Below are 114,397 nucleotides of genomic sequence, written 5' to 3' on the forward strand. Positions count from 1 at the left end.
CGCCGGTGTCGTCGACAGGCGACACGATCCCGGATTCATCGGCAGGCGACAGGGCGCCGGTGTCGTCGACAGGCGACACGATCCCGGATTCATCGGCAGGCGACAGGGCGCCGGTGTCGTCGACAGGCGACACGATCCCGGATTCATCGGCACGCGACAGGGCGCCGGTGTCGTCGACAGGCGAGAGGACCCCGGTGTCGTCGGAGGGTGATGGCGGGATGTTGGTGAGGGGTGTGAACGGGCTGGGGGCGTCGGCTGACCAGTCCGCGGCGACGTCGGTCGGGACGTCCGGGGTGTAGGACGCGGCGGCAGGGGCGTCGACGAACAAGCTCGCGTAGAAGTCCTCACCGTCCTCCACCGGTCCACCCACGCGCGGCGGTTCGGCCGAAGGCAGTCGCCGGTCGCCGAGGTACTGCTCCGGCGAGGCATCCTGACCGTCGTCATACCGGTCCTGCCCGTACTGGTCCTGCCCGTACGACGCCTGCCCGTATTGGCTCTGCCCATACGACGCCGGCCCGTACTGCGCCTCGCCGTACGGCGCTTGGTTGTGCTGCGGGGCGGCGGGGCCGTAGGTCTGCTCTTGCTCATGCGGCCCGCTTTGCTCCGGCGCGGGCGACGGCTGCTCGTCGTACTCGGCTGGGTCGGCCAGGCCGAGGATCGCGAGCGGGTCGTTGTCCTCGTGCTTCTTCTTCCGGCCGAAGCGGCGCTTCTTGCCGGTGACGCCGTAGCTGTCCGCATCGCGGCGCGGCTCCGGCTCGGGTTGCGGCTCCGGCTGGTATGGCGGTGGGTCAGGGGTGAACGGCGGCTCCGGCCGGAGCGGTGGCTCGGCCGGGAACGGCGGTTCCGGGGTGATCGGCGGCTCGGGGATGAACGGTTCGCCGATCAGTTGGTCGTCGATCAGCTGCCCGGTGAACGGGCTGACTCCCGGCGGTACGACGAACAGCTCTTCCTCGGCCCCGTCGTCGTCGACCGCCGCCACGAACGCAGTCGTCTCCCCCGGCCCCTCAGCCTCCCTGTACGGCGCCTGGGCGTACCCGCCCGGCTCCCCATACGACGGAGTCTCGGCGAAGCCGCCCGCCTCCCCATAGGACGGCGTCTCGGCGTAGCCGCCCGCCTCCCCATACGACGGGTAGCCACCCGATTCGCCGTACGACGAAGTCTGAGCGTACCCGCCCCGCTCCCCGTACGACGGCGCCTCGGCGTGCCCGGCTGGCTCCCCGTACGACGGCGGCTCGGCGAAGCCGGCCGGCTCCCCGTACGACGGGTTGTCGGTGTAGGTGGCTGACATTCGGCCGGTGCGGCCGAGGCTTTCGATGGCGCCCGCTGCGACCACGCCGTCACCGAACTGCGCCGCGGCCACCAACCCGGCGCGCAGGTCGGGGTCCTGCGGCGAGCGCGGCCCGATCCCCAGCCGCTCGAACAGATCGCGCAGCACCTCGCCCGTCAGCCCAGAGGACCCCGCGGTACGGATCAGCGCCACCCCGACCGGCAACAGGTCGTCGAGTCCACCGAGATAGTCGGCCCATTCAGCAGCCCACTCGACCAACTCCCGCGCGGCCTCTTCGTCGGAGGTCACCCACGAAGCGATCGGCGCGAACCCGTCGTCCAGCGGCTGCCACGGATCCCCCGGGTACGCCGCCCGCGCCCAGGTCCCGTTGAAGCTCCCGTACACGAACCCGAGCTGCCCGGCGGCCATCCGCCGCCTCACCTCGGGCTGCCCGATCCACTCCGGCGAACCAGCGAGCAGGTCGGCGCCACCGGTGCGACTGTGCTGCGTGTGGAACCCGAACAGGACCGCCCGGGCCCCGTCCAGCCGGACCATCCGCAGATCGGATCCGGTCTCGTCCTGGTGGTACCAGCCGTTGTCGTCGGCGTACCAGCGCCGGTCGAACCCGGTGGCATGGGCGACCGCAGCGAGGGCGCTCCAACGGGCGCGCAGCTCGGCTGGGTCGTCCAGGTCGACGAGCGGCATCGGGGTCTCTCCAGTACCAATCCTGCTCAGGGGTCAATCCAGCCCTGAACGGTACCCGAGCCGACCGACACTAACCAGTGGCACCCGATCGCGGCTCGAGTACGGCCACGCACTCTATGTGATGGGTCATCCCGAACAGGTCGAAGGCCCGCAGCGAGCTGATCCCGTACCCGAGCTTCCCGAATGTCTTCAGGTCCCGCGCGAGCGCGGCCGGGTCACACGCCACGTAGGCGACCCTGCGAGGCGTGAGGTCCGCAATACGCCGTACGACGGCCTCTCCCGCACCTGTGCGCGGCGGATCCAGTACTACGAGGTCCACCGACTCCAGTCCCTTGCCGACGGCCACGTTGAGCACCTTCTTCACGTCACCCTGCTCAAGCGTCACAGCAGGCAGGTCGTGGAGATTGCGCCGGGCGTTCTTCACCGCATCCCGGTCGCCTTCCACAGCGAGCACTGCGCACCCCGCCTCAGCCAGGAAGGCAGCGAACAGCCCCACACCGGAGTACAGGTCCAGTGCGGTCTCACCCTCAGCCGGCTCCAGCCCAGCCAGTACTGCGTCGACCAGCGTGGTCGGCGCGGCCGGGTGCACCTGCCAGAACCCACCGGCCTCGACCCGGAACCTGCGGCCGTGCACGACCTCCACCACTCGCCCAGCCGAATCCAGGTCCGTTAGTACGGCCTTCTTGCCCTCCGACGACACCACTGCCTGCACAGACGACGTCTCTGGCCACTGCTGGTCCAGTACGGGCGGCGAGTCCGGGTGCGCGATCAGGCACCGGTCGATCGGGACGAGGTCGTGCGAGCGGTGCGCGTACATGCCCGGCCGGCCGTTGACCACGGCGTACCGCATCCTGGTCCGCCAGCCGAGTCCGTCGTCGCCCGGTGACTCCATCACGATGTTGCGCTCGATGCCGCCGATCCGCCGCAGTGTGTCGGACACCACGGTCGCCTTGAGCCGGCGCTGCTCCACGATGTTGGCGTGCTGGAAGTCGCAGCCGCCGCACAGCCCCGGACCGGCGTACGGGCAGGGTGGCTCGATCCTGTGCGGTGACGGCGTGAGCACCGTCACCGCGTCCGCGTGCAGGTACTTGCTGGTCTGCGCGGTCACCCGGGCGTGCACCAGCTCACCGGGAAGTGCATGACGTACGAAGACCACCTGACCCTCGTACCGCGCGACACAGTGCCCGCCGTGGGCCACTGGGCCTACTTCCAGCTCCAATACCGTCCCGACAATGCTGTCGTCCGTCACCGATCTCCCGAACTCTTGCGCGCGCCGCGCCGTACTTGGCCGGCTACCCGTTCCTCACGGTCCTGCCGTTCCTCGGCCGCCTGGGACGAGATCAGCTGGTACGGCACGGACGTAACCATCACACCAGGTGTGAACAAGAGCCGCCCCTTGAGCCGCAGTGCGCTCTGGTTGTGCAGGATGTGCTCCCACCAGTGCCCGACCACATACTCCGGGATGTAGACCATCACCACGTCCCGCGGCGACTGCCGCCGGATGTCGCGGACGTACTGCACGATCGGCCGGGTGATCTCCCGGTACGGCGAGGCCAGTCGCTTCAGGGGCACCGGAATGTCGCGGGCGTCCCATTCGGCCTGTAGTGCCTCCGACTCGTCACGGTCGACGTCGACCGTGACTGCCTCGAGCATGTACGGCCGGGCCGCCTTGGCGAACGCCAGCGCCCGCAGAGTCGGCTTGTGCAGCTTCGAGACGAGCACGATCGCGTGCACCCGGGCCGGCAGCATCAGCTGGTCGCTGGGGTCCACCGCCATCTCCCGGCCGACAGTGTCGTAGTGCCGCCGGATGCCCTTCATCAACAGGAACAACAGGGCCATCGCGATGATCGCGATGTAGGCCCCGTGGGTGAACTTGGTGATCAGCACGATCACCAGCACGATCCCGGTCATGGTCAGGCCGACCGCGTTGATCACCCGGGACCGCATCATCTGCGCCCGTCGCGCACCGTCGGCCTCGGTCTTCAGGTGCCGGGTCCAGTGCCGGATCATCCCGAACTGACTGAGCGTGAACGAGACGAACACACCGACGATGTAGAGCTGGATCAGCTTGGTCACTTCGGCGTCGAAGGCAACGATCAGCCCGACGGCGCACAGCGCGAGCAGGATGATGCCGTTGCTGTAGGCGAGCCGGTCGCCGCGGGTGTGCAACTGCTTGGGCAGGTAGCCGTCCTTGGCCAGGATCGAGGCCAGCACCGGGAACCCGTTGAACGCCGTGTTCGCCGCGAGCACCAGGATCAGCATCGTCGCGCCGATCACCAGGTAGAACGCGGGCGAGAAGTTGGAGAACACCGAGTCGCCGATCTGGCCGATCACCGTCTTCTGGGTGTAGGTGTCGCCCACCGGCCGGCCGTCGCGCAGCAACTGGGTCGCCGGATCCTCGGCGTACCGGAGTTTGATCTTGCTCGCCAGGAACAGGATGCTCATCAGCATCGTGACGGCGATCGTGCCGAGCAGCAGCAGCGTGGTCGCGGCGTTCTTGCTCTTCGGCTTGCGGAAGGCCGGTACGCCGTTGCTGATCGCCTCGACACCGGTCAGGGCCGCGCAGCCGGACGAGAAGGCGCGGGCCAGCAGGAAGGCGCCCGCCAGACCACCGAACAGCTCGTGCCCCGGCTCGGGCCGGATCTCGAACTGGGAACTGTCGGCCATCGGCAGGGTCCCGGCCGAGAGCCGGATGAAGCCCCAGATCGCCATCCCGATGATCGAAGCCATGAAGATGTACGTCGGGATCGCGAAGAGCGCACCGGATTCGCGGACCCCGCGCAGGTTCAACGCGGTCAGCACCAGCACCAGGCCGACCGCCAGCGGAGCCTCGTGGCCGGCCAGGAACGGCAGCGCCGACTTCGCGTTCTGCACGCCCGAGGAGATCGACACGGCCACGGTCAGCACGTAGTCCACCATCAGCGCGCTCGCGACCGTCAGCCCCGCGGTCGGCCCGACGTTGACGGTGGCAACCTCGTAGTCACCGCCACCGGACGGGTACGCGTGCACGTTCTGCCGGTAGGACGCGACCACGACCAGCATCACGAAGACGACCAGCAGACCGATCTTCCAGGAGAAGCCGTAGGCGGCCAGACCGGCCACCGACAGGGTCAGGAAGATCTCGTCCGGAGCGTAGGCGACGGACGACAGAGCGTCACTGGCGAACACGGGCAGTGCGATCTTCTTCGGGAGCAACGTCTCGCCGAGCTGCGTACTGCGCAGCTTGCGCCCGATGAGGATGCGTTTACCGATGTCGCCTAGAGCGGGAGTCACACCGGTGATGTTAGAGCCACGCCCGGTCCGGTGTAGCGTCTATCCCTGCCGAACCCGATGCCAGCGGCCCTGTGAAGGGCAAGGAGTGATCACAGAGTGCACGTCGTCATCATGGGCTGCGGACGAGTCGGGTCGACACTCGCCCGCACCCTGGAGAAGCGTAGCCACACGGTCTCGATCATCGACCAGTCCGCGGACTCGTTCCGCCGGCTGAGCCCGAACTTCTCCGGCCGCACGATCACCGGGATGGGCTTCGACCGCGAAGTACTGATCGAGGCCGGGATCGAGGACGCCGAGGCGTTCGCGGCCGTCTCGAACGGTGACAACTCCAACATCCTGGCCGCGCGTGTCGCCCGGGAGAACTTCGGCGTCGAGAACGTCGTCGCCCGGATCTACGACCCGGGCCGCGCCGAGGTCTACCAGCGGCTCGGCATCCCCACCGTCGGCACGGTCAAGTGGACGGTCGACCAGATGGTCCGCCGGTTGCTGCCGAGCGGTTCGGAGCCCGAGTGGCGCGACCCGTCGGCCACCGTCCGGCTCGCCGAGGTGCACGTGCACCCGGACTGGGTCGGCCGGGTGGCGCTCGACATCGAGAAGGCCACCAACAGCCGGGTCGCCTTCCTGACCCGGCTCGGCGAAGGGCTGCTGCCCAAGGCGGACACGGTCATCCAGGAGGGTGATCTGGTGCACGTCGTCATGCTGGAACGGGAAGCCGCGGCGATCGAGTCCCAGCTCGGCGCCAAGCCTGAGGAGCTGTGATGCGGGTAGCCATCGCCGGCGCCGGGAACGTCGGACGGTCGATCGCCGCCGAACTCCTGGAGAACGGTCACGAAGTACTCCTGATCGACAAGGACCCCCGCGCGATCAAGGCGGAGTCCGTACCGCGCGCCGAGTGGCTGCTGGCCGACGCCTGCGAGCTGTCGTCCCTGGAGGAGGCCGCGCTGCAGCGGTGCCAGGTCGCGATCGCGAGCACCGGCGACGACAAGACCAACCTGGTCGTGTCGCTGCTGGCCAAGACCGAGTTCGGCGTACCGCGAACCGTTGCCCGGGTCAACCATCCTCGGAACGAGTGGATGTTCAACGAGGCCTGGGGGGTGGACGTCTCGGTCTCCACGCCGCGGATCATGTCCGCACTCGTGGAGGAAGCCGTCTCGGTCGGTGACCTGGTCCGGCTGTTCACCTTCCGCCAGGGCGACGCCAACCTCGTCGAGCTCACCCTGCCCGAGGACTCCCCGATGATCGGCCTGCGCGTCGGCGACATCGACTGGCCGGTCGACACCGCCCTGGTCACCATCATCCGCGAAGGCCGCGTCCTGCGCCCCGACCCCGAGGGCACCCTCGAACTCAACGACGAGCTCCTCTTCGTCGCCGCCGACGAAACCGAGGAACAACTCGAAGACATGCTCTCCCCCCACCACCGCCGAGACCAGCTCTAACCCGTACGGCGAACCCACGCACCTCCTCCGTCGGCGCTCCCACCCACCCGAAGACGCCGCTCCTACGTCGCGGGCTGACAACCGCGGCGTGGTGCCGGGTGCACCTCCCTCGGACAATTCCGCCTTGCTGCGCAGGCCGTTCGATGGAGGCGGATCCCAGACGATCCCAGCCGGGATCCACGGAATGCAGTCGAAGCAAACGCGCCCCGGGATTGGATCCCGGGGCGCGTTTTCGTGGTTGGTGTTACTTCTTGCCGCCGCGCAGGAGGTGGGTGACGTGGTCGCGGGCTTCGTCCCATTTGTCCGGGGGAAGGGAGCCGCGGAGGACTGCGTAGGCCAGCCAGAGGGCCAGGGCGTAGAACGGGAGGCCCAGGCCGACCTTGGCGATGCCCAGGGCGTTCAGGCTGTGGGTCAGGTACAACGGCACCTGGACGATCAGGCGGACGGCGAAGAGGCCCACGAAGACGAGGGTTGCCCGGCTGAAACCGCGGAGCATGGCTGGGTCGCGGCGCCAGGCGGTGCCGGTTTGCGTGATCACGCCGTACAGGACACCGAACAGCGGCCAGCGGAAGATGACGGTCAGCAGGTAGAGGGCGCCGTAGCCGAGGTTGACCAGCAGCCCCGGCAGGTAGACGTCTTCGGCGCGGCCACTGCGGTTGGCGACCCAAGCGGAGATGAGGACGCCCACGAAGCCGCCGGCCACGTTGCGAAGGGGCTGGCGGCGTAGGAGGCGAAGCAGCGCGACCGCGGCACCCGAGGCGACCGCCACGATCAGCGCCAGCTTCAGGTTGTGGTCGCTGGCGCCGTAGACGATCAGGAACGCGATCCACGGCAACCCGATGTCGAGCAACGCACCCCAGCCACCGAGTGCGTGGAAGAAGTCCTTGTCGGTGGTCGCCGGGCGAGCCACCGGCGCCTCGGCCGAAGAAGCATCCGACGACGGGGTAGCGGAAGACGAGGTACCAGAAGACGAGGCAGCAGACGACTCGTCGGTCAGCAACGACTCGGCTGCCTCGATCTCAGGCTTGAAGATCTCGACGAGCTTCTCGTCCAGGTTCTCTTCGAGCGATTCGTGCTGACGCTTCGTCGGCTCAGCCATGGGCTGCCGCGGGACGGAGTTCGTACCTCGGGTTGAACATCACCCGGTCCCCGTCCACGACACCGATCCGCCCGGACGCGATCAGTTCCGATCCCGGGTGGATCCCGGCGATCTTGCGCCGGCCGAGCCAGATCAGCTTCACCGTGCCGGTGCCGTCGTACAGCTCTCCTTCGAGAGCCGGTACGCCGCCGCGCGGGCTGAAGGTGATCGTCCGCAGCGTCCCGTACAGCGTGACCATCTCGCGGTCACGGCAGCCGGTGATGGACCGTGCGCCACAGCCGGACGCGTAGTCCTTCAGTACCTCGGCGTCCTGCTCGTCCCGGTCTCCGGCAAGGCCCCGGAAGGCGCGCTTCCACAGCCCCGCGGGTTTGTCGCTACCCATGGGCCCAGTGTAATCCGCTCGTGACCGTGCTCGGCCGGTATCCGGACATCTCGGATCAGGCCTCTTCCTCGTCCACCGGCTGGGCGCCGGCGGGCAGCCGCAGGGCCAGCGACTCGCGCGGCGCCATCGGCTCACTGCCCCGGACGACGACGACGTTGCGCAGCGACTGCTCCATCGGCGGCGCGGCGTCGGGCTCGACCGCGGCGCGGCCCAGCACGGTCGCGCGCAGCAGCCAGCGCGGCCCGTCGATGCCGATCACGCGCGAGGTCTGGCTGAAGATCTGCCCCTCGGGGTCCTCGACCGGTACGACGAGCACGAGTTCGGTCCCGAACGGGCCCTCGGTCTCCGATGCGGTGCCGCCCATCCGGGTCGCCTCGGCGGCGATCTCCCGGCGTACCTCGGCCCAGATGCCTGAGGTCTTCGGTGCCGCGAAGGCACGCAACTCCAGCGCGGAGTCCTCCAGCACCAGCAGGACGGCCTGCACGTCGCCGGTGGCCTCGTCGACCTGCAACCGCAGTTCCATCCCGGGCATCCCGGTGATCACCAGCGCGCCCAGGTCGATCCGGTCCTCCGCGGTCAGGATCGCCGGGTCCACCTCGTTGGAGTCGAACGGCCCTTCGCCCCGCGGCTCCCCGGAGCCGGATTCAGCGCCCGTCCCGGCACCGGTCTCCTCGGCCGTCGCCTCGTCGTCGCCGAAGAAACCACCAGTCGTCTCGGCCTCGTCGTTCTTGGCCTTGCGGCGGAAGATCACTGCGCTTGCCTACTTCCTCGATCGTCAGTCATATCCACGGGTGCCTTGTCGCGGCCGCCGTAGTCTCGCGCATTCCGCAGGTCAGCGGAGTGCACCCGGTCAGCGTGTCACATCACCGAATCCACCGGTCGATCCGTGCCCACCGGTACCCCGGGCCGAACCCGGCAACGTCGCCACCTCGACGAACCTGGCCTTCTCGACCCGCTGGATCACCAACTGGGCGATCCGGTCGCCGCGGCGCAACGTGACCTCGGCCGAGGTGTCGGTGTTGATCAGGCACACCTTGATCTCGCCACGGTAGCCCGCGTCGACGGTGCCAGGCGCGTTGACGAGTGTGACGCCGTGCTTGGCGGCCAGTCCGGAGCGGGGGTGCACGAACGCGGCGTACCCGTCCTGCAAGGCGATCGCGATGCCGGTACCGACCAGCGCCCGCTCCCCCGGCTTCAGCGTGACGTCGGTCGTCGTCACCAGGTCAGCGCCGGCGTCACCGGGATGCGCGTACGCCGGTACTGCGAGCTCCGGGTCGAGCCGCTGGATCAGTACCTCGGTCATGGGTTCACCTCGTAGTCGTGGACGTTCTCAGCGGTCATGTCGGTACCGTGCTCGACGAAATGCTTCGGCGGCACTACAACGAACACCGCGTTCGCTCGTAACGCGATGCTCCCGTCCGGACCACCCAGCCGCGCAGTGGCGTTCGCGTACATCCGCCGGCCGTCGAAACCCAGACACAGCGCTCTCAGGAACAGGGTGGCTCCGACCGGCACCGGGCGGATGTAGTCGGTCTCCAGCCGCCCAGTGACCATCGGGCGCCGCAGCAACCAGGAGAGCCCACCGAGCGTTTCGTCCATCGCAGTGGCCAGTACGCCGCCGTGGGCGAGCCCGGGTGCGCCTTGGTGCTCCTTGGTCACGGTGAACTCGGCGGTGACGCTCACGCCAGGCCCTGCCGTCGTGACCAGCCGCAGACCGGTCGGATGAGCCGGGCCACAGGCCACGCAGTTCTCGTAGTGCGACGGGAGGACCGTGCCCGGCGCAGGAGCCTCCGGGTGACGCTCTGCCGGCTCCAGCTCGCGCTGCGGCGTCGCCGTACGGGTCGGTGGCTCGATCACGAGAGGCGACCCTACCTACGCGCTCCGACAGCTCTCATGCCAGGCTGTTCCTCGTGGCCGATGCAGCTCATTACAGGGAACGTCTGAGCGTGCCGGTGCGCTGGTGGCTGATTGCCGCCGCGGCTGTCGTGACGCTGTGGGTGATCACCGCAGTACCGGCCGGCACGATCGCAGGCACCGCGGTCGGCGGCGTCGCCGCAGTACTGCTGATCGTCCTGTTCCTCCGGTACGGCGGTGCGCTGGTGGAGGTGGACGCGGACAAGTTCCGCGCCGGCCGCGCCTCCATCGACCGGGCGTACCTCGGCAAAGCCGTCGCCCTCACCGGCGAGGACGCCCGCAGCGCCTTCGGCCGCGACTGCGACCCCAAGGCCTACCTCGTACTACGGAGCTACCTGCCCGGCGCCGTACGGGTGGAACTCACCGACCCGCACGACCCCACGCCGTACTGGCTGGTCGCCACCAAGCACCCGGAGCAGCTCGCTGCCGCCTTGACGCAGAGCAGCGTGGCAAGATCCTGAGTGTCGGGGAACTCGTACCTGGGAGGTAGTCGTGGTCGGAGCCAAGATCGGCTGGAAGCTCGTGCTCGCCGCATTCACGATCGTGGTGGGCCTGGTCGCCAACAAGGCGGTCACCACGGCCTGGAAGCTCGGGTCCGGCGGGAAGCCGCCGAAGGGCAACCAGGCCGGCTATGCCGAGGTCGTGACATGGGCCGTGGCCAGTGGTGGCGCAGCAGCGGCAGCGAAGCTCTTCGCCGAGCGCCGAGCAGCGCAGTACTACCTCAAGTCCACCGGCCACCTGCCGCCTGGTTACGACAAGAAGGCCGGTCAGGACGTCGAGAAGGCCTGACCAGCCGGACCTGCTCGCGGACATGAGGACGGGACCGTCCCCGCGAAGGGGTCGGTCCCGTTCCGTTCGGTACGGACTCAGCCGAGCAGGGCGAGAGTGCTGTCGTGTCAGGCAGCGCAGTCGCGGCAGATCAGCTGGCCGTTCTTGCTGCTCGCGAGCTGGCTCCGGTGATGCACCAGGAAGCAGCTCGAGCATGTGAACTCGTCGGCCTGGCGCGGGAGCACCCGCACTGCCAGCTCTTCGTGGCTCAGGTCGGCGCCGGGCAGCTCGAAGCTCTCAGCGGCCTCGGCCTCGTCCTCGTCGACCTTGCCGGAGTTCTTGTCGTGACGGCGAGTCTTCAGTTCTTCGATCGACTCCTCGCTGGAGTCCTCGTCCGTCTTGCGCGGGGCGTCGTAGTCAGTCGCCATGGTGTTTCCCTGCCCTCTTCGTACCCGTGGTGTTGCCTGCTGAGCCCTTGAACGGGTAATGCGGCCCAGAAATTCCATCCCTGGAATCCCCGGTCCCCCGAAACCCTTGACAGACAGGCCGGGACCGGCGTCATACCGCTCCCGAGGCCGAGATTGTGCCCTATCGAGGGCCCTTCGCGCGCGTCGGGGTCCACCTTGTGACCCGCGTGTCGCGAATTGTGTCAGGACCGAACAACAGGTTGCTCATTAGTGCACGCTACCGCGCAGCAACAAGCAGTTTCACGATCTGAGCGGGTTGGTGGCCGCGAGAGCGTCGTGCAGCGGCTTGAAGACGGCCGGCGTGGCGGCGATCGACATCTCGGGGGAAACGGGTGCTCCGTCCATCCCACCGACCATCGCGCCGGCCTCCGCCGCGATCAGCGCGCCCGCGCCGTAGTCCCACGGGTTCAGTCCGCGTTCGAAGACCGCGTCCAGCCGTCCGCAGGCGACGTAGCAGAGGTCGATCGCGCCGACGCCGATCCGCCGGATGTCGCGGACCTTGGTGATCAACTGCTGGATCACCTCGGCCTGCACCTGCCGCCGCGTCGCGTCGTACCCGAATCCCGTGCCGACCAGCGCCTTCGCCAGGTCGGCGCAGTCCGAGACGCGGATCGGCTGGCCGTCGACGTACGCGCCGCCGCCGAGAGTCGCGGTGAACACCTCCCCCTTGGGCGCGTCCACGACGACCCCGGCGACGGTCTGCCCGTCGACCTCGACCGCGATCGACACGGCGTACGTCGGGATGTCGTACAGGTAGTTGACCGTGCCGTCGATCGGGTCGACGACCCAGCGCACGCCACTGGAGCCGTTGACGTCGTCGCCCTCCTCACCCAGGAACGAGTCGTCCGGCCGCGCCTGGAGCACGCGGGCCCGGATCAGTTCCTCGGACTCCCGGTCCACCGCGGTGACGATGTCGGTCGCGGTGCTCTTCGTGTCGGCGACCGTGATCGTGCCGCGACGGCGCTCGACGATCAGCCGGGCCGCCTCGGTCGCCACCTCCGTGGCGAGCTTCAGCAGGTCCTGGGCATTCTCGGAGCTCATGCGGATTCCTTCTCGTTGGATTCGTCGGTACCACGTGCCGCGGGCGCGCCGCCGCTCTCGACTGCGGGTTCGTCCGTACTGCGTGCCGCGGGCCGGCGCGGGGCGGGACAGCAGTCCGGCCGGCAGGCATCCCAGCCGGGGCCGAGTTTGCCGACGCAGGGGCGAACCGGCTGCTCACCGCGTTCGGCAGCCGCTCGCTCCACCACCAGGTCGCGCAGCATCGTCACGAACCGCTCGTCCGTGCCCGGTGTCGCCGCCCGCGCCATCGGCAGCCGCAGCTTCTCCGCCGTCGCCGCCGCCTCGGTGTCGAGGTCGTAGATGACCTCCATGTGGTCACTGACGAAGCCGATCGGCACGACGGCGACGCCCGGCACCCCAGCCTGCGCGAGCGCCTCGAGGTGATCGTTGACGTCCGGCTCGAGCCACGGCACCTGCGGCGGTCCCGACCGGGAGCAGTAGACGAGATCCGTCCGGCGCTCGACCCCGGTCCGCCGCTGGAGCTCGGCGGTGATCTCCGCGGCGACGTCGAGGTGCCAATCGACGTACCCGTTCCCGTCCGGGCCGCTCGTCGCGTTCATGCTGGTCGGGATGGAATGCGTCACATAAGCGATCGCCGAACCCTGCGGCAGTTCGCTCAACGCGGCGGCGGTCGACTCGACGAACGATCCGACGAAGCCGGGGTGGTTCGCGTAGTGGCGGAGCTTGTCGATCACCGGCGCGCCTTCGACCTCGGCGACGGCGTCCGCGAGGTTCTCGCGGTACTGCCGACAGCCGGAGTACGACGGGTAGGCGCTCGTCACGATCACGACGGCCCGCCGTACGCCGTCGGCCGTCATCTCCCGCAGCGTGTCGGTCAGGTACGGCGCCCAGTTGCGGTTGCCCCAGTAGATCGGCAGGTCGAGCCCGATCTCGGCGAACGACGCCTTGAGCGCGGCCAGCAACTCACGGTTCTGGTCGTTGATCGGACTGCGGCCGCCGAACGCGTAGTAGTGCTCGCCGACCTCCTTGAGCCGCTCGTCCGGGATCCCCCGGCCACGGGTCACGTTCTGCAGGAACGGCAGCACGTCCTCGGGCTTCTCGGGACCACCGAAGGAGAGCAGCAGGACGGCGTCGTACGGCGAAGGGTCAGGCGACTGAGGGTCGGGCATGTACCGATGTTCTCAGGCCGGGTGGAATCACCCGAGCACGGTCCCGTCGACGCGGCCGGGCCGGTCGGCCGGAATTGCCGGGCAGCGGCGTCGCGCGAAAGCTAGGGTGTGGTCGATCCCCCATGCTGAAGCCCTACGTTCACCTGATGCGCCGCCCCGGCGCCCGTGCCTTCTTCCTCGCCGGGATCCTCGGGCGTATGCCGATCTCGATGGTCGGCCTCGGCATCGTCATCCTGATCTCGCGAGAGAGCGGTTCCTACGGTCTGGCCGGCGCCGTCTCCGGCGTCGCCGTGATCGCGGGAGCGCTCACCGGGCCGATCCAGGGCCGGCTCGTCGACCGTTTCGGTCAGCGGTCCTTGACCCTGATCGGCAGCCTCCTCTGTACGGTCGCCCTGCTCGGCCTGCTGATCGCGGTCCGGCTGGACGCCCCGTCCTGGGCGCTGTACGCGCTCGGGTTCGTTGCCGGGGGCACCCGTCCCCAGGTTGGCTCGTTCGCGCGGGCCCGCTGGAACCACCTGCTCGGCCGGGGTCGCGCTCTCCAGACGGCGTTCGCGCTCGAGGCGGTCGGCGACGAGGTCGTGTTCATCGTCGGCCCTGTCCTGGTCACCGTGCTCGCCACCCAGGTCAGCCCGTACGCCGCTCTCGGCGCGGCCGGTGCGCTCGGGCTGGTCGGTGGTGTCTGGTTCGCGTCGCTGCGCGGCTCGGATCCGCCCGGGCGCGGAAAGTCGGACGGAACGGAGAAAGCGCCACTCCCCTGGCTCTCGTTGATGCTGCTCAGCCTGATCGGCCTGGGTCTCGGTGCCACGCTCGGCAGCACTGAGGTCGTCACAGTGGCATTCACCGCGGCCGAGGGTCAGCCAGCCATGTCAGGCGTCGTACTGGCTGTGTGGGCCTTTGGAAGCCTGCTGGCGGGGCTCTGGTACGGCTCGGTGCATTGGCGGGCGGCAGTCGAGCGACGGCTGCTGTTCGGCACGGTCCTGCTCGCGATCGCGCTCTCTCCGTTGCCGTGGGTCGGAACCGTGTGGCTGCTCGGCGTGCTGCTGTTCTGCGCGGGTCTGACGATCGCGCCGACGATGGTCGCGCTGACCGCGTGCGTGGAGGAATGGGTCCCGCCCGAACGCCTGACCGAGGCGATCACCTGGACAGTGACCGGCATGCTGCTCGGAGTAGCCCCTGGTAACGCCGTCGCCGGCCATGCCGTCGACGTGGTCGGCGCGTCGGACGCGTACTGGGTCCCCGTCGTCGTCGGCATCACCAGCGCTCTGGTCGCGGCGATCGCCGTCACCTTCGCCCGGCCCCGCACCCGCTTCGCCCACAACTGACTCGTTTCCGTACTCCGGCCGGAAAGATCGGCCGGACGACTTGAGTCTCCTCCCGGGGGAGACACCAGGGTGGTCGGCATGGAGGACCTGCACTCGATCGGGGAACTGGCCCGCCGTACCGGACTGACGGTGAAGGCGATCCGGTTCTACTCCGACCGCGGGCTGGTGACGCCGGCCGACCGGACCGCGGCCGGCTACCGCCGGTACGACGCAGCGGCCGTCGCTCGGCTCGACCTGATCCGCACGCTGCGCGAGCTAGGCCTCGACCTGGCGACGATCCGGAAGGTGCTGGATCACGAGACAGCGCTCTCCGACGTCGCCGCCGCACACGCCGAGGCGCTGGCCGTGCAGGTTCGCACCCTACAACTCCGCCGAGCGATGCTGACCCTGGTCGCCGAACGCCACTCCACCCCGGAGGACCTGAACCTCATGCACCGCCTGTCGAACCTCTCGACCACCCAACGCCACCAGTTGATCACCGACTTCCTCGACGCGGTTCTCACCGGCGACTTCGACGGATTCGCCGCCGTACGCCGGTCGCTGACACCCGAGTTGCCCGACCACCCCGAGCCCGAGCAGGTCGAGGCGTGGATCGAACTCGCGGAGCTCACCCAGGACCCGGACTTCCGCACCGCCGTCCGCCGGATGGTCGACGACTACCGAACCGTTGCCCTCCGCCCCGATCTCGTCGCCGGCATCCGCGACCAGGTCCGCCCCGCTCTGGACGCAGAGATCGCCCCCGACTCGCCCGAGGCAAGCCCTGTCATCACCGCCGTCGTCACCCGGTACGCCGAGGCGCTGGGCGAGCTGGACAGCGCAGAGCTCCGCCACCGCCTCGCGGGCGTCCTCGAAACCGCGAACGACCCACGCTGGGCCCGCTACCTGCATCTCCTCGCCATCACCAACGGCTGGGAGCCCCAACCACCGCTCACCCCGACCTACACCTGGACCATCCGGGCCCTCCGCGCTACGACGGCCGGGGAAGCGGGGCGTTCCAGCCTCGGCGGATAGCGATCAGGCGGATCAGGAAGCAGACGACCGCTCCCGCGAAGGTGGGCCAGGTCGCCTGGAAGCCAGCGACGTCGGCCAGCACCACGATCCCCGCGCCGAGGAAGGCCGGAATCGCATAGATCTCGCTTCGCAGCACGACGGGCACCCGGCCGGACAGTACGTCGCGGATCACCCCGCCGCCGATCCCCGAGATCATGCCGAGCAAGGCGGCCGACAGCGGCGACAACCCCGAGTCGAGCGCCTTGCGAGCACCCGTCACGCAGAACAGCGCGAGACCGGCCGCGTCGAACACGTTCACCAACCGCTCGAGCCGGCCGATCCCGGGATGCAGGAAGAACGTGAGCAACCCCGCCACCACCGGCACGACCAGATACCGCCAGTCGGCCAGCGCCGCGGGTGGCGTCGCCCCGATCAGTACGTCGCGCAGAAACCCGCCACCGAGCCCGGTCACCAACGCGAGCACCTGGATCCCGAACACATCCAACTGCTTCCGCACGCCGACCAGCGCCCCCGTGATCCCGAACACGAAGATCCCGACCAGATCCAGCACGACCAGCACCTTCGACCCATCCACCCCCGCACGGTACGACCCCCCACGCCCCACACCGAAAACGACAGGCCAGCAAACATGCCAACCTCTAGGGTCTGCGAATGACCGAACCTCCGAACGTCGACTACACAGCCACTTCCGCGAGACCGCCGTGGAGCGCTCTCCCGGGTGAACTGCAGCGTTCTGTGTACGCCGCGGTGTCCGTTGCCCTGGGCACCGAGATCGCCTCGGTCGGCCCGTCGGTCAGCTCCGGCTTCACCGGCGGTTTCGCAGCTCCGGCCCACCTCGCCAATGGCCGGACCGTCTTCATCAAGTCGGCGCCCGCAACCATGCACGCCTACACCGCCTACCGGCGCGAGGCGGAGATCGTCCCTCAACTCCCGCCCGCCATCCGAGTTCCGTGCATCCTCACCACGACAACGGCCAGGAGCAGCGATGGTGAGGCGGAATGGTTCGCGGTGGTCAGCGAAGGGATCACGGCGCGGATGCCCGGCATGCCGTGGTCGAAGGCCGATTTCGAGCTGGTCACAGCGAACTGCGAGATCGCGGCGGAAGCGCTCTCGCCGAGTCCGATCCCGGAGCTCAAGCCGTTCGTCAGCGACTTCGGCGCGGACGGACCCAGCCGCGTGCCGGCCGAGATCGGTGCCGGCGCACGACCACTTCCACCCGGCTTCCAGCCCTGGCTTCCCGAACGGCTCGAGGAAATCCAGCACCTGGTCGACCTGACGCCCGAGGCGCTCGCGGGAACAGCCGCAGTACATGGCGATCTACGCCCCGACAACCTGTTGATAGACAACGCCGGTCAATGCTGGACGGTTGATTGGAACTGGCTCACCGTCGGCGCACCCTGGATCGATTGGGTCGGCCTGCTCCCCCGCGCCCAGCACCAGGGAATCAACACGCTGACGGCGATCAGAACGAATCGGCTGACGACAAACGTGGCGGACGATCACCTCGACTCTTTGATAGCCGCACTCGTCGCATACGTGCTCGAGTTCGTCGAAGCTCCGCCTCCGCCCGGCTGTACGCCGGAAATTCAGCGGCACCGGCGGCTGCTCGGCTGGTGTTGTCTCGACTGGCTGGCCATGCGACGTGGTTGGTGAAGGCTTAGGTTGGAGGTATGAGTAAAGGGCCTACTGCCAGGTTCAAGGTCGAGGTGCTGGACGGTGAGCGGACCTCGCGGCGCGAGGACGTGGTGGTGACCGAGGAGCCGCTCGAGCTTCGGCTGGAGTGGCCGGGGCGGCCGGCCGAAGCGTTGGTCGTCACGATGCGCACGCCCGGCGCCGACTTCGAACTGGCGGCCGGGTTCTGCCTCGGCGAAGGGTTCGCCGTCCGGCCCGACGCGATCAGTACCGTTGCCTACTGCACCGATGTGAGACTCACCCGGGACCAGCAGTTCAACACCGTCACCGTCAGCTTCGACGGCCCGCCCGATCGCGACCCACCCCAGCGGTACGGCGTCACGTCGGCCGCGTGCGGAGTCTGCGGTCAGCAAAGCCTCGACGAACTCGCCGAGCGCAACTACGACCCCGTCGATCCCGTCGAGGTCGAGCTGGACGTCGTACGCCGATTGCCCGACCTGTTGCGGGAGGCGCAGCCCACCTTCGGGCGCACTGGCGGGCTGCACGCGGCCGGCTTGTTCACCGCAGCCGGCGAGCGCGTCGTCGTACGGGAGGACGTCGGTCGCCACAACGCGGTCGACAAGGTCGTCGGCTGGACGGTGCTCAATCAGCACAGCCGCAAGGGTCTCGTGCTGGCGGTGAGCGGACGAGCCGGGTACGAGATCGTCCAGAAGGCGGTCGCGGCCGGGATCGGCATGATCGTCGCCGTCGGGGCGCCGTCCAGCCTGGCCGTCGACCTGGCCCGTCGTTTCGGCGTCACGGTGGTCGGCTGGGCCCGGGGCGAGCGCTGCGTCGTCTACAGCGCACCGGAACGGGTACTGCGCTGACAAGGCACCCATCCGAGTGCTGTGCGGCTCCGAAGTGCATCCGAACCGCAGTACCGACCAAAGGATGCGACCTGTGAGCGAGGAGTCGACGGCCCTCCCGTGGCCCGTGATCGTCGATGCCGGCAGCGGCACACCGGCCGACCTGATGGCGCGGGTGGCGCGCGGCGACTCCGCGGCGTTCGCGCAGCTGTACGACCAGATGGCGCCGCGCGTCTACGGGCTGATCCGGCGCGTCCTGCGCAACCCGGCCCAGTCCGAGGAGGTGACCCAGGAGGTGATGGTCGAGATCTGGCGGACCGCCACCCGGTACGACGCCGACCGGGGCTCGCCGACGTCGTGGATCCTCACGATGGCGCACCGCCGGGCGATCGACCGGGTCCGTTCCGAGCAGTCGTCGACCGATCGGGAGCAGGCGGTCGCCGCCGCGTCGTCGACCACCGAGTACGACGAGGTGGCCGAGACGGTGACCACGAACCTCGAAGTGGAGCAGGTCCGGCACTGTCTGGGCTCGCTGACCGAACTGCAGCGGGAATCGGTGACGCTGGCGTACTACGGCGGATACTCGTATCGAGAAGTGGCAGAGCTCCTCGATGCGAAGCTCGCGACGATCAAAGCGCGGATGCGCGACGGCCTGATCCGGCTGCGCGACTGCCTGGGTGTGACGGGGAGGTGAGGGCCTTGACGACTCCGGAGGTGCACGCGCTGACCGGACCTTATGTTCTGAACGCTCTGCCCGAGGACGAGCGGATCGGGTTCGAGGAGCACCTCGCCGACTGCCAGTCCTGCAGCGCGGAGGTCTCCGAGCTGCGCGAAGCGGCCAACAAGCTCGGTACCGCGGTCGCCGCGCCGCCGCCGCCCGCGTTGAAGGCGCGCGTGATGGCCGAGATCTCGACCACGCGGCAACTCTCCCCCCTGGTCAGGGAACCGGCCGCCGAGCCGGAGCCGCTGCGCCGGAAGGGTTTCAGCCGACGCTCGTTCTTCGGCCTGGCCGCGGCAGGACTCGCCGTCGCCGGCGCCGGTGGGATCGCGATCGACCAGTACCGCGAGAACTCCCAGACCCGGCGGCAGAACGAGCAACTCGCCGCCCTGCTCGCCGAGTCGGACGCGCAGACAGTTCGCGGCAACCTCAAGAGCGGCGGTCAGGCGACGGTGGTGATGTCGCCCGCCAAGGACACCGCGATCGTCCTGCTGCACGACCTCCCGAAGCTGCCCGACGACAAGACCTACCAGCTCTGGCTGGAGGACAAGGGCCGCACCATGCACTCCGTGGGCGTCACCACCCACGACGGCTCCAAGCTCATCCAGGGCGGCATCGTCGGCAAGGTGGCGCTCGGCCTGACCATCGAGAACAAGCCGGGCGCCACCGAACCGAACCTCTCCACGGCCAGCGTCATCCCGATGGTCTGAGCCGTCAGTGACGTTCGGGCGAATCGGCCAGTAGCTCGTCGATCTGCTGTCGGTCGGCGTCGGCCAGCGGGCCGAAGCCGATGGCCGCGGCGTGCTCGGCGACCTGCTCCGGAGTACGGGCGCCGGGAAGCGGGATGATGGCCGGATCGAGGGCCCAGAGGTAGGCGAGGGCGCCCTGGGTGAGGGTCCGGCCGTCCGTGGTCAGGATTTCCCGGACCGCTTCCAGCCGGCCGAGCCAGTCGGCCATGGCGTCGTCGTCGAAGTAGGTCCACCACGGGGTGTCCCGGCGTACGTCGTTCTCGGACGGGCGGTTCGACAGGTTGTACTTACCGGTCAGCAGACCCATCGCGAGCGGCGTACGGGCCAGTACTGCGAGGCCGTGCTCGTGAGCGGTGCCGAGGACCTCGGGGTTGTGGCCGAAGACGTTCAGCTGCGACTGCACGCTGACTGCCGTCGACTTGCCGAAAGCCGCGATCACCGCCGGGGCGTCGACGCTCGTGCCGAAGTCCTTGACCTTGCCTTCGGCAACGAGTTTCTCGAGGGTCGCCACCACGTCCTCGACCTCGGCCGGGGTGTCCGCGCCGCCGTGCAGCTGATAGAGGTCGAGCGCCTCGACACCGAGCCTGCGAAGGCTTCCCTCGCACGCCCGCCGGATGGCCGCAGGCGTCACGTCCTGTCCCGAGGCCTTCCGCGTCGCCTCGTCGAACAGGTTGCCGAACTTCGTCGCCACGGTCACCTCGGCCCGCACGCTCGCGGGCAGCTGTTTCAGCGCCCTGCCGACCACCAGCTCGCTGTGACCGGTGCCGTACACGTCCGCCGTGTCGAGCAGCCGGATCCCGGCATCGACCGCCGTGTGGATCATCCGGACGCTGACCTCGTCGTCGACCTCGCCCCAGCCCGCCGGCCGGCCGGAGGACTCCCACTGTCCCCCGATCGCCCAGCAGCCGACGCCCAAGGCGCTGGTAGTCCGTCCGTCGCGTCCGAGCCGCCGTTCCGTCGTCGTTGTCTTCGTCATACCCCCACCCTCCGACCTGGAGCGCGCTCCAGGTCAAGCCCCGATTCAGGACTCGAGTTTGATGAAGGTGGCGCGGGGGACGTATTCGTAGCGTTCGGGCATGCAGGTGAGGATGATGACCTGGCCGTGGTCGCCGGCGCGGCCGAGCAAGGCGCCCATGTCGCGCAGGCGGCCCTTGTCGGACCAGCCGAGGGCGTCGTCGAAGATGACCGGCACGGAGTTGTCGCCGGTGCTGACCAGGTGGCTGATCGCGAGCCGGGTGATGATCGCCAACTGCTCCTGCGCGCCCGTCGACAACGCCTCGACGCGCAGCCGGTTCCCGTCCAGTTCCCGCTCGGCGACGGCGAGATCGTCGTCCAGCCACACCTTGAACGACGGCCCGTACACGCTTCGCCCCAGCGACTCGATCCGGGTCTGCAGCGGTTCGGAGTACTTGGTCTGCGCCTCGGCCCGATGCCGCCCGAGCGTCTCGTACACCCGGCGAGCCGCGTCCGCGCGCCGCTTGAGCCCTTCGTGCTCGGCCCGGATCGCGGCCAACTCCAGCTCGGCGAGCTCCCGCCGCGTCCCCAGCCCGTCCCGCCCCGACTGCTCCAGCCTGCCCTCGGTGGTGCGCAACGAGTCCCGCAGTACGTCGCGTTCGCCTTGCAGCCGCGTCGCCACCGCCAGCGCGTCGGCCAGCAGACCAGCCGCCTCGTCCGCCCCGACCTCATCGGCCTGAGCCTGTACTGCGGTCAGCTCCTCGAGCACCGCCTCGACCTCAGCAGTCGCCTTCTCTTCCTCGGCGTCCACGTCCTCGTCGGACAGCACAGCGCGGGCCGCGTCCAACGCCTCGACCGCAGCGGCCAGCCGCTCCTGAGCCAACTCCGATCGCGCCCGCGCCTGCTGCGCCTCGGACCGATCCTCCTCGGCAGCCTTCCGCGCCTGTGCCGCCGCGAACTCCGCGTCGGACAACAACCGCTCGGCGACGGCCAACTCGGCCCGGGCGTTCTCCAGCGAACGCTCGGCCGCACCCAGCTCGCCACCTTCCAGCGCCGGGACGACGAGGTCCTCGAAGTCGAAGGTGCCTTCCTCCTCCTCGAACTGCGAGAAGAGCGACATCTGTCCGGGAACGTCCTCGACCGGCGCCTGCCGCTTGCCGGCCGACTTCGTCTCTTCCTCTTCCTCGCCGGTCGACGCGACGCCCAGACGCGCGCACAACAAGGTGATCCGCTCGCTCGGGTCACCGTTGGCGGTCAGCGAACGCTCGGTCCGCCGGGCCTCCTGCAGTTCCGCGGAGACGGTGTCGACCTTGCGCAGCAGCTCCCGCGCGGCCGCCAGATCCTTCACCCGTCCGCGCTTCAGCAGGTCCTGCTCCAGCCGGACGGCCTCGTCCAGCCGCGAACGCAACGTCGCCGCCTCGCCCCCGGCGTGGACCTTGACCTCGATCTGCCCCGGTACGTCGATCACCAGTTCCCCGGACACCAGGACCTGGATCTCGCCCTCCAGCTCGTCCGGCACCTTCGCGGACCCGGCATCCAGCCCGGTCCCGGAAAGCCGGACAGCCTCAGCACCAACCCGCCGTACGGACACCTCCGGTACGCCGGCGGCAAGTGCCGCGCGTGCTTCGACGACCCGCGCGCGGGCGTCCTCGAGCGCGGCAACCAGCCCTTCGTCGACCTTGACCCCGTCGAGCACCAAGCCCGCCGAGGCAATCCGAGCCCGGACGTCGACCAGCTCGGCCTGCTGAACCAACAGCCGGTCGAGCTCGGCCCGATCGGTCAGCTTCGCGACGAGCCGCTCCGCCACCTGCAGGTCGCCGCGACGCTCGTCCCTGAGCTCGACGACCTCGGCCAGCGCCGCCTCGGCGGCATGGACCGTCTCGGCGGCCTTCTTCGCGACGGTCTCGGCGTCCTTGCGCCGCTCGGCGAGCTCCGCGTCGGTCCTGGTGAGCTTGTCCACCTCGGCGAGCAGCCGCTCGCGTTCGACCCTGGTCCGGGTGTGGTTCTCCAGCCGCGCCCGGGCCGTCTCGGCGCGGGCCCGGACCGAATCGCGCCGGAGCAGGATCTCGTCGGTCGCCTGCTTGCGCTCGCGCAGTTCCTCGACCGACTTGAGATGCTCCGTGAGCCGGGCACTCAGTTCGTCGAGGTCCAGTGCGAGCCGCTCGGCCCGGCGGATGTCGGCGACGACTTCGTCCATCGCCTTCAGCGCTTGGGCCGCGGTGAGTTCGGCTGCCTCGACGGCCTTGGCCGACTTGGCGAAGTCACCGGTCGGCCGGCCGCCTCTGGTCCAGTAGCGCAGGTACTCGTGCTCGACCGCGAGCACCAGCGGCATCGAGGCGCCGTCGACCGGCGTACCGGATTCCGCGGTCACGGCCGTGATCAGCGGCTCGGCATCGGCAGGGGTCGGCAGGACGAGCGACTGCCCCTGACTGACCATCAACGTCTGCCAGAGCACCGGATCGACGTGCTCGTTGAAGAGCCGCTCGGCCTCGTTGTGCGCCTCGCGCCCGGTCCAGGACTGCCGCCGGCCGTCCGGTTCGAGGATGGTGAGCTCGGTGGCCTTGTTCTTCAGCCAGCGCTTCGTATAGGTCAGCTCCCGGCCGCCCAGCGTCAGCTGCGCCGTCACCTCGGGAGCCACGTCCTGGCCGACCGGCTGGATGTCGACGATCCGCTTGGACTTGGAGTCGTCCGGGTAGTCGAAGATCAGCGCGAACGCCTCGACCAGGCTGGACTTGCCGACCTCGTTGTCGCCGACCACCACGGTGGTGCCGATCGCGGGCAGCTCGACGGTACGGTCCTTGACGCCACGGAAGTTCCGCAGCGTCAGGCTGTGCAATCTCACGGCCGCCTCATCCTGCGTCCCGGGCCAGGCGGTGCATCAACGTCAGCGCGGCGCCGGCTGTCTCGTCGCCGCCGGCCAGCGCCTGGCGCAACTCCTCCATCGCCGCTCGGGCAGGCCCGCTCAACTGCAACGCGTCGAGGTCCGCCGCGTCCGGAGCGGGCCGGACCGTCCAGAACTTGGCCCACCGCTCCACGCTCGCGAACACCTCGCCCTGCGCGTCCACCATGGCGTCCAGCCGGCTCAGCAGTGGCAACGGCAGCGACCCGTCGGCCGCGAGCCGCACGTACGTCCGCTCCTTCTCCGGCAGCTCGGCGAAGAAGTCCTCCAGCGCCCGGATCGACTCCTCGTCGTCCAGCTCGGCGTGGTGCTCGACCATGTGCCAGGCACCGACGTGGTGCGGCTCCACCTCGATCGAGTCCTCGCCGAGCGTCACAGCGAGAACGTTGCCAGGATGTGTCTCCTCAGGCGCGGTGACCTCCTGCGTCCCGGAGAACCAGATCCGGTCGGTCACCTCGGTCGTCGAGTGCCGATCCCCCAGACCCACGTAGTGCAGTCGCCCGTCGGCGACCGCAGCCTCCAGAGCGGCTTGATCAATGGTCGGTACGTCGGACATGCCGCCGCTCAAGCTGGTCAACTGGCCGTGCGCGAGCAGGATCCGCTTGATCCCAGGCGGCGCGGGAGCAAGCTCGGCGTACCCGGGCGCCGCCGGATCCGACAGCGGCCGGCGCGAACGCCAGGGCGCCCCGACGATCTCGACGCCCGGCACGATCTCCAGCGGCTTGGTGTCGGTGACCACCACGACATGCGAAGGGGCGTGCCCGGTCCACTGGGCCGACGTCCACAGCGAGCCCGGCTCGAGCGCGTCGTGGTTGCCCGGCAGCAGCACCACCGGTACCTCGATCCGCTTCAGCGCTTCACAAGCTCGCAAGATCGTCTGCCGCTCGACCTGGTTGTGCTCGAAGACGTCCCCGGTGACCACCACGAACGCCGCTCCGGTCGCCTTCGCGACGTCGCCGATCCGCATGACGGCGTCCAGCCGCGCCTGAGCCCACCGGGCCTGGCCGTCCGGCCCCAGGAACCGGCGCATCATCCCCAGCTGCCAGTCCGAACTGTGCAGAAACGTGATCGAGTCTTCCATCGCGCGAGAACGCTAACCCGCGCCGCCGACAACTCCCAACCAACACACCCACAACCCTGCGTGATGCCCGGCATGCGAACACCCCACCGGCCCGGGACGACCGCGGTTCCCGGGATGCGGGACACTGAGCGACGTGCCCGAAGACCTGCGACCGTACGCCGTACTGGATGTCGACGCGACGTTGTCGGACACCAGCAAACGGATCCACTTCCTCGCCAAGCGGCCCAAGGACTGGGATTCGTTCTTCGCGGCGGCCAAGGACGACGCGGTGCTCGACGAGGGGCTGGCGGTGGCGAACACCCTGGCGGCCGAGCACGAGATTGTGTACCTGACCGGGCGGCCCGAGCGGCTGCGGCGGGACACGGTGAAGTGGTTCGAGGACAACGGCTTTCCCGACGGGAAGCTGTTGATGCGCGGGAACAACGACCGGCGCCCGTCCGCGGTCATGAAGCTGGCGCGGTTGCGAACGCTCGCCCAGGAGCGGCCGGTCGCAGTACTGGTCGATGACGACGTCAAGGTCTGCGCTGCCGCCGAGAAGGCGGGCTACACGGTGCTGAGGGCCGACTGGGGACTCGATGCCGAGACCCAGCCGACCCTCTTCGAAGCGCAGGAGACCGAAGGCCGGACCTGAGTTACTTGCTCAGGCCCACGATCAGGGTGTTCGGGTACGGCGGGTAGGGCGGCAGGTAGAAGTTCTGCACCTTCGAGCCGTGCAGGAACGCGTTGCGCGCGTAGATCAGCGGAACCAGCGGAGCGTCCTTCATGATCTGCTGGTCGATCGCACCCCAGGCCGCGGCGGCCTTGGTCCGGTCGGTCTCCGCCGTCGCGGCGTTGATCGCGGCGTCCACCGCCGGGTTCGAGTAGCGGGACATGTTGTACCCGCCGTTGCCGATCTCCGACGACGCGAACAACGGCTGGATGTTGCCGAGCGCGCTCGGGTAGTCCGGCAGCCAGCTCGACACGGTCAGGTCGTAGTCGCCCTTCGGCCCGGTCTGGACCTCGGTCAGCGCGTCCGAGTCGTACGGCTTGATGGTGACGGAGATGCCGGCCTTCTTCAGTCCCTGCTGGATCGCCTGCGCGACGCTCAGGCCGCCCGGCGAGTTGTCGGCGGCGAGCACCAGGCTGAGGTTGCTCACGCCGGCCGCTGCCAGCAGCTGCTTCGCCTTCTCGGGATCACCGTTCGGCGGCGCCTGGTACAGGTCGTACTTGGTGTAGCCGTCGATCCCGGGCGTGATCAGGGTGGTGGCGATCTCGCCGCCGAACTCCGGACCACCCTCGGCGACCTGGACGGCCTGCTTGTCGACGGCGTACTCGATCGCCTTGCGGACGGCCGGGTTCGACAGCGCCGGGCGCTTGTTGTTCATCGCCAGGTACTCCAGCGCACCGGACGGCGAGGTGGCGACGCGCGCCTTCACCGCCGGGTTGCCGGTCACCGTGGGGATCAGCGCGGCCGGCACCGACGTACCGGTGGTGGCGGCGAACTTGTCGTCACCGGCGTCCGCGATCAGCCGCTGGTTGATCACGTCGGCCTGCAGGCCCATGTCGTAGACGACCGCGTCGGGCAGACCGGTCCGGGCCGGGTCGCTCGCCTTGTCCCAGGACGGGTTGCGCTCCAGCTCGAGCTTCGACCCGGGCGAGTACGACTTGACCTGGTAGGGACCGCTGGCGGCCGGCTTCTCGCCGTAGTGGGCCGGATCCGTGTCGGCCTTCTTCGGCACCGGCGCGAAGGCCGGCATGCTGACGATCCACGGCCAGTCGCCGAACGCCTTGTTCAGCTTGAAGACGACGGTGGCGTCGTCGGGGGTCTCGATCGAGGCGAGCTCGCCGCCCTTGTACGGACCGGTGTACTTCTCGGCGCCCGCGAGGAGCGTCTTGTGGTAGTTGAGACCACCGGACAGCTCGGGCGCGAAGCTGCGCTCCACGCCGTACTTGATGTCAGCGGCAACGATCGGCGAGCCGTCGGCGTACTTGAGGCCCGGCTTCAGCTTGAACGTCCAGGTCTTGCCGCCGTCGCTGACCTGACCGGTGTCGGTGGCCAGGTCGGGGACCAGTTCGGCAGCCTTGTCCGGAGTGGTCTTCCACGACGTCAGGCCCCGCAGTACCAGGTGGATCGCGCTGATGCCCAGGCTCTGGCTCTTGGCCGGGTCCAGGCTCAGCTCCTTGCTGGTGGTGAGGATGTGGAAGGTGCCGCCCTGCTCGGCGGCGGCTGTGCTGCCGCCGCCGGGCGTGGCCGACTTGTCGTTGGCATTGCAGGCGGTGGCCGCCAACGCCAGTGCGGCCGCGACTGCGAACGCGCGGGTAGTGCGTTTCATGGTGTCCTCTCAGACGTGGGGGGGCTCGAGAGTTCAGGGAAGTAGCAGGCGGCCCGGTGATCGCCGCCCGCCACCGGTTCGAGTACGGGCCGGACGGTGGCGCAGACGTCCTGGACCTTGTAGCACCGGGTGCGGAACGGACACCCGGAGGGCGGGTCGATCGGGGTGGGCACATCACCTGTCAGCACGATCCGGTCCCGGGCAGCTCCGGGATCGGGAACCGGTACCGCGGACAGCAGCGCTCGGGTGTACGGGTGAGCGGGCGCCGCGTACACCTCGGCGGCCGGGCCCTCCTCGACGATCGTGCCCAGGTACATCACCGCGAGCCGGTCCGCGACCTGGCGGACCACCGCGAGGTCGTGCGCGACCAGCACGTACGACAGGCCGAGCTCGTCGCGCAGGTCGGCCAGCAGATTCAGCACCTGCGCCTGGACCGAGACGTCGAGCGCCGAGACCGGTTCGTCGCAGATCAGCAGACCGGGCCGTACGGCGAGCGCTCTCGCGATCCCGATCCGCTGCCGCTGACCACCCGAGAACTCGTGCGGATAGCGCTCCAGGTGTTCCTCCGACAGACCGACCTGGTGCAGCAACTCGATCAGCTGGGCACGACTCGGGCGGATCCCCTGGGCCCGGAACGGCGTGGTCAGGATCGTGCCGACCGACTGCCGCGGGTTGAGCGAGGCCTGCGGATCCTGGAACACCATCTGGATCTTCCGCCGGACCGGACGGAGCCGCCGGCCGCGCACGGTGGTGACGTCCTGGCCGGAGATGGTGACCCGGCCCTCGGTGGGGTCCAGGAGCCGCGTCGCCAGCCGGGCGAGGGTGGACTTGCCTGAGCCGGATTCCCCGACGAGGCCGACCGTCTCGCCCCGGCGCACGACGAGATCGACACCGTCGACCGCCTTCACCGCGGCCGCCTTGCGGAACGGGACGCCGCGCAAGCCGAAGTACTTCTTCACGCCGTCCAGGCGGAGCAGCTCCTCTGCATCCTGCCCGATCGCGTCCTTGGTGCTCTGCTCGATCGTGCTCACAGTGCACTCTCCTCGGCACTCGGCTGGAGCGGGGCCGCTTCCTTCGCGGCGCTCTGCTGGAGCGGGGCGCCTTCTGGGGCGGCGTTCTCCTGGATGCCCGTGAGGGCTACTTCCTGGGCGATCTCCGGGCGGCGGCCGAGGTGGCAGGCGGCCTCGTGGTTGCCTTCGCCGGGGCGTGGCGTGAGCACCGGGCGCTCGGTGATGCAGCGCTCTCCGACGCGTTCCGTGTAAGCACACCGCGGCTGGAACGGGCAGCCCGTTTCGATCGAACCGGGCGACGGCGGACTGCCGGGAATCGTGGTGAGGCGATGCTTGGGCGGTACGTCGACGCGCGGCATCGCGCCGAGCAGCCCGAGGCTGTACGGATGCGCCGCGCGGTAGAAGATGTCCTTCACCGAGCCCTGCTCGGCCGCGCGCCCGGCGTACATCACCAGTACGTCGTCCGCGACCTCCGCGACCACGCCGAGGTCGTGGGAGATCAGCACGAGAGCGGTTCCGAACTCGGTCTGGACGTCCTCGAGCAACCGGATGATCTGGGCCTGCACGGTGACGTCGAGGGCGGTGGTCGGCTCGTCGGCGATCAGCACCTTCGGGTCGTTGACCAGCGCCATCGCGATCACGACCCGCTGCCGCATACCGCCGGAGAACTCGTGCGGGTAGGCCCGTGCGCGTTGCGCGGCCGAGGGGATGCCGACCAGGTCGAGCATCCGGACCGCCCGGACGTTCGCCTCCTTCTTGGAGACGTCGTGATGCAGCCGGTACGCCTCGGCGACCTGCCAGCCGACGCTGTAGTACGGATTGAGCGCGGAGAGCGCGTCCTGGAACACCAGCGCGACCTCGTTGCCGCGGATCTTGCGCAGCTCCTCGGCGGTCAGCTTCGTCAGCTCACGACCACCCAGCAGCACCTCGCCCTTGACGTCGGCGTTGGGCGGAAGCAGGCCCATCACGGCCGCCGAGCTGACGCTCTTGCCGGAACCGGACTCCCCGACGATCGCGAGCGTCCTGCCCGGCGCGACGGCGAAGTCGATGCCGTCGACGGCCGGCACCAGGCCGCCTTCGGTCCGGAACGTGACGTGCAGGTCGTGCACCTCGAGCACCGGGGTCTCGCTCGGTGTCTTGCGCGGCTCAGGCATGGCCGACCCTCGGGTCCAGTACTCCGTGCAGCACGTCCACCACCAGGTTCGCCAGAATCACCAGGAACGCCGAGAACAAGGTCACGCCGACCACCACCGCCACGTCGAGCTGGCCCACCGAGCTGATCAGCAGTTCGCCGAGGCCCTGCATGCTGAAGACCTTCTCGGTCAGGATCGCACCACCGAGCAGGCCGCCGAGATCGAGCCCGAAGATGGTCACGATCGGCACCAGCACGCCGCGAAGCCCGTGCAGCAGGACGACCCGGCCCTCCCCCGCACCCTTCGCACGGGCGGTGGTGATGTGGTCGAGGTTCATCTCCTCCAGCATCTGCGCCCGCGTCAGCCGGATGTACGACGCGGCGTTCAGCGCGGCCAGCACGAGCCACGGGAGCACCAGGTGCCAGGCCCAGTCGACCGGGCTCTCGGTGAGCGGCACGTACCCGTTCACCGGGACCATGTTCAGCCAGAACCCGAAGACCAGGATCGCCAGCAGCCCGACCAGGAACGACGGCGAAGCGACGCCGACGAGTGCGAAGCCGACTGCGAACCGGTCGAACAACCGGCCTCGCCGAAGCGCGGCGCCGACACCCAGAGACACACCGGCGACCAGCCACAGCACCGCGGCACCGATCGCGATCGACGCCGTGATCGGCAACCTGCTCAGGATCAACGTGGTCACCGGTCGGGCGAGCGGGAACGAGTAGCCGAAGCACGGCGCGTTGCACTGCACCGCGGCGGTGCCTTCGCCGAAGGTCCGGCCGGCCACGATGCCCTTGAGGAACTGCAGGTACTGCTGCATGGTGCTCTGGTCGAGCTGCATGAAATGCCGGGCCTGCTCGAGGCGGTCCGGCGTACAGGGCTTGCCGCAGCCCAGGCGGGCCGGGTCCGCCGGCAGCGCGTAGAAGATCAGGTAGACGGCCAGGCTCAGCGCGAGCATCACCAGCACGGTCGCGAGCAGCCGCCGGATCACGAACCACACCAGGTCCGGCATCAGTGAGTCCTCCGCAGCCGTACGTCGAACGCGTCGCGAACACTGTCGCCGAGCAGGGTGAACCCGAGCACGGCGAGGAACAACATCGCACCCGGGAACGCCAGGAACCACGGGTCGGCGCCGGTGTACACCCACACGATCGAGTCCGAGATCGACCGGCCCAGACTCGGTGTCGGTGGCGGTACGCCGACCCCGAGGAAGGACAACCCCGCTTCCGCGCCGATGATTCCCGGCACCGCCATCGTCGCGATCACCAGCACCGGCCCGAGCAGGTTGGGCAGCAGTTCGCGGCTGACGATGTGCCAGCCGCTGGACCCCGACGACCGGGCCGCCTCGACGAACTCCCGCTCGACCAGGGACCTGGCCTGGTTACGGATCAGCCGGGCGAGCCCGGCCCAGCCGAACACGCTCAGCACGATGATCAGCAGCAGCCAGCGCGGGAACCCGGCCGGCACAATGATGCCTAAGGCAATCATGAACAGCAGCGACGGGAAGCCGAAGAGGAAGTCGAGCAGCCGCGAGACGACCGCGTCGTACCAGCCGCCGAAGTACGCGGCGCTGATGCCGACGAGCGTGCCGACCACGGTGGTGACGAACGTGACGACGATCGCGATGAACAGCGACGTCCGCAGTCCGAGCACCGCGATCGAGAACAGGTCCCGTCCCGTCAGCGGCTCGATGCCGAACCAGTGATCGCCGCTGAGCCCGCCGACGGCTCCCCTCGGCGCATTGCCGCGGAGCGGATCGAGCAGGCCGATGTTGTAGGTGTACGGGTCCTGACCCTCGAGTTTCGCCAGCAACGGCGCCGCGATCGCGATCAACACCAGGACGACCACCAGCACGGCGCCGAGCCGGGCGCTGCGATCCCGGCGGACCCGGCGAAAAGCCTGCCGGGTCGGTGAGACGGCCGAAACGACCTCGGAACCCACACGCACTCCTGACAACGATGGACGGAACCCAGCCGAGAAACGGTAGGCCAGAGTCTCCCACCATCCGGTCCCGGTCTTGAATCGTGAGAATGTCCATCTACGTACTGGAGATTGTCGGACACCGTGCGTGACGGGCCCCGGCGGTCACTCCACGTCGGTCAGTTCCCAGGGCCGGCGGCGCGGGATCCGACGCAGCGCGACGTAGGTGACAAGGCCGCCGAGGACGATGCCTGGGATCGCCCAGCGCCAGCCGGAGAGCGCTCTCTGGTGAGTCTCGATGGTCTGCGCGGCCGGCGCGGGAAGTGGCGTGGCAACCGGAGTGGGCTCGGGCAGCGCGGCCGGTTCGGCAGTATTCGGCGGACCGGTCGGGCCGCCGTAGAACTGGCCGTTCATGAGACCGAGGGAGACCAGCACCTTGGTCAGCGCGACGGAGTCACTGCTGCGGTGCCAGACCGGCTCGGCCGGCAGCGAGGGGCCACCGTTCGGATTCTCGTACGTCGCGATCCACGGTCCCCCGGGCGCGTTCGGATAGATCAGGTCGAACCGCCAGGCCGACATGTCATGGATCATCCAGAGTGCCCGGATGAAGCGACCTTGCGCGTGGTCGCCGGCTTCCTTCGGACCGGTGAGTTCGACCTCGGTCAAGCGTTGCAGCTGGCCGTAGCGGGCATCGTCGTAGCCGACGGCGACGACCTTGGGCGGAGCGCTGAGCAGCACGCTGGTCGGCCCACCGGCCGAAGCCGGCACCGCCACCCCGGCAACGCTGATCAACACTGCGAACACCAGCCCACACGTACGGCGTACCCAACGGTTCATGGCAGTTCTCCTCAGCCGAGCCAACGATGCACCCCAGATACACCGCCGCCGCCGCAGAAGTTCCGCTACCGGCACCGAATCCGGAAGCGATCCGTCGGGAATGACGCCTAACATCGGGCCATGGAGCAGGAGTTCACCGGCGAGATCATCGAGTGGCGCGGTCCGGCGCCGTACTACTTCGTTCCCGTTCCCGAGCAGGAATGTGCCGCGCTGCGAACCGCCGCGTCCGGCGCGGGCTACGGCTGGGGAACACTTCCGATCCGCGCTCAGTTGGGGAATGCCGAGTGGAAGACAGTGCTCTGGCCGAAGGACGGGAGCTATCTGCTCCCGTTGAAGGACGCCGTACGGAAACCCGCTGGACTGGACGCAGGCGATGCGGTGGACATCCGGCTGACGTTCGATCCTATGCCCCAGCGACAGAAACGGCCGGTGAAGCGAGCATCCGTTCCGAGAACGCCGGGTTCGCGGGAACCGATCACCGCCGAGCAGCTCAGGATCATTCCGGCCAACGAGGCTGCTTGGGAGGATCTGCAAGCAGTCTTCGGCGTGGCAGGCGAGACTGCGCGGTGCTGGTGCCAGCGGTTCCGGATGCTGCCCAAGGAATCCTTCGCGTCCGAAGGACCCGAGGAGCTGGCCGCCCGGCTCCGCGACCAGACCGCCTGCGGCAACGGGCAGGCACGTGCGACGACCGGCCTGGTGGCGTATCTCGACGGCGAGCCGGTCGGTTGGTGCGCCGTCGCGCCGCGCGCAGACCACCCGAGGCTGCTCCGCGACTACCGCGTCCCCTGGCTCGGCCGCGACGAGGACAAGGCCGACTCCACCGTGTGGGCCGTGACCTGCTTCGTCACCCGGGTCGGTTACCGGCGCCGGGGAGTCGGCCGCGCTCTCGCGGGCGCCGCCGTCGGATTCGCCCGGGAAGGTGGCGCCCGCGCTGTGGAGGGCTACCCGGATCTCGTCGACGGCGGGTACGTCGGAACACTCGCGATGTTCACCGATGCCGGTTTCGCCGAGGTCAGCCGCCCGGGCAACCGCCGCGCGGTCCTGCGGATCGACTTCTGATCCCTCAAGAAACGGCAGAGAGCGCTATCTCTGTAGCTCGCTCCTTGCTCTCGACGCCTTCCAGACGGTAGGTGCGACCCTCGTGGACCCAGACCAACGTCGGTCCTGCCGCCCGGATCGTCTTCGCCTTACCGGTCTTGTCGACGAGCACCAGCTCGTACGGCGCCTTGAACCAGAACCCGTTGACGGAGCCCACCACCTCGAGCTCCATGTAGTACTTCTTGAGGTACCTCGGCGACGGCTCGGCCCCGAACTGCTCCAGCCGCTCCCCCGTCGTCCAACTCATCGCCACGAACCCCTGTGACGCCGCGACCCGCGCAGGCGCACCCAACGCCCGAGGAACCACCGGAGCGAACCCGGCAAGACGCTGAGCGTCGTGCAGCCCCAGTTGTCCCGTCACCGGCGGCACGGTCGGCGTAGTACTGGGCCCCTGTCCGACAGGCCGCGCTTCCACGCCTCCGATGTTGAGCCACTCAGCGACAGTCGCGCGCACCGGCGAGACCACGACTGCCCCGGCGAGCAGCACGGCCAATAGCGACACCAGGGCACGCCACCGGCTGCGAAGGCGGTCCGCGAGCGACCGGCGTACGGGTTCGCCTGCAACAGCTTCCAGTACTGCGGTGGCGAGGCCCTCCGCGACGGGAGGTACGACAGCGGAGCGCCCGAGCGAGCGGAGCTCTCTGGCGAGGTCGTCGCTCATCGCTGCACCTCCTTGTCGGGTAGTTGTGTCCGCAGCCGTCCCAGCGCCCGGTGCAGTCGCGACTTGACCGTGCCACGCGCCCAGCCGAGCACTGTCGCCGTCTCCTGCTCATCCAGCTCCAGCAAGTACCGGCAGATCACCACTTGCCGATAGTGCTCAGGCAAAGCCCGTACTGCGGCCAGCAGCTCGCGTCGGCGCTCGGTGACGGCCGCCTCCTCGGCAGGATCGAGCACGCTCTCCGGTAGCGCGGCCAACTCCTCACGGCGTGCCCTGCGATTCCGTGAGCGCTGCAGGTTGCGTGTCTCGTTCGCGACGATGCGCAGCAACCAAGGTTTGAACGCCGCGTCATCCCGGAAGCCGCCAAGCGCCCGGTACGCCTTGACGAACGACTCCTGCACGACGTCGTCGGCCTCCGACCCGGCCCCCAGGAACACGGCCGTCCGCTTGGCCACCGGCGCATGCCGCAGCACCAGCTCCGCATACGCGGTGGAATCCCCACCTCGCACACGAGCCACTATCGCCGCTTCGTCGGTCTCGCTGATCCCGCCTCCTGTCCTCTATCCCTCACTACACCGCGGGTGAGCAGTCGGTTCCAGCCATTCACTGCCGAGGTTTGACCCGCTTCGTCGGTACCGCGGACAGCGGGTCCTCCGGCCAGGGATGCCGCGGGTATCGAGCCCTCAGGTCAGCCCGGACCTGCGGATAACCCTGCACCCAGAACGACGCGAGGTCGCTCGTGATCGCCACGGGACGTCTCGCCGGCGACAGCAGATGCAACACGACAGGCACCCGGCCATCGGCGACCACCGGCGTCTTGGTCCACCCGAACACCTCCTGCAACTTCACCGCGAGCACCGGCGGCTCAGCCCCGTCGTACACCAGCCGCACCTGCGAGCCCGACGGCACCGCGAGGCGCTCCGGTGCGAGTTCACCGAACCGGGTAGCAGCGGGCCAGGGCAGCAGTCGTCGCAAGGCGGACGCCACATCGAGGTTGGTGAGATCGCGCGAACGGCGTACCGAGGCAAGCTCCGGACCCAGCCAGTCGTCCAACGTCGCGAGCAATGCCGCGTCGTCGACCGCGGGCCATGGAGCGCCGAGGTGCGCATGACAGAAGGCGAGGCGCTCGCGCAGAGAGACCGCGGCGTCGGACCACCGCAGTACGGCGAGACCGCTGCGCCGGAGACCATCGCGTACGGCGGCTTGCACGAGCACCGGGTCGGGCTTGGACAGCGGTACGTCGTTGAGCACGATCGCTCCGAGCGACTCCACGCGCCGGGTCACCACCCGCCCGTCGTCCCAGCGAATCTGGTCGGTGACGGAGACGAGCTCACCGGCGACCTCCCGCGCGGTCGCCTCGTCGATCGGCGCGGCCGAGCGGATCCTGGCGTCGGCGCGACCGGGCGCCCGGTCGGCCACCGCGATCGCCAGCCACGGTGTGGTCCGCAACGGCGACTGCGGATCCAGCGCGGCACCGGTACCACCAGACATCTGGTACGTCGTCGAGTCCACCCCGCGAGACCGCGCGATCCGGTCCGGATACGCCAGCCCCACCACGATCCCCGCCGCAAGATCATCCGGTACGCCGCCCGCCGGCCGCGACCCACCGCCCGCAGCCCCGCCTGGCGACCGCGGGCCGCCGGCCACTTGAGGCTCATTCCCACTGTCGGCTCCCCGGGCGAGGCGCTTCGTCTCCTCACGCCAGCGTGCGGTCGCCGCACGGTCCTGCCCTCGTCGCAGTGCTCGCCACCGCGCCGGCAGGTCATCGCCGAAGTCGCGCCCGGCATCGTCCGACAGCAGCGCCACGATCTCGCGAGCGCGCTCAGCACCGACCCACGGCGTACCGTCCAACAGCGCGCGAGCCAGCCGCGGATGCGCGCCGACCGCCGCCATCCGCCGCCCGCGCGCAGTGATCCGGCCACCGTCGTCGATCGCGTCCAGCCGACGCAGCAACTCGGTCGCCGCCGTCATCGCCACCACCGGCGGCGCTTCGAGCAACGCCAGACCTTCACCACCCGGCGCGCCCCACGCGGCCAGATCGAGCGCGAAGGCAGCCAGATCCGCAGTAGCGATCTCCGGCGCCGCATGGTCGTCCAGATGCGCGTGGTCAGTGGCGGACCAGCAGCGATAGACCCGGCCGGGCGCCTCACGTCCAGCACGCCCGGCCCGCTGATCCGCGGACGACTTGGACACCCGGCAAGTCACCAGGGCGCCAAGCCCGCGCGATTGATCGGTCCGCGGCTCGCGGGCAAGCCCCGAGTCGACCACGACGCGCACTCCCGGCACGGTCAGCGAGCTTTCGGCGACCGACGTCGTCACCACGATCCGCCGCGTCGCACCGGGCGCCAACGCCCGCTCCTGCTCAGCTCGTGACTGCCGCCCGAACAACGGCAGCACGTTCTCCCCGGCCAACCGGCGAGTCACCCCAGTGATCTCCGCCTCCCCCGGAACGAACACGAGCACATCGCCTTCGTTCTCGGTCAACGCTCGTCGCACCACCGCCGCGACATGATCGAGCAGCCGCGGATCGACCCGCCCACCCGGAAGCAACGGCACCGGGACCGGCGGTGGCGCCCATTCGATCGCGACGTCGAACAGCGCGGCCGACGCTGTGATCACAGGTGCCGGACTGCCACTGGCCAACGCGCGACTCAAGGTGACCGTGTCCGCCGTGGCCGAGGTCGCGACGACGGCGAGGTCCTCTCGCAGGTTCGCCCGGATGTCCACGCAGAACGCCAGCAGCAGGTCGGCGTCGAGGTGACGTTCGTGGCACTCGTCGATCACGACCGCGGCGACGCCGGGAAGTTCCGGGTTCTGCTGCAACCGCCGTACGAGAAGCCCTGTCGTCACCACCTCGACGCGCAGGTCCTTGCCGCCACTGCGTTCGCCGCGCATCGCGTAGCCGATCCGCTGCCCGAGCGGTTCGCCGACCAACGCCGCCAGCCGGGTCGCGGCGGCACGCGTCGCCATCCGCCGGGGCTCGGCGACGATGACGGTGCCGTCCAGCGCGTCGGCGAGGGCGAGCGGCAGCAGCGAGGTCTTGCCGGACCCAGGAGGCGCGACCAGCACCGCCGTACCGTGCGATCGAGCCGCCTCGACCGTGGCGGGCAGGACGGCACGGACGGGCAGGTCCGCTCCTGGCATCGACGGTTCGGGCAGCAGCACGCAGCCGACGCTAACCGACCGGCAGCCCGAACTCGCACCGGCGGCGCCGCGCGGCCGTGGTACTGGCGATGGCCTAGGGTCGGACCCGTGCCTGATGTCGATGCGTCTTTCCTCGCCCTCCCCCGACACGAGCTGGCCGACGCGGCGCTGCAGCGCGCCAAGGATCTCGGCGCGACGTACGCCGAATTCCGGCTGGAACGGATCCGGTCGGAGTCCATCTCGTTGCGCGACAGCGTTCTCGAGAGCGCCCACGACGACGAGGACCTCGGCCTCGCCGTCCGGGTCATCCACGACGGCACCTGGGGCTTCGCCGCCGGGGTCGCGCTCAGCACCGACGAGGCGGTCCGGATCGCCGAACAGGCGGTGAACCTGGCGCAGGTCTCCCGGCCGATCAACTCCGAACCGATCGAGCTCGCCGACGAGCCGATCTACGACGACGTCAGCTGGGTGTCGAGCTACGAGGTCGACCCGTTCACGTTGCCGCGCGCCGAGAAGGTTGCCCTGCTCACCGATTACAGCGATCGCCTGTTGAACGCGGAGGGCGTTTCGCACGTCACCGTCCACGTCGCGTCGGTGAACGAGTGCAAGTTCTACGCGAACTCGGAGGGCACGTCGACGACCCAGCAGCGGATCCGGATCGGCCCGCAGCTGCAGGCGACCGCGATCGATCCGGAGACCGGCCGGTTCGACTCGATGCGGACGCTCGCGCCACCGGCCGGACGTGGCTGGGAATACCTGACCGGCACCGGCTGGAACTGGGACGAGGAGCTGGCGCAGATCCCGGGCTGGCTCGCCGAGAAGATGGCCGCACCGAGCGTCGAGGCCGGCCGGTACGACGTGGTCGTCGACCCCTCGAACCTCTGGCTCACCATCCACGAGTCGATCGGCCACGCGACCGAACTGGACCGCGCCCTCGGGTACGAGGCGAACTACGCGGGCACCAGCTTCGCCACCCTCGACAAGCTCGGCACGCTCGAGTACGGCTCGCCGATCATGCACGTCACCGGCGACCGGACGGCCGAGCACGGGTTGTCGACGGTCGGGTACGACGACGAGGGCGTCGCCGGGCAGCAATGGGATCTCGTGAAGGACGGCGTACTGGTCGGCTATCAACTGGATCGCCGGATGGCGCAGGTCAACAAGGACGTGCTCGGCACCGACCGCTCGAACGGGTGCGCGTACGCCGATTCGGCCGGCCACGTGCCGATCCAGCGGATGGCCAACGTCTCCCTGCAGCCCGCGACAGACGGTCCCTCCACCGAGGAACTGATCAGCCGGGTGCAGAACGGGATCTACATCGTCGGCGACAAGTCCTGGTCGATCGACATGCAGCGCTACAACTTCCAGTTCACCGGGCAGCGGTTCTACAAGATCACCGACGGCAAGCTCGACGGGCAACTCCGCGACGTCGCGTACCAGGCCACCACGACCGACTTCTGGGGCTCGATGGAAGCCGTCGGCGGCCCGCAGACCTACGTCCTGGGTGGCGCGCTCAACTGCGGCAAGGCCCAACCGCCGCAGAGCGGTGCCGTCAGCCACGGTTGCCCGTCCGCCCTGTTCCGCGATGTCCGCATCCTCAACACCACGCAGGAGGCCGGCCGGTGACGACCGCCATTCAGCTGACCCCGCAGGACACGATCGAGCGCACGCTCGAACTCGCCGCGGCCGAGGGCGCCCAGGGCTGTGTCGTCCTGGTCGCCGAGACCTCCAGCGCGAACCTGCGCTGGGCCAACAACACGCTGACCACCAACGGCGCGATGCGCGGCTCGAGCGTGACGGTGATCGCGACCGTCGGCGCCGGCGAGGGTACCGCGGCCGGCGTGGTCGGGCGCTCGTCCGTGACGGACACCTCGCTGCGCGAACTCGTCTCGGCCGCGGTCGCCGCGGCTCGCGAGTCCGGTCCCGCCGAAGACGCCCGCCCACTCGTCGACGGCACCGTCGGACCGGGCTGGGACGAGGAGCCGGACGAGACCGACGTCAGCGTCTACGAGAACTTCGCCCCCGCACTCGGCGAGGCACTCACCAAGGCCGGCCAGGAGAACCGCTGGCTCTACGGCTTCGCCGACCACGAGGTCATCACCCTGTACGTCGGGTCGTCGGCCGGCCTGCGGCTTCGGCAGTCCCTCCCGCGCGGCTACGTCACCGCGAACGGCAAGTCGGGCGACCTCAGCCAGTCGGCCTGGGTCGGCGCGGCAACCCATGACTTCAGCGACATCGATCCGCTCGCGATCGACGCCGAACTGACCCGGCGGCTCAGCTGGGCCACCCGCACGGTGTCGGTGGAAGCCGGCCGGCACCCCACCATCCTGCCGCCGGCTGCCGTCGCGGACCTGATGACGCATATGTACGTCAAGCTCGACGGACGCGACGCACACGAGGGCCGCAGCGTCTTCTCCAAGGCTGCCGGTGGTTCCCGGGTCGGCGAGGTGTTGTCGCCACACCCGGTCAGGTTCTGGTCGGACCCCTTGCTGCACGGGCTGGAGACGTTCCCGTTCGTCGTCGTACGGTCCTCGGCCGGCTGCGAGAGCGTGTTCGACAACGGCCTCACGCTGGCCGCGACCGACTGGATCCGCGGCGGCAAACTGGAGAACCTGATGCAGAGCAGGTTCACCGCTGCACTGACGGGTGCGCCCGCGGTCACTCCGCCGATCGCCAACTACGCCTTGTCGGTGGACGGCGCGACCGGATCCGTGGACGACCTGGTAGCGGGCCTGGACCACGGCCTGTTGCTGACCTGCCTGTGGTACATCCGGGTGGTGGATCCGCAGACCCTGCTACTCACCGGCCTGACCCGCGACGGCGTCTACCTGGTCGAGAACGGCGAGGTGACGGGTGCCGTCAACAACTTCCGCTTCAACGAGAGCCCGGTCGACCTGCTCGCCCGCTTCACCGCGGCCGGCGCGACCGTCCCGTCGTTCTCCCGCGAATGGGGCGACGAGTTCTCCCGTACGGCGACCCCGCCGCTGCTCGTCCCGGACTTCAACATGTCCAGCGTCAGCCAGGCGAACTGAGGACATCAGTTCGTCGCGACCGCCGTAACGACTCGGTCCCGCGAACCCCGTGCTGAACGGGGGTCGCGGGACCGTCGTACGGATCGGCCGTGATCAGGCCGTCGGGTAACCCGGCTCCGCGTTCGGCGTACCGGCGCCGAAGCGCTCTGCCGCCTTCGGGTCCGGACCGTACTTGTTGTCGCCCGGGGTGCCTTCCTGGATGTAGAACACCAGCAGCACGATCCAGCCGATCACGATCACGAAGATCAGCAGCAGCCACAGGGCCGACCGGTCCGTGTCGTGCAGGCGGCGGGCCGCGACGGCCAGCGACGGCAGCAGGACAGCGAGGCTGTAGATGCTGCCGAGGACTCCGTTGCCGGTGCTGTTCGTCAGACCGGCCGCGTTGTCGATGATGCTCAGCACGATCGAGATGATCGCGTTGAACAGTGCGAACATCCAGAATTCCTTGCGCCGCGCGCGACCGCTGAACTGGATGTACTTCTTGAGGACATCTGTGTACCACTGCATTGCTTTGCTCCGATGGTCGAAGGTGAGACGCGGACCGAGCCTGTCGGAACCCATCCGGTTCGTCAATGCAACTTTTCGCTTTGGTGACCACACCGCAACCTGACGCGCCGTAGCGGAAGGGGACTTCAGCTCTTCGGGGCCGGTTTCGCCTGCGTGACCCGCCAGAGCCGGCGCGGTTCGGGCCCTTCCTCGTACGGGTCGGCGCCGCCGAGTTCCCACCGCTCGGCCAGCTCGTGGATCAGGTCGAGGTCGAAGAACCGGCCGGCGAATCCGTCCTTGGCGGCCAGCCCGTCGCCGATGTCGGTGCAGCGGCCGAAGCACGGATCGGCGGTGGACCACACGGTGTAGACGAACAGCCCGCCGGGACGGAGTACGCGGTGGATCTCGTTGACCAGCGAGCGCAGTTCGGACCGCGAGAAGGCCATGTTCAGCAAGACATTCGCATAGACCGCGTTCACGGTCGCGTCGGCCGGCGGCAGCGGATCGCGGGACGTCGTGCAGGGCGGCGGTGACCCGGTCGTCCAGCCCTTCGCGCTGCGCGTCGAGCCGCAACTGGTTCAGCGCGGCCTCGCTGAAGTCGGTCGCGTGCACGCTGAATCCCTGCCTGGCAAGGTAAAGCGCGTCGCGGCCCTGGCCCGCGCCGAGCTCGAGCACGTCGTCGATCCCCGCGGCCTCGAACAGCCGGACGGTCCATCGCGCGGCCGCCGAAGGCTCCGCGCCGAGCAACCGTGGATTGCCCTCGTAGGCGGTCTGCCACCGTTCTTGCTGAGCTCTTGCGAGCTCGATGTGTCCAGTCTTCATCTTGCTCCCCGTGGTCGTCACGCCGGTCTGGACGACCGGCAGACCCGCAGCAGCCTACGCGACGAATTGAGTAGACGTACTCAGGCGTCATCTCGTTCCAGCTTCGATAGTGAACGAGACACCTGAGGAGGACGCCGGATGACCGCCAACCTGCGCTGCCCTGTCTGCCAGACGGACCTACTACTCAACGTAGCCATCCCCCCGCACCCCGTTGCCCCCGGCCCCTACCCGCCACCACCCGTTGCCCCCGGCCCGGTTCTTCCGGGGCACTATCCGCCGCCGCCGTCGCGCGGCGTCCGCCCGGAAGCAGCCCCACCACCCAGCCAACCACGCAGCCGGCCAGCGGCCCGCAGTACGACGCCTGCTGCCAAACCCACGCAGACTGCTGCCGGACCCACGCAAACTGCTGCCGGCCCCACGCAGCCGGCGTCCCGCAACCTCGGGCCGATCACACCTCCACCTGCCGGTCCGCCACCACTGCCCCCGCAACGACAGTCGCGCCCACCTCGCCCACCTCGCCCGCCTCGGCGGTTGAGCCCCCAGGCAACATTGCTTGCCCTCGGCGTGCTCCTCCTGCTAGCCGCCGGCGTCACCTTCCTCGCCGTCACCTGGGACAGCCTGTCCGTCCCCGTGCAGGCCTCGATCATGGCAACGCTCGCCGCGCTGGCCCTCGCCGGCGCCGTCCCCGCGAGCAGGAAGAAGCTCGCCGGTACCGCCGAAGCTCTCGCCATTCTCGGCGGCGGCCTGCTGATCGTCGACCTCTTCGGCGCTCGGGAACTCGGCCTGGTCCCAGAGAGCGCGATCAGCGGACTCTCGTACGCCGGTATCGCGTTCGCCGCCGTCGCCGCGATCAACCTGCTGATGACCCGGATCGCCCCGACCGTCAAGACTTTCGGCCTCACCGCGGTGATCGCGGGTCAACTCCCCTTGACGCTCGTCCTGATCCACCACGTCAGCCTTCCCCTGTACCTGTTCGCTCTCGTCATCCAGGTCGCCGTCACCGTCCTGTGGACCAACCTGAGCACCCGCCTGCTCCAGCTCACCGGCGGTATCTGCGCAGCTCTCTTCCTCGCGATCGTCCTGCTGGTCGGCACCACCCGTGTCCTCTTCGGACTTCTTTCGACCCACTCGCCCACCTGGGCCGACTACACGCGTGACGTCTTCGCCGGTTCCACCACGGCCTTCTGGCCCGTCCTCGCGACCACCGCGGTCGTCTGCCTAGCAGCCTTGCTGGGAACGGTTCTCGCACGCAAGACAGCGCTCTCTGCCGTTCTCCCGCCCAGCACAACCGAGTTCATCGGTACCGCGTTCGGCGCCTTCGCCATTGCGGTCTTCCTCCCCCAACTCCCGGTCGTCGACCGCTGGGTGACCACCGGCGTCGCCACGGCCCTCGGACTCGCGGTGCTCCTGCGCAACCGTCGTACGGGAGTCGTCACCTTGGTACTGCGGATCGCTGCGGTGATCGTCGCCTCAGTCGACCTCATGCTGTGTTCGCTCCTCGCCGACCTGCTCCAACTCGGGCTGATCTCCGCGCTCATCGCAGGCCTGTCCCTCATAGCCGCTTGGCGCAAGCGCACGACGCTGACCGCGACCGTCTGGATCGCCGCATCCGCAGCACAGCTCGCGATCCTGTTCGCCACTTCGGACGGCTTCTTCAGCACCTGGACCGGCGCGATCGCGCTCTCGGTCGTCGGCGCCGTCCTGATCGGCTTCGCCTGCGTCTCGGTCGGAGAGCTCCACGAATCCGCTCTCACGCTCTCCGCGATCTTCGCGATCAGCCTCGGCGAACTCGTAGTCCTCTACGTCTCCCCCGACACCGGCACCGGCGTAGTACTGACAATCGCAGCCGCACCCCTGGTCGCCTATGGAATGCAACCCCAACGCCGCGACGCCCTCCTCGCGGCCGGAACGCTGCTCGTCATAGCCAACACAGCATTCGTCCTCGGCGCCGGCGCCACCACCCTCGAATGGTTCACCCTCCCACCAGCAACCATCATGCTCGCCCTAGGCCTCCTCCGCTGGCGCGACCAACCAAGCTGGGTCTACCTGGGCCCCGGCCTCCTCCTCGGCCTCGTCCCCTCCGCATTAGTTGCCAGCAGCAACCATGACTTCCTCCGCATCACCTTCGTCGTAGCAGCCGCGGTCACCATCGTCGCCCTCGGCACCCGCTTCGGCCTCCAGGCCCCCTTCGTCATCGGCGCCGCCGTCCTCACCAAGATCGCCCTCTGGCAACTCATCGAGGTGGCCCCCCTCATCCCCCGCTGGATCACCCTCGCCACCGCCGGCGCCATCCTCCTCACCCTGGGCGCCACCTACGAACGCCGCCTCCAAAACGCCAAACAAGCCGCCCACTGGATCTCCGCCCTCCGCTGACGCGCATCAAACGGTTGTTCCGCACGCACCAGTGACGCGCGGAACAGCCGCTCGTCTAACGCCCCAATCCCTCATACTGGATATTCAGCTATTCGTTTCCACCGGGGGACGCATGTCCGACCACTCTCAGCCGGGGTCGTCCGACGCGTCATACCTTGTGCCCATCTTCGAATCCCTCAGAAAATACGAGGGCCTCAAACCTACCCGCCTGGTCGGCAACCGCATCCAGCCTCTGCTGCGCCTCGCGGCTGTCCAGAACCATGTGGCATCAACCGGCGAGGAACCGGCAACAGCAGCTGTTCACGTGGTCGTCGAACAGGTGCAGAAGCTTGTTGACGTCAGCGACCGCCTGGTCGCCGACGCCGTCCTCGGGCTCGGCATCTTCGCCGACGCATACCTATCGCACCAGGTCCCCAAAAGAACTGTTCGAATCCTTGAGGCCGGCGGATTGGGAGCACGCCGCGCGGCGCTCCTCGCCAATTGGGAGGATCTCCATCGGGCATTCGACGTAGAGGCACCGGAGCAGCCGAGTGACCGAAATCTCCGCGGTCCGGTCGAAGAGCAGGTCTTCGAGCGGCTATCCAGGCTTCTGCTGAACACCGGATCGGGTGCGGATCCTGTCGTGACCGCCGACACCATCACAATGTTGCTTCCACAAGGCGTGCAATCGGAGGCAGTAGGAAAGGTAGTCGTCGTCGGAGGCGTCGCGGTCGATCACATCTGGCGCATCGAGACTATCCCTGAGGTGGAGACCTCCAAGATGGCCACCCACTACGCACGCTCCCCAGGTGGCAAGGGCCTCAATCAGGCCGTTGCAGCGGCCCGGCTTGGACTCGATGTCTCCTTGATCGCAGCATTCACGGACGATTCGGACGGCCTCGACATCAAGGCATATCTCGAAGCCGAAGGAGTCGACACCTCGCTGATGGAGCTGGTCCCCGGGATGTCGACGCCGGCTACCGGGGTTTTCGAGCGACCTTTCGGCGAAAGCGCGGCCGCGGTCTGGCGAAATGGAGTCGAACTCGATGTCACTCACCTGGACAAGCACGGGAGCATGCTCACCTCCTCCGACGTCGTACTGCTGACCTTCGAGATCCCGCAGAAGGTGCTCTATCGCACCCTCAACCTGGCCACCGGGTCAACCGAACGTCGTCCGGTCATCATCGTCACGCCTGGCCAGCCATACACCGACGATCGGCTCTCCGGCTCAGCACTCAAGAAGATTGACTACCTCGTCGCACACATCTGGGAGCTGGAGAAATTCGCCCACTCGTCCCAGGCCAGGTACGACCCCCAACTGCTGAGCAATGATCTCTTCGACCTGGGACTGAACTCCCTCTGCATCCTCGGCAACCGCGGCGGCACCATCTACTCCCGCCATGAAGAGCCCATCTCCATCGCCGCCCCGCCCTCATTCCTCAGGGAATCCTCGATCACGCGCGACGCGTTCTGCGCCGCGCTCGCAGCACGCCTCATCGAAGACCGTTCTCTCACAGACGACGCCATCCGCTGGGCCGCCGCCGCCATGGCCAGCTTCGCCGAGGACTACTACCTCGCCCCCAGCCCACCTCGCCGAGAACGAGTGGACCAGAAATTCAGAGAAATCTTCTAAAGCTTCTGGAGCGGCCGGACAAGGAGACATCCGGCAATGTTCCTCAGCCTGGAGGGAGCGTCCGACCGTCCTGGACCACGGCTCGGCTGTGAGAATCGAGGAGCAGCTTAGACGGGAACCCGCGGCAGGGTGAACTGACGCGGGCGGCGGTAAAGGCAGGCCAACTGCTGCTCCAGGGGCCGCAAGTCGCGAGGAGGGTGAGTGCGACACCAGATGCGCGCCTTTTGCTGGCCCTGCCTTGACCGCATACTGGGCTTTCCCGGAGTCGTGTACCAGGGGGGCGAATGGCAGCAGTCAGTGAATTGAATTCGGATGACGCCCGCGTGCTGCTCAATGCGCTGGAGAAGATGCGGGCCCGCGACGGGTTGACCCTGGCCCGGCTGCGGGACAGTAAGAGCGACGTGTCCGCGCCGTTCCTGGAACTGTCCGCGACCCGCAGGTATGCGACGGTCCACAACCTCGAACTGCCCGACGCGGCGCTGGAGGTGGTCGGTCAGTGCGTGCGGACGATGAACGGAACGGATCAGATCGTCGCGGACGCGATACTCGCGCTGGGACTCTTCATCGAGGTGCACAAGCAGCACAAGGTCGACAGTCGGGTGATCCAGTCCCTCACGTCCAGTGCTGTCGGTCGTCGACGCAAGGCCTTGCTCGAGAATTGGCGCCGGTTGCACGAGTCGATGGGTTGTCCAGCGACTGACCCGCCCAGCGACCGCGCCCTCCGCGGTACGACAGAACGAGACGTACTGCGTGAGTTGGCGCGCCAGCTGATCCGGCGCGAGCTGTATTCGGCGGGCTCCAAGAGCGTCGTCATCCCCACGCCGAGCGACAACACCGCGTCGAGCAACTCACAGATCACCAAAGGCAAGGTCATCGTCATCGGCGGCGCCTGCATGGACGCGACTTTCCGGAGCAAGAGCCTGCCGGCCCGGGACACCTCGAGCGAGGCCTACGGCTTCGATCTGTCCCCCGGCGGCAAAGGGCTGACGCAGGCAGTCGCCGCAGCACGCCTCGGACTGGACGTATCGCTCGTCGCGGCGGTCGCCCACGACAGATTCGGCCAGGAGATCATTCACCACCTGCGCGACGAAGGTGTCGACACTTCGATGATCAAAGTCGTCGACGAGGCCCGTACGCCGTTCACCGGCGTCATCGAGCTGGAACTCGGCGACAGCATCGCGCTCAACTGGCGTAATCAGATGGAAGTTCACCTCGACGTCCGCGACATCGACCGGCGGGCTGAGCAACTGACGAATTGTGACGCTGTTCTGGTCACGTTCGAGATCCCCAGAGAGACGGTCCAGCACACCCTTGCCGTCGTGCACGCCGAAGACGATGACCGGCCGCTGGTGATCGTCACTCCCGGGCAGCCCTATCCGGACCAGGGCATCTCGCAACACTCGCTCGCCCAGATCGACTATCTGGTCGCCCACCCCTGGGAGCTCGGACGGTATGCGCCCGGCGGGCAGGAGCGGTTCGATCCCGACCCGGTCGCGCGCAACATGCTCGCGCATGGCGTCGAGAGTCTGTGCCTGCTGGTGAACGGCGGTTGCACCGTCTATTCACAAACTACGCACGAGACGCTGAGCGTTCCACATTTCCCGTCGATCTACAAAGAGTCGTCGGCCGCCCGGGACGCTTTCTGCGCAGCGCTGGCCGCGAAGCTCATCGACAACAACAAGGTGTTCTCCGAACACGCCGCCTTCTGGGCAGCGGCGGCGATGTCGTGCGCGACCGCGGACTTCCCACTCTCGAATTCGATGCCGGACCGCAAGCGCATCGACGCGCTCCTCGAGCGCTCGCGCTTCACGGTGAAAGCACCCTGAAAGAACTGCGGTAATACCGCAGTACCCGAAAATGACGCGCAGTACCGAAACTCAGCGGCGGAGCACGCGCAGGTCGTCGAGTGGAACGGACTCGGTCTCGCCGCGGACCCGGCAGCAGAAGATCCTTGAGTCGAGCAACTTCGCCCGGCTCTGCTCGACGAGGACTCCCGGCCGGGCCTTCAGTTCGACGAGGTTCGCCGTTCCGAAGCGCTCTCGCAATTGCCGTGGGCTCGCGTAGCGCCGGTCGACATAGAGGTAGGGCCTGGCCTGGATGGACATCCAGTGCTGCCAGTTCGCGGAGCGGTAACTGGCGCCGGTGAAGCCCAGATTGGGATCGACCGCGGTGGTCAGCAGATCGACGTCGCGCATCTCGATCCGGAAGACAGTGCGAACCCTGGCCAGCAGGTACGAGATCGCGTTCTTCGGCGCGACATCGAAGGAATAGACCCTGGAGATGTCCCAGGCGCGCTCACGCGGCACGCCGAACTGACTGTTCAGTTGGCGCCCGACCCGCATCCACTCCAGCGGCGAAACGCTGCACAGGCTGACCGGCAGTCCGTCGACGGGATCGACCAGAGCGAAGTTCCTTGATCCCGGCCGGGCGCTGCGTAGATAGTGCAGCCGACTGAAGACTTCGGCCGCTCTGCCGCTTTCGTACTCGACGAACCGCAGGTCCTGCAGCGCGAACTGCCTGAACGGGATCAACGACTTGATCTCCGCCTGGTCGGCGCGCAGACCGTTGCCGGAGAAGCGCAACTCGGTCTCGATCTGGCGCTGACTCACCGAGCCGTTGTGGCGGGCGATGCGCGGCAGATGAAGCAGGGTCCGCACGGTCAAGGCGCGCGGTTCCAATCCGTTGCCGAGGGCAGCCGCGCGGACTTGGTCGTAGAAAGGCGATCCGGGCCGACGGCAATCATCAAGCGAGAGTCGCGGAACCGTCGTCTCGACGGGATGCGTGAGCACCTCCGAATGCTAGCGGACAAATCGGGGTGCCTTTGCACCTTCGCCAGCAGTCGCCAACGTTTCGACTGGATCACGAACTGAAGGATGCCGCGGCTGCCAACAGGTATCCGGCGGCTGCCAATTGGCAGCCTTTATGGCGACAGTCTGCGAAAGTGCAGAGGACAATCGGCCAGAAATCCAAGGTTTAAGCTGCCGGCCAATGCCATCTTTGCGCGTTGACAGCCTTTTGATCTGACATTTACTGGTAACTGGAAAAGCTATCTGAACAGACCGGGCCAATCTAACCCAAGTCCGGTGGAATGCAAGTGCTGATGGGACGTGACTGGACAGAAAAGAGGGGACATCATGCCTCAGAACGAAATCATCGTGTCGATCGTGGCGCTGTCCGGCGCCGTGCTGCTGATCTCCTTCTGGCGGCAGATCCTCTTCATCCTGCTGTTCGGGGTGATCGTGGTCTTCTGCTTCGGCCTCTACAACGTCGTCGCGGTCGCCCGGGGCTGACCTCGCGACGCCCCGCCCGGGCAGCCCCGGGCGGGTTCTTTTCGTAGGCTCGACGGGTGACCGAAGACGCCGCGGACCTCAGCCTGGTCGAGCTCCTCGGTCACCTGGAGGACCGCAAACTGTCGGCGTACGAGCTGGTCACCGATTGCCTGCGGCGGATCGCCCGGCTCGAGCCCACCGTCCAGGCCTTCGTCACCAAGACTCCCCAGCTGGCGCTGATGGCGGCCCGGCGCGCGGATCAGGCGCGGGTGGACGGTTCAGAGGTCGGCGCGCTGGCCGGCGTACCGGTGGCGGTCAAAGATCTCTTTCTCACCCGCCACATCCTCACAACTGCCGGCAGCAAGGTGCTGGCCAGCTTTGTGCCGCGGGAGAACGCGGCTGCGTGGCAGCGGCTCTTGGACGCCGGTGCCGGGTTGATCGGGAAGACCACGACTCATGAGTTCGCCTATGGCACTGCGTCGTCGCCGACCAGGAATCCGTGGGATCCGAGCAGGACACCCGGCGGCTCGTCCGGTGGATCGGCGGCGGCGCTGGCCAGCCGGATGGCGCCGGTGGCGGTGGGCACCGACACGGCGGGCTCGTTGCGGATTCCTGCCGCTGCCTGTGGTGTGTCCACTCTGCGTGCCGGCGTTGGTCGGATCTCGCGGTATGGCGTGATTCCGTTGAGCCGGTCGTTTGATGTCACCGGGCCGATGGCGCGGCGGATGCTGGATTTGTCGCTTCTGATGAGAGTGCTCGCGGGATACGACGCGCGCGATCCGGGGAGCCGCGACGACCCGATCCCCAGCTACCCGTCCGAGCCGCCGAAGGACCTTGCCGGAACTCGGATCGGCCTGCCGATCGAGATGAGCTGGAAGGAAGTGGACGAAGGCATCGCCGAGGTCTGCCGGCTCGCCTTGAGCCAGCTGGTCGCTCGCGGCGCGGTACTGGTCGAGATCAGCTCGCCGGCCATCGCGGCCGAAGTACTGCGGGAGTCGGTCGGGGTGTTCGACACGATCAACACGGTGGAGGCGCTGGAGATTCATGACCCGCTGCTGCCGACCAGCCGGCACCTCTACACTCCGCAGGTCCGACGGCGGGTGCAGTTGGGCGAGAAGGTGACTCCGGAAAGGTACGAGAAGGCGCTCGAACTGCGGAGCCAGTGGGAGAGCAGGTGGCGCCAGCTCATGGCTGATCATCGGCTCGATGCGATCGCACATCCGGCCATCGATGCGCCGCCGCCGTTGATCGACACCGGCCGCGGGCCTGATGGGCCGGACATTCGGTTGTCGGTGCCGTGGACGGTTGCGGGGTTCGCCGCGCTGAGTGTGCCGGCCGGGTTCGATCCGCGGGGGTTGCCCGTCGGTTTGTCGTTGGCCGGGTTGCCCGAGCGGGAAGGGGCCCTGCTCGGGCTCGGCATCGTGATCGACGAGGAGCTGGAGACCTGGCGGCACAGGCCGCCGGCCCGGACCTCACCAGGGGCGGGATGGGCGGATGGGTTCGACTGAGTGCAAAGGGTTGGGCATTCGGCCGGTTTCCGGGACGGGTGGGCGGGTGTCGAGGTCGGCGTAGCCGGAGGTCAGGCGATAGCCGTTCAGTGGGTAGCGGGCGAAGGTTTCGCCGAGGAGGGCGGTGGCGGCGAGGCGGTCGGCGTACGCGGGGAAGGTGGCGCCGTAGAGCTCGATTTCGCCGCGGAGTTGGGACCAGAGGTGGTTGGGCGGGAGCAGGGCCGAGGAAGTGAGGATGGCGTCCAGCGGGCCGAGGACGCCTAGGAAGAGGGCGTCGACGAGGTACTGGCGGAGGATGTGCCAGGGCTTGCGTGGGAGGACCCGTTGGTGGCTGTCGGGTTCGATCCCGCGGGCCGGGATCGGGTCGGTGGAGACGTTGATGTCGTCGACCAGGTCCTTGACGACGATGCGGGTCGGCACTCCTTCGGGGCTGCAGATGACGGCGAGGTTCTCGCCGTGCGGGTTCACGGTGATGCCGTAGTGATGCATGAGGTGGAGCAGCGGACGCATCAGGGCGGCCAGCAGGTCAGCGATCCAGGTCGCCGCGTCCACGCCAGATCGCGCGATCATCGCGGCCACCAGCGGCTCCCCCGCCGCATCTTCATGCAGTACTGCGGCCAGCGGCCACACGGTCTCGCCCGGCTGCAGCCGTGGCTCTACCGGATCCCGCCAGATGCAACCGAGCGTTTCGGTCCACTGGTAAGGCACTCCAGGCGAGAACGACAGCTGGGGATGCCGCACGGTCACCGACGCAACCTCACCGAGCAGTTCGGTGCCCAGTCGCCCCAGTACCTCGTCGCGATACCAGAGACCACGCAACCACTGCGTCACCAGCGGTGCGGCCAGCGTGCAGTGCTCCGGGATCCCCCGGTACACAGAGGTGTTCAGGATCTTCAACGGCAACTTCGCCTGATACCTCTCCGGTGACGAGACGTTCACCAGAGTGCGGATCGACTGTGTGGGCAGGTACTCGTCCGGTCCCTCACCGAGCACCACGATCTCGCCGGTAGCCAGTTCACGAGCCCACTGAGTCCGTACTACGTGGTCCAGTTGCCACGGATGACACGGCAACCACACATAGGCATCCGGATCGTCCAACAGAGCACGGAAGCCCTCTACTGCAGGCCCGAGCTCCCGTGCGATCACGGCGTGTTCCGAGAGGTCCGGCGTACCGCGGAACTCGGCGAGGCCCCGGCGTACGGCGAGCCAGACCAGGCGGAGCGGCGTACGGGCTTCTGGGGTGTAGCGCTCACTGTCAGCTGCGGAGAAGCCCAAGCGGCCCTTGTTGGCGACCAGGAGCGGGTGACCGGTCAGGTGACCTTCCAGCTCGGTGTGGTGAAGACCGAGCAACAAGGCATTCGACACGGCAGAAGAAGACATCCGTACGTCGGCAGCCAGCGTGCTCGACAACTCGGCGACATAGCCGGCCACCGTCGAGCCAGGCAGGTCCAGCAGCGAAGCGGCGTCGACCAAGAACTGCACTGGGTCGCTGCAGCCCTCGCTCTCGTCGTTGCCGAGAATCCCTGACGCAGTACGCCGTACCGACCCCGGCTCGACCCGGTAGCTACCGAAGGCGCCGCGACTGCTGATGAAGCTGTACGTCGCGTCGCCGAGCTCCAGGCGATCGTCGACGGGCTTCAGCAGGTCCTCCGTGCAGAGCTGCGAGATCAGCTTGGCCAGCAGCTCCGAAGACCGCTCCTCCCAGCTCATCCCGGGATCGCGAAGCTGGTGAAGGCAGTGGATTTGGGCAATCGGTAGATCTCGCGCCCCGCCACACTGTTGAGGATGGTGGCGTTGCGAACCGCACCGATCCCGAGATCCGGCGCTGCAACGCCATGGCTGTGCAGGTCCGCGTTCGCCACGAACAGACGGCCTGCCAGCGCGTCGGAAGCGACACTGTGGTCCCTGTTGATCACCCATCGCCCGGCTGCGTCCCGGCGTACAAGGCCTTCGACAGCGGACAGGAACGGCAGGGACCGATTGCGGTACCCGGTGGCGGCGACGACGACGTCGGTGACGTGCTCGAAAGAACGGCCGCTGTCTGCATGCCGCAGAACCAGCTCGACGCCATCGGCACGAGCGACAGCGCTCTCCACGGCCACTCCGACGCGTAGCTCGACGGGTGGCGCCAGCGAAGGGTCCAGCTCTCGTTGGTAGAGCACGTCGTGGATGTCCTCCAGCGTTTCCGAGGAGATGCCCTTGTAGTGCCGCCACTGATCCTTGACCAGCTTGTCTCGCACAGACTCGTCCAGTGCGTGGAAGTAGTCGACGTACGACGGTGTCGTCATCTCCAGCACCAGCTTGGAGTAGTCCAGTGGCGTGAAAGCCGCAGTACGAGTCAGCCAGCTCACTGCAGGTCGTTCAGCTCGCAGGAGGTCGAGCACACACTCCGCACCGGACTGACCCGATCCGACCACTGTGACGCGACCGGCGCGTAGCAGCTCGTCGCGGCGGAACAGGTAGTCGGAGGAGTGCAGGAATCGCTCCGGAGGCAGCTCAGCCAACGCAGCAGGCACAGCCGGCTCAGTGCCCACGCCGAGGACCAAGTGGCGTGCACTGAAGACCGACACCGTGCCGGCATGCTCGACCGTCAGCACGAAGACCGAACCGTCCCACTCGACAGCAGTGACGTGGTGGCCGAAGTGCAGCGAGTCCAGCTGGGCCGCGCACCACCGCAAGTAGGCCTCGTACTCGCGTCGCGTCGGGTGGAACTTCTCCCGCACGTAGAACTGGTACAGCCGGTCGTTGTCCCGCAGGTACGACAGGAACGACAACGGATGCGCCGGCTCGACCAGGCTGACCAGGTCGGCCAGGAACGACACCTGCAGCATGGCGTCGTCGAACATCAGCCCGCGGTGCCAGGTGAACTCCGGCCGGCTGTCGAGCACCGCCACCTGCAGGTCGTCCACCGTCGAGCCGAGCGCCGCCAGGCCCAGGTTGAACGGTCCACAGCCGATCGCGAGTACGTCGTACGTCATCTCAGGCCTCTCTGCCGCGCACCATCAGCTGCGCTCGCTTCTCTGGTAGTTCCAGCTCTTCTTGCTTGACGAACCCGGCCGCCGCGAAGGCGCGGACCGACGGCACGTTCAGCACGTCGGGCTCCGCCACCACCCGGTCGCACAGCGGATCGAAGCGCAACAGCGCGTCCGCAAGCGACCGGATCAACCTTCGACCGATCCCCCGGCCCACAGACGCGGTGTCGCCGATAGCGAGGTGCAGACCCCAGTCGTGCTCCTGCCATGCGTAGTACTCCGCCAAGCGGTCCTTCCGCACCCGGTAGAGCTCGACATACGCCAGGTCTGCACCCTCGAACACAGCCATGCACGGCATCGTGTGCTCGCCCGCAGCGAAGCGCGACAGCTCCTCTTCCCACTGCGACATCGGCCAGTCCTGCTGCCACCACGGGAGAATGTGCGGCCGAGTCATCCAAGCTGCGATCAACGCTGCATCGTCAGCGCCGGCAGGGCGAAGGTCGAACCCGCTGTCGAGGTGCAGCAGCGGCGCAACCTCGCACCTCACTGCACACCGAGCCGCAGCGGATTAGGGATGTCCAGATAGACCGACTGCGCGTCCAGCGGAGCCACGACCTCGTCGATCCCGCGTAGCCGGGTCATCATGTTCGCCTTGCAGGGCAGCTGCTCGGCGGCCAGCCAGCGTCGGGCCAGCCGATCACCGTCAGGCCCAGCGGCCTTCAACAGGGGCAGGGCCGCCGACAGCCGGTCCCGAACCACCGCCAGCAGCGCGTCCTCGTCAGCTACGCCGTCCATCCCGAGGCAGCCGACGACGGCCAGTGCCTGGTTGTGCAGCAAGTAGTAGGTCAGCCGGTCGTCCACGATCGCGTCCTCGACCACGGCGAGCGTCGAGTCCGCAAGACCGGTCACAGCCAACAGCCCACGCAAGTACGACGAGGCGAGGTAGTAGCCCTGGTTGTCGCGGTAGGCGCCACCACTGATCTGACCGGAGGCGTCCAGCCGGACCAGTGTGTTCTGCTGATGCGCCTCCAGCCCTATACCGGTCTCTGCATACAGGTGCAGCATCGGCACCAGCACTGCATCCACGTACGCCGCCATCCAGCCCGCAGGATCACCAGAGGCCAACTCACTCAGCCGAGAACGGCCACCCGGCCGCGGAGCCACCAACCCGGCCAGGCAGGCGTAATCGTCAACAGCAGCAGGCACTTCCCGTACTGCGACGTCCAGCCCCGTCAGTGTCGAGCTACCCTCGTCCAGCGCAACCCAGGCCGGGTCCCGGACGATGGAGAACTGCGGATGGGAGGTCGCCGTACCGGCGTCGTACGCCGCGTCGAGCAGCCGGTTGATCTCCAGGCCGCGGCGCAGCTCGGTCGACGTGGACTCGCGTCGGGAGTTGGTGATCCGCAGGCCGAGCGACAGCTTCAGCATCACTGGCAGGTCCGGGTGGTAGACCGTGCGCAGAGACGACGTCGGGTACCACTGCGCGCCCAATGGACCGAGCGGCTTCACCCTCCCCTCAGCGACCAGCCGCGCTACCCGAGGCCGCTCTACGACTGCGGCCGCTTGCCATGGGTGTGCCGGAATCAGCACTGTGCCCGGCGTAGGAGTGACACCGGCCAGCGCGGCCATCAGCTGCAGGGCGTCCAGTCCCTGGAGTGATGGCGCACCCACGACCTGGTCCGACGACACCAGCTCGGCGTCCGCTTCGAACCAATGCACGGCGAAGCGGCCACCGAGCTCCGGCGAGTACGCCGCCAGCTCCGCACCGCTCAACCCGTCGCGACTCTTCGGAGCCGGGTGGTTCAAATGGCCGAACAACAAGGCCTGCTCGGTCTCCAGGAAGCGCCCCGGCCCCCGCTCCCCCTGGTCCTCGACGAAGAGCGCGACGTTGCGCACCGACTCCGCAGTACGGGCGGCGAGGTCTTCGATCTCGGCAGGATCGGCGTCGGCCGACAACAACCGCACCAGCTCCTCCGGACTCACGGGCTCGCCGTCCGCCAGCACATCGGTGAACAGATGGAGTCCTGTTCGAGAGGCGTGCTGGACGAAAGCGGTCACCCCACCGACGTCCAGCTTCAACGGGCCCGGCAGGACCGGCACCGACATCTCGCGGGTGTAGCACCGCAGAATCGCGTTCAGATGGGCGTCGACCGCCACCGATGAAGTCACGCTGCTCCTCTTCCGGAAAGTACTTCGTTGCCAACGGCCACGACCTGGTCGAGCAGTTCTTCGATGTCCGCCGCCGTCGCGTTCGGGTTCAGCAGCGTGAGCTTCAGCGCGACCACGGCCGGGCTGCCGACCCGCGCCGGCCTCCTGGTCCGCCCGATCAACGCCCGGCCCGAGGTCAGCAGGCGACGGCGTACCTCGCCCTGGACGGCATCCAGGTCGGCATCGGCCGGCCCGATCACCCGGAACACCACCGTGGTCAGCGTGACCGGGGCCAGCAGCTCGAGGTTGCTGTCAGCAACGATCCGGGCGGCGGCAGCGTCGGCGAGTTCGTGACAGGTGTCGAGCATCTCGCCCAGCCCGCTCCGGCCGTACGCCGTCAGCGTGGCGGCCACCTTGACCGCATCCGGCCGCCGGGTGGTCTGCAGGCTCCGGCCGAGCAGGCCGTCCATCCCGGAGTCGATGTCGTCGGCCGGGTTCAGATAGTCCACCGAGCGCCCGAACGAGGCGAACTGGTTGCGGTCGGCCACCAAAAGCATGCTGGTCGCCGCCGGCTGCCAGCCGATCTTGTGCAGGTCGAGCGTCACCGAGTCCGCGACCGGCAACTCCGCCAGCAGTGAAGCGAGCCGATCGGAGAACAAGGCACCGAACCCGTACGCCGCGTCGACGTGCACCCAGGCGCCATGGATGGCAGCGAGTCGGGCGATCCCAGCGATCGGGTCGATCGAGCCGTAGTCCGTCGTACCGGCCGTCGCCACCACGGCGATCGGCGTACGCCCGGGCTTGGCCAGCTCGGCTTCGAGGAGGTCGAGCCGCATCCGGAAGTCGTCATCGGTCGCGATCGGAACGACCGCGTCTTCGCCGAGGCCGAGCGCCGCGCAGGCTCGCTGGATGGAGAAGTGCGCCAGTTCGGAACAGAAGACGACCGGCTTGGCCAAGCCCTGGACCCCGTCGCGGCGGGCGTCGATACCCGCGAGACCTGCCGCGCTGTCCCGCGCGATCAACAGCGCAAGGAGGTTGGAGATCGAACCACCAGGCGTCAGTACGCCGTCCGCCTCGGTCCCGAAGCCTGCCAGCCCGGCCAGCGATCGGACCACCCATTGCTCGATCGCCAGCGTCGCCGGGCCGGAGTCGTAGGTGTCCATCGATGCGTTGCCGGCCGATGCCAGGGCGTCCGCGTCGACCGCGACCTGCAGGACGGGCGGCTGCAGATGAGCCGCGGCGTGCGGATGACTGAGGTCGATGCCCTCGGCGTCGAGCAGCCCGGCGACGAGGTCGAGCGCCGCCGACTCACCGACACCGGTGGACGGCACCTGAGGCTCGCCGAGCACGGCGGCGACTCGCCGCAACACCTCGCCCGGCGTCCCGGACGGCAGCGGTCCACGGGCGCGATCGGTCACGGTGGCGGCCAGCGGCCAACGGGTCGAGGCAGAAGGCAGCGCTATCAGCGGGGCGGGTCGAGGCATGCCGGATCTCCCGAAGAAAGTTGTTGAGTAAGGCAACCCTTACTAAGGCATGCCTAACTTACTTCGGGTGACCGGATCGCGCCAATCCGGGGTCCGCCCGGGGCGAACGCGACCGGCCTCAGTGGCCGTACGGCGTGCGCGTCAGCACGAAAGTCGCGATGTTCAGCTGAGTGATCGCTTCACCGTCGCGGACGACCCGCAACCGCTCACCCGCGAAGTAGCCGTCCCGGCCGCGATACAGATCCGGCCCGATCGGCGAGAACCGGCAGGTCATCGCGCCCGACATCTGCAGGATCCCGGCGACCACACTGATCGTCAGCGGCGTGTTCCCCCAGTACCAGTGCCCGAGCAACTCCTCGCCCTGCGCCAACTGCGGCTCCGGCACCCACTCCGGCGGCAGCGTGGGCTCGTACGACGCCAGCAGGCGCATCAGGTCGAGCGGCACCGACGCACACCGACCGTACGTCGCGTTCGCCAGCGTGACACCACCGATCCGGCGGCCCCGATCCACGAACAACCCGGCGATGAAGCCCGGCATCGACCCGGTGTGCCCGACGAAGAGGTGCGGATCGTCCGCGTGCAACCGCAGCCCCAGCCCGTACGACGCCGTCAGCGCCTCGCGCGGGTCCGCGGCGGCCGGCGCGGCCATCTCGTCGATCGTGTCGCGACTGAGAATGTCGTAGCCCGGATCGATCCAGAACGTGGCGTACTTCGCCAGGTCCTCGACCGTGCTCCACAACTGCCCGGCCGGCGCCATCGCCCCGGCGTCGTACGCGGGCTCCTGATCCAGCCGCCCGCTGAATGGATGCACCGAGAACCCCTGGGCAGCAGGCCGCACCGGGAAGTACGTCGTACGGCGCATCTCCAGCGGGTCGAGGATCCGGGAGGCGACCAACTCCATCCAGGACGCGCCCCGCAGTCGTGCCACGACCTCGCCGAGGAGGGCGTAACCCAGGTTGGAGTAGTGATGGCGACGATCGGGTTGGCCCGCCGCCTGCGACTCGTCGATCGCCGCGGTCAGGGTCTCGAACGAGACGCCGGGATTGCGCTCCCACCAGTCGCCCTCGGGTTCGGCGTGCATGCCGCCGGAGTGCGCGAGCAGTTGCCTGATGGTGAGATCCCCGTACGCGATCCCGGGCAGATGCTTGCCCACGGCATCATTCAGCGAGAGCAGTCCGTCGTCGCGGCACTGCAGCACCAGGACAGCGGTCATCGTCTTCGTGATCGACCCGATCCGGTACTGCACGTCCGGCCCCGGTGCCAACCCGTCAGCAGAGGCGAACTGCCCCCGCGAACCAGTCCACGCCAGCGCGCCGTCGTGAATGACCCCGGCGCTGATCGACGGCAACTTCCACTCACTCTGGGCTGCCGCAACCTCGGCGTACAAGGCTGCGGCAGTGTCAGGGCGCAGGGTCACTCAAAGGCCTCCGGGGCGGGGCAGGAGCAGATGAGGTTCCGGTCGCCGTACGCGCCGTCGATGCGACGCACCGGCGGCCAGTACTTCGCGGTCCGGTCGACCGACTGCGGGAAGGCCGCCTCTTCGCGGGTGTAGGCGTGCTCCCACTTGTCGTTGATCACCGACGAGGCGGTGTGCGGAGCGTTGACCAGCGGGTTGTCGCCGGCCGGCCACTCCCCCGCCGCGACCCGGTCGATCTCGTGCTTGATCGCGATCATCGCGTCGCAGAAGCGGTCCAGTTCGCCCAGGTCCTCGGACTCCGTCGGCTCGACCATCAGCGTGCCCGCGACCGGGAACGACATGGTCGGCGCGTGGAAGCCGTAGTCGATCAGCCGCTTGGCGACGTCGTCGACGGTGATGCCCGTCTCCTTGGTCATCGGCCGCAGATCCAGGATGCACTCGTGCGCGACCAGCCCGTTCTCGCCGGTGTAGAGCACCGGGAACGCGCCTTCGAGCCGCTTCGCCACGTAGTTCGCGGTCAGTACGGCGGCCTTGGTGGCGGCGGTCAGCCCCTCGCCACCCATCATCCGGATGTACGCCCACGAGATCGCCAGCACACCCGCCGAACCGAACGGTGCCGCGCTGATCGGGCCGACACCGCTGTCGGGACCGGCCTGGTCCAGCAGCGGGTGGTTCGGCAGGTACGGCGCCAGGTGGGCCGCCACCGCGACCGGGCCGACGCCGGGGCCGCCGCCACCGTGCGGGATGCAGAACGTCTTGTGCAGGTTCAGGTGGCTCACGTCGCCGCCGAACTCACCCGGCTTCGCCAACCCCAGCAGGGCGTTCAGGTTCGCGCCGTCGACGTACACCTGGCCACCGTGGTCGTGGACGATCTTGCAGACCTCGGTCACGCTCTCCTCGTACACGCCGTGCGTGGACGGGTAGGTGATCATGATCGCGGCCAGCTTCTCCGCGTGCTCGTCGGCCTTGGCCCGCAGGTCTTCCAGGTTGATCGTGCCGTCGTCGTTGCCCTTGACAACGACTACCTTCATGCCGGCCATCACCGCGGAGGCAGCGTTCGTGCCGTGCGCGCTGGACGGGATCAGGCAGATGTTGCGGTCCTCGTTGCCCTGGGCCCGGTGGTACGAGCGGATCGCGAGCAGACCGGCCAGCTCGCCCTGGCTGCCCGCGTTCGGCTGCAGCGACACCTTCGCGTAGCCGGTGACCTCGGCCAGCCAGCGCTCGAGCTGACCGATCAGCGTGACATAGCCGGACGCGTCCTCGATCGGCGCGAGCGGGTGCATGTCGGAGAACTCCGGCCAGGTGACCGCTTCCATCTCGGTGGTCGCGTTCAGCTTCATCGTGCAGGAGCCGAGCGGGATCATGCCGCGGTCGAGCGCGTAGTCGTAGTCGGACAGCTTGCGCAGGTACCGCAGCATCGCGGTCTCCGAGCGGTGAGTGTTGAACACCGGGTGGGTCAGGTACTCGCTGGTCCGGACCACGGCCTCGGGGAAGCCGGCCCCGGCCAGTGACCCGTCGTACCGGACTCCGAAGGCGCGGCAGACCCTGTCGAGCGCGGTCGCGTCGGTCTTCTCGTCGCACGAGATGCCGACGTGGTCCGCGTCGACCAGCCGCAGCCAGATGCCGGTCTGGCGGGCCGCGTCGACGACATCGGCCGCACGACCCGGGACGCGAGCCAGCACGGTGTCGAAGAACTGGTCGTGCACGACCTCGACACCACCGGCCTTCAGCGAGGCGGCCAGGCTGTCGGCGTTGGCGTGGACGCGCTCGGCGATCGCCTTGAGGCCATCGGGACCGTGGTACACGGCGTACATGGAAGCAACGACGGCGAGCAGGACCTGCGCGGTACAGATGTTCGACGTCGCCTTCTCGCGACGGATGTGCTGCTCACGCGTCTGCAACGCGAGCCGGTACGCCGGTGCGCCGTCCGCGTCGACGGAGACACCGACCAGGCGGCCCGGCAGCGACCGCTCGAGGCCGGCCCGGACGGACATGAAGCCGGCGTGCGGACCGCCGTAGAACAGCGGTACGCCGAAGCGCTGCGAGGAGCCGATCACGATGTCGGCGCCCGCCTCGCCCGGTGCTTCGAGGAGCGTCAGCGCGAGCAGGTCGGAGGCGACCGCGACGATGGTCTCGTTCGCGTGCGCGGCTTCGATCAGCGGCTTGAGATCCCGTACCGCGCCGCCCGAGCCCGGGTACTGCACGAGGAAGCCGAAGAAGTCGCCCTCGGGCAGTCCGTCGGTCGTGTCCGCGACGACGACCTCGATGTCGAGCGCCTCGGCGCGGGTCTGCACGACCGCGATCGTCTGCGCGAACGTGTCGGCGTCGACCAGGAACCGGTTGCTCTTGCTCTTGCGGTTCGACCGGTGCGCCAGCGTCATCGCCTCGGCGGCCGCGGTGCCCTCGTCCAGCAGCGACGCGTTCGCCGTCGGCAGGCCGGTCAGGTCGGACACGACGGTCTGGAAGTTCAGCAGTGCCTCCAGCCGGCCCTGCGAGATCTCCGGCTGGTACGGCGTGTAGGCGGTGTACCAGGCCGGGTTCTCCACCAGGCGGCGGACGATCACCGACGGGGTGAACGTGCCGTAGTACCCCTGGCCGATCATCGAGGTCGCCACGTTGTTGCGCGCCGCGAGCTGGCGAAGCTCGGTCAGTGCGTCCACCTCGGAGGCCGGCTCCGGCAGCCGGAGCGCCTCGGCGGACCGGATGGACGCCGGTACCGCGGCATCCACGAGCGCGTCGACATCGGCGTACCCGAGGGTCTGCACCATCCGGGCGACCTCGTCCGGGCGCGGCCCGATGTGGCGGTCGGCGAAGGTCGCCGAGATCTGCGGGCGGGGGTCGTTCACACTCATCGAGAGGCTCCGTTGCTGCGAGACAGATGCTGCCGGGGGCCTCCCCCTCTGTCACGCACGCGCACGCTTCAGAGTCGCCTAAGGCACTCGGTCCATGGGCCTGAGAGGTTCCGGGGAGGAATTGCCCCTTCGGCGCCCGGGCGTGGTTCCGCCCGAGACTCTCCCGAATGCTGTGTACGGCTGGATCGAGCCTACCTCAGCCGGTCATACGGGCGCGGCGACGGGCAGCGAGCTCGTCGTTCGCGTGGTCGTCGGTGTCGTCCGCGTGCGCGTCCAGACGCTCGGTCGGCAGCTCCGACAGCGAGCCCTCGACCTCCCGCCAGACACCGCCGAGCGCGATCCCGAAGACGCCCTGGCCGCCGGCCAGCAGATCGATGACCTCGTCCGGCGAGGTGCACATGTACACCGAGGCGCCGTCGCTCATCAGCGTGATCTGGGTCAGGTCATCGATTCCACGTTTGCTGAGGTGAGCGATCGCACTGCGAATCTGCTGCAGCGAGATCCCCGCGTCGAGCAGCCGCTTGATCACCTTGAGCAACAAAACGTCCCGGAATCCGTACAACCGCTGGGTGCCGGAACCGGTCGCCGGGCGCACCGAGGGCGAAACCAGCCCGGTCCGCGCCCAGTAGTCGAGCTGCCGGTAGGTGATCCCGGCAGCAGCACACGCGGTCGGACCGCGGAAGCCGACATCGTCGGGCATCGGCGACAGGTCGTCGTCGAAAAGCAGACCCTGGACGCCGGCGCTGGCGGCCGCCTCGGCGTGTGCTTCGGACGTCGACTGCGCCGTCAGATCAGTGTCGCCGGTGCGTGTCACGCCTGAGCCTCCCTGGGTACCGACTGGAACGGATCACATCCGTGGAGTTACAACTCTCCACAACTCCTTCAAGGTAAGCCGTGGCTCAGACCCGGTCAACGACAACCGCTCCGAGCAGCTAGCGTGTCGCGCCCACAACTCGAATCGTTACCTGTCCGCCCTTGTACCAGCACCCTCCAACCTCACGCCTTGTAACCGCACCAGTACGCCGAACAGCCGCGCCCGCTTCGCGCCTCCTACGTCGCTCGCTCGACCCGCCCACCCCGGGGAACGCCATTCGTTCCGCCGATACCGCCTCGATCTCGGGCTTGGCCGGAAACAAATTTGCATATACGGACGAAAAGTCTCCAGCGAAGGCCCGTGGAGGCCGCAACACCGCGGGCTACACCCAACACCCACGCTCACAGTTCCCCCGACACCCCGCGAGCGACCGGATGACCCCGTCAGTTCGAGCCGCGACGGAGGGGCGCGAAGCGGTCTTCCCCGCCGTACCCCGAACGCTCAGCTCTTGTCGAAGTCCTCAGGTGTTACGTGGTCGAGGAATTCGCGGAAGCGTTCTACTTCCTCTTCTTCGACGACCTCGTCGTCGTCGGTCTCGCTGTCCGGGACGGGGATGCCGGCTTCGGCGAGGATCTCCTCGGTGCAGAAGACGGGGGTGCCGGTGCGCAGCGCGAGGGCGATCGAGTCGGACGGCCGGGCCGAGATCTCGGTCTTGTCGTCGAAGACGATGATCGCCTCGAAGACGCCGTCGGTGAGGTTCACGATCCGGACCTGGCTGAGCGTGTGCCCGAGGACGCGGATGGTCTCCGCGAACAGGTCGTGGGTCAGCGGCCTCGGAGGCTCCATCCCCTGCTGGGCGAAGGCGATGGCGCTCGCCTCGGCCGCACCGATCCAGATCGGCAGGTACCGCTCGCCGCCGACCTCCCGGAGCAGCACGATCGGCTGACTCGAGGGCATCTCCACCCGTACTCCGACCACGTCGACTTCGCGCACAGCTCCAGCCTACTCTGCGGGCCGACCCGGGGTAGGCCCGTGGGGTGCGCCCGACCACATCGTCACCCGCCGGAGGCAACCCCGTTGCCACACGGACATGGTCGACCCGCTCGAAGCGGCTCACCAGCACACCGCAGTACGCGACCAGCGCCCGACGGTCAGCGGGTGAGGCGCGAGCGGACCAACGCAGCGTGCAGGCGAACAGCCAGGGCAGCCAACTCCTGGGTCTTGTCATCGCGGCGGTGGCTCATCACCTGTTCGATCAGGCCCACCTCGCGGTCGGCCGCCGTACGGAACGGGCGCAGGTGCCGCGGTTCGATCCCGTACTGCGCGAACTCGGCGGCCGTCTTCGCCACGAGAATCGCGTCGCCGTCGTAATGGTTGCCCCGGGCCACCACCAGGTTGTGGCTCTCCAGTTCGTCGAGCAGTTCGACGCTGATGCCGGCGGCAACCCGCAACTCCTCGCGGGTCAGCTTCAGTTCGGTGCCATACGTCCCGAACTCCTCGGCACCCGGGAGTTCAGGTGGACCGGGCAGGTCGGACGGCGCGACCGGCGGTCCACCGGGTGACGGACGCAGGCCGCGGTCCATCGCCTCGAGGTGTTCTTTGATCACCCGCAGCGGCAGGTACTGGTCACGCTGGGCGGTCAGGACGTAGCGCAGCCGCTCGATGTCGGCGGCACTGAACTTGCGGTACCCCGATGCGGTGCGTGCCGGCGTCACCAGTCCTTCCGCTTCGAGGAAGCGGAGCTTGGAGATGGTGACGTCGGCGAACTCGGCCTGCAGGATTTGCAGCACCTCACCGATGCTGCTGCCACCAGCCGACGGGTCAGGCTTGGCCACTGGCGTAGTACACCAGGCGGTACTTGCCGATCTGGACCTCGTCACCGTTCGACAGCAGCACCTCGTCGATCCGGTCCCGGTTCACGTAGGTGCCGTTCAGGCTGCCGACGTCGCGCACCTTCACACCCTGGGCGTCGCGCCGGAACTCGGCGTGCCGGCGCGAGACGGTGACGTCGTCCAGGAAGATGTCGCTGTCGGGGTGCCGGCCGGCCGTGACGACGTCGACGTCGAGCAGGAACCGGCTGCCCGCGTTCGGGCCACGCTGGACGATGAGCAGCGCCGACCCGGCCGGCAGGGCGCCGACCGCGGCCTCGTCCTCGGCGGACAACTGCTCGCCCTGCTCGAAGCGCTCGGTCTCGGGCTCGACGCTGATCGGGGTCAGCATCGCGGTGTCGGTCACGCCGGGGGCGGGCACCGGACGGTCCGCGCCAGGGAGCATCGTTCCGCACTGCGAGCAGAACCGGCTGCCCTCGGAGTTCTCGTGCCCGCACTGGTTGCAGAACGGCATGCTGTGATCCTCCCGATCGCCGGTGGTCCGGCGACGTCTAGTAGACCCCGTATGACAAGTGTGACCGGCCGGGCAAGACGGCCGGGACCTCAACCCTCGACCAGCGGTTGAGGTCCGGACAACCTATCAGTTCTGGTCGAGCTGTCCCTGATAGGTGTCGGCGTCCATCAACGCCGCGACCTCTTCGTCGTCGTCGACCTCGATGTCGAGCAGCCAGCCCTCGCCGTACGGGTCGGTGTTGACCAGGTCGGGCTGGTCGGCCAGTGCCTCGTTGACGGCCCGCACGGTGCCGTTCACGGGCGCGAACAGGTCGCTGACGCTCTTGGTCGATTCGAGCTCACCACACGAGTCGCCGGCCCGCACCGCGGTGCCGACCTCGGGCAGCTGGACGTACACGATGTCGCCCAGGGCGTCCTGCGCGAAGTCGGTGATGCCGACTCGCACCGGGCCCTCGCCGGCCTTCACCCATTCGTGTTCGGCCGTGTACTTCAGGTCTTCGGGGTACACCTCGGTCCTCTTTCGCTCAAGGGTCAGGGCTCACTTGGTGGGGCTGGGCGCCGGGCGAGCGTAACGATGCTCGTCGGCGGCGTGCAAGGCGGTGATCTGTACCAGCGGCAGCTCGGTCACTTCGGCGGTGCCGCCGATCTGCGGACCGGTCACCTCACTGACCAGACCGCCGGGGAAGTTGGCCGCTTCGGCGAGGTTGTGCGACTCGCCGATCGCCTCGATCACGTACGGCGAATTGACCTTCTCCCCGTCGACCTTGACGCCCGGGGCGTCGTCGGTCAGGTCCGTACTGGCGACCACCCGGACCGACCCGTTGATCTGGATCGCCTCCGCCCCGGCGTCGCGCAGTTCCTCGATCGCGTCGAGCAGGTTGCTCGACTGCATCTTGCCGTCGGGGTCGTTGAGGGTGATCCGTACGCCGGGTCCCTGCGCGGGCATCGTACCGGCCAGGATGCCGAGCACCCGGACCTGCTGCTCGGCCTGCTCGCGCGCCGTCTGGGCCTTGTCGGCGCTGGAGGCCAGGCTGTTCTTGCGCGCCTGCAGTTCGGCGATCTCGCTCTCCAGCCGGCGGGTGTTCTGCCCCAGGCCGTCCAGGATCGCGATCAGGTCCTCGCGGCGGGCGTTCTGGTAGCCGTCGTCGGCGCGGTTCACCCGGACCTGGACGACCGCCATACAGGCCACCAGAGCCAGTACGACGGCCACGATCGCCTGACCGCGCGACGGCTTGAACCCGGCCCGCAGCCTTCGCAGCGCCAGGTTCGGCAGCTTCGCCTTCGGCATCGGCGTCGGCGTCACCGGATGCGCCGCACCGGCCGGCTCGACCGCGTCGGCAGGGGCATGCTCGACCGCATCGGCACGGGCCGGCTCGGCCGGCGTCAGCTCGGCCCGCGTCGGCTCGGCCGGCGTCGGCTCGGGCGGCGACGGCTCGGGCGGCGGGGTGGGCTCGTCGGTACTCATCTCAGGCCCTGAAGACGTGCCGCCGGATCGCGGCCATGTTGGTGAAGATCCGGATCCCCAGCACGACCACCACACCGGTGGACAGCTGGGACCCGACCCCGAGCTGGTCGCCCAGGTAGACGATCAGCGCCGCGATCAGCACGTTGGAGATGAACGAGACGACGAACACCTTGTCGTCGAAGATCCCGTCCAGGAACGCCCGCAGCGCCCCGAACACCGCGTCGAGCGCCGCCACCACGGCGATCGGCAGGTAGGGCTGTGCCCACTCCGGTACGTCGGGCGCGACGATCAGACCGACCACCACGCCGATCACCAGACCGAGTACGGCGATCATTTCGGCCCACCCACCTTCGCGTACCGCAGCGCGATGGTCGCATCGGCTGGCACCAGCAAGGAATCCTCCGTCGTGATGGTCATCCGGACATGAAAATTGCTGACCAGGTACTGCACCCACTGGCCACCGGAGCTCTGCGCGAACCGGGCCGGCATGGTCCCCGTCTCGCCGATCGCGAGCACCGTGTACGGCGGGGTCAGCGAGGTGTAGCCGACCGTGATCGCGCTACCGGCCCCGCGGATCGCGGTGAGCGAGGTGAGCCGGTGACCGTTCACCGAGATCGCCTCGGCGCCCGCTGTCCACAGGCCGTTGACCAGCTGCTGCAGGTCGACGTCGAGCAGCCGGCCCTCTTTGTCGTTCGCGTCCTTCGCGTCGTCGACCACGGCCTTCAGACCAGGGCCTTTCACCGCGACGGCGCCGGCCTGCAACTCCAGCTCGTCCAGTTGCTTCTGCAACGCGGCACCCGAACTCGTGTTGCTCAGCCCACCCGCCTGCAGACCCCGTACTTCGTCCGCGAGCTTGGTCTGCTGCCCGCGCAGATCCGCCAGCCGGGTATCGGCCTGGTTGATCCGGGTGATCAGTTCCTTGCGCTGCTTCTCCGCCTCGGGTGCGCTGCGGTAGTTCTGCGACGCGGCGACGGCCAGCAGGAACCCGAGGACGGCCAGAGCGGTCACCAGGATCACGCGGTGCCGGGGCCGGTTGCGCTGGGTCGGCCTGGCCCGCGCCGCGACGGCGTACCCCTCGTCGAGCGGGTGCGCCATCAGGTTGTTCAGCAACGACATGGACGCATCGACGCGGCGCTGCTGACCTTGCTGTCCGGGTGGGGACTGAGTCACGACCCGGCCGGCCCGCTGATCGGTTTCACCGTCTGGATCAGGTGCCGCAGCTGCGCGAAGTACAGAGCACCCGCCCAGTAGTACAGCGCCGTTCCCCAGATCGCGAAGGCCCAGCCGAACACCCGGGCCAGCAGGTTCAGCGTGCTGTCGCCGTCACCCAGCAACAACAGTGGGAACGCATACAGCAGGCAGAAGGTCGCGGACTTGCCGAGGAAGTGCACGGGCAGCGCGTTGAAGCCGCGGCGGTGCAAGGCCGGCAGGGTGAACGTCAGCAACAGGTCCCGCAACGGCAGCGCGATCGCCAGCCACCAGGGGATGATGTCGCGCAGAGCCAGGCCGAGCACGGTCGCGAAGATGTAGAGCCGGTCGGCCACCGGGTCGAGCATCTGCCCGAGCCGCGTGGTCTGGTTCATCCGCCGGGCGATCTGGCCGTCGGCCCAGTCGGTGAAGCCGGAGACCGCCAGCACGAGCAACGCCCAGCCGTCTTCCTTCGGACCGAGAATCAGCCACAGGAAAAGTGGCACACCCAGCAACCGCAAGAAGCTGAGTGCGTTCGGGATCGTCAGTACCCGGTCGGACACTTCCAAGTCCGGCACGCGATCCTCCCTCGGTTCTCCATCGCCCCTGTCCCGGTCGTTACTGTACTTGGGCCCACCGACAGCTTCCGCCCCGGCCACTCCGGGGAATCCCGCCTTTGTCCCTGACCAGGCAACCGCCCTCCCCCGCCCCCGGCTACGCCCGCCGCCGACCAGCAACCCGACAGCAACCCGATCGAGACCTGAACCGCCCCGCCGGACCGGCTCGCAACACCTGGTCCGAGCTGACCCCTTGTAACGCGCGCCGTAGGTCCCGCGTCCGCGCGCACAACCACGACCTGCCACGAGCGCGACTCCGGCTGCCACCGCGACCGGTACCCCGCCGCCGTCCCTGATGCTTGCTCGGGGCAACTTCATCCCGTTCGGCGACGTGTTCGCGCGACTCAGCCGTCCCGATCCCGGACGGACCTGCGCGGATCTATCGTGGGGGCGGAGAGTGGAGGGGTGCGATGAGGTTCTTGATCCTGATCTACGGCAACCCGGAGTCGCGGGAGGTGTGGAAAGGGCTGACCGAGGAGCAGCAGCGAGAGGCGATGACCGGGTACGTCAGGTTGCACGAGGCGCTGACGGCCAGTGGTGAGCTGATCGCATCCGACTCGCTCGACGATCCCGCCACGACCAAGCAGGTGCTGGTCCGCGACGGCACCGTGATGACCACCGACGGGCCGTTCGCCGAGGTGAAGGAGCAGTTGGCCGGGTTCTACCTGGTCGAGTGCGACACGCTGGAGCGGGCGATCGAGATCGTGCCGCAGATCCCCGAGGCCGCGTTCAGCATCGTCGAGGTGCGCCCGGTCCGGGATCTGAGTGGCCTCACCTCCTGAGCCCTGATGCCGCACTCCCCTGCCTCAGCCGAAATCGAGGCACTGCTGCGCGAGTTGGCGCCGCAGATCCTCGGCCCGCTGGTCCGTCGGTACGGCGGCTTCGACACCTGCGAGGACGCCGTACAGGAAGCCCTGCTCGCGGCGTCGCAGCAGTGGCCCGAGGACGGCCTGCCCGAGAACCCGCGCGGCTGGCTGATCACCGTCGCCTCGCGTCGCCGGATCGAGATGCTCCGCAGCGAGGCGGCCAGGCAGCACCGCGAGTTGGCTGTCTCTTTGCTGGAACCGGTCGACCAACCGCCGGCCGCCGACGCGGACGACACGCTCACGTTGCTGTTTCTCTGTTGTCACCCAGCACTCACCACTCACTCGCAGATCGCGCTGACCCTGCGCGCTGTCGGCGGTCTGACCACCGGCGAGATCGCCCGCGCGTTTCTCGTTCCCGAGTCGACGATCGGCCAGCGGATCAGCAGGGCGAAGGCGAAGATCAAGGCCGGCGGGGCGGAGTTCCGGTTGCCGCCGCCCGAGGAGTTGTCCGGCCGGCTGGCCGCCGTACTGCATGTGCTCTACCTGGTCTTCAACGAGGGATACACCGCGAGCTCGGGCGAATCCCTGCACCGGGTCGAGCTGAGCAGCGAGGCGATCCGGCTGACCCGCCAGCTCCGGGACCGGCTGCCGGGCGAAGGCGAGGTAGCCGGGTTGCTGGCGCTGATGTTGCTGACCGATGCGCGCCGGCCGGCCCGGGTCTCGACCGATGGTCTGCTGATTCCCTTGCCCGAACAGGATCGCAAGCTCTGGAATGCCGATGCGATTGTTGAGGGCAACGAGTTGATCAGCAGAACGTTGCGTGAGGCACCTATTGGCCCGTACCAGCTCCAGGCAGCCATCGCGGCCGTCCACGACGAGGCCACTCGTGCCGAGGACACCGACTGGCGGCAGATCCTGGTGCTCTACGAATTGCTGGAGTCGCTCGCGCCCGGCCCGATGGTGAGCCTGAACCGGATCGTGGCGGTCGCGATGGTGCACGGTCCGGGGGTCGGTCTGGAGCGGCTGGCGACGGCGGAGCAGGACCCTGCCTTGAGAGGACATCACCGGCTGGCCGCGGTACGGGCTCATCTGCTCGACCTGGCCGGGGAGAAGGAGGCGGCGCGGGAGGCGTACCAGCTCGCCGCCCGCCTCACTCTCAGCGTCCCCGAGCGGAACTATCTGGAGTCCCGCGCGGCATCGTTCTAGCTCAGCTGTTGGCTACGGCGTAGCGGAGCAGGAGGTTGTCGGAACCTTCGGACCTGCGGGTGTCGATCAGTGTCAGCGGCGGAACGTCACCGTCGGCGAAGGCGGTCGTGCCGCCGCCGAGTACCACCGGGCCGACCATCAGGTGCAGTTCGTCGACCAGGCCGGCCCGCAGCAGGTCGTTCCACAGCGTCCGGCTGCCGAACATGATGATGTCGCCGCCGTCGCCCTGCTTGAGCTCGGCGATCTGCTCGTGCGCGTCCTCGCGCCGCACGATCCGGGTCGTGTCGGACCACGGCGCCGTGTCGTCGGAGGTGATGCTGTCGGAGACGACCACCTTCTGGATCGCGTTGTCGCGCCGGGAGATCTCCTGCTGGTCCTCGGTCGCGTCCGGCAGGTCCACGACACCCGGCCAGAACCCGCGGAACATGTCGTAGGAGTTCCTGCCGAGCAGCAGGGTGTCGGCGGTGCCGAGCCGCTCCGCGCAGTACGCGTCGAAGAAGTCACCCATCGGCAGCAGCATCACGTTGTCGCCGGGGCCGGTGATGTAGCCGTCGAGCGAGACGATGTTGTGAACGATCAGCTTGCGCATCTCAGTACTCCTTCATCCTCGGCGTGCGCTTGGCCGCACGCTTCGAAGAGGTAGAGACAGCCGGGTTCGCGGATTAATCGGTCCCGGCAGAAAAAGTTTCCGGTACGTCGAACCGCCGGTGCAGCGCCGGGTCCAGGAACCCCGAGATCCAGCTGATCCGGCCGTCGCGGAGGTGGAGCAGATTGATCGCGCCGAGCCGGAAGACCCCGTCGGCCGGGTCCTGCATGTAGCAGGCGAATCCGGGCTGTCCGTTCGCGCGGAGCGGGACCAGGCGCCACGGCGTCTCGAAGACCCGCTCGCCGAAGAACCGCAGTACCGCCTCCCGTCCGTCGAACCACGCGGGCAGTGGCGGCATGCTCATCCGGACGTCCTCGGCGAGCAACTCGGTGATCGCGTCCACGTCGGCCCGCTCCCAGGCGGTGACGAACGCCTCCACCAACTCCTTCAGCCGCTCCTCGCCCAGCGCGGCGAGCTCGGCCTGCTGGCTGACCGGCGGCACCCGCTCCTCGACCGCTTTGCGGGCGCGCTGGAGAGCGCTGTTCACCGACTGCGGCGTGGTCTCGAGAATCTCCGCGACCTCCGCCGCGGAGTACTCGAGCACTTCCCTGAGGATCAGTACTGCGCGCTGCGTGCTCGGCAGGTGCTGGAGCGCCGCGACGAAGGCGAGCTCGACCCCTTCGCGCTGCAGGTAGCTGGCGGCCGGATCGTCCGGGCAGGGCTCGAGCCACATCGGTTCGAGGATCGGCTCGCCGAGATCGGTCGTCTGCTCGCGGGACGGGAACTGGTCGGTGGTGAGCAACTTCTTCGGCCGCTGCGAACCGAGCCGGATACAGGCGTTGGTGCAGATCCGGTACAGCCAGGTCCGCAGCGAACTCCTGCCTTCGAAGCTCTTGAGCCCACGCCACGCACTGAGCAGCGACTCCTGCAGAGCGTCCTCCGCATCGTGCAACGATCCGAGCATCCGGTAGCAGTGCGCGGACAGCTCCTTGCGATAGCCGTCCACCAACTCCCCGAACGCCAGCTCGTCCCCACCCCGCGCCCGCACCAACAACTCCGCTTCACTCACCCCGCGAGACTAACCAGAAACCTGTCCACCGAATGCCCCCCGATGATCAGAAAACTGACCACCTACCGCACCCAACCCGGCCGGCAGCCCAGCGAACGACGACGCTTGGCAAGCCGGCTCAGCGTGGGTGCTCGTGGGCGGCGAGGATTTGATCGAGGACGTATGCCGCGTCCGCCGGCAGGCCGTCGCCGTCGCGGACTGATCCCGCGCAGACGACCAGAGCCTTCCAGAGCGCCCAGCCCTGTCCACGCAGCCAGGTCGCGTCGTCCACCGCCAGCCGATCGCGGAAGGCAGCGCGGCTCTCGCCGGTCAGCATCGTCCAAGCGACCGCCAGATCGCAGGCCGGATCCCCGACCCCGCAGGTGCCGAAGTCGATGACGGCGGAGAGCGCCCGATCCTTCATCAGCAAGTTCCCCGCGGCGATATCACCGTGAAACCAGACCGCCCGCCCGTCCCAGGGAGCACGCAGCGCCCGGTCCCAGATCTCCTCGGCGGCCTCGGTCGGGATCAGCCCGTCCAAGGTCTTCAGCGAGCTCCTGGCCCACCCGTCATAAGTCGTGAGCGGTCCACCCCGGAACCAGTTGTGCAGTCCGGGGACGGGCCCGCCCGTCGGGTCGACCTGCTGCAGCGCCACGAGAAACTCGGCAAGCTCGACACCGAACGTCGTCAGATCGTCAACAACAGCACGGTCCGCGGGCTCGCCACCGATCCATCGATAGACCGACCAGTCGTGCGCGAAGTTCTCATCAGGAACGCCTCTGCCCACCGGCTCCGGAATCTCCAACGGCACCGCGCGGGTGAGCACCGGCAACCACCGATGCTCCTTGTCCACCGCCAGCGCGTACTCCTGGGCAGTCGGCAACCGAACCAGCAGCTCGTCGCCGAGCCGGAAAGTACGGTTGTCCCACCCCTGCGCATCAACCGGCCGAATCTCGAGATCCGACCACTGCGGGAACTGCGCGTCGATCAACCTACGCGCCACCGCACCATCGGCCGGCTTCCGATCCGGCAACGGCAGAACCTCAGGCGTCTCATCCATCGAAGGCCGACCGTACGGCGCCCACCGGAACCCCCGCAATCGGATTTCCGCTCGCCGGGCTCCCACCTCGCCGGGTGTGCTCAGACCTCAGTGAGCTCGATCGTCGGCGTCGCGCCTGGGACAGGCGTGGACAGTGCTTCAGCAGCGATGGCTTCTCTCTGCTCGCCCGACAACCGCTCTTCAACCAGTACGTCGAACCGTCCACCGCGGCGCCCCCACGCACCGGCGATCTCACCGTCGAGGACGACGCCGTGCGGATGAAAGGAATCGTGCAACCTGCTCCGCCTCCTCATACCCGGCCCGACAAACAACCCGTACCGATCCTGACCGAGCACCCGCAGGTCTGAGGCAACCAACAACCGAGCGACGGGCGCCGGTCTCGTACTGCGGATCGCGTCCTCCTCGGTTGCGAGGATCCACGCGTCGCGACCGGCCAGGTCGACCGGGAGTAGTTCAGGTGCGATCCATTGCCAGACCTCCCGGGCGTCTCTTGGCGACAGACTGGACCACCAGGCGAACGCTTGCGGTGTCGTCGGGCCGAAGGCTTGAACGTGACGGCGGCACAGTTCGCGGTGGGCTTCCGCGAAGTCGACGGTCGGTCGCGGGACTTCGCGTGCGTACAAGGCGCTGGTCGTCCAACGAAGGATCAGCCGGCCGCTTGCGCACGCAGTACGGAGGTCTGGATGACCACCTCGGCGTTCCTCGCCACCGAGGAGCCGGCAGATCTCGTCGGCGGCCTGCTCGATCGGGCGGCGCTGCTCCTCGTCCAACGGGAGGCGGCCGACCGTGAAGATCCCGAGATCCCGCTTCGGCAGCACATAGACCGCGCCGCGTGGGCCGTAGGTCTGGGTCAGGTCAGGGTGTTCCCAGGCTGAGGGTTCGCAGTTCTCGACCCGTGCATGCATGCCGATCAGGGCGTCGCGCGGCGCCGTGTCCTGCAAACCGAAATGCGCTGCTTGCAGGTAGGCGCCGGCCGGCAAGCGCTCGGTTAGATGATTGCTCTCCATCCGGTATTGAACGGCTTGCTGGTAACTCACCTGCAGGCGTGTCGACACAAGTCCCGAGGGTAGTAGTCGCCACCGACATCACCGGTGGTGGAAATTGATGTGCGGCCGGCGCTGGTCGCATGGTTGGGTGACTTGATGACTGCTGCGGAGGAGTTCGCTGCGCTGTTGACGCGGTCCGAGGCGGATGCGCGCGTGCTCGGCGTTGTCCTCAGCGGATCGCAGGCCCGAGAAGGCGCAGCCACGGCGTACTCCGATTACGACGTACTGCTGGTTGTCACCGACGAAGCCGAGGGGCAACTCCCCACCGAACACCGCCGGGATGCACGGCTCGACGTCTCGACCATGCCGCTGCACGAGTTCCGGACCCACGCGCTGCCCGAGTCTGGTTCCGAGTGGAACCGGTACGCCTTCAGGGATGCGAAGATCCTCAAAGACACCGCCGACGGTCTCATCGCCGGCTTGGCCGCCGCCAAGGCTCAGCTGACTCCGGCCGAGGCGGCTCGGCTCGCGCCCGCAGTACTCGATGCCTTCCTCAACAGCGTCTACCGCTGCCTGAAGAACGCCCGCGACGGCAACACGATCGGCACGCTCCTCGACGGCGCCGAAGCCATCCCGCAATACCTCACCTACATCTTTGCCCTCGACAACCGTGTCCGCCCGTACAACAAGTACCTGGCCTGGGAACTCGAGCACCACCCACTCCCCCACCCCGAGTGGTCCTACGACAACCTCGTACGCCGACTCGCCCAGGCGCATTCCGACGACGCACCCCAGGCCCTTCGCTCCCTGCTCGTCGAGCTGGAACCCCACGCCCGCACCGCCGGCCACGGTCGAGTCCTGGACGACTGGGGCGACGACCTGACCTTCATGCGTGGAAGCGCCACCACGCCGTACGACGGACAGCCGCACGCCACGCGGTGAACCGTCGGCGTACTGGACGGTCCTACTGGCTTCGCTGGCCGAGGATGCAGAACTCGTTGCCTTCGGGGTCGGCGAGGACGACCCACGACGACTGTTCGCCCTGGCCGATGTCGACGCGCTTGGCGCCGTGGGCGATCAGTCGGGCCACCTCGGCGTCCTGATCCTCGGGCCGGAAGTCGAGGTGCAGCCGGCTCTTCGCCTGCTTGACTTCGTCGATCCGGACGAAGTCCAGTCCGGGCATCCGGTCCGGCGCCGGGCGGATCTCGAACTCGTCCTCGGAGGAGTAGACCACCACCCAACCAAGCGCCTCGGCCCACCACTGCCCAAGAGCACCCGGGTCAACCGAGTGAACGATCACCTGTTCCCATTCCAAACCCATCCGCCAACCTTAAACCAGCGCGGCCCGCCACAGCGCGCTGACCGGGCTATGGAGGGTAGGGCTTCAGCGGAAGTCGCGGGAGGTGGTTTTGGCGGCCAGGGGGAGGCGTTCGAGTTTGTCGGCGACGAGGTTGGTGACGCCCTGGGAGCGTTCGAGGCGGCCGCGGATGATCATCGCGCTGGACTCTCGGGCGACCCGGCGGTAGCGGTTCCAGACGCCGTTCGAGCAGACGACGTTGATCATGCCGGTCTCGTCCTCCAGGTTGAGGAAGGTGACGCCGGCCGCGGTCGCCGGGCGCTGGCGATGCGTCACGACTCCCCCGACGTACACCCGGGTGCCGTCCTCGGCGGTGGACAACTGGTTCGCGCGCAGGATGCCGCGCTCGTCGAGACCCGGCCGCACATGCCGGATCGGGTGGTCGTCGGGTGAGATCCCGGTGGCCCAGAGGTCGGCCATCGTCGTCTCCATCTCGGTCATCCCCGGCAGCATCGGTGGCGGACCCGAACTGCTCACCCCGGACAGATGACCGGGTCGCTCCTCCGCCGCACGCCCCGCGTTCCAGAGCGCCTGCCGCCGGGACAGCCCGAACGAGTCGAACGCCCCCGCCGTCGCCAGCGCTTCCACCTGTACTGCGGTCAGTCCCGTCCGTCGCACGAGATCCGCCATGTCGGCGTACGGCCCGTTCTTCTCCCGCTCCTCGACGATGCCGGTCGCCACCGCCTCCCCGATCGACTTCACCCCCGCCAACCCGAGCCGCACCGCAAGCTTCCCGTCCCGCCGATGCAGATCGGAGTCGAACTTCTCCTCCGGATCGAACTCCCCCACCTCCGGCTGCACCTTCTCCAAACAAGAATCATTGCCGGTAGCAACAACTTGCGCCGGGGGCAGGGGTTCGAGGGTGGCGTGGGGTTGGGAGAGGTGGAGGTCGGGGCGGTGGACGGTGACGCCGTGGCGGCGGGCGTCGGCTACCAGGGATTGAGGGGAGTAGAAGCCCATGGGCTGGGCCCGGAGGAGGGCTGCCAGGAAGGCGGCCGGGTAGTGCAGGCGGAGCCAGGTGCTGGCGTAGACGAGCAGGGCGAAGCTGATCGAGTGCGACTCGGCGAAGCCGAAGTTGGCGAACGCCTCGATCTTCTCGTAGATCTGGTCGGCCGTCTCGCCGGTGATCCCGTTCGCCGCCATCCCGTCGTACAGCTTGGTCTTCAGTGACGAGATCTTCTCCACCCCGCGCTTGGACCCCATCGCGCGGCGGAGCAGGTCCGCGTCCTCGCCGGTGCAGCCGCCGACCGTCATCGCGATCTGCATCAACTGCTCCTGGAACAGCGGCACCCCGAGCGTGCGTTCCAGCACCGGCTCCAGCTTGGGATGCAAGTAGGTGATCGGCTCCTCCCTCAGCTTGCGGCGGATGAACGGGTGCACCGCGCCGCCCTGGATCGGCCCGGGCCGGATCAGCGCCACCTCGATCGCCAGGTCGTAGAAGCTGCGCGGCCGCAACCGGGGCAGTGTGCTCATCTGGGCCCGGCTCTCCACCTGGAACACCCCGACCGAGTCCGCCTTGCAGAGCTGGTCGTAGACGCCGCGCTCCTCCTTGGGGATCGAGTCCAGGTTCCAGTCCTCGCCGAGGAACTCCCGGACCAGATCCATCGCGTACTGCAGTGCGGCCAGCATCCCCAGCCCGAGCAGGTCGAACTTCACCAGCCCCATCCAGGCGCAGTCGTCCTTGTCCCACTGCAGCACGGTCCGGTTCTCCATCCGGGCGTGCTCGACCGGCACCACGTGACCGACCGGGATGTCGGTGAGCACCATGCCGCCGGAGTGGATGCCGAGGTGGCGGGGAAACTTCAGCAGACCCTCCGCCAGCCCGACCACCGCCGGCGGGATGTCGTGGTCGGCGCTACTGCGGACAGCTCCCCACGCGTCCACCTGTTTGGACCAGGCGTCCTGCTGCCCGGTACTGAACCCGAGCGCCTTGGCCATGTCCCGTACGGCGAGCTTCGGGCGGTAGGTGATCACGTTGGCGACCTGGGCCGCGTTGCGCCGGCCGTACTTGCCGTAGACGTACTGGATCACCTCCTCGCGCCGGTCGGAGTCGAAGTCGACGTCGATGTCGGGCTCCTCGTCGCGGGCCGAGGACAGGAACCGCTCGAACGGCAGGTTGTAGAAGACCGGATCGATCGCGGTGATCTCGAGCGCGTAGCAGACCACCGAGTTCGCCGCCGAGCCGCGGCCCTGGTAGAGAATCCCCTTGCGTTTGGCGAACATGACGATGTCGCGCACGATCAGGAAGTAGCCCGGGAACTTGAGGTCCTCGATCACCTCCAGCTCCCGCTCGACCCGGGCCTGGGCCTTCGCCATCAACTCCGCCGGCTTGTCCGCGTAGCGCTTCCGGACGCCGTCACGGCAGAGCTTCTTCAGCCACTCCATCGGGTCGTACCCCGGTGGCACCTCCTGGTGCGGCAGGCTCGGCTTGGCGGCCCGGAGACTGAAAGCCAACTGGTCCGCGAGCTCCACCGAGCGCGCGACGGCACCGTCGTACCGGCGGAAGCGGGCGAGCATCTCCTCCCCCGACCGCAGGTGCGCCGTCCCGGCGGGCGGCAGCCAGCCGTCCATCGCGTCGAGACTCCGGCGGGCCCGTACCGCGGCGATCGCGGCGGCGAGCCGGTGCCGTCGGGGCTGCGCGTAGTGAACGTTGTTGGTGGCAACGACCGGCAACCCCTTGGCCTCGGCCAGCCGGGCCAGTACTGCGTTGCGCGTGGTGTCCAGCGGCAGGCCGTGATCGATCAGCTCCACCACGACCCGGTCCTTGCCGAACAACGCGGTCAGCCGATCCAGCTCGCGCGCTGCGGCAGCCGGTCCTTCCGCCTGGCCACCCAGCTCCAGCGCCCGGCGAACCAGGCCTTTGCGGCAGCCGGTGAGGATCAGCCAGCTGTCCTCACCGATGGCGGCGAGCTCCTCCAGGTCGTAGACCGGACGGCCCTTCTCCTGGCCACGCAACTGCGCCTCGGTGATCGCACCGGCCAGCCGGTGGTACCCCTGTTGCCGCTCGGCCAGCACCAGCAGATGGCTGCCCTCGGGGTCGGCCGCCCCGTTCTGCGGTTTGGTCAGCTCCAGGGACAGCTCGGCGCCGAACACCGTCTTGAGGTCGTCGTACTCCTCCGCGGCCTCGGCCATCCGGACCACGCCGTAGAAGCCGTCGTGATCGGTCAGCGCGAGCGCGTGCAGCCCGAGCCGGACCGACTCCTCCACCAGATGCTCCGGCGAGGAGGCGCCGTCCAGGAAGCTGTAGTAGGAATGGCAGTGCAGCTCGGCATACGGCACCACTGGTCCGTCGGGCCGGCGCGGTTTGTCGACCGGATCCGGATCGTACGGCGGGCGGTGCCGCGACCAGGCCGGGCCGTCACCGCCGTCGGCCTCGAACAACTCGTCCGCGGGCGCGGGCGGCCGTGTCCGGCCGGACAGCTTCCGCTCCAGCTCGGACCACGGGATCGGTGGGTTGTCCCATCCCATCAGCCACCTCCGGAGCGTCGCTGCCAACACTCCGATCTTCGAACACCTGTTCGAACAAGTCAAATCAGCCCCGACTCCAGCCTCACATCGAACCCGCCTGCGAGAACGCCGACCGCGCCCGCCGCCGTCGGCGGCGAGCGGCGGCGGCATGCGGCGCCGACATGCGGTGACGGTGGCGGCGTGCGGTGGCGGTGGCGGTGGCGACGTACGGCGTACGGCGTACGGCGTACGGCGTCAGGGTCGATCGGCTGCCGGTACTGCGACTGGTTGGGCGAGCACCTCGCCGGTGCGGGGGCCTTTGGTCAGGCGACCCAGGTTGTCGGGGACGGTGTCGTTCAGGTGCCACTCGGCGGTCATGATGAACAGCGTCCGACCGTCCGGTCCACCGAGCGCCAGTGCGAACGGGGCCCGGTTCTCGGCGAGTTCGACGCGTTGCAGGACTTCGCCGCCCTCGGCGACGCGGACGACGGAGGAGCCGCCGGTCGAGACCCAGATCGCGCCTTCCGCGTCCAGGCAGATGCCGTCGGGACCGAGCCCCTCGGCGAAGACCCGCCGCCCGGACAGTCCCCCGTCCGGCTCGATGTCGAACGCGGTGAGCCGGCCGGCGAACGACTCGGAGATGACGAGCGTCCGGCCGTCGGGGGTGATCACCATGCCGTTGGGGAAGTCGATCTCACCCGCGACCTCCCGCACCAGTCCGTCCGGGGTGACCAGTTTGATGTAGCCGGGCTTGGGCGGCTCACCGCCGGAGAAGTTGAAGTCCGCGCCGTTGAGATAGGCGTTGCCCGCGCGGTCGACGACGATCTCGTTCGCCTTCTGGTCGGCATGGACGACCACCGAGCCGTCCGGCTCGTACCGCCGCAGTTTGTCCCCGGTCGTCAGCAGCCTGCCATCCGGCAGCCAGTCGATGGACCATCCCATCAACTGCTCGACCGGTACGTCGGTGAACTCCGGCGTCCCGTCAGGGTCGACGGCCACCAACTGCTGGTCGATCCAGTTGCAGAACCACAACCGCCCGTCGTGCCACCGCGGCGATTCGGGAATCCCCAGCCCGCTCAGCAGGACCTTCGGTTCAGACATCACGTCACCTCGTTCATCGCAGTCTCCAGCACCTTTCATCCCCTACACGAATCACCCCGGGCCCGATCGACAGCCACCAGGAAGAATATGTATAAGCGATTTAAGTAACTTCCTTATACACTCCATCCCATGACCAACCGGCACGGTGACCTGAGCGTCGCCGAACTGACCGCCGTCATCGGCGCCTTCACCCGGATGAACATCCGGCTGCCGTCGATCCAGCGGTTGAGCTTCACCACGTTGTCGGTGCTGCACACGCTCGCGACCGACGGCCCGCGGCGGCTGACCGAGCTGGCCGGCAACGAGCAGGTCACCCAGCCGGCGATCACCCAGATCGTCACCAAGCTCGAGCAGGACGGCCTGGTGGAGCGCCGGCCGGACCCGTCGGACGGCCGGGCGATCCTGGTGCACATCACCGCGAAAGGCAGCGCGATCGTCCACGGTCGCGAGGCCGAGCGGATCACGCGGCTCACCGACCTCACCGCGCGGCTCACCCCGGCCGAGCGCACCGCCATCGCGGCAGCCCTGCCGGCACTGGCCCGCCTGGTCGAGGTCTACCAGGAGCAGCGCGCAGAGGCCCGCCGACCCGTAGTACAGACGACCGAGGCCGCGGCAGCGGCTGGAGGAGACCACGATGAGCCATGAGACCCGGCCGTTCCCGTTGGAACCGACGCCGATCCACGTGCCCGATGCCGTCCTCGCCGACCTGCGGCAGCGGCTGGAGCTGACCCGCTGGCCGGACGACGCGGGCAACGAGGACTCGTACTACGGCCTCAAGCGCGCCACGCTGGAAAAGCTGGTGGAGTACTGGCGTACGGAGTACGACTGGCGCAAGGCGGAGGCCGCCATCAACGCCTATGAGCACTACCGGGTCGACGTCGACGGCGTACCGATCCACTTCCTGCGCAAGCCCGGCGTCGGCCCGAACCCGACCCCGTTGATCCTCACCCATGGCTGGCCGTGGACCTTCTGGCACTGGTCGAAGGTGATCGATCCGCTGGCCGACCCGGCGGCGTACGGCGGTGAGCCGGCCGACGCGTTCGACGTGATCGTGCCGTCGTTCCCCGGGTTCGGGTTCTCGACACCGCTGCCGGACAACCCCGACATGAACTTCTGGAAGGTCGCCGACCTCTGGCACACGCTGATGACCAAGACCCTCGGCTACGACCGGTACGCCGCCGCCGGGTGTGACGTCGGCGCGCTGGTGACCGGCCAGCTCGGGCACAAGTACGCCGACGAGTTGTACGGCATCCACATCGGATCGGGGCTGAAGCTCGACTTCTTCACCGGCGACCGGGCCTGGGACTTCAGCGGGGGACGGCCGATCCCCGAAGGGCTTCCACCGGAGCTGCACGCCCGGGTCCTGGAGTTCGACAAGCGGTTCGCTGTCCATCTCGCGGCCCACGTGCTGGACTCGAGCACACTCGCCTATGGGCTGTCCGATTCGCCCGCCGGCATGCTCGCCTGGATCCTGCAGCGCTGGACGAGCTGGAGCGACAACGGCGGCGACATCGAGACCGTCTTCAGCAAGGACGACCTGCTCACCCACGCGACGATCTTCTGGGCGAACAACGCGATCGGTACGTCGATCCGCACCTACGCCAACAACAACCGCTACCCGTGGACCCCGTCGCACGACCGGTGGCCGGTCGTCGAGGCGCCCACCGGCATCACCTTTGTGGCGTACGAGAATCCGCCCGGTGTGACGACCGATCAGCGCGTCCAGAACTTCCTCGAGAGCGACCGCGCGGCCTGGTACAACCACGTGAACCTCACCGCCCACGACCACGGCGGCCACTTCATCCCGTGGGAGGTCCCCACCGAATGGGTCACCGACCTCCGCCGTACCTTCCACACCCGCCGAGCCGATCAGCCGTAGCCGTTCAGCCGTCGCCGTTCAGCCGTCGCCGGGGTCAGGTGCAGCCGGGTCAGTCGTAGGCGGCTTCGGCCAGCCAGGTGGTCTGGCGGAGGGTGAAGAGCCAGGCCCGGCCGTCGACGGCGGCGAACTGGAAGCGGGCCTGGCGGGACGCGGCGGCCGGGTCCCACCAGCGTTCGTCGGCGAGCCAGGGCCCGGCCCAGGCGACCACCCGGTGAAACTCGTTGCTATCAGCAACTCGTACGCCGGGCGCGAACCGGAATCCGGCCGGCTCACCGGACAACGCACCACGGGCGCTCACCGACACCAGTTGCCCGTCCGCGTCGAACACCTGCGCAGGCAGTGGTTCGGGATAGACCGAGGTCGGCACCGGCATCGGCCACAGCTCGGGGCGTGGCGAGATCGCCGCACCCGGCCAAGGCGCATCGGCCGGGTAAGCGGGCACCGGCCGATCGCCCCACGGGATCAGGGTCTGCCGCTCCAGGAATCCGCGCCCGCCACCGAGTGCCACCGAGACGACGGCGCCGTGGCCGAGCATGCTCTGCACCCGCGACAGCGCGCGGTGGATCCGTTCGTCGGGCCCGCCGCCCCACAGGCCGTCGACATGGCTGCCGATCGGGTCGGCCTCCTCCGGGATCAGCCGGACCCGCACCACCGGTGAGGTCAGCTCGCTGGTGGCCGTCCCGCTGCCCTGCAACTGCCAGCGGACCCGGTCGACCAGATCGGTGGCACTGAACCAGCGCGGGTGCAGCCAGTCCCGCTCGTGGATCCGGCCGGACTCGGTGCCGACCTCGACCCGCAGCGTGGTGCAGACCAGGCCGAGCGCGGCCAGCCGGCCGATGAGTTCGTCGGCGACCCCGCGGACCGCGAACGCGACCTGGTCGACCCGGTCCACCGCCGGCTCGAAGTCCAGCGTCCGGGCCAGGTCGGGTGGCACCTGCCGGGCGACCACCGGGCGGTCGTCGGCTCCCCGGGCCAGCCGGTGCGCGAACGCGCCGTCCGGCCCGAACCTGGTCAGTACTTCGGCCGCCGGAAGCTGCGCGAACGCGCCGAGCGAGCGCAGTCCGAGTCGCCGGAGCAGATCGGTGAGAGCGGGCTGGCCGAGCGTGTCGACCGTGATCGGCGCCAGGAACTCCGCCGAGCCGCCGGGCGGGATCACCAGCACCCTGGTCCGGGGCGAACTCGACCGGGCCGCCTGCTCGGCGGCGAACGGCCCGTCGGCGACCCCGACCCGCCCACCCGGTACGTCGAATGTCTCCAGCCGGTCGAGCAGCTTCTCCGCCGCGGCCTGCTCGGTCCCGTAGAACCGGGTCGGGCCGCGGGCCTTCAGCGCACACATGCCCGGCCGGATCACCTGGACGCCGGGAGTCAGTGCCTCCAGGCAGCTGATCACCGGGTCGAAGGCCCGCGCGTCGATCACCGGGTCGTACTTCAGCACCACCAGCTCGGGGCACCGCGACTGGGCATCACGCGCCTTCAGCCCCTGCCGCACCCCTTCGGACCGGGCGGCAGCCGAAGCCGCCAGCACCTTGCCCTTGGCCAGTACTGCGACCGGCTCGTCCGGGGAATGTCCGGCCGCCGTGGCTGCCGCCGTCACCGGCCAGTCCGGCACCCAGACCACCATCGTCCGGGTCGGACTCCCCTGCGCCGGCGCAACCGGCGACCGCGCAGCAGCCATCACCCCACCGCCTCCCACCGCTCGTCAACCGGCCGCCCCGCATCCAGCGGCCAGCCCGAGTCAACCGCCCGGCCCAGGTCACCTGGCCGCCCCGAGTCAACCGCCCGGCCCGACTCGACCGCCCGGCCCGGGTCACCCGGCTGCACCAAGTCGATCGGGCGCACCGAGCGGATGGAGCCGTCGACCGCGGGGAGCCAGAGCTGGTGCTGACGAGACGCGCCGCGCCCGGTCACCGCGACGGTCGCCTGCCGCCCCGCGAGATAGCCCTCGCCCGCACCCAGCCCGGTCCAGACGTTGCCCTGAACCTCTAGTCGAGCTTCACTCCCCGGCCAGGACCCGACCGCGATCAGCATCGCGCCTCGGGTCCGCAGCCGGGCAGCCAGCCGGGAGGCCTCCCCCGGCGTCACCTCACCGGGCGGCCGGACCACCACCACGGTCAGGGCGTCGACCAGCGCCGCGACCACGCTGAGCCAGTCCCGCTCCGGATCGGGCACCAGCACCAGCCGCTCCAGGTCGACCCCGAACTCCCGGGCCGCCTCCGCCCCGAACGACGGCAGCCCGACCACCCCGCACCAGGCACCCTCCGCGGACGGGCCGGCCATCATCGCCATCACCAACGCGGTCGACCCGCGCACGGAGTACACCGAACCGCCCTTCAAGGACCCGGACAGAAGGTCGGAGACGGCCGGTAGCGTGGGCAGCGCCCGCTCGACGGTCGCGGTGTCCAGCGCCTGTTGCACCCGGGTCTCGGTGGTCCGCGGCGCCGGCACCGTCCGCACGGCGGCCGACTCCTCCTCGGCCTCCCGGAGCCGGGCCGCCTTCTGCTCCTTGGCCCGCGCCAGCAACGACCGTGCCTGATCGAGCGCGGTCACCCGGCTAGGCTCAGCCGGACGCGCTGGCAGCTCAACAGCAGGTGTCCCCGTCACCCCTCCATGTTCGAACACCTGTTCGATCGCTGTCAATCGCGCCCGTCATCCGATTACCTCACCGACGTGATGAGTTCATCCGCGACCCACTGGGCGACCTTGGCCGGATAAGGCGCCGGGAGGCCCAGTACGACGTGCTCGAAGCCGGCGCCGACCGCCTCGACGATCGCCTCCCGGGTAGCACCGGGCTCGTCATAGGAGACCGGCAGATGGATCGAGCGCGTGATCGAGGCAGGATCCCGGCCGATCTCCGCGCAGTACCGGTCCAGCAGAGCACTCCGCCGTACGACGTCCTCGAGGTCGCCACCGGGGATGTTCCAGACGTCGGCGTGCTCGGCGGCGATCCGCAGTACGGCGGCTGATCGGCCACCGATGACGATCGGCGGATGCGGACTCTGCAAGGGCTTGGGGTTGCAGAACGCCCCGGTGAGATCGAGGTAGTTGCCGTGGAAGTCGAACGGCGACGTCTCCGTCCACAACCGCCGGATCACCGTGCACGCCTCGGCGAAGCTCCCCACCGCATCGGCTACTTCATGGAAAGGCAGGCCGTGCGCCGCGTACTCACGCCTGGCCAGCGGATGGTCCGGACGCGAGCCGACGCCGATCCCGAAGTCGAGGCGTCCACCGGAGACGATGTCGACGGTCGCGGCCATCTTGGCGAGCATCGCGGGCGGCCGGAACCGGTTGCTGGTGACCAGCAACCCCAGGCGCAGCCGCTGGGTCTGCGCGGCCAGGGCGGACAGCAACGTCCAGCCTTCCAGGATCGACCCGTCCGGATCGCCGCCGATCGGCAGCAGATGGTCGAACAGCCAGGCGTGCTCGATCTCCTCGATGGCGTCCGCCTCGCGCCAGACCCGGAGTACGTCGTCGTAGCCGACCTGCATCGGCGCGGTCATGATCCCGAAACTCGGCATGCTCACCGCCTGCGCAGCGACGGGTCGAGCAGCGCCGGCGGGGTGTAGAACTTCTGCTCCGGTGCGAGGTCGAGGCCGGGAGCGACAATCGCGTCGATGGCGTCCAGGACGTCGGCGGTCAGCACGGTGTCCGCGGCGGCCAGCTGGGAGTGCAGGTGGTCCACCGTGCGCGGGCCGATGATCGCACTGGTGACGCCTGGGTGCGCGGTGACGAACCCGAGCGCGAGCTGGATCAGGGTCAGCCCGGCCTCCTCGGCGACCTTCACCAGTTGCTCGACGGCATCGAGGCGGACCTGGTTCGACGGGATGCTGAGATCGAACCACTCCGGCCGGGCGGCCGAGCGATTGGTGGAGATCTCCTGGCCGGCCCGCACCGCGCCAGACAGCCACCCCGAGGCCAGCGGGCTCCAGACCAGTACGCCGAGTCCGTACTCCGCGGTGACCGGCAGCACGTCGGACTCGATGGCGCGCTGCAGGATCGAGTAGCCGGGCTGCTCGGTGACGTAGCGGCTCAGGTGGTTCTCCCGGGCCGCCCATTGGGCCTGCACGATCCGGTACGCCGGGAACCCGGACGACCCGAAGTACCGGATCTTTCCGGCCCGCTGCAGATCGGTCAGGGCCGAGAGGGTCTCTTCGTCGCTCGTCGTCGGATCCCACCGGTGCATCTGATAGAGGTCGACGTGGTCGACACCCAACCGGCGGAGGCTGTTGTCCAGTTCGGTGACCAGCCAGCGGCGCGAACTGCCCCGGTGGTTGCGCTCCTCCCCCATCGGCAGGGTGGCCTTGGTGGCCAGGACGAGATCGTCGCGGCGGCCGGCGATCGCCTTGCCGACCAGTTCCTCCGACTCGCCCTGGCCGTACATGTCGGCGGTGTCGACGAGGTTGATGCCGGCCTCGAGGGCCGCGTCGACGATCGCGGTCGCCTCGTTCTGGTCGGTGCGGCCGATCGGGCCGAAGTTCATCGCGCCGAGCGCGAGCGTGCTGACCTGGACGCCGGTCCGGCCGAGAGTGCGGTACTGCATGACAATCTCCTCGAAGTTGCTACTCTGGGATAAGCGGAACGAGGTTCCGCTAGCTACGATACGGAACGTTGTTCCGTTTAACAAGGAGTGCCATGACCGAGAAGCCGCGAAAGCGGGCCGACGCGCGGCGGAACGAGCTGAGCCTGCTGGACGCCGCCGCCGCGACCTTCGTCGCTGCCGGGGTCGACGCGCCGGTGCGGGACATCGCGGCCAAGGCCGGGGTCGGGGTCGGCACGATCTACCGCCACTTCCCGACCCGGGCCGATCTCATCGTCGCCGTCTACCGGCACCAGGTGGAGGCGTGCGCCGAGGCGGGGCCGGCCCTGCTCGCCGCCAACACCTCCCCGCATGCCGCGCTGGCCCAGTGGATCGATCTCTTCGTCGATTTCCTGGTCACCAAGCACGGGCTGGCCGGCGCGCTGCGGTCCGACAACGCCGCCTTCCAGACTCTTCACGCCTACTTCGTCGACCGCCTCGTACCGGTCTGCGGCCAACTGCTCGACGCCGCCGTCGCGGCCGGCGAGATCCGCGACGACCTGCAGCCGATCACCTTGATGCGCGGGGTCGGGAATCTCTGCATCGGCGCGGAGAACAACCCCGACTACGACGCCCGTCGCCTGGTCGCCCTGCTGATCGCCGGCCTTCGTCTCGCCTAGTGCTCCGCATCCGAAGTTGTTCGAGTGATCGCGGGCACTAGGGTCGGCGGCATGGATCTGGCGGCCGAAGTCGAGAAGCATCACGAGGACCTGGCGCGCTGGCTCGGGAGCGAGGCGGAGCCGGCGCTGCTCGACAGCATCCGGGCAGCGCACCGGCCGGAGTTCACCCTGGTCGCGATCGACGGGGCGAAGCTCGACCTGGACGGCCTGCTGACCGGACTGGCCGGCGCGCGCAACGCCGTACCGGGGTTGACGATCGGGATCGAGGAGTTCGAGGTCGTCGTACGAACTGCCGAGGTCGCGGTCTGCCGGTTCCTCGAGCGGCACTCGGTCGGCTCGCTGCGGCGGACCGTCGTGGTGCTGACGGCGGATCCGGCCGGTCGCAACGGGGTCCGCTGGCTGAGTGTGCAGGAGACGCCGGTTCTCTGACTCTGCGAGAGTGGGCGGTATGCCGAGAACGATTGCCACCAACACCAAGGTCGACACCGAGGCGCTGCTCGAGTTCGTCCGGCCGCGCCATCACATGCTGCTGGTCACCCGGCGCGCCGACGGATCCCCGCAGATCTCCCCGGTCTCCGGCGGGGTCGACGCCGAGGGCCGGATCGTCATCTCGTCCTATCCGGAACGGGCCAAGAGCAAGAATGTGCAGCGCGATCCGCAGACCGCCGTGGTCGTGCTGTCCGACGACTGGAACGGGCCGTGGGTCCAGATCGACGGCAGCGGCGAGGTGATCGAACTGCCCGACGCGGTGGAGCCGCTGGTCGACTACTACCGGTCGATCTCCGGCGAGCACCCGGACTGGGACGAGTACCGCGAAGCGATGCGCAAGCAGGGCAAGTGCCTGATCCGCATCACCCCGCAACGCTGGGGCCCGGTCGCCACCGGCGGCTTCCCCGCCCACCTCGCCGACTGAGCCACTTACGACGAACGCCACGCCGTACGGCGTGACGCCGTCGTACGGCGTGACGCCGGCTGACCCCGCAGCTCAGCGGGCGGCCTAGAGCCGGTCAGTCCTTCTTGTAGCGGCGTTCCATCGTTTCGGTGATGCGCTGCATCGCGCCTTCCAGGTGTTCGCGCAGGGCCGCCTCGGCGCCGGCCTCGTCGTGGGCCAGGCAGGCGTCCAGGATCGCCTGGTGCTCACGCCGGGTCTGCTCGATCCGGGCCTTGGTCTGCCGGGAGCCGAACCGGTAGCGCTCGCTGTTCTGCCAGACGGGCTCGATCGCGCGCGGCAGCCAGCGCGACCCACCGGCCCGGTAGATCGCGAAGTGGAACTCGGTGTGCGCCTGCCGCGAGGCGATGATGTCGCCCGCCTTCGACAACCGGACGTGCTCGGCCAGCGCGGCCCGCGCCAGCGCCGCGTCGGAGTCGGCGAACCTGGTCGCGGCAGCCCGTACGGCGAGGCTCTCCAGGGCGAGCCGGGTCTGGTGGGTGTCGCGCAGGTCCTCCATCGACAGTTCGCGGACCCAGGCGCCCTTGTGCGGCACGATCTCGACCAGTCCGAGCGCCTGCATCCGGCGCAGCCCTTCGCGGATCGGCATCTGGCTCATGTCCAGCCGCTTGGCCAGCTCCTCGAGGCGCAACGCCGTACCGCTGGGCAGCTCGCCGGACAGGATGAGTTCGTGCAACTCGGCCGCGGCTTCTTCCGCGAGCGTACGACGGCCGCTCGGTCCCCCGGGCGTGAGCTCGAGTCGTCGGGTCATGGGGTACGGGTTACCTCTCTCCTGCACGGCACTCACGTCTGCGAGGTAACCGTAGCTGGGAGTCGGCATTCACGTGCACTCCGACAACAGTTTGCCCGCGCCGTGATCACTGCAGCCCACTGAGGTCGAGCAGCAGCCGCCGGTCCGCGGTAGCAGCGCCTAGCAGGTCCAGTGCATCCTCGGCGTCCCTTGCAGGCATCAGTACGACGTCGGGCTGTACTGCGGCCGGCGCGATGTCAGCCAGTACCTGCGCAACCGTTCCGGGCTCGATCGACGTGCGCTGCATGTTCACCGGCAGGACCCGCAGGTCGCGGCCGATCAGCTGATGCAGGTCGAGAGTGGCGAACTCCCCTGCCGTGTAGCCCAGTACTACGACCCGCCCGCCCGGCGTGATGTGACTCATCACGCCACTGGTGACCGGACCGCCCACAGTGTCGATCGCCGCGTCGCACCACTGCAGTTCGCGTCCGACCTGGCCCAGTTCGTCCACGCGGACGATCTGATCGACCAACCCGGACAGTACGTCGACAGACTCTCCCGCGCGCGCCAGGCCGATCACCTTGGCCGCACCGGCCGCCCTGGCAACCGCAGTACACAACCGGCCCACCAGCCCGGTCGCGCCGGTCACCACGATGGTCTCCCCCGCCACCACAGCACCAACCCGCCGTACTGCGGTATGCGCGGTCAACGCAGGAGCCAGCATCGCCACTGCAGCAGCCGGGTCGAGGCCGGCCGGTAACGGATGCAGAGATCCATCCGGTACTACGGCCAGTTGTCCCCAGGTGCCCGGCAGGGAGACTCCGACGCCGCCACCACGGATCACCACCCCGGTGCCGGCCGGATACTTCTCCGAACTCAGCACCACGCCCGCACCCTCTGAGCCAGGGACGAACGGCGCCGGTAACTGCTGGGGCAGCTTGCCGGCCAGGACGGTCCGGTCCAGCTGGGTGACAGCCGCCACCCGCATCTCGACCAGCGCTTCCCCCCGTCCCGCGACCAGCTCGATCTCCTCGGCCTTCAACTGCTGGCCGGGCCCGTAGCTGCGCAGCACGATGCCCTTCCGTGCGCTCATCCACCCACCCCACTCATGCCGGTGCCCCCGCTTACGATTTGATATCTGATCACATCTCGGCCCGGACGAAAAGTCCTTCTCATCCTTCGGCCACCTCCTGGCCGGCCGCGCCACCGAGCGGTCTGGTCAGCAGTTCGCCCGCCTGCGCCCGCCCGGAATCGACCTGATCGCTGCCCATCGGGAACGGCCAGTCGCTGCCGGCCAACACCCGGTCCGCACCGAACGTCGCCCGCAGCAACGTCAGTGCCGCGGGATCGTGCACCAGATCGTCGACATAGAACCGTCGCAACGCCTCCGCGACGGACAGCGACGGCGGCTCGATCCCCGGCCGGGCCGTGTCGATACCGCGTTGCCAGCGGCCGGCCAAAGCTGCCGTCACTCCCCCACCGTGGCAGAGGCAGAACCGAATCCCAGGGAACCTCCCTGGAACATCTGTGAACACCAGCTCGGCCGCTGCAAGCCCTGTTTCATAAGGGTTTCCGAGCAGGTTCGACAGGTAGTGGGCAGACAACCGCTCGTCCGGACTGTGGCCCGGGTGGATCAAGGTGAACGCCTCGAGCGCGTCCAGCACCTGCCACACCTCGTCCAGCGCGCCGAAGCCCGCAGTACCGAGGGCGAAGCCGCTGAAGACTCCCTCAGCGGCCAGCGACGTGGCAACTCCAGCAGCAGCCGGGTGATGGAGTGGCAGGTGGCCGAGCACGCGCAGACGAGGTCCTGCCAACTCGCGCAGTCCCTCGTTGAGCAAGGTGGCCCACTCGACGCCCAACTCATAGCGGAACAACGCCGGCGGCACGGACACCACAGCACCGTCCAACTGCTGCTCGTCGACCCACGAAAGCAAGGCGGCCGGATCGCCGAGCTTGCGGAGCGGCAGCCGCTCGTTGCCATCGACAACCAACTGGTCACCGTCGACGGACAGCCCGAAGCTGCCGGCCGCCGCCAGCACGGTCGGCGGAATCAGGTGCGTGTGGACATCCCAGCCGGCCATCTCAGCGGGCGTCCGCATCGTTGTCGTAGAAGGACGGACGCTCGGGGTAGTGCGGGCCGTCGTACATCTCCAGCAGGACAGAGGTTTCCTCTGCCAGCGTCGGGCCGTGGGTGACGCCCTTGGGGTTCCAGTAGAAGCTGCCCTTGGTCAGGGTGGTCCCGGTCGGCAGGTACACGTACCGCCCGGACAGGCAGAACATGAACTGGTTCGACGCGTGCCGGTGAGCCGACGGGATGCCGCTCCCCTTCTCGAAGCGCACCAGCGCGATCGAGGCTTCGGTCTGCTCGTCCCGCCAGAGCATCTTGTGGGACAGCCCGGCCAGGGACTTGTCCACCCACTCCAGGTCGTCCGTCTGCAGCAGGATCTCGTGGAACTGCTCGTCGAAGCTCGTCATCAGCCGTCCTCCCGAGGTACTGGGCGGCCGGTGATGCCACTGTAGAGCTCCTCGGCCACACCGGCGCGCATCGGAGCCACCGCCGCGATGTGCCCGTCAGGGCGAACCAATACGACGGTGTCCGCCGGTACGCCGTACCGGCTGGTCGCGATGCTGCCCGGGTCGAACAGCGAGCGGTCCCGCAACCCGGAGTCGAGCGGCGCGTCCCAGCGGGAGATCGCGAAGTGCCGGAGCGCCGGCGAGTCGTTCACCGGGATGTCCGGTCGTCGCCGGACGTCGGTGAAGTACAAGGCCACAAAGGAATCCCGGCACAACCCGTGGATCGTCTCCCTGCCGAGTGGGCCGTGCAGAGCGAGGTCAGGAGCCCGGTCACCGGCCCGGACAGCCGGTGGCTCCGCACTGGTCATCACCATCGACCAGTCGCCTTCACCGTCCACATCCAGCCGTACACCGAGGAGCGTGCGTGTATAGGCGGTAGCCCAGTCACTCCCGGCAGCCGTCACCGCGCCCCGCTGGTGCGACATGTATTTGCGAGCCGCCTCGGCCATCTCACCGGACCCGTTGATCGCTACCGGCCGCTGCTCCTGCTCGTAGCCGTCGAGTAGCTCCGGCGAAGCCCAGCCTCGCAGTACCCAGGCAAGTCTCCAGGGCAGGTTGGACGCGTCCAGTGCCCCGGTATTGAGGCCCAGCGCCCACATGGGAGTGATCAGGTGCGCGGCGTCGCCCATCAGGAAGACCCGGCGCTCGGCGGACCAGTGATCGGCCACCCGGTGGTGCACGTTGTAGACGACGGTGCCGAGCAGTTCGATCTTGTCCACCTCGCCGATGAACTGCTTCACCTTCACCAGCAGGTCCTCGTCGCCCGGCGGCTCCATCCCTTCGCCCAACGGGAACAGGAACCGCCAGCACTCCGGCTGCCGGATCAGCACCATCCACTCCGACCGATCGGCGAAGTACGCCAGGTACGGGTAGTCACGCGCGTTGGTGACGTCCAGGTCCACCACGACGTCGATCAGCATGTATCGCTCGGGCAATGTCTCGCCCGACACGGTCGCACCGAGTGCGTCCCGGACCTTCGACCGGCCGCCGTCGCAGGCGAGCAGGTGCGAGGCGAGAAGCTCGCGCGGCCCGTCCGGCGTGGCAACCCGCAGTACGACGTGGTCGTCGACGAGCTCGAACGACTCCAGCTTGTGCGAGGTCAGCACGGATCCGCCCGAGCGCTCCAGCGCGGCGGCGAGGATCGGCTCCATCGTCTGCTGCGGCAGGTTGATCACGAACGGGAACTGCGTGTCGTTCACCAGTTCGGCCAGCTGGACCGAGGCCCGCGGCGTGTTCGTCGCCCGGTCGATGTCACCGATCTCGTCGATCCGCAGCGCGGCCGCGAGGATCTCGTCGACGCAGCCGTACCGGTTCCAGATCTCCAGCGTCCGGGTCAGCGTCGTACCGGCCTTGGTGTCGGAGGACAGCACGGCGTCCTCCTCGAGCAGCACGAACGGCACGCCGTAGTGGGCCAGGCCGAGCGCGGTGGTCAGGCCGATCGGACCCGCGCCGACGACGGCAACGGGCAGCTGGGACTGTGCTGAGGTCACTCGGGATCTCCTAGAACTCTTCGAGCCGGGCGAAGGCCCGTTCCCGGGTCAGCTGGGAGCCGGTCATCGCCGCCGCGTCGGACAGCAGGAACAACAACGGGCCGACCACGTCCTCGGGGTCGCCGATCCCTATGGTGTCGCGCCAGTGCTCGCGGTCCGCACCGAGGTTCGCAGTACGGAACTGGTCCGTGTCGATCACGCCCGGCGCGATCACGTTCACCCGCACCCGGTGCTCGGCCACCTCGGCGGCCAGGGTCTTGGCGAAGGCGACCAGCGCCGCCTTGCCGGACGCGTACGCCGCGGCGCCCGGGTACCCGGTCGAGGCCATCCCCGAGGTGAACACGACCACCGAGCCGGCGCGGCGCTCGACCATGTGTGGGACCACCGCTTGGCAGACCCAGACCACGCCGTCCAGGTTCACCTGCAGCGTCCGGGTCCACTCGGCCGGGTCCAGGTCGATCACCGCGGACCGGGGCTGGACGGCGGCGCCGGCGACCAGCCCATCGATCCGGCTGTGCCGCTCGATCACGCCGTCGACGGCAGCCGTCACCGCCGCGCGATCGGAGACGTCCACCTCGACGTACTCGACCGCCTGGTTCTCCGGCGCCGTGATGTCGAAGACGACCGCCGTCCCGCCGCACGAGACGACCGCTGCTGCCAGCGCGGCACCGATGCCACGGGCGCCACCCGTGACGACCACGACCTCACCGGTCGCGTCGAAGGTCACCTTCATGACGACCCCTTGTCCCGGGCGACCTGCCGGGAGGTCATCGTCTCGGTGATCCGCTGCACCGCGCCGTCCAGATGCGCCCGCAGCGCCTTCTCGGCCGCATTCGCATCGTGGGCGACGCAGGCATCGAGGATCGCTTGGTGCTCTTCGCGGTTGCGCTCGATCTGCGCCGGCGTCTGCCGGCTGCTGAACCGGTAGCGCTCGCTGTTCTGCCAGACCGGCTCGATCGCCCGGGCCAGCCACTGCGACCCACCGGCCCGGTAGAGAGCGAAATGGAAGTCCGCGTGCGCCTGTCGAGCCCCGATCGAGTCCTCACTCCGCGACAACCGCAGATGATCCGCGAGGGCGACCGTGGCCTGCCGCTGGTCGTCCGGTCCGAAATGCTCAGCCGCCGCCCGTACTGCGAGGCTCTCCAGGGCAAGCCGGGTCTCATGGGTGTCGCGCAGGTCCTCCAGCGACAGCTCGCGGACCCAGGCGCCACGATGCGGAATGATGTCGACCAGCCCGAGCGCCTCCAGCCGGCGCAGGCCTTCGCGCACAGGCATCTGGCTCATCTCTAGCCGATTCGCCAGCTCGACGAGGCGCAACGGCGTACCGCTGGGAAGCTCGCCGGACAGGATCAACTGGTGGAGCTCGGCCGCGGCGGTCTCGGCCAACGTACGACGACCGCCTCGGCCACCGCCGGGCAACAACTCCAGTGAGTTGTTCATGAGAGCTCCCGGTAGACCAGGGTGTTCCGCAGCTCGCCGAGCTGGTCGGAGCGCGTGATCACCTCGTCGCCCTCTTTCAGGAACACCTGTGGCTCACGGGCGTTGCCGATCCCGGCCGGCGTACCGGTGAGCAGCAGGTCACCCGGCCGCAGCGTCATCCCGAAGGACAACTCGCTGACCAGCGTCGCCACGTCGTACGCCATCTGCTTGGTCGACGCGTCCTGCATGACCTCGCCGTTGAGCAGGCACTGCAATCGCACGTCCTGCGGGTCGCCGAGTTCGTCGGCGGTCACGATCCACGGCCCGAGCGGCATCGTCCGGTCGATGCTCTTGCCCTTCAGCCATTGGCCGCCGTGAGCGCGTTGCAGGTCGCGCTGCGAGATGTCGTTGGCCAGCGTGTAACCCCAGACATGGTCGAGTGCCTCGGCGACCGGAATGCTGCGGCCGGTCTTGCCGATCACGAGCGCGAGCTCAGCCTCGTAGTCCCACTTGGCCGAGATCGCCGGGTCGTACGCGATGTCGTCGTACGGGCCGATCACCACGTCCGGGCCCTTGGTGAAGAAGGTGGGATGCTCCGGCCGGTCGACGTCCTGACCGTCGCGCTTGCCCTTGCTCTCCTCGAAGTGGTCCCAGTAGTTCCAGCCCGTGCAGAGGATGTCGCGCCGGAACCGCCGCAGCGGCGCGAGCAACGCGACCTCGGCCAGCGCGACCCTCGGCAAACCGTTGAGATCCAAAGGCATACCGGCCTCGATCACCGCCACCAGGTCGGCATGAGGCAGCAGGACGACGTCGTCGCCGTCCAGTACGCCGGGCCGCTCGCGCCCGGCGTCGTCCACTGTCACGAAGCGCATCTCAGACCCACTCGACGCCGCGCACGCGATCACCCACTCCGGTCACGGAATCACCGCGATCGCGTTGATCTCGATCAGGTAGTCGGGATGGGCCAGCTTGCTGACCTCGACCATCGTTGACGCAGGCAACGGTTCGCTGAAGTACTGCGCCCGGACCACATGGATCTTCGCGAAGTCCTCCATGTTGCGGACGTACACGTCGACCCGGCACACGTCGTCGAGAGTCCCACCGGCCTCGCGGACCGCTGACTGCACGTTCTCGCAGACCTGCCGGGTCTGCTCGGAGATGTCGCCGACGCCGGCGATGCTGCCGTCGGGCCGGCGCGCCGTCATCCCGGAGACGAACACCAGTCGCCCGGTCGCCTCGATCGTGGTCGCCTGCGAGAACACGCCGTTCGGCGCGTGCAGCGCGGTACTGGTCAGTTGTTTCTTGCCCATCAGCGCAGCACCCCTCCGGCCGGTACGACGGCGCCGACCGCGTGCGCGGTCGCGAGCAGCCCGTCCAGCCCAGACTTCTCGATCAGTACGCCGTTGCGCCGCTGGTACTCGGCGCGCTCGGCCTCGATCTCACCCGGCAGGTAGAGCCGGTCGACCCCGGGCGCGGTGGCACTCCCCCGGACCCGGGACGCCAGCGCCGTCGAGCGCCGTTTGAAGCCCTCGATCCCACCCAGCAACTCCGGGTCGATCGCGAGGAACAGGTGCGCGCAATCGTTCGGCCGGGACGGCTCGCGGTACAGCGGCCGGACCTGGTCGCCCCAGCCACCACCACTGAGCACGCCGGTCAGGACGTCGATCATCAGCGCCAGCCCGAACCCCTTGTGCCCGGCCGCCGGCAACAGCATCCCGAGCACCGCGGCCTGCGGATCCGTGGTCGGTACGCCGGACGGGTCCGTCGCCCAGGTGTCCGGGATCGGCCGGCCGGCCGACTCCGCCAGCCGGATCTTGCCCAGGGCAACGGCCGAGAGGGCCATGTCCAGCACGATCTCCGGCCCGGCGTCGGTCGGCACGGCGATCGCGAGCGGGTTGTTGCCGACGATCCGTTCGGCTCCGCCGGGAGCGGGCATCAGCGGGGTGGTGTTCGACATCGCGATCCCCAGCCGGCCGGCCCGCGCGGCCTGCATCGCCCATCGGCTGGCCGCACCGAAGTGGTGCGCGTTGCGGACCGAGACGAGCCCGATCCCGTATCGCCCGGACCGTTCGATCGCGTGGTTCATCGCGTGCGGGCTGGACAGCTGCCCCATCCCGCCGCGGGCGTCGACGACCATCGCCGCACCCGCGTCGTGGACGATGTCGAGAACGTGCTCGCGGGTGACACCGCCCGCGTTCAGGCGTTCGACGTACATCGGCACCAGCATCACGCCGTGCGAGCTGACCCCGCGCAGATCGGCCTCGACCAGGGCGGCGGCGATGTTCGCCGAGTCGGTGGGTTCGAAGCCGAGCGCGGTGAAGACGGCCGAGACGGTCGCCTCCAGCCAGGCAGGCCGCACGAGCACGCGCCGGTCCGAGTCAGAAGCCTGGGTAGTCACCGGTTCTCCCGCGCCCAAGGCAGTAGGTAGTGCTCGAGTAGGACGAGGCCGTAGAACAAGACGATGCTCATGATGCTCAGCAAGGTGATCCCGGCGAACGCCAGCGCGGTGTCGGCACTCGAACCGGAACTCTGGATCACGTAGCCGAGCCCGCCGGTGGCGCCGACGAACTCGGCGATCACCGAGCCGATCACGGCCAGCGAGATGGCCACCTTCAGGCCGGTGAAGATCTGCGGCAGCGCGTGGACGAAACGCAACCGGAAGAACTCCTGGGACTTGGTCGCATCCAGCGAGCGGAGCAGTTCGACCAACTCGGCCGGGGTGGACTTCATCCCACTCGCCGTCGAGATCACGATCGGGAAGAAGCAGACCAGCAGCACCATCACGGCCTTCGGCCAGGACCCGAAGCCCATCCAGACCACCAGCAGCGGCGCGACCGCGATCTTCGGGATCGAGTTCACCGCCAGCAGCAACGGGTAGAGCAGCCGCTCCACGATCACCGAGCGCACGATCAGGAACGCGATCGGCAGCCCGGTCACGATCGACAGCAGGAATCCGCCGACCGTCTCCAGGAACGAGACGCCGGTCTGCTGGAGCAGGTAGCCGGGCTGGTCGAAGAACGTGGTGACCACGTCGCCCGGCGTCGGCAGCAGGAACGGCTCGATCGAGAACACGATGACGGCCAGCCACCACAGCCCGAGCGCGGCGAACAGGCCCAGCACCGGCAGAAGGATCGCCGCCGACCGCGAGCTGGTCAGCCAGGATCTCTTCGTCATCGCCGCCCCTCGGACAGTGAGTCCTGCTCCTGCTCCGGCAGCGGGGACTTCTCGGACAGCAGACCGTGCAAGCGGCCGCTGATCTGCGCCACCTCGGTCAGGTGCGCGTTCTGCCCGAGGCTGCGCGGCCGCGGGATGTCGATCTCGACGATCTCGCGCAGCCGGCCCGGCCGCGGACTCAGCACGACCACCCGGTCCGCGAGCAGAACGGCTTCCTCGATCGAGTGGGTGACGAACACGATCGTCGTCGCCAGTTCCATCTGGATCCGCTGCAGTTCCTCGGACAGTTCCGTCCTGGTCAGCGCGTCGAGCGCCGAGAACGGCTCGTCCATCAGCATCACCTTGGGGTCACGGATCAGCGAGCGGCACAACGACACCCGCTGCTGCATCCCCCCGGACAGTTCGTGCGGGAGCCGGCGCTCGAACCCGGTCAGCCCGACCAGCTCGAGCAATTCGTGCGCCCGCTCGCGGTACGCCGCCTTGTCCTTGCTCTTGTCTTTCCCACCGGAGATCTCGACCGGCAGCAAGACGTTCGACAGTACCGAGCGCCAGGGCAGCAGGGCGGGTCGCTGGAACATGAACGAGACGTCCCGGCGCGGCCCGGTGACCGGTTCGCCGGCCACCTCGATCGCGCCGTACGTCGGCGGCAGTAGTCCCGCGATCAGCCGGAGCAGGGTGGACTTGCCACACCCGGACCGGCCGATCAACGTGACGAACTCGTTCTCCTGGACGTGCAGGTCGATCCCGTCGACGGCCTGGATGCTGCCGCCACGGCCCTCGAAGACCTGTCCTACGCCGTCCAGCCGGATCATGTCAGCCCTTCGGTGCCAGATCGCGGTCGACCACCTCGGCCGGGTTCAGTGAACCGGCCGGCTTGATCTCCCCCGCGTTTTCCAGGGCCTTGATGATCCTCTCCACCCGCTCGCCGTCGGCCTCGCCGAGCTCACCGGTGAAGCCGTCCGGCTTGACGTAGGGCTTCATCAGGTTGAGCTCCGCGACGGAGCCGTCGACCGTGCGCTTGGGGTCGTACTTCTGCAGGATCTTCGCCGCACCCTCGGGGTCGTTGATGGTGTCCTGCAGACCCTTCAGCAACGCGCTGGTGAACTTCTTCACCTGGTCCGGATGGTCCTTGGCCAGGTCGGAGCGGGTGATGATCGCGTTGCCGTAGAGGTCCGGCAGCTTGTCGCCGTACGGCAGGACGACGGCCTGGCGATGCTTCGGGTCCGCCTTCTCGACCGTCGGCACACCGACGACGAACTGGCCGATCCCGTCGACCGTGCCGGCCGCCAGCAACTGCGGCAGGGCGGGCGGCGGCGACGGAACGAACTTGGTGGTCTCCCAGCCCTTGATCCCGGCCGCCTTGGCGTAGAGCGGGAACATCACCGTGTTGGTGGAGCCCGGCTGGTCGCCGATCTTCTTGCCGGCCAGGTCCTGCGGAGTGTTGATGCTGCCGCCCTTGAGCGCGACGATCGCCGCCATCGAGCGCTGGTGGATCATGCCGACCGTAGTGACCGGCATCTTCTGCTTGCCCATCGTGATCAGGATCGCGGTGAAGTCGCCGATCCCGTAGTCCGCCTGGCCACCGGCGACCAGTTTCAGCACGTCGACCGTGCCACTGCCCGGCTTGATGGTGACGTCGAACCCGGCGTCCTTGAAATAGCCCTTCTCCAGGGCGACATACGCATAGGCCTCGCGGCCGAAAGTGTTGAAAGACGTCAGATAGGTGATTTTCTGAAGTGATGCGTCCCCGTTCTGGCCTGCTTTGTCGTTGTTGCACGCACTGACCAGAGCTAGTGCGAGTACCGCCACAATGGCGGCGGCAGAGCGCCTGAACCTCATCCTGGACTTCTCCTCTCCGATATTTGATCAAACATCAAATATGGAAGGGTGGTCAATCGGCCCCTGGGGACTTCACAGTGTCTTTACGTCCACCGTTCCGGCACCCTTGGAGCCCGATCGCCGCCCGTCCTGGAGCCGTTCCCCATACCTGTCCGAACCCGGACGGGCATCCCGCCCCGACCACAGACCGTACCCGCCCGGACAGCAGATCGCGACGTCCGATCTGCCTGTTCGTGTCCGATCGACGACAAATTTGTGTAAACCCGCTGCTTTTGTGATCTGGGTCATGAGACCGCTCTCTTGACCAGCTCCCCCGCCCGGTGACCGCGTCACCCGGCAGAGGGATTCGTGCCGGGGCCGGCGTTTGGGAAGATGACCGGGTGGCGAACGTGCTGGTCCGGGGGTCGACCTATCTGCGCTGGGTCTACCTGTTGCTCGGCGCCGCCCTGGTGCTCGCGTTCATCCTGGTCGACAGCGCACTGGTCTCCCTGCTCAACGAGTTGCACCTGCCCGCCGTACTGATCGGCGTGTGCGTCGTGCTCGTCATCGTCGTTCCTCCCGTGGTGCTGGGCCTCCTGCCCGCGGTCCGGGAGGTGGAGGGCATCGCGGTCGAGTCACTGCTCGGGGTGCACTTCGAGGAGCGGCCGCTCGGCCCCGCCCGGACCTGGCCGCAGCGCCGCCGGACCACTACTTGGTTCTCCTTGCACCTGTTGGCAGGCGGCTTCGTCGGTGTTCTCAGCACGGTCGTGTTCGGCCTCGGTGCCGTCCTGCTCGCTGCCCCGTTCCGGTCGCGCGGATCGCACGAGCTGGTCCCGGGCATCGACTACACGGTGCACGACCGCTGGACCGACTACTGGATGCCGCTGACCGCCGTCGTCGCGATCCTCGCACTGCTGTTGTTGTCCTCGGCAATTGGCGCCCTGCTCGCGTACGCCGCCCCGCGCGTCCTCGGCCCGACTCCTGCCGAGCGGATCGAGCTGCTCGAGCGGCAGACCGCGACCCTTGCCGAGCGCAACCGATTGGCCCGCGAACTGCACGACAGCGTCGGCCACGCGCTCAGTCTCGTCACGATCCAGGCGGCCGCTGCCCGGCGCGTACTGGCCACCGATCCCGCCTTCGCCGAGAACGCCCTGGCGGCGATGGAGACCTCGGCACGGGCGGCACTGGCCGATCTGGACCATGTCCTCGGGCTGCTGCGCGAGGATCGCCGGCCGGGCGCGGAGAAAGCTCCGCAGGCGACCCTCGGCGACATCACCCGGCTGGTCGAGTCGACTCGGGCGGGTGGCATCACCGTGGCCGTCCAACGCGAGGGACGGCTGGAAGAACTCCCCGCCGCCGTCTCCCGGGAGGCCTACCGGATCGTCCAGGAGGGCCTCACCAACGCGATCCGGCACGCCGGACGACCGGCCGACCAACTGGAGGTGGCCTTGTCGATCAACCTCGGCACCGGCGGGCTGCGACTCGAACTGACCAACCCGGTCACGGCCGCCGCCTCGAGTCAGCCGGCCCGCACCGGCGGCGGCACCGGGTTGGCCGGTATCCGTGAAAGGGTCGCAGTACTGCGTGGCTCCGTCGAAGCGGGGTTGGTACGGGATCAGTGGCGCCTGGCGGTCACGCTGCCGGTCGCCGTGACGACGAAGGGAAGACCGTGAACGACGTCTCGGTGGTCGTAGTGGACGACGAGCCGCTGATCCGCAGCGGATTGCGCGCGATCATCGACGCGGAACCGGACCTGACGGTCGTCGGCGAGGCCGGTGACGGGGCCGAGGTGCTCGCGGTCGTCCGCCGGACCCGGCCGCACGTCGTCCTGATGGACGTCCGGATGCCCGCGGTCGACGGCATCCAGGCCACCCGGCTACTGCTCGAAGGCGTCGCCCCGGCTCCGCGCGTGCTGGTCGTCACCACCTTCGAGAACGACGACTACGTGTACGACGCGCTGCGCGCCGGGGCATCCGGCTTCCTGCTGAAGCGGACTCCCCCGGACGACATCATCGCGGCGATCCGTACCGTCGCGAGCAGCGAGTCCCTGCTGTTCCCGGAAGCGATCCGGGCACTGGCTCTGGCGCACGTCTCCACCCAGCACCCGACCGGGCTCGAGCGGTACCAGTTGACCGAGCGGGAGCAGGAGGTGCTCCGGTTGATGGCGAAGGGGTTGTCCAACGCGGAGATCGCGGCGGAGCTGATCCTCGGCGTACAGACGATCAAGACGCATGTGGCGAACACGCTGGCCAAGCTGGGAGCTCGCGATCGCACTCAGGCGGTCATCCTGGCCTACGAATCCGGCTTCGTCCCGCTGCACTAGAGGCTTCAGGGTTCCGCCGCACCAGAGCTTCAGGGCTCGGTGGTCAGGCCCTCTTCGGCGAGGGTGCACGCGTTGTGCAGCGGGTCGACGGCGTCCGCTGTCACCGCGAGGCGTTTGAGCAGCGTCCGGAAGACCGTCCGCTCGCCTTCCTCCAGGCTGCCGAGCACTTCTTCCTCGGCCTGGCCGAGGCGGCGCTCGAGATCACAGAGCGCTTCGCGACCCTGCTCGGTCGCCACGATCAGTCGCGCCCGGCGGTCTGTCGGGTCGGGCTGCCGCTCGACCAGACCGGCCTTCTCCAGGTCGTCGAGCAGGTACGTCATCACCGTTCGATCGACGTCCAACTGGGCAGCCAGGTCGAGCTGGCGCTTCGGCCCTGACCCGACCGCGGTCGCGAGCACCTGATAACCCCGCGGGCCACCCGGTACGTCGTCCAGCGCTTGGGCGGAGCGCTTCGCATAGCGCCGGAAGACCACGCCGAGTGCCCAGCCGAGGTCGGCCTCGACCGACATCCCCCGGGCCTGACGGGCCCGGACGTCCGTCTGCGGCGATGAAGTGGTCACGAGAGCCAGTCTACGTGGTCTATGCCACGGGAATACGATCTGACTTGAATATGTTCTGCGAGACAGACTATCTTCAAGACAGCTCATTCGAGTTCGCCCCCGACAACTTTCTGGAGAGCAAGAGATGACCACCCTGCTTCGTATCGACGCCAGCATCCGGGTCGACGGATCCGTCAGCCGGGCCCTCGCCGACAGCGCCGAGGCCACCTGGAAGGCCGAGCACCCCGACGGCGTCGTCGTACGGCGTGACCTCGGCCGGCACCCGCTTCCGGGTGACGCCTGGCCCGCCGTGATCGGCGCCGAGCTGGGCTTCGGCCCGGACCCCGACGCGACTCGCGCCGATCTCGCGGCTGCCCGGGCGCTGGCGGCCGAGCTCAGCCAGGAGATCCGGACCGCCGACGCGGTCCTGCTCGCCGTTCCGCTGTACAACTACGGCATCTCCCAGCACGTGAAGACCTGGCTGGACCTGCTGATGACCGACCGTGAACTGCTGGCCGGCGAGGTCCTGCGGGACAAGCCGGTCATCTTCACCCTGGCCCGCGGCGGCGGCTACAGCCCCGGTACGCCGAAGCACGGCTGGGACCACGCGACGCCGTACCTGGAACGCATCTTCGGCGAGGTGTTCAACATGAGCGTCCGCAAGGCAGTCGCCGAACTGACGCTCGCCCCGGTCACGCCGGGCATGGAAACGCTGATCGACGCCTCCAAGGTCTCCGAGGAGGAGGCTCACCTCGAGGCCGAGAAGCACGCCGCCGTGGTCGCCCGCGAGATCACCGGTGCCGCTGCCTGATTTGAACTGAACCAGGGCAGGTCCCGCTGGGCGCCGTACTCGAGTCGGCACCCGTCCGGGATCAGCTCGCCTGCCAGACCGAGAGCGTGACCGACAACGTGACCTCCACCGGATCAGCCAGTACGGCGATCCGCTCCGTCAGCTCCTCCGGCCGCAGGTGCCGCGCACTCGGCGTCATCTCGACCAACTGCCGCACCGACCGGTGATCGAGCCGCATCCCGACGTCGACAGCCGTCGCGGCCGTCTGAACGAAGTGGGATGCCAGCGAATCGCGCAGCCGGCGATCTTTGTCCTCGTCGACCCGGACCATCCCGAGTACTGCGATCAGCTCGGCGAGGTGCGCCTGATTGGGTGTCACCACCAGCAGCGTTCCGCCCGGAGCGAGCACCCGCCGCATCTCGGGCGCGTTCCGCGGCGCGAACACGTCGAGCAGGACCTCGGCGACCCCGTCCCGCAGCGGCAACGCCTTCCACGCGTCACACACCACGGACCCGATCCGCTCGTCCACCTTCGCCGCCCGCCGCGCCGCGTACCGCGACACGTCCAACGCGATCCCCACCCGCTCGCCCGCTGCGTCAGGCTCGGCGATGACGCCTGCGAGGTAGTACGCCGTACCGGCTCCTACTTCGGCGAAGTGAGTGGCTTCCGGTGGGGTGTGGGCGATCAGCGCGTCGCGGATCGGAGCGTAGTGGCCGCCGGCCAGGAAGGCGGCGCGGGCATCGATCATGGCGGCACTGTCGCCCTCGATCCCGGTCGATGCTGAGGGCAACAAGTTGAGATAGCCCTGCTTGGCCAGGTCGAAGGCGTGGCCTCGCGGACACCTCGCAGTACGGGCTATCAGCGCCAGGCCGTCGGCGCAGACCGGGCAGCGCAACAGAGAAACGAGGTCCGGGCGCACAGCAGGAGGTTAGCCGTTGACGTCCCGGCTGGTGAGGCGCGCCCAGGCCGCGGCGTAGAAGACCGCCAGGTACGCGCCCTGCATCAGCAGGTTCCGCCCGATCTCATGCCAGTACGGCGGGTCGCGGAGCAGGTCGGCGAACGAGGTCCAGCCGTACATCAGCAGCCAGGGGTGGATCACGTGGATCTGCGGGATCGCGCCGAGGATGCCGAACACGATGAACGTGCAGAAGGTGGCTGCCATCGCGGCCAGTGGCGTGGAGGTCAGCGAGGACACGAACAGGCCGATACCGGCCAAGCCGAGCAACGAGGTCGCGATCAGCAGTGCGATACCGAGGGCCCGGAACAATCCGTCCGCGAGCGACACCGTCGTACCGGACAGCAGCACGACGTCGCCGACCGGGAAGAGCACGATGCCGACGATCAGCCCGGACACCCAGATCGTCATCGTCGCGGCCAGGCAGAACACCGCCAGCGCGACCATCTTGGCCGCGAGCAAGCGCGATCGTCCGGCCGGTGCGGTGATCAGGTTGCGCAGTGTGCCGAGGCTGGCTTCGCCCGCGAGCGACTCCCCCGAGATCACCGTGACGGCGGTCGGGAGGAAGAACGGCAACGACAACGCCAGGCTGGCGACGACCAGGAAGAATCCGTTGCCGGCGACCTGGCCGAGGAACCCTTCGGCATCGCCCGACGACCCGGACAGCTTGATCGCCACCCCGATCAGGATCGGAACAGCGGCCAGTACGGCGAGCAGCACCCACGTGCGGGCGCGCCCGAACACCAGATGCAACTCCGACGCGAACAACGCCACGGTGTGCCGCCCCGCACTCGGCCGGGCCACCGGCGCCCGCTCCACGACCTCAGCCGCCATCAGTTCTCATCCCCCGCGGACTGCCGTTCATTCGGCAACATCGAAACCTTCTCCGGTCAGGGCCACGAAGGCGTCTTCCAGGCTCGGGCGCTCGATGCCGAAGCCGTGGATCCGGACATCGGCGGCGACCAGTGCCGCGGCGAGCTTGTCGATCGGCAGTTCGCCCGGATCTCCGTCGACGAACTCCTCGGTCCGCTTGACGTCGGTGACCCCCAGGCCGGTGAGGGTTTGTTCGGCCTGCTGGAGATCCGGCGTACGGACGACCAGGCGGGGCCGGAGCTCCGAGCGCAGTTCGGTCATCGTGGATTGCCGGAGCAGCCGGCCGCGGCTCATCACTGCCGCGTGGGTGCAGAGCTGCTCGACCTCGGCCAGCAGGTGGGTGGAGGTGAAGACGGTGGTGCCGTCGTTGGCCAGTTCGCGGATCAGCGAGCGCACTTCGCGGGTGCCCTGGGGATCGAGGCCGTTGGTCGGCTCGTCCAGTACGAGCAGGTCGCGCGGCTGCATCAGGGCGACGGCGATCGCGAGTCGCTGGCGCATGCCGAGCGAGTAGTTGCGCACCTTCTTACCGGCCGCGTTGGACAGCCCGACCCGCTCGAGCGCGTGGCCCGCTCGGGCCTTGCGAGTCTTCGGGTCAGCGGTCCGGTCGGCCGCGTCGAAGCGCAGCAGGTTCGCCTGGCCGGTCCAGAACGGGTAGAAGGCCGGCCCTTCGACCAGCGCCCCGACTCTCGGGAGGACCGACAACTGCGCCTTCGGCATCGGCTCGCCGAGCAACTCGACCGAGCCCGATGTGGGCGCGATCAGGCCTAGCAGCATCCGGATGGTCGTCGTCTTCCCCGACCCGTTCGGCCCGAGAAACCCGAAGATGCTGCCCGCCGGAACCTCCAGATCGATGGCGTCAACCGCCACCTGCCCACTCCGAAACCGCTTCGTCAGCCCTGTGGTGACAATCGGTGCTCCTGACCCACCCACGAGCACCGGCGCCGCGGCCGCCCGCGCGGGCGCCGCAGTCGCCGGCGGCGTGACCGGTGACGCTGGTGGTGGTTCGGTGGTCACCTGGTCAGCGCTCCCGGCTCGCGGTTCGCGTGGTCAGCGGGGGGCCTTGGCGGCGGCGGCTTCGAGGGTGTCGGGGGTGACCAGGCCGACGAACACGCGGCCGTCGTCCGTGATCAGCGCGCTGACCATCTTGGTGGTGAGGATCTTGCCCGAGCCCCAGGTGCCCTGGACGGTGCGCGCCTTGGCGAGCAGCTGACCGAGCGGCCCGGCATCGGCGGGAAGCTTGGCGCCGCGTAGTACGAGGACGCTCTCCCAGGCCTTGCCGACGACGGTCGGCTTGTCCCTGTCAGCCAAGCCCATGCCGGGCTTCACCATGCCGGGCTTGGCGCCTGGCTTGGTGGCGTTCGGCTTCGGGAGGCCCTTCGGCTCGGTGTGGCGTGCCGTGGGGAGCTTCTGCTCGGTCACCTTGACGCCCTTGGGCGGGGTGAACGAGAAGGTACTGCTGTCCGGTACGGCGAAGGAGACGGCCGAGAAGCCGAGCTGGACCGCGGGATCCTTGCCTGTCCGCGGCATCACCGTGACCTCGAGCGGGATCCAGGTCTTCGAGTCGATCGCCAGCGTCACCGAACCGACCGTCGTCTTGTCGGTCTTCGGGATCAGGCGAAGCTTGTACGCGTCGCGTCCGGCCACCTTCTGCGTACCGCTGACCACCACCTTCGTGGACGGGTCGATGGCCGCCAGGAACTGCTTCGCGACGGCCTGCGGGTCGTACGCCTGCTTCTCCGGCGCGACCTCGGGCTTGGCCGGGTGCGCGGGCAGGGCGAGCTTGGTGGCCTCTCGGCGGGACGAGTCGTACACCCAGGCGGTCTTGCCGTCTGTGGTCACCGTGCGCTCGGCCATCTGGTCGATCACCGAGACACGAGCCTTGTCCGGAGCGGCGAAGGCGACCCGGGCCGTGTGCTTGCCGGTCAGCAGGTCGGTGAACTTGGCGGCATCCGCGCCGAGCCCGGGAATCGCCGGCAGGCCGAGATCCGTCGAGGACGTCACCGTGCCGGACAGCCCGTCGACCTTGGCCGTCTGCACCTTGGCGAGCAGGTCCTGCGCGGTGATCCCGGGCAGGTCAGGAGAGGCGTCCGCGACCACCGGCCCGAGCGCTCCCACGCCCGCCACCACTGCGACTGCCGTGACCGGCACCAACCACCGTCGACTCCGCTGCGTTGCTCCCATGTCTCCAAGACTCGCACCGCACCCACCCCGAACCAAGGGCTGTCAGGGTCGAATCACCCAAAAGAGGGAGCGGCCCGTACGACGCCCGCCGTACGCCGCGTGAACGGCGTACGGCGGGCGTCGGACGAAATGCGGCGTTCCGTGTGCAGCCTGGTGCTGGATCAGCGGCTCTGGAGGGCGTCGAGAGCGACCGTCATCGCGGCCGCGACACGGAAGTCGAGCCGCGGGTCCGGGGCGTTGACCCGGTAGCGGTCCCGGACCGACACCTTGCGTTCGACCGCGAGCACCAACTCGCCGGTGGCGCGGTCCTTGAAGTCGAAGTGGAAGATGAACGGCAACGGGATCTCGCCGAGGTACGGGACGAACTCCCAGATCCGGCGCACGATCGCGACGGTCGGGTTCCGCTCGGTGCCGTCCGCCTCGACGCCGGCACCGCTGAGCTGCCAGCTGGACCGCAGCAGGCTCTTGCCGAACTCCTTCTTGAACCAGCCGATCGGCTGGCCCTGCGGGTCGAAGACGTCGTACCCGGAGCCGAGGTCGATCCGCTTGCGGGCCTTGAACGAGAACACCGCCTGCGACTTGGTGTCGTCGGTGTAGAAGGTGACCTCTTCCTTGAAGGCCATCCGCTTCTGCTGCGCGAACGCGAGCAGCGGTCCGTCGGACCCATCCGGGTTGGTGGCGATCAGTTCGTACTTGTTCGCCATCAGGGTGATCCGCTGCTTCATCGAGAAGGCGGGAACGTACATAGGCGCTGGGCCTTGGGGTGGGACGGTCATGCGGAGGAGTCTCGCATCTCGCCCGGTTCATCGACCGTGATGCCGCAGGCGAGACCACCCAGCCGTACGCCGCGCGCAAGCGCCCGGGAGACGTCCGACTCGACAGGGAGCTCTACGACGATCTCCCCCACGCCCTGCAGCACCAGATCCCGAGCCACCTCGACACCGAGCTCCAACGCTTCGTCCACGGACCGTGCCGGTCGCCACAGCACTCCGAAGTCCGCTGCAGGCTTCTCCCCACCCACCTGTACTACGAGGGCTTCGGGCCGCTCCAGCAACTCCGGCTGCGCCGCATCGACGACCACCAGGTGCACCACCTGACTCCCAACAGGCTTTGCTACGCCTTCGGCCTGTACAGCGTCCTGCACGATCACCTGTGACGGCGGTGCGCCCGGCAACCCGCGTTGTCCCCAGGCCTCCTGATGCACAGCCCACGAGAGCGGCCGTCGCGCAGCCCAGCCACTCCGCACCAGCTCGGGCGCTGCGGCGAACTCCTCCACATGGCCGACGCACAGGTACCCGACCAGCTCCACCTGTGCGGGCAGGTCCAGTACTGCGCCGACCTCTCCTGGTTCGAAGAACGACACCCAGCCGACACCGAGACCCTCTGCGCGCGCGGCCAGCCACAGGTTCTGGATGGCGATCGCCGCTGAGAACCACGTGGTGCGCGGATCCGCGTGCCGCCCCAGCACGTGCCGGCCGCCGCGGCCGGGGTCACAGGTGACGGCGATGTTCAGCGGGGTGTCCAGGATCGCCTCGATCTTCAGTCCGTCGAACGCGTTCCGGCGATCGGCAGGAAGCGATGCGGCGAATGCGTCTCGTTGGGCGATCGCCAGGTCGTGCACCTTGCGGCGGGTGGCGATGTCGCGGATCAGGACGAAGTCCCACGGCTGGCTCAGGCCGACGCTGGGCGCGCGGTGTGCTGACTCGAGTACGCGGGTCAGCACGTCGTCCGCGATCGGCTGGTCGAGGAAACCTCGGCGTACGTCTCGGCGCTCGGCCAGCACGCGGTGCACGGTCTCTCGCTCGGCTTGCGGATAGCCGGGAGCGGCCGGTTGCCTTTGGTTGTCCGGGAGTTTGCCGACGGCGACTGTGGCTCGGGCTGAGCGCTGCTTTGGGACTACGAGTTCGGCGCCGCTCAGGATCACGGCGGCCTCGGCGACGCTCGCAGTACCGGTCAGGCGTTCTACTTCGTCGCTCGGAGTGGGCACTTGTTGTTGGGAGAGCTCCGGTGATGGTGCGGTGAACAGCTCTGCGGCCAGGGACGCCACCAGGCGTTGCAGACCGGGCTCCGTCTCTTTGCCTTCGACAGTGACCACCCGTATGACGTCCTGTGGGCTCAGGCCGGCCAGTGCTTTCTCCACAAGGTCCCGCAGCTCTCTGTACGACGTACCGGAGCGGAGGCCGATTCCCAGGACGAGGCTCATTTCTCCAACCCCGCGTAGACACGGGCGGCTGCTACGAACCTGGCCGGCACGTCGGGTGTGGCGGTCCAGTGCAGGTGGAGGTACGACGCGTGGATCTGTGTCCTGGCGACGCCTTCCTGGATGCCGCCAGGCAAGTACCACGCGCTGTCGACGTCTTCGTCGTACTCGACTGTCGTCCGATGGAACTCATGGCCCCGCACGCGACGACCCTCGTCGAAGATCGCCGTGGTGGTCGCTGCGATCGCGGTCCGGTAGCCGAGCGTCAGGCGGCTCGTCATACGAGCCGTTGCCGGTAGTACGCCGGTCAGCTGGTGGCCGTCGAGTTCACGGCACAGGTAGAGGAGGCCGGCGCATTCCGCGACGACCGGGAGACCTGCGACGATCTCGTCTGCGACCTGCTTCCGCAGTACGGCGTTGTCAGAGAGCGCTTCCGCGTGAAGCTCGGGGAAGCCGCCGCCGAGGTAGAGCGCGGAGGTTGCCTCAGGCAATGACTCCCGGAGCGGGTCGAAGGTGACGACGTCGGCACCGGCGGCCGTCAGCAGCTCGGCCGTCTCGGTGTAGCGGAAGGAGAACACGGGACCGCCTGCCATCGCGATCACGGGCCGCCCCTCCTCGGCGGGGCTGACCTCCGCGGCCGGGTCCCAGGCCTGAACATCCAGCTCTGGCGCGGTCCGGGCGGCGGCGACGAAGGCCTCCAGGTCGACGCCTTGCCTCACCAACTCCGCGGCGGCTTCCACCGCGGCCGTCGCCTGCTCACGCTGCTCGTCGGCCGGGACCAGCCCGAGATGCCGGCTGGGCACGGTCAGGCGGGTGTCACGCCGAAGTACACCGAGAACCGGTACGCCGGTGGGCGCGACGCCGGCGCGTACCTCGGCCTCGTGCCGGTCCGAACCGACCTTGTTCAGGATCACTCCGACGATCCGGACGCCGGTGTCGAACGAGACGAAGCCGGCTACTACCGCGCCCACGCTGCGACCAGCGGCGGACGCGTCGACTACCAGGACGATGGGTGCCTTGAGCAACTTGGAGACGTGTGCTGTGGAGGCGTAGCCCTCGGTTCCGAGCGCACCGTCGTACAGGCCCATCACGCCTTCGACGACGGCGAGGTCCGCGGTCGCTGCGCCGTGAGCGAAGAGCGGGGCAACGCGTTCCTCACCGGACAACATGGGATCGAGGTTGCGCCCCGGCCGACCGGTCGCCACGGCATGGAATCCGGGATCGATGTAGTCCGGCCCCACCTTGAACCCGGCCACGCGATGCCCGGCCTGCCGCAGCGCACCCATCAGCCCAACGGCCACAGTCGTCTTCCCCGCCCCCGACGAAGGCGCCGCCACAACCACCCGCGGAATCACCACCGCAAACTCCCCGGGCAACTGAGCCGCGGGAGAGCGCGATCTGCGGGACAGCTGACCTGCAAGCGTCGCCCGGTGCCCGGGCAGCTGAGCTGCGGGAGAGCGCGATCTGCGGGGCAGCTGACACGCGAGCGTCGCCCGGTGCTCGGGCAGCTGAGTTGCGGGAGAGCGCGATCTTCGGGCTGGACGCTCACCACTCGATGCCCTTCTGACCCTTCTGGCCGGCGTCCATCGGGTGCTTCACCTTGGTCATCTCGGTGACGAGATCCGCGGCGTCGAGGAGCCTCTGGTCGGCATTGCGCCCGGTGATCACGACGTACTGGTGACCCGGCCGGTTCGTCAGCGTCTCGACCACCTCGTCGACGTCCACCCAACCCCACTTCATCGGATAGGTGAACTCGTCCAGCACATAGAGATCATGCGTCTCGGCCGCGATCCGGCGCTGGATCTCCCGCCAGCCTTCGAGCGCGTCCGCGGCGTGATCCTCCTCGGAACCGGCCTTGCGCGACCAACTCCACCCTTCGCCCATCTTGTGCCACTCGACCGGCCCGCCCTCACCCGTTGCCTCGTGCAACCGGCCGAGCGCCTTGAACGCGCTCTCCTCGCCGACCTTCCACTTCGCGCTCTTGACGAACTGGAACACCCCGATGTTCCAGCCCTGGTTCCAGCCGCGCAGCGCCATCCCGAACGCCGCGGTCGACTTGCCCTTCATCTCACCGGTGTGCACCATCAGCAACGGCCGGTTCCGGCGCTGGCGGGTGGTCAGACCGTCCTGCGGTACGACACTCGGTTGTCCCTGCGGCATCAGGCGGCGCTCCTCGTGGTGACGGCTCGAACAAGGTTGCCTGCGGCAACTTCACCCAGATCCAGATACTCGGCGCCGAGGACGCCGGCGAGCTCGGCAGCCAGCCCGAGCCGTACGCCGCGACGCGGTTCGCAGTCCACCACGACGCTGGCGATCCCCTGCATCGCCAGCCAGCCGGCCGCCTGCTTGGCTTTGTCGAAAGCGCTCTCTCCGTGAGTCGCCCGACCATCCGTCACGAGCACCAGCAACGGCCGGCGCCGAGGATCACGGATCGCCGCGATCCGCAGTACGTCGGCCGCTTGCAGCAGCCCTTCGGCGAGCGGGGTTCGACCGCCGGTCGGCAACGATTCGAGCCGCCGTACCGCGGTCTCGACGCTACCCGTCGGCGGCAGAGCCACCGTGGCGGTCGCACCGGCAAAGGTCACCAGACCAACCTTGTCGCGCCGCTGATACGCATCCAGCAACAACGAAACAATCGCGGTCTTCACCTCACCCATCCGCCTCTTGGTCCCCATCGACCCGGACGCATCGACACAGAAGAGCACAAGATTCCCCTCCCGCCCTTCCCGCACAGCCAACCGAATGTCGCTCCCCCGCACAACAAGCCCCGGCCGCCAAGACCGCGCACCTGAGGGGGTGGGCTTGGTTGGCGTGTCGGCGGTGCGGCGGGTGTGTTGGTGGGGGGCGGCTGCGCGGATGGTGGCGAGGAGGTGCGGGCGGCCCGGCTCGCGGCCGACTCGGGCACGGTCGCCTACGACGCGACCGACCTCGGTGATCGCGCGGGACCGGCGACCGGCGACGCCGGCTCCTGCTGCTTGGACGCTGAGCAAGCGAGCCTTGTAGGGCTCGGAACTGGCTGCCACCTGACCAGTCGGCGCAGGGCCCGGGAGAGCGCTCTCTGGGTTCTCTCGGGCAGTCTGGTCCGAGGAGGCCTCCTGGTCCGAGGATGCGTCGTGCTGCGGGGATGCGTCGTCGTGCTCTGGGGGTGCGTCGCCTTCCTCTCCCCCATCGCTGTTGTCCGGGCCACCACCGTCCGGACCACCACCCGGGTTGTCCGGGCCGCCGTCGGGATCGTCGTCGGGGTCCGGTTCGGGTGGGGTGCTGTCTTTGATCGCCTGGTCGAGTTGCTCGTCGTCCAGGCCGGGCGCGTCGAACGGGTTGCGGCGTTTGCGGTGCGGGAGAGCGAGCTTGGCCGCCGCTCGTACGTCCTCCACCTCGACCACAGTGCGCCCTGACCAGGCGGCGTGGGCGACCGCGGTACGGGCTGTGACGAGGTCTGCGCGCATGCCGTCGACGTCGAAGGACGCGCAGATCTCGGCGATCTGACGGAGTGCGGCGTCCGTCAGGATCACCTCCGGCAGCAGGCTCTGCGCTTTCACGATCCGCTCGGCGAGTTCGCGTTGGGCGTCGGCGAACTTGGCGACGTACGCCGCCGGGCCGGCCTCGTAGCTCAGCCGCGCCCGCATCACCTCGACGCGAACGGCCGGGTCCCGGCTCGCGACGACATCGACCGTCAGGCCGAATCGGTCGAGAAGCTGAGGGCGGAGCTCGCCTTCCTCGGGGTTCATGGTGCCGACGAGCACGAAGCGCGCCGGGTGGGTGACGGAGACACCGTCCCGCTCGACTGTCGCGCGACCCATCGCTGCGGCATCGAGGAGTACGTCGACCAGGTGGTCGTGCAGCAGGTTGACCTCGTCGACGTACAGGAGTCCGCGATGTGCAGCGGCCAGCAGACCCGGCTCGTACGCCGTGACGCCTTCGGAGAGCGCTCGCTCGAGATGCAGCGAGCCGAGTACGCGGTCTTCGGTCGCTCCGACCGGTAGCTCGACCAATCGCGCGGATCGCAGGGAGCGCTCTCTCCCGTTCTCGCCGGCGATCTCGTGGGGACCGTCGGGGCAGTCGGAGGAGGGGTGGTTCGGGTCACAGGAGAAGCGGCAGGACGGGATCACCTCGATAGCGGGGAGGATCTCAGTGAGGGCGCGAACAGCGGTGGACTTCGCCGTACCCTTCTCGCCCCGGATCAGTACTCCACCGATCGCCGGCGAAACCGCCGCAAGAATCAAGGCGAGCTGCAGCTCTTCCATCCCCACAACAGCGGTGAACGGAAAGCCGTCCGACAGCGCACCGCGAGGCGCGGACCCCTCCGACAGAGAGCCGCGAGGCGCGGACTCTCCCGCCGGAGCGCCCTGCGGTGAGGGGGCCTGCGACAGCGCGCCGCGAGGTACGGATCCTTCCGCCGGAGCGCCCTGCGGTGAGGGGGCCTGCGGCAGCGCGCCGCGAGGCGCGGATCCTTCCGCCGGAGCGCCCTGCGGTGAGGGGGCCTGCGGCAGCGCGCCGTCGGGCTCGGGCGCGGGGGTGGGGGCAGGCTGAGAATTGGGTGGAGCTGGCCGCATCAGCGGTGTTCCCTTCGTCCTGCGGGTGTCCACGCCCGCCTCGGCACCTGGCACGCCCGGAACGCGGAGAGCGCTCCCTGGCGGACGGCGGGAGATGTCCTGGCTTCCGGGTTCGCACCCGGTCACAGTGGCGGGACCGCCCCGGACTCCGGCTCCTTCAGAGCCGTCACCGGTGTTCCTCTCCAACCGTCCCGGCGATCATTCCACACCACCTGGCATCGCTCACCGCCCGGAGACCAACCTCACCCGGCACCCTCCCGGGAACCGAACCAGCAGCCTCTCGGGGAACTGGACTAGCAGCCTCCCAGGAACCCGGACCAGCGGGCTCCGGGAACCCGGACGCGCGGGCTCCCGGGAACGCGGCCTAGCGGGCTCTCGGGCTCGCGGGAACCGGACTAGCAGGCTCCCGGAACCCGCCTAGGAACCCGCCTAGCGGGCTCGCGGAACCCAGACTGGCGGGCTTGCGGGAACGCGGGCTCGCGGGCTCCCGGGAACGCGGGCTCACGGGCTCACGGAACCTTGCCTGGCGGGCTCGCGGACTCACGGGCTCGCGGAACCTGGCCTGGCGCGCTCGCGGGAACGCGGCCTCGCGGGCTCGCGGGCTCGCGGGCTCGCGGGCTCCCGGGCTCACGGGCTCACGGGAACCGGACTAGCGGGCTCCCGGGAACGCGGGCCTGGCAGGCTCGCGGAACCCGGACTGGCGGGCTCGCGGGAACCGGGCTGGCGGGATGTCGGGGGCGCGGGCTAGTCGAGGTGCTTGCTGAGGTGTTCGGCTGGGCTGGTGTCTGGGAGGGCCTGGACGCCGGTGATCGAGGTGACGGTTACATAGCCCTCGGTCAGTAGTGCCTCGTCGGATTCGGGGTCCTGGGACGGATCCGGGTCGCGCAGGATCATGATCGGCTCGCCGGTGGGCGCCACGCCGGCCTTGAGGCGACTGGGGTTCACCGGTGCCAGGCGGGCGCTTCGGACGCCTCGCAGGTCGGTCTTCGGGACGTCCGGAACGTTGATGTTGAGGACCGTGCCGACCGGTTCGTCGCGGAGCCAGTCGATCAGCTCGGCGGCGATGTCCGCCGCGACCTCCAGGTGCCGCGGGTCCTCGGAGCCGATGCTGATCGCCAGCCCCGACACCCCTTGGGTCGCGCCGGTGAGCGCTGCGCCGACCGTGCCCGAGTGCAGGATCGCGCCGAAGTTGTAGCCGTGGTTGATCCCTGACACGACCAGCTCCGGCGACTTGCCGAACGCGCCGAGGCGGGCCATCGTGACAGCGAGCGCCGGCGTGCCGTCGACCCCGATGTAGGTGATCCCGTCGTCGTCCTCCGAGGCGGTCGTGATCGGCCGGTTGACCCAGCCGGCCCGCGCCGTACCGACGCCGCTCTGGTCCGTCAGCGGCGCCACCACCAGCACCTCGTGACCGGCCGAGGCGACGGCGCGCGCCAAAGCCCGGATCCCCCGAGCCTGGTAGCCGTCGTCGTTGGTGATCAGGACTCGCAACTGCTCAGAAGCCATGTCATTACCCAATCACACGACCGGACCGCCCCCGGATGGTGTCTCAGCCGCGATCCTCGATGTCACCTTCTGTTTCCAGGACGGCCGTGCGCAGGGTTTCCAGAGCCTCGTCGGTGGGTTCCGACCACAGACCGCGCTGAGCCGCCTCGAGCAGCCGTTCGGCGATACCGTGCCGGGCCCACGGGTTCGACTTGCGGAAGAACTCGGCGATCTCCGGATTCGCGACGTACTCCTTGGTCAGCGTCTCGTACATCCAGTCGTCCACGACGCCCGCGGTCGCGTCGTACCCGAACAGGTAGTCCACTGTCGCGGCCATCTCGAAGGCGCCCTTGTACCCGTGCCGTTGCATCGCCGCCATCCAGCGCGGGTTCACCACGCGCGCCCGGAAGACCCGCTTGGTCTCCTCCTCGAGCGTCCGCGTCTTCACCTG

The 114,397-nt window shown here is 68.7% G+C and carries 108 protein-coding genes, 2 pseudogenes and 2 riboswitches (1 of these 112 cut by a window edge); of the genes and pseudogenes, 30 read left to right on the forward strand and 80 right to left on the reverse strand.

Annotated elements, in window-relative coordinates:
• The 3 genes and pseudogenes from EV138_RS00480 to EV138_RS00490 all read right to left on the reverse strand — a co-directional run.
• Positions 1-1,972: pseudogene (locus tag EV138_RS00480) on the reverse strand (hypothetical protein); the annotation flags it as partial.
• Positions 1,973-2,042: 70 nt separating this feature from the next.
• The gene (locus tag EV138_RS00485) at positions 2,043-3,221 is read right to left on the reverse strand and encodes a class I SAM-dependent RNA methyltransferase (RefSeq protein ID WP_133976520.1); all 1,179 of its coding nucleotides are present in this window, start codon (positions 3,219-3,221) and stop codon (positions 2,043-2,045) included.
• Positions 3,218-5,245 carry an APC family permease gene (locus EV138_RS00490; protein ID WP_133976521.1) on the reverse strand — a complete coding sequence of 676 codons (2,028 nt, stop codon included), beginning with the start codon at positions 5,243-5,245 and terminating at the stop codon, positions 3,218-3,220. Before EV138_RS00490 ends, EV138_RS00485 begins: the two co-directional genes overlap by 4 nt.
• A gap of 96 nt (positions 5,246-5,341) precedes the next feature.
• Here EV138_RS00490 and EV138_RS00495 point away from each other — a divergent pair, with 96 nt between their 5' ends.
• Positions 5,342-6,004 (forward strand): potassium channel family protein, encoded by a 663-nt coding sequence (locus EV138_RS00495; protein ID WP_133976522.1) that lies wholly within the window; start codon positions 5,342-5,344, stop codon positions 6,002-6,004.
• Positions 6,004-6,681 (forward strand): potassium channel family protein, encoded by a 678-nt coding sequence (locus EV138_RS00500; protein WP_133976523.1) that lies wholly within the window; start codon positions 6,004-6,006, stop codon positions 6,679-6,681. Before EV138_RS00495 ends, EV138_RS00500 begins: the two co-directional genes overlap by 1 nt.
• A 244-nt stretch (positions 6,682-6,925) precedes the next feature.
• On the opposite strand, the gene EV138_RS00505 is transcribed toward EV138_RS00500, so the two are convergent.
• The 5 genes from EV138_RS00505 to EV138_RS00525 all read right to left on the reverse strand — a co-directional run bounded on the left by EV138_RS00505 (position 6,926) and on the right by EV138_RS00525 (position 10,019).
• Complete coding sequence (locus EV138_RS00505) at positions 6,926-7,780, reverse strand: DUF3159 domain-containing protein (RefSeq protein ID WP_133976524.1); 855 nt, start codon at positions 7,778-7,780, stop codon at positions 6,926-6,928.
• Positions 7,773-8,162 (reverse strand): OB-fold nucleic acid binding domain-containing protein, encoded by a 390-nt coding sequence (locus tag EV138_RS00510; protein ID WP_112248859.1) that lies wholly within the window; start codon positions 8,160-8,162, stop codon positions 7,773-7,775. Before EV138_RS00510 ends, EV138_RS00505 begins: the two co-directional genes overlap by 8 nt.
• A 55-nt stretch (positions 8,163-8,217) precedes the next feature.
• Entirely contained in the window at positions 8,218-8,913 is a 696-nt protein-coding gene (locus tag EV138_RS00515) for a DUF3710 domain-containing protein (protein ID WP_133976525.1), read from the reverse strand.
• 99 nt (positions 8,914-9,012) lie between these two features.
• A complete protein-coding gene (gene dut / locus EV138_RS00520; protein ID WP_112248857.1) occupies positions 9,013-9,465 on the reverse strand; it encodes a dUTP diphosphatase in 453 nt (150 codons plus the stop codon).
• On the reverse strand, positions 9,462-10,019 hold the full coding sequence (locus EV138_RS00525; protein WP_202866584.1) for a PaaI family thioesterase: 558 nt from the start codon (positions 10,017-10,019) through the stop codon (positions 9,462-9,464). Before EV138_RS00525 ends, dut begins: the two co-directional genes overlap by 4 nt.
• 53 nt (positions 10,020-10,072) lie before the next feature.
• Here EV138_RS00525 and EV138_RS00530 point away from each other — a divergent pair, with 53 nt between their 5' ends.
• On the forward strand, positions 10,073-10,537 hold the full coding sequence (locus EV138_RS00530) for a DUF3093 domain-containing protein (RefSeq protein ID WP_133976526.1): 465 nt from the start codon (positions 10,073-10,075) through the stop codon (positions 10,535-10,537).
• Between the two features lie 31 nt (positions 10,538-10,568).
• Entirely contained in the window at positions 10,569-10,865 is a 297-nt protein-coding gene (locus EV138_RS00535; RefSeq protein WP_133976527.1) for a DUF4235 domain-containing protein, read from the forward strand.
• A 107-nt stretch (positions 10,866-10,972) separates the two neighbouring features.
• On the opposite strand, the gene EV138_RS00540 is transcribed toward EV138_RS00535, so the two are convergent.
• The 3 genes from EV138_RS00540 to EV138_RS00550 all read right to left on the reverse strand — a co-directional run bounded on the left by EV138_RS00540 (position 10,973) and on the right by EV138_RS00550 (position 13,500).
• Positions 10,973-11,272, reverse strand: a complete 300-nt coding sequence (locus tag EV138_RS00540) for a DUF4193 domain-containing protein (protein ID WP_112248854.1) — start codon at positions 11,270-11,272, stop codon at positions 10,973-10,975.
• Between the two features lie 279 nt (positions 11,273-11,551).
• Positions 11,552-12,352: an inositol monophosphatase family protein gene (locus EV138_RS00545; protein WP_133976528.1), complete on the reverse strand. Its 801-nt coding sequence runs from the start codon at positions 12,350-12,352 to the stop codon at positions 11,552-11,554.
• The gene (locus EV138_RS00550; RefSeq protein WP_238157867.1) at positions 12,349-13,500 is read right to left on the reverse strand and encodes a ferrochelatase; all 1,152 of its coding nucleotides are present in this window, start codon (positions 13,498-13,500) and stop codon (positions 12,349-12,351) included. Before EV138_RS00550 ends, EV138_RS00545 begins: the two co-directional genes overlap by 4 nt.
• Positions 13,501-13,622: 122 nt before the next feature.
• Here EV138_RS00550 and EV138_RS00555 point away from each other — a divergent pair, with 122 nt between their 5' ends.
• Together EV138_RS00555 and EV138_RS00560 are read left to right on the forward strand one after the other, a co-directional pair.
• A complete protein-coding gene (locus EV138_RS00555; protein ID WP_133976529.1) occupies positions 13,623-14,822 on the forward strand; it encodes an MFS transporter in 1,200 nt (399 codons plus the stop codon).
• A gap of 78 nt (positions 14,823-14,900) precedes the next feature.
• On the forward strand, positions 14,901-15,833 hold the full coding sequence (locus EV138_RS00560; protein ID WP_133976530.1) for a MerR family transcriptional regulator: 933 nt from the start codon (positions 14,901-14,903) through the stop codon (positions 15,831-15,833).
• Here the strand turns inward: EV138_RS00560 and EV138_RS00565 are convergent.
• Positions 15,790-16,407 (reverse strand): trimeric intracellular cation channel family protein, encoded by a 618-nt coding sequence (locus tag EV138_RS00565; protein ID WP_238157868.1) that lies wholly within the window; start codon positions 16,405-16,407, stop codon positions 15,790-15,792. The genes EV138_RS00560 and EV138_RS00565 overlap by 44 nt on opposite strands.
• 77 nt (positions 16,408-16,484) lie before the next feature.
• Between EV138_RS00565 and EV138_RS00570 the strand changes: the two genes are divergently transcribed.
• The 4 genes from EV138_RS00570 to EV138_RS00585 all read left to right on the forward strand — a co-directional run bounded on the left by EV138_RS00570 (position 16,485) and on the right by EV138_RS00585 (position 19,738).
• The gene (locus tag EV138_RS00570) at positions 16,485-17,486 is read left to right on the forward strand and encodes a phosphotransferase (protein WP_133976531.1); all 1,002 of its coding nucleotides are present in this window, start codon (positions 16,485-16,487) and stop codon (positions 17,484-17,486) included.
• A gap of 17 nt (positions 17,487-17,503) precedes the next feature.
• Positions 17,504-18,331, forward strand: coding sequence for a formate dehydrogenase accessory sulfurtransferase FdhD (fdhD, locus tag EV138_RS00575; protein ID WP_133976532.1), 828 nt, complete (start codon positions 17,504-17,506; stop codon positions 18,329-18,331).
• Positions 18,332-18,395: 64 nt separating this feature from the next.
• Positions 18,396-19,004, forward strand: coding sequence for a sigma-70 family RNA polymerase sigma factor (locus tag EV138_RS00580; RefSeq protein ID WP_238157869.1), 609 nt, complete (start codon positions 18,396-18,398; stop codon positions 19,002-19,004).
• A complete protein-coding gene (locus tag EV138_RS00585) occupies positions 19,001-19,738 on the forward strand; it encodes an anti-sigma factor (protein ID WP_439648952.1) in 738 nt (245 codons plus the stop codon). The genes EV138_RS00580 and EV138_RS00585 overlap by 4 nt, the downstream gene beginning before the upstream one ends.
• 4 nt (positions 19,739-19,742) lie before the next feature.
• Here EV138_RS00585 and EV138_RS00590 read toward each other — a convergent pair whose 3' ends face one another.
• The 3 genes from EV138_RS00590 to EV138_RS00600 are packed head-to-tail and all read right to left on the reverse strand — an operon-like array spanning position 19,743 to position 24,711.
• Entirely contained in the window at positions 19,743-20,753 is a 1,011-nt protein-coding gene (locus tag EV138_RS00590; protein WP_133976534.1) for an aldo/keto reductase, read from the reverse strand.
• Between the two features lie 45 nt (positions 20,754-20,798).
• Positions 20,799-23,573, reverse strand: coding sequence for an AAA family ATPase (locus EV138_RS00595; protein ID WP_133976535.1), 2,775 nt, complete (start codon positions 23,571-23,573; stop codon positions 20,799-20,801).
• 7 nt (positions 23,574-23,580) lie between these two features.
• On the reverse strand, positions 23,581-24,711 hold the full coding sequence (locus tag EV138_RS00600) for a metallophosphoesterase family protein (RefSeq protein WP_133976536.1): 1,131 nt from the start codon (positions 24,709-24,711) through the stop codon (positions 23,581-23,583).
• Positions 24,712-24,844: 133 nt separating this feature from the next.
• Between EV138_RS00600 and EV138_RS00605 the strand changes: the two genes are divergently transcribed.
• Positions 24,845-25,342, forward strand: a complete 498-nt coding sequence (locus EV138_RS00605; protein WP_133976537.1) for a phosphatase domain-containing protein — start codon at positions 24,845-24,847, stop codon at positions 25,340-25,342.
• A 1-nt stretch (position 25,343) separates the two neighbouring features.
• Here EV138_RS00605 and EV138_RS00610 read toward each other — a convergent pair whose 3' ends face one another.
• The 6 genes from EV138_RS00610 to EV138_RS00635 form a co-directional block, all read right to left on the reverse strand.
• Positions 25,344-27,023: an ABC transporter substrate-binding protein gene (locus EV138_RS00610; protein WP_133976538.1), complete on the reverse strand. Its 1,680-nt coding sequence runs from the start codon at positions 27,021-27,023 to the stop codon at positions 25,344-25,346.
• Complete coding sequence (locus EV138_RS00615; protein WP_133976539.1) at positions 27,020-28,054, reverse strand: ABC transporter ATP-binding protein; 1,035 nt, start codon at positions 28,052-28,054, stop codon at positions 27,020-27,022. The genes EV138_RS00610 and EV138_RS00615 overlap by 4 nt, the downstream gene beginning before the upstream one ends.
• Positions 28,051-29,187 carry an ABC transporter ATP-binding protein gene (locus EV138_RS00620; protein ID WP_238157870.1) on the reverse strand — a complete coding sequence of 379 codons (1,137 nt, stop codon included), beginning with the start codon at positions 29,185-29,187 and terminating at the stop codon, positions 28,051-28,053. Before EV138_RS00620 ends, EV138_RS00615 begins: the two co-directional genes overlap by 4 nt.
• Positions 29,180-30,178 (reverse strand): ABC transporter permease, encoded by a 999-nt coding sequence (locus tag EV138_RS00625; RefSeq protein WP_133976540.1) that lies wholly within the window; start codon positions 30,176-30,178, stop codon positions 29,180-29,182. Before EV138_RS00625 ends, EV138_RS00620 begins: the two co-directional genes overlap by 8 nt.
• A complete protein-coding gene (locus EV138_RS00630; protein ID WP_133976541.1) occupies positions 30,178-31,107 on the reverse strand; it encodes an ABC transporter permease in 930 nt (309 codons plus the stop codon). Before EV138_RS00630 ends, EV138_RS00625 begins: the two co-directional genes overlap by 1 nt.
• A gap of 144 nt (positions 31,108-31,251) precedes the next feature.
• A complete protein-coding gene (locus EV138_RS00635) occupies positions 31,252-31,923 on the reverse strand; it encodes a hypothetical protein (protein ID WP_133976542.1) in 672 nt (223 codons plus the stop codon).
• A 120-nt stretch (positions 31,924-32,043) separates the two neighbouring features.
• Here EV138_RS00635 and EV138_RS00645 point away from each other — a divergent pair, with 120 nt between their 5' ends.
• Complete coding sequence (locus EV138_RS00645) at positions 32,044-32,982, forward strand: GNAT family N-acetyltransferase (RefSeq protein ID WP_202866585.1); 939 nt, start codon at positions 32,044-32,046, stop codon at positions 32,980-32,982.
• Between the two features lie 4 nt (positions 32,983-32,986).
• On the opposite strand, the gene EV138_RS00650 is transcribed toward EV138_RS00645, so the two are convergent.
• The 3 genes from EV138_RS00650 to hrpB all read right to left on the reverse strand — a co-directional run bounded on the left by EV138_RS00650 (position 32,987) and on the right by hrpB (position 36,844).
• The gene (locus EV138_RS00650; RefSeq protein ID WP_133976543.1) at positions 32,987-33,682 is read right to left on the reverse strand and encodes a hypothetical protein; all 696 of its coding nucleotides are present in this window, start codon (positions 33,680-33,682) and stop codon (positions 32,987-32,989) included.
• Positions 33,679-34,188, reverse strand: a complete 510-nt coding sequence (locus tag EV138_RS00655) for an RNA polymerase sigma factor (RefSeq protein ID WP_238157871.1) — start codon at positions 34,186-34,188, stop codon at positions 33,679-33,681. Before EV138_RS00655 ends, EV138_RS00650 begins: the two co-directional genes overlap by 4 nt.
• Positions 34,189-34,282: 94 nt before the next feature.
• Positions 34,283-36,844 (reverse strand): ATP-dependent helicase HrpB, encoded by a 2,562-nt coding sequence (hrpB, locus tag EV138_RS00660; RefSeq protein WP_238157872.1) that lies wholly within the window; start codon positions 36,842-36,844, stop codon positions 34,283-34,285.
• A gap of 87 nt (positions 36,845-36,931) precedes the next feature.
• On the opposite strand from hrpB, the gene EV138_RS00665 reads away from it, so the two are divergent.
• Together EV138_RS00665 and EV138_RS00670 are read left to right on the forward strand one after the other, a co-directional pair.
• Positions 36,932-38,449, forward strand: a complete 1,518-nt coding sequence (locus EV138_RS00665; protein ID WP_133976545.1) for a TldD/PmbA family protein — start codon at positions 36,932-36,934, stop codon at positions 38,447-38,449.
• Positions 38,446-39,855: a metallopeptidase TldD-related protein gene (locus EV138_RS00670; protein ID WP_133976546.1), complete on the forward strand. Its 1,410-nt coding sequence runs from the start codon at positions 38,446-38,448 to the stop codon at positions 39,853-39,855. The genes EV138_RS00665 and EV138_RS00670 overlap by 4 nt, the downstream gene beginning before the upstream one ends.
• Positions 39,856-39,948: 93 nt before the next feature.
• On the opposite strand, the gene EV138_RS00675 is transcribed toward EV138_RS00670, so the two are convergent.
• From EV138_RS00675 to EV138_RS37800, 3 genes and pseudogenes are all read right to left on the reverse strand, one after another.
• A complete protein-coding gene (locus EV138_RS00675) occupies positions 39,949-40,362 on the reverse strand; it encodes a DUF805 domain-containing protein (protein WP_133976547.1) in 414 nt (137 codons plus the stop codon).
• A gap of 125 nt (positions 40,363-40,487) precedes the next feature.
• Complete coding sequence (locus EV138_RS37795; RefSeq protein WP_238158388.1) at positions 40,488-40,787, reverse strand: class I SAM-dependent methyltransferase; 300 nt, start codon at positions 40,785-40,787, stop codon at positions 40,488-40,490.
• 124 nt (positions 40,788-40,911) lie between these two features.
• A pseudogene (locus EV138_RS37800) lies at positions 40,912-41,163 on the reverse strand (SAM-dependent methyltransferase); the annotation flags it as partial.
• A gap of 531 nt (positions 41,164-41,694) precedes the next feature.
• Here EV138_RS37800 and EV138_RS00685 point away from each other — a divergent pair.
• From EV138_RS00685 to EV138_RS00695, 3 genes are all read left to right on the forward strand, one after another.
• Positions 41,695-43,536, forward strand: a complete 1,842-nt coding sequence (locus EV138_RS00685; RefSeq protein WP_133976548.1) for an SCO7613 C-terminal domain-containing membrane protein — start codon at positions 41,695-41,697, stop codon at positions 43,534-43,536.
• A gap of 112 nt (positions 43,537-43,648) precedes the next feature.
• Complete coding sequence (locus EV138_RS00690; protein WP_133976549.1) at positions 43,649-45,148, forward strand: PfkB family carbohydrate kinase; 1,500 nt, start codon at positions 43,649-43,651, stop codon at positions 45,146-45,148.
• Between the two features lie 284 nt (positions 45,149-45,432).
• Positions 45,433-46,974, forward strand: a complete 1,542-nt coding sequence (locus EV138_RS00695) for a PfkB family carbohydrate kinase (RefSeq protein WP_133976550.1) — start codon at positions 45,433-45,435, stop codon at positions 46,972-46,974.
• A gap of 51 nt (positions 46,975-47,025) precedes the next feature.
• Here the strand turns inward: EV138_RS00695 and EV138_RS00700 are convergent, their stop codons facing one another.
• Positions 47,026-47,937: a Mom family adenine methylcarbamoylation protein gene (locus EV138_RS00700; RefSeq protein ID WP_133976551.1), complete on the reverse strand. Its 912-nt coding sequence runs from the start codon at positions 47,935-47,937 to the stop codon at positions 47,026-47,028.
• Between the two features lie 345 nt (positions 47,938-48,282).
• Between EV138_RS00700 and EV138_RS37140 the strand changes: the two genes are divergently transcribed.
• Both EV138_RS37140 and EV138_RS00705 read left to right on the forward strand, forming a co-directional pair.
• Positions 48,283-48,438 (forward strand): hypothetical protein, encoded by a 156-nt coding sequence (locus tag EV138_RS37140; protein WP_157979703.1) that lies wholly within the window; start codon positions 48,283-48,285, stop codon positions 48,436-48,438.
• Positions 48,439-48,494: 56 nt separating this feature from the next.
• On the forward strand, positions 48,495-49,925 hold the full coding sequence (locus EV138_RS00705) for an amidase (RefSeq protein ID WP_133976552.1): 1,431 nt from the start codon (positions 48,495-48,497) through the stop codon (positions 49,923-49,925).
• Here EV138_RS00705 and EV138_RS00710 read toward each other — a convergent pair.
• The 16 genes from EV138_RS00710 to clsA all read right to left on the reverse strand — a co-directional run bounded on the left by EV138_RS00710 (position 49,890) and on the right by clsA (position 67,185).
• A complete protein-coding gene (locus tag EV138_RS00710) occupies positions 49,890-51,635 on the reverse strand; it encodes an IucA/IucC family protein (RefSeq protein WP_133976553.1) in 1,746 nt (581 codons plus the stop codon). The genes EV138_RS00705 and EV138_RS00710 overlap by 36 nt on opposite strands.
• Entirely contained in the window at positions 51,632-52,903 is a 1,272-nt protein-coding gene (locus tag EV138_RS00715; RefSeq protein ID WP_133976554.1) for a lysine N(6)-hydroxylase/L-ornithine N(5)-oxygenase family protein, read from the reverse strand. Before EV138_RS00715 ends, EV138_RS00710 begins: the two co-directional genes overlap by 4 nt.
• A 1-nt stretch (position 52,904) precedes the next feature.
• Positions 52,905-53,444: a GNAT family N-acetyltransferase gene (locus EV138_RS00720; protein WP_133976555.1), complete on the reverse strand. Its 540-nt coding sequence runs from the start codon at positions 53,442-53,444 to the stop codon at positions 52,905-52,907.
• Positions 53,441-55,066, reverse strand: a complete 1,626-nt coding sequence (locus EV138_RS00725) for an IucA/IucC family protein (RefSeq protein WP_238157874.1) — start codon at positions 55,064-55,066, stop codon at positions 53,441-53,443. The genes EV138_RS00720 and EV138_RS00725 overlap by 4 nt, the downstream gene beginning before the upstream one ends.
• Positions 55,063-56,529, reverse strand: coding sequence for a pyridoxal phosphate-dependent decarboxylase family protein (locus tag EV138_RS00730; protein ID WP_133976556.1), 1,467 nt, complete (start codon positions 56,527-56,529; stop codon positions 55,063-55,065). The genes EV138_RS00725 and EV138_RS00730 overlap by 4 nt, the downstream gene beginning before the upstream one ends.
• A 118-nt stretch (positions 56,530-56,647) precedes the next feature.
• On the reverse strand, positions 56,648-57,946 hold the full coding sequence (locus EV138_RS00735; RefSeq protein WP_133976557.1) for a serine hydrolase domain-containing protein: 1,299 nt from the start codon (positions 57,944-57,946) through the stop codon (positions 56,648-56,650).
• Positions 57,943-60,798 carry an aminomethyl-transferring glycine dehydrogenase gene (gene gcvP / locus EV138_RS00740; protein WP_133976558.1) on the reverse strand — a complete coding sequence of 952 codons (2,856 nt, stop codon included), beginning with the start codon at positions 60,796-60,798 and terminating at the stop codon, positions 57,943-57,945. The genes EV138_RS00735 and gcvP overlap by 4 nt, the downstream gene beginning before the upstream one ends.
• 78 nt (positions 60,799-60,876) lie before the next feature.
• A riboswitch (glycine riboswitch) is annotated at positions 60,877-60,974 on the reverse strand.
• A 20-nt stretch (positions 60,975-60,994) separates the two neighbouring features.
• Positions 60,995-61,612, reverse strand: a complete 618-nt coding sequence (locus tag EV138_RS00745) for a MerR family transcriptional regulator (RefSeq protein ID WP_133976559.1) — start codon at positions 61,610-61,612, stop codon at positions 60,995-60,997.
• A gap of 501 nt (positions 61,613-62,113) precedes the next feature.
• Entirely contained in the window at positions 62,114-62,605 is a 492-nt protein-coding gene (locus EV138_RS00750) for a bifunctional nuclease family protein (protein WP_133976560.1), read from the reverse strand.
• 158 nt (positions 62,606-62,763) lie between these two features.
• On the reverse strand, positions 62,764-63,447 hold the full coding sequence (gene ftsR / locus EV138_RS00755) for a transcriptional regulator FtsR (protein WP_133976561.1): 684 nt from the start codon (positions 63,445-63,447) through the stop codon (positions 62,764-62,766).
• Entirely contained in the window at positions 63,434-63,955 is a 522-nt protein-coding gene (locus EV138_RS00760; RefSeq protein ID WP_133976562.1) for a zinc-ribbon and FHA domain-containing protein, read from the reverse strand. The genes ftsR and EV138_RS00760 overlap by 14 nt, the downstream gene beginning before the upstream one ends.
• 126 nt (positions 63,956-64,081) lie before the next feature.
• Positions 64,082-64,462 carry a glycine cleavage system protein GcvH gene (gene gcvH / locus EV138_RS00765; RefSeq protein WP_112241043.1) on the reverse strand — a complete coding sequence of 127 codons (381 nt, stop codon included), beginning with the start codon at positions 64,460-64,462 and terminating at the stop codon, positions 64,082-64,084.
• A gap of 30 nt (positions 64,463-64,492) precedes the next feature.
• Positions 64,493-65,419: a DUF881 domain-containing protein gene (locus EV138_RS00770; protein WP_133976563.1), complete on the reverse strand. Its 927-nt coding sequence runs from the start codon at positions 65,417-65,419 to the stop codon at positions 64,493-64,495.
• Position 65,420: 1 nt separating this feature from the next.
• The gene (locus EV138_RS00775; RefSeq protein WP_112241039.1) at positions 65,421-65,753 is read right to left on the reverse strand and encodes a small basic family protein; all 333 of its coding nucleotides are present in this window, start codon (positions 65,751-65,753) and stop codon (positions 65,421-65,423) included.
• Positions 65,750-66,535 (reverse strand): DUF881 domain-containing protein, encoded by a 786-nt coding sequence (locus tag EV138_RS00780; RefSeq protein WP_133976564.1) that lies wholly within the window; start codon positions 66,533-66,535, stop codon positions 65,750-65,752. The genes EV138_RS00775 and EV138_RS00780 overlap by 4 nt, the downstream gene beginning before the upstream one ends.
• A gap of 50 nt (positions 66,536-66,585) precedes the next feature.
• Positions 66,586-67,185 carry a cardiolipin synthase ClsA gene (gene clsA, locus EV138_RS00785; RefSeq protein WP_112241035.1) on the reverse strand — a complete coding sequence of 200 codons (600 nt, stop codon included), beginning with the start codon at positions 67,183-67,185 and terminating at the stop codon, positions 66,586-66,588.
• Positions 67,186-67,634: 449 nt separating this feature from the next.
• Here clsA and EV138_RS00790 point away from each other — a divergent pair, with 449 nt between their 5' ends.
• Positions 67,635-68,006, forward strand: coding sequence for a YciI family protein (locus EV138_RS00790; protein WP_133976565.1), 372 nt, complete (start codon positions 67,635-67,637; stop codon positions 68,004-68,006).
• A gap of 6 nt (positions 68,007-68,012) precedes the next feature.
• Positions 68,013-69,236, forward strand: coding sequence for an RNA polymerase sigma factor (locus tag EV138_RS00795; RefSeq protein ID WP_133976566.1), 1,224 nt, complete (start codon positions 68,013-68,015; stop codon positions 69,234-69,236).
• 1 nt (position 69,237) lies between these two features.
• Here the strand turns inward: EV138_RS00795 and EV138_RS00800 are convergent, their stop codons facing one another.
• The 4 genes from EV138_RS00800 to EV138_RS00815 form a co-directional block, all read right to left on the reverse strand.
• Positions 69,238-69,825, reverse strand: coding sequence for a dihydrofolate reductase family protein (locus EV138_RS00800; protein WP_133976567.1), 588 nt, complete (start codon positions 69,823-69,825; stop codon positions 69,238-69,240).
• A gap of 73 nt (positions 69,826-69,898) precedes the next feature.
• A complete protein-coding gene (locus tag EV138_RS00805; RefSeq protein ID WP_133976568.1) occupies positions 69,899-70,891 on the reverse strand; it encodes a sigma-70 family RNA polymerase sigma factor in 993 nt (330 codons plus the stop codon).
• A 118-nt stretch (positions 70,892-71,009) separates the two neighbouring features.
• Positions 71,010-71,930 carry an aminoglycoside phosphotransferase family protein gene (locus tag EV138_RS00810; protein WP_133976569.1) on the reverse strand — a complete coding sequence of 307 codons (921 nt, stop codon included), beginning with the start codon at positions 71,928-71,930 and terminating at the stop codon, positions 71,010-71,012.
• A gap of 80 nt (positions 71,931-72,010) precedes the next feature.
• The gene (locus tag EV138_RS00815; protein ID WP_133976570.1) at positions 72,011-72,985 is read right to left on the reverse strand and encodes a DNA glycosylase AlkZ-like family protein; all 975 of its coding nucleotides are present in this window, start codon (positions 72,983-72,985) and stop codon (positions 72,011-72,013) included.
• Positions 72,986-73,072: 87 nt separating this feature from the next.
• Here EV138_RS00815 and EV138_RS00820 point away from each other — a divergent pair, with 87 nt between their 5' ends.
• A complete protein-coding gene (locus EV138_RS00820; RefSeq protein ID WP_133976571.1) occupies positions 73,073-73,858 on the forward strand; it encodes a nucleotidyltransferase domain-containing protein in 786 nt (261 codons plus the stop codon).
• Between the two features lie 22 nt (positions 73,859-73,880).
• Here EV138_RS00820 and EV138_RS00825 read toward each other — a convergent pair whose 3' ends face one another.
• The 3 genes from EV138_RS00825 to EV138_RS00835 all read right to left on the reverse strand — a co-directional run bounded on the left by EV138_RS00825 (position 73,881) and on the right by EV138_RS00835 (position 78,821).
• Positions 73,881-74,237: a VOC family protein gene (locus EV138_RS00825; protein ID WP_133976572.1), complete on the reverse strand. Its 357-nt coding sequence runs from the start codon at positions 74,235-74,237 to the stop codon at positions 73,881-73,883.
• 63 nt (positions 74,238-74,300) lie between these two features.
• Positions 74,301-77,741: an error-prone DNA polymerase gene (locus EV138_RS00830; RefSeq protein WP_133976573.1), complete on the reverse strand. Its 3,441-nt coding sequence runs from the start codon at positions 77,739-77,741 to the stop codon at positions 74,301-74,303.
• A 234-nt stretch (positions 77,742-77,975) separates the two neighbouring features.
• Positions 77,976-78,821, reverse strand: a complete 846-nt coding sequence (locus tag EV138_RS00835; RefSeq protein WP_133976574.1) for an SMP-30/gluconolactonase/LRE family protein — start codon at positions 78,819-78,821, stop codon at positions 77,976-77,978.
• 129 nt (positions 78,822-78,950) lie between these two features.
• Here EV138_RS00835 and EV138_RS00840 point away from each other — a divergent pair, with 129 nt between their 5' ends.
• Together EV138_RS00840 and EV138_RS00845 are read left to right on the forward strand one after the other, a co-directional pair.
• The gene (locus EV138_RS00840; protein WP_133976575.1) at positions 78,951-79,466 is read left to right on the forward strand and encodes a MarR family winged helix-turn-helix transcriptional regulator; all 516 of its coding nucleotides are present in this window, start codon (positions 78,951-78,953) and stop codon (positions 79,464-79,466) included.
• Positions 79,456-80,700, forward strand: coding sequence for an epoxide hydrolase family protein (locus EV138_RS00845; protein WP_133976576.1), 1,245 nt, complete (start codon positions 79,456-79,458; stop codon positions 80,698-80,700). The genes EV138_RS00840 and EV138_RS00845 overlap by 11 nt, the downstream gene beginning before the upstream one ends.
• Before the next feature lie 49 nt (positions 80,701-80,749).
• On the opposite strand, the gene EV138_RS00850 is transcribed toward EV138_RS00845, so the two are convergent.
• The 4 genes from EV138_RS00850 to EV138_RS00865 all read right to left on the reverse strand — a co-directional run bounded on the left by EV138_RS00850 (position 80,750) and on the right by EV138_RS00865 (position 85,237).
• Positions 80,750-82,375, reverse strand: coding sequence for a DNA polymerase Y family protein (locus EV138_RS00850; RefSeq protein ID WP_166678458.1), 1,626 nt, complete (start codon positions 82,373-82,375; stop codon positions 80,750-80,752).
• Positions 82,375-83,247 (reverse strand): DnaE2-dependent mutagenesis accessory factor ImuA', encoded by an 873-nt coding sequence (gene imuA' / locus EV138_RS00855; RefSeq protein ID WP_238157875.1) that lies wholly within the window; start codon positions 83,245-83,247, stop codon positions 82,375-82,377. The genes EV138_RS00850 and imuA' overlap by 1 nt, the downstream gene beginning before the upstream one ends.
• Positions 83,248-83,354: 107 nt before the next feature.
• Positions 83,355-84,197: an LLM class flavin-dependent oxidoreductase gene (locus EV138_RS00860; RefSeq protein ID WP_238157876.1), complete on the reverse strand. Its 843-nt coding sequence runs from the start codon at positions 84,195-84,197 to the stop codon at positions 83,355-83,357.
• Positions 84,198-84,217: 20 nt separating this feature from the next.
• Complete coding sequence (locus EV138_RS00865; protein ID WP_133976578.1) at positions 84,218-85,237, reverse strand: aldo/keto reductase; 1,020 nt, start codon at positions 85,235-85,237, stop codon at positions 84,218-84,220.
• Between the two features lie 92 nt (positions 85,238-85,329).
• Here EV138_RS00865 and EV138_RS00870 point away from each other — a divergent pair, with 92 nt between their 5' ends.
• The 3 genes from EV138_RS00870 to EV138_RS00880 are packed head-to-tail and all read left to right on the forward strand — an operon-like array spanning position 85,330 to position 86,806.
• Positions 85,330-85,893 carry a TetR/AcrR family transcriptional regulator gene (locus EV138_RS00870; protein ID WP_133976579.1) on the forward strand — a complete coding sequence of 188 codons (564 nt, stop codon included), beginning with the start codon at positions 85,330-85,332 and terminating at the stop codon, positions 85,891-85,893.
• A 51-nt stretch (positions 85,894-85,944) separates the two neighbouring features.
• Entirely contained in the window at positions 85,945-86,322 is a 378-nt protein-coding gene (locus EV138_RS00875) for a hypothetical protein (protein ID WP_133976580.1), read from the forward strand.
• 19 nt (positions 86,323-86,341) lie between these two features.
• On the forward strand, positions 86,342-86,806 hold the full coding sequence (locus EV138_RS00880; protein WP_133976581.1) for a PPOX class F420-dependent oxidoreductase: 465 nt from the start codon (positions 86,342-86,344) through the stop codon (positions 86,804-86,806).
• Positions 86,807-86,900: 94 nt separating this feature from the next.
• On the opposite strand, the gene EV138_RS00885 is transcribed toward EV138_RS00880, so the two are convergent.
• From EV138_RS00885 to EV138_RS00945, 13 genes are all read right to left on the reverse strand, one after another.
• Positions 86,901-87,593, reverse strand: coding sequence for a GntR family transcriptional regulator (locus tag EV138_RS00885; RefSeq protein ID WP_112240999.1), 693 nt, complete (start codon positions 87,591-87,593; stop codon positions 86,901-86,903).
• Positions 87,594-87,699: 106 nt separating this feature from the next.
• The gene (locus EV138_RS00890; RefSeq protein ID WP_133976582.1) at positions 87,700-88,665 is read right to left on the reverse strand and encodes a quinone oxidoreductase family protein; all 966 of its coding nucleotides are present in this window, start codon (positions 88,663-88,665) and stop codon (positions 87,700-87,702) included.
• A gap of 79 nt (positions 88,666-88,744) precedes the next feature.
• On the reverse strand, positions 88,745-89,671 hold the full coding sequence (locus tag EV138_RS00895) for an amidohydrolase family protein (protein ID WP_238157878.1): 927 nt from the start codon (positions 89,669-89,671) through the stop codon (positions 88,745-88,747).
• Entirely contained in the window at positions 89,655-90,047 is a 393-nt protein-coding gene (locus EV138_RS00900; RefSeq protein WP_133976583.1) for a cupin domain-containing protein, read from the reverse strand. The genes EV138_RS00895 and EV138_RS00900 overlap by 17 nt, the downstream gene beginning before the upstream one ends.
• The gene (locus EV138_RS00905; RefSeq protein ID WP_133976584.1) at positions 90,047-91,636 is read right to left on the reverse strand and encodes an FAD-dependent monooxygenase; all 1,590 of its coding nucleotides are present in this window, start codon (positions 91,634-91,636) and stop codon (positions 90,047-90,049) included. The genes EV138_RS00900 and EV138_RS00905 overlap by 1 nt, the downstream gene beginning before the upstream one ends.
• Before the next feature lie 10 nt (positions 91,637-91,646).
• Positions 91,647-92,369: an SDR family NAD(P)-dependent oxidoreductase gene (locus EV138_RS00910; protein ID WP_133976585.1), complete on the reverse strand. Its 723-nt coding sequence runs from the start codon at positions 92,367-92,369 to the stop codon at positions 91,647-91,649.
• Complete coding sequence (locus tag EV138_RS00915) at positions 92,366-93,076, reverse strand: GntR family transcriptional regulator (RefSeq protein ID WP_133976586.1); 711 nt, start codon at positions 93,074-93,076, stop codon at positions 92,366-92,368. Before EV138_RS00915 ends, EV138_RS00910 begins: the two co-directional genes overlap by 4 nt.
• On the reverse strand, positions 93,073-93,927 hold the full coding sequence (locus EV138_RS00920; RefSeq protein ID WP_133976587.1) for a fumarylacetoacetate hydrolase family protein: 855 nt from the start codon (positions 93,925-93,927) through the stop codon (positions 93,073-93,075). The genes EV138_RS00915 and EV138_RS00920 overlap by 4 nt, the downstream gene beginning before the upstream one ends.
• A gap of 42 nt (positions 93,928-93,969) precedes the next feature.
• Entirely contained in the window at positions 93,970-94,365 is a 396-nt protein-coding gene (locus tag EV138_RS00925; RefSeq protein ID WP_133976588.1) for a RidA family protein, read from the reverse strand.
• On the reverse strand, positions 94,365-95,453 hold the full coding sequence (locus EV138_RS00930; protein WP_133976589.1) for an Ldh family oxidoreductase: 1,089 nt from the start codon (positions 95,451-95,453) through the stop codon (positions 94,365-94,367). The genes EV138_RS00925 and EV138_RS00930 overlap by 1 nt, the downstream gene beginning before the upstream one ends.
• Complete coding sequence (locus tag EV138_RS00935; protein ID WP_112240979.1) at positions 95,450-96,229, reverse strand: ABC transporter permease; 780 nt, start codon at positions 96,227-96,229, stop codon at positions 95,450-95,452. Before EV138_RS00935 ends, EV138_RS00930 begins: the two co-directional genes overlap by 4 nt.
• Positions 96,226-97,041, reverse strand: coding sequence for an ABC transporter ATP-binding protein (locus EV138_RS00940; RefSeq protein ID WP_112240977.1), 816 nt, complete (start codon positions 97,039-97,041; stop codon positions 96,226-96,228). Before EV138_RS00940 ends, EV138_RS00935 begins: the two co-directional genes overlap by 4 nt.
• Before the next feature lies 1 nt (position 97,042).
• Entirely contained in the window at positions 97,043-98,068 is a 1,026-nt protein-coding gene (locus tag EV138_RS00945; protein WP_133976590.1) for an ABC transporter substrate-binding protein, read from the reverse strand.
• 380 nt (positions 98,069-98,448) lie between these two features.
• On the opposite strand from EV138_RS00945, the gene EV138_RS00950 reads away from it, so the two are divergent.
• Positions 98,449-99,720 carry a sensor histidine kinase gene (locus EV138_RS00950; protein WP_133976591.1) on the forward strand — a complete coding sequence of 424 codons (1,272 nt, stop codon included), beginning with the start codon at positions 98,449-98,451 and terminating at the stop codon, positions 99,718-99,720.
• On the forward strand, positions 99,717-100,370 hold the full coding sequence (locus EV138_RS00955) for a response regulator transcription factor (protein WP_133976592.1): 654 nt from the start codon (positions 99,717-99,719) through the stop codon (positions 100,368-100,370). Before EV138_RS00950 ends, EV138_RS00955 begins: the two co-directional genes overlap by 4 nt.
• Before the next feature lie 29 nt (positions 100,371-100,399).
• Here EV138_RS00955 and EV138_RS00960 read toward each other — a convergent pair whose 3' ends face one another.
• Entirely contained in the window at positions 100,400-100,930 is a 531-nt protein-coding gene (locus tag EV138_RS00960; RefSeq protein ID WP_133976593.1) for a MarR family winged helix-turn-helix transcriptional regulator, read from the reverse strand.
• A gap of 124 nt (positions 100,931-101,054) precedes the next feature.
• Between EV138_RS00960 and EV138_RS00965 the strand changes: the two genes are divergently transcribed.
• Positions 101,055-101,720 carry an FMN-dependent NADH-azoreductase gene (locus EV138_RS00965; protein WP_133976594.1) on the forward strand — a complete coding sequence of 222 codons (666 nt, stop codon included), beginning with the start codon at positions 101,055-101,057 and terminating at the stop codon, positions 101,718-101,720.
• 61 nt (positions 101,721-101,781) lie between these two features.
• Here the strand turns inward: EV138_RS00965 and EV138_RS00970 are convergent, their stop codons facing one another.
• The 11 genes from EV138_RS00970 to cobN all read right to left on the reverse strand — a co-directional run.
• Positions 101,782-102,618 carry a putative RNA methyltransferase gene (locus tag EV138_RS00970; RefSeq protein ID WP_133976595.1) on the reverse strand — a complete coding sequence of 279 codons (837 nt, stop codon included), beginning with the start codon at positions 102,616-102,618 and terminating at the stop codon, positions 101,782-101,784.
• Positions 102,619-102,627: 9 nt separating this feature from the next.
• Positions 102,628-103,488, reverse strand: coding sequence for an ABC transporter permease (locus EV138_RS00975; RefSeq protein ID WP_133976596.1), 861 nt, complete (start codon positions 103,486-103,488; stop codon positions 102,628-102,630).
• A gap of 27 nt (positions 103,489-103,515) precedes the next feature.
• Positions 103,516-104,394: an ABC transporter ATP-binding protein gene (locus EV138_RS00980; protein ID WP_238157880.1), complete on the reverse strand. Its 879-nt coding sequence runs from the start codon at positions 104,392-104,394 to the stop codon at positions 103,516-103,518.
• 180 nt (positions 104,395-104,574) lie between these two features.
• Positions 104,575-105,675, reverse strand: coding sequence for a LolA family protein (locus tag EV138_RS00985; protein WP_238157881.1), 1,101 nt, complete (start codon positions 105,673-105,675; stop codon positions 104,575-104,577).
• A 194-nt stretch (positions 105,676-105,869) separates the two neighbouring features.
• Entirely contained in the window at positions 105,870-106,484 is a 615-nt protein-coding gene (locus EV138_RS00990) for an LURP-one-related family protein (RefSeq protein WP_238157883.1), read from the reverse strand.
• Positions 106,481-107,911 carry a 5,6-dimethylbenzimidazole synthase gene (gene bluB / locus EV138_RS00995; protein ID WP_133976597.1) on the reverse strand — a complete coding sequence of 477 codons (1,431 nt, stop codon included), beginning with the start codon at positions 107,909-107,911 and terminating at the stop codon, positions 106,481-106,483. The genes EV138_RS00990 and bluB overlap by 4 nt, the downstream gene beginning before the upstream one ends.
• Entirely contained in the window at positions 107,908-109,266 is a 1,359-nt protein-coding gene (locus tag EV138_RS01000) for a cobyrinic acid a,c-diamide synthase CobB (protein WP_166678459.1), read from the reverse strand. The genes bluB and EV138_RS01000 overlap by 4 nt, the downstream gene beginning before the upstream one ends.
• A 187-nt stretch (positions 109,267-109,453) precedes the next feature.
• Positions 109,454-110,068, reverse strand: a complete 615-nt coding sequence (cobO, locus tag EV138_RS01005; RefSeq protein ID WP_133976598.1) for a cob(I)yrinic acid a,c-diamide adenosyltransferase — start codon at positions 110,066-110,068, stop codon at positions 109,454-109,456.
• Positions 110,068-112,152 carry a magnesium chelatase subunit D family protein gene (locus tag EV138_RS01010; protein WP_133976599.1) on the reverse strand — a complete coding sequence of 695 codons (2,085 nt, stop codon included), beginning with the start codon at positions 112,150-112,152 and terminating at the stop codon, positions 110,068-110,070. The genes cobO and EV138_RS01010 overlap by 1 nt, the downstream gene beginning before the upstream one ends.
• A gap of 378 nt (positions 112,153-112,530) precedes the next feature.
• Positions 112,531-112,667, reverse strand: a riboswitch (cobalamin riboswitch).
• Positions 112,668-113,205: 538 nt separating this feature from the next.
• A complete protein-coding gene (gene surE / locus EV138_RS01015) occupies positions 113,206-113,967 on the reverse strand; it encodes a 5'/3'-nucleotidase SurE (RefSeq protein WP_133976600.1) in 762 nt (253 codons plus the stop codon).
• Positions 113,968-114,010: 43 nt separating this feature from the next.
• Positions 114,011-114,397: the 3' portion of a cobaltochelatase subunit CobN gene (gene cobN, locus EV138_RS01020; RefSeq protein WP_238157884.1), read on the reverse strand. 3,339 nt of this gene lie beyond the right edge of the window; 387 of the gene's 3,726 nt are visible here — the last part of the coding sequence; its start codon lies beyond the right edge, outside the window; it ends in the stop codon at positions 114,011-114,013.

Source organism: Kribbella voronezhensis, assembly GCF_004365175.1.
GTDB classification, from domain to species: Bacteria; Actinomycetota; Actinomycetes; order Propionibacteriales; family Kribbellaceae; genus Kribbella; species Kribbella voronezhensis.

Coding starts and splice junctions, on each gene's coding strand:
- EV138_RS00760 (WP_133976562.1), bottom strand. CDS start 63,955: ATGCCGTTCTGCAACCAGTGCGGGCACGAGAACTCCGAGGGCAGCCGG.
- EV138_RS00975 (WP_133976596.1), bottom strand. CDS start 103,488: ATGGCGGCTGAGGTCGTGGAGCGGGCGCCGGTGGCCCGGCCGAGTGCG.
- EV138_RS00895 (WP_238157878.1), bottom strand. CDS start 89,671: ATGCGGACGCCCGCTGAGATGGCCGGCTGGGATGTCCACACGCACCTG.
- EV138_RS00880 (WP_133976581.1), top strand. CDS start 86,342: ATGCCGAGAACGATTGCCACCAACACCAAGGTCGACACCGAGGCGCTG.
- EV138_RS00840 (WP_133976575.1), top strand. CDS start 78,951: ATGACCAACCGGCACGGTGACCTGAGCGTCGCCGAACTGACCGCCGTC.
- EV138_RS00935 (WP_112240979.1), bottom strand. CDS start 96,229: ATGACGAAGAGATCCTGGCTGACCAGCTCGCGGTCGGCGGCGATCCTT.
- EV138_RS00650 (WP_133976543.1), bottom strand. CDS start 33,682: ATGAGCGACGACCTCGCCAGAGAGCTCCGCTCGCTCGGGCGCTCCGCT.
- EV138_RS00505 (WP_133976524.1), bottom strand. CDS start 7,780: ATGGCTGAGCCGACGAAGCGTCAGCACGAATCGCTCGAAGAGAACCTG.
- EV138_RS00875 (WP_133976580.1), top strand. CDS start 85,945: ATGGATCTGGCGGCCGAAGTCGAGAAGCATCACGAGGACCTGGCGCGC.
- EV138_RS00695 (WP_133976550.1), top strand. CDS start 45,433: ATGGCAGCAGTCAGTGAATTGAATTCGGATGACGCCCGCGTGCTGCTC.
- EV138_RS00885 (WP_112240999.1), bottom strand. CDS start 87,593: ATGACCCGACGACTCGAGCTCACGCCCGGGGGACCGAGCGGCCGTCGT.
- EV138_RS00945 (WP_133976590.1), bottom strand. CDS start 98,068: ATGAGGTTCAGGCGCTCTGCCGCCGCCATTGTGGCGGTACTCGCACTA.
- EV138_RS00780 (WP_133976564.1), bottom strand. CDS start 66,535: ATGTCGTTGCTGAACAACCTGATGGCGCACCCGCTCGACGAGGGGTAC.
- EV138_RS00690 (WP_133976549.1), top strand. CDS start 43,649: ATGTCCGACCACTCTCAGCCGGGGTCGTCCGACGCGTCATACCTTGTG.
- bluB (WP_133976597.1), bottom strand. CDS start 107,911: ATGAGCCTCGTCCTGGGAATCGGCCTCCGCTCCGGTACGTCGTACAGA.
- dut (WP_112248857.1), bottom strand. CDS start 9,465: ATGACCGAGGTACTGATCCAGCGGCTCGACCCGGAGCTCGCAGTACCG.
- EV138_RS00560 (WP_133976530.1), top strand. CDS start 14,901: ATGGAGGACCTGCACTCGATCGGGGAACTGGCCCGCCGTACCGGACTG.
- EV138_RS00830 (WP_133976573.1), bottom strand. CDS start 77,741: ATGGGATGGGACAACCCACCGATCCCGTGGTCCGAGCTGGAGCGGAAG.
- EV138_RS00860 (WP_238157876.1), bottom strand. CDS start 84,197: ATGACCGCGCCGATGCAGGTCGGCTACGACGACGTACTCCGGGTCTGG.
- EV138_RS00910 (WP_133976585.1), bottom strand. CDS start 92,369: ATGAAGGTGACCTTCGACGCGACCGGTGAGGTCGTGGTCGTCACGGGT.
- EV138_RS00600 (WP_133976536.1), bottom strand. CDS start 24,711: ATGGAAGACTCGATCACGTTTCTGCACAGTTCGGACTGGCAGCTGGGG.
- EV138_RS00635 (WP_133976542.1), bottom strand. CDS start 31,923: ATGAACCGTTGGGTACGCCGTACGTGTGGGCTGGTGTTCGCAGTGTTG.
- EV138_RS00835 (WP_133976574.1), bottom strand. CDS start 78,821: ATGTCTGAACCGAAGGTCCTGCTGAGCGGGCTGGGGATTCCCGAATCG.
- EV138_RS00625 (WP_133976540.1), bottom strand. CDS start 30,178: ATGCCGGACCTGGTGTGGTTCGTGATCCGGCGGCTGCTCGCGACCGTG.
- EV138_RS00555 (WP_133976529.1), top strand. CDS start 13,623: ATGCTGAAGCCCTACGTTCACCTGATGCGCCGCCCCGGCGCCCGTGCC.
- EV138_RS01010 (WP_133976599.1), bottom strand. CDS start 112,152: ATGGAAGAGCTGCAGCTCGCCTTGATTCTTGCGGCGGTTTCGCCGGCG.
- EV138_RS00900 (WP_133976583.1), bottom strand. CDS start 90,047: ATGACGAGCTTCGACGAGCAGTTCCACGAGATCCTGCTGCAGACGGAC.
- cobO (WP_133976598.1), bottom strand. CDS start 110,068: ATGCCGCAGGGACAACCGAGTGTCGTACCGCAGGACGGTCTGACCACC.
- EV138_RS00570 (WP_133976531.1), top strand. CDS start 16,485: ATGACCGAACCTCCGAACGTCGACTACACAGCCACTTCCGCGAGACCG.
- EV138_RS00770 (WP_133976563.1), bottom strand. CDS start 65,419: ATGAGTACCGACGAGCCCACCCCGCCGCCCGAGCCGTCGCCGCCCGAG.
- EV138_RS00990 (WP_238157883.1), bottom strand. CDS start 106,484: ATGACCGTCCCACCCCAAGGCCCAGCGCCTATGTACGTTCCCGCCTTC.
- EV138_RS00675 (WP_133976547.1), bottom strand. CDS start 40,362: ATGCAGTGGTACACAGATGTCCTCAAGAAGTACATCCAGTTCAGCGGT.
- surE (WP_133976600.1), bottom strand. CDS start 113,967: ATGGCTTCTGAGCAGTTGCGAGTCCTGATCACCAACGACGACGGCTAC.
- EV138_RS00645 (WP_202866585.1), top strand. CDS start 32,044: ATGGAGCAGGAGTTCACCGGCGAGATCATCGAGTGGCGCGGTCCGGCG.
- EV138_RS00800 (WP_133976567.1), bottom strand. CDS start 69,825: ATGCGCAAGCTGATCGTTCACAACATCGTCTCGCTCGACGGCTACATC.
- EV138_RS00795 (WP_133976566.1), top strand. CDS start 68,013: ATGCCGCACTCCCCTGCCTCAGCCGAAATCGAGGCACTGCTGCGCGAG.
- EV138_RS00540 (WP_112248854.1), bottom strand. CDS start 11,272: ATGGCGACTGACTACGACGCCCCGCGCAAGACGGACGAGGACTCCAGC.
- EV138_RS00730 (WP_133976556.1), bottom strand. CDS start 56,529: ATGCCTCGACCCGCCCCGCTGATAGCGCTGCCTTCTGCCTCGACCCGT.
- EV138_RS00845 (WP_133976576.1), top strand. CDS start 79,456: ATGAGCCATGAGACCCGGCCGTTCCCGTTGGAACCGACGCCGATCCAC.
- EV138_RS37140 (WP_157979703.1), top strand. CDS start 48,283: ATGCCTCAGAACGAAATCATCGTGTCGATCGTGGCGCTGTCCGGCGCC.
- fdhD (WP_133976532.1), top strand. CDS start 17,504: ATGAGTAAAGGGCCTACTGCCAGGTTCAAGGTCGAGGTGCTGGACGGT.
- EV138_RS00870 (WP_133976579.1), top strand. CDS start 85,330: ATGACCGAGAAGCCGCGAAAGCGGGCCGACGCGCGGCGGAACGAGCTG.
- EV138_RS00550 (WP_238157867.1), bottom strand. CDS start 13,500: ATGCCCGACCCTCAGTCGCCTGACCCTTCGCCGTACGACGCCGTCCTG.
- EV138_RS00590 (WP_133976534.1), bottom strand. CDS start 20,753: ATGACGAAGACAACGACGACGGAACGGCGGCTCGGACGCGACGGACGG.
- EV138_RS00775 (WP_112241039.1), bottom strand. CDS start 65,753: ATGATCGCCGTACTCGGTCTGGTGATCGGCGTGGTGGTCGGTCTGATC.
- EV138_RS00500 (WP_133976523.1), top strand. CDS start 6,004: ATGCGGGTAGCCATCGCCGGCGCCGGGAACGTCGGACGGTCGATCGCC.
- EV138_RS00850 (WP_166678458.1), bottom strand. CDS start 82,375: ATGGCTGCTGCGCGGTCGCCGGTTGCGCCGGCGCAGGGGAGTCCGACC.
- EV138_RS00790 (WP_133976565.1), top strand. CDS start 67,635: ATGAGGTTCTTGATCCTGATCTACGGCAACCCGGAGTCGCGGGAGGTG.
- gcvP (WP_133976558.1), bottom strand. CDS start 60,798: ATGAGTGTGAACGACCCCCGCCCGCAGATCTCGGCGACCTTCGCCGAC.
- EV138_RS00820 (WP_133976571.1), top strand. CDS start 73,073: ATGACTGCTGCGGAGGAGTTCGCTGCGCTGTTGACGCGGTCCGAGGCG.
- EV138_RS00710 (WP_133976553.1), bottom strand. CDS start 51,635: ATGAGCTGGGAGGAGCGGTCTTCGGAGCTGCTGGCCAAGCTGATCTCG.
- EV138_RS00620 (WP_238157870.1), bottom strand. CDS start 29,187: ATGCCTGAGCCGCGCAAGACACCGAGCGAGACCCCGGTGCTCGAGGTG.
- EV138_RS37795 (WP_238158388.1), bottom strand. CDS start 40,787: ATGGCCTTCTCGCGGTCCGAACTGCGCTCGCTGGTCAACGAGATCCAC.
- EV138_RS00580 (WP_238157869.1), top strand. CDS start 18,396: ATGCGACCTGTGAGCGAGGAGTCGACGGCCCTCCCGTGGCCCGTGATC.
- EV138_RS00965 (WP_133976594.1), top strand. CDS start 101,055: ATGACCACCCTGCTTCGTATCGACGCCAGCATCCGGGTCGACGGATCC.
- EV138_RS00940 (WP_112240977.1), bottom strand. CDS start 97,041: ATGATCCGGCTGGACGGCGTAGGACAGGTCTTCGAGGGCCGTGGCGGC.
- EV138_RS00865 (WP_133976578.1), bottom strand. CDS start 85,237: ATGCAGTACCGCACTCTCGGCCGGACCGGCGTCCAGGTCAGCACGCTC.
- EV138_RS00610 (WP_133976538.1), bottom strand. CDS start 27,023: ATGAAACGCACTACCCGCGCGTTCGCAGTCGCGGCCGCACTGGCGTTG.
- EV138_RS00545 (WP_133976528.1), bottom strand. CDS start 12,352: ATGAGCTCCGAGAATGCCCAGGACCTGCTGAAGCTCGCCACGGAGGTG.
- EV138_RS00890 (WP_133976582.1), bottom strand. CDS start 88,665: ATGAGCGCACGGAAGGGCATCGTGCTGCGCAGCTACGGGCCCGGCCAG.
- EV138_RS00920 (WP_133976587.1), bottom strand. CDS start 93,927: ATGCGCTTCGTGACAGTGGACGACGCCGGGCGCGAGCGGCCCGGCGTA.
- EV138_RS00715 (WP_133976554.1), bottom strand. CDS start 52,903: ATGACGTACGACGTACTCGCGATCGGCTGTGGACCGTTCAACCTGGGC.
- EV138_RS00915 (WP_133976586.1), bottom strand. CDS start 93,076: ATGAACAACTCACTGGAGTTGTTGCCCGGCGGTGGCCGAGGCGGTCGT.
- EV138_RS00925 (WP_133976588.1), bottom strand. CDS start 94,365: ATGGGCAAGAAACAACTGACCAGTACCGCGCTGCACGCGCCGAACGGC.
- EV138_RS00510 (WP_112248859.1), bottom strand. CDS start 8,162: ATGGGTAGCGACAAACCCGCGGGGCTGTGGAAGCGCGCCTTCCGGGGC.
- EV138_RS00825 (WP_133976572.1), bottom strand. CDS start 74,237: ATGGGTTTGGAATGGGAACAGGTGATCGTTCACTCGGTTGACCCGGGT.
- EV138_RS00810 (WP_133976569.1), bottom strand. CDS start 71,930: ATGGATGAGACGCCTGAGGTTCTGCCGTTGCCGGATCGGAAGCCGGCC.